The sequence below is a fragment of the Bacillus sp. PPSBB_2 genome (assembly GCF_045291115.1).
GTDB lineage: Bacteria > Bacillota > Bacilli > Bacillales > Bacillaceae_G > Bacillus_A > Bacillus_A cereus.
Map to the genome: position 1 here is coordinate 1,249,470 of NZ_CP147983.1, position 96,247 is coordinate 1,345,716.

The following is a 96,247-nucleotide window of genomic DNA, read 5'->3' on the forward strand; positions in this document are numbered from 1 at the left end:
CTGTATTGCTTCAGGATATAAAAGATCAAAATGTGTTATTTTCCGTTGCAGATGCTGCTTACGATAGTCAACGTATTTATGAAATTGCACGAACATGTAACATCTTTGCCATGAATCCAATCAATCCTAGGAATGGTGAACAAAATAAGAGTACACATCGTCGTGTATTATCTCATTTTATACAAACTATCTTTGGTAAACAATTGATGAAAGAACGTAGGAAAATTGAACAACAGTTTAGTAAACTCAAAGATAAAGGGTTGGAACAGCCACGTTGGTATGGTCAAAATCGCTATCTATTGCATGTTCAGCTAGTTTTTCTGATTCATAACATTGCATGTTTATTTTAGTTTTGCAACACCCTCTAATATTGTAAAAAATACAGCAACTGATGTAAATTTATATGAGACAAACGCGATTGACCGAGCGGCTTTAACGTCTGAATTTGTTGATAAGTTTAGAAAAAGTCCAGAGTTCCAAACAAGAAAAGAAGCAGGGGTTGCTTACTTAAGATTTAATCAAAGTAATCAGTACTTAAGTAATAAAAACTTAAGAAAAGCAATTTCAATGTCCTTTGACCGTGATAACATTGCAAAAGTTATTTTAAATAACGGTGCAATTGGAGCTTACGGATTTGTTGGAAAAGATTTCGCTGAAGGTCCGAATAAAAAAGATTTCCGAGCTGAAAATGGAAAGCTAGTTGAAACAAATCCAAAAGAAGCGAAAAAGCTTTGGGAAACAGCGAAGAAAGAGCTTGGAACTGATAAAATCGAACTAGAATTCTTAAACTTTGATAATGAAGATGCTAAAAAGGTTGGGGAATTCTTAAAAGGTGAGATGGAAAAGAACTTACCAGGTTTATCAATTAAAATTAAACAGCAACCATTCGCACAAAAAAATAAATTAGAAGATTCTCAGCAATATGATATTGCGTTTGGTATTTGGGGACCAGATTTCCCAGATCCAATCTCATATTTAGATATGTTTGTTACGAATGGTTCTCAAAATAAAACAGGGTATTCTAATCAGAAATATGATGAGTTAATCCTAAAAGCTAAAACAGATACAAAAGATTTACAAGCTCGCTGGGACAACCTTCTAGAAGTAGAGAAGATGTTAATTAAAGAGGATGCAGTTATCACTCCAATCTTCCAAAAAGGTTCAGCGTATGTAGTAAAAGGTGCCGTAAAAGATATTATCCCAATTAACTATGGTGGTAAATTAACTTACAAATGGGCATCTGTTGAACAAAAATAATCTTTTTTTCCATCGTTTACAAGGGTATATGCCTATGATGGGCATATGCTCTTATTTTAAAAAAATAAAAGTAAGAATATTTTAAACTATCTTATTGCTTTTGAGAAAAACGGGGAGGTGCTTGATATGGGACGTTATGTATTAAAACGTTTCGTGTACATGGCTTTGACATTATTTTTAATTACTACACTGACTTTCTTTTTGATGAAATTACTTCCGGGTTCTCCGCTTAAAAACCAGGAGAAGCTATCACCGGCACAAAAAGAAATCATTCTTGAAAAATACGGATTGAATGATCCGGTACCAGTTCAATACGCACGTTACTTAGGTAACCTAGCAAAAGGTGATTTAGGGGTATCATTCCAATATGATAACCGCCCAGTAACAGACATGATTGTGGATCGTATTGGACCATCAGCCCAATTAGGTTTACAAGCGATTATATTAGGAACATTTATCGGTTTAATTTTAGGTATTGTTGCCGCACTTCGTAATAATACGTGGGTAGATTATAGTGCAACAGTTATATCGGTACTCGGAATGTCGGTACCATCATTCGTATTCGCCGCATTACTGCAATATTTCGTAGGGGTAAAACTTGGCTGGTTCCCAGTAGCATTCTGGAAAGGACCAGAGTTTACTGTAATGCCTACAATTGCATTATCGATGTCAGTTATCGCAACAATCGCACGTTTCTCTCGTGCAGAATTAATTGAAGTTATGCAAGCCGATTACATTTTAACAGCGAAAGCGAAAGGAATTAGCCAAGGCGTTATCATTGTCAAACATGCACTTCGTAACGCGTTAATTCCAGTTGTAACAATTTTAGGACCAATGGTTGCGGCATTAATTACAGGAACACTTGTTATCGAGCAAATTTATGCTGTACCAGGACTTGGGGAACAATTCGTTAAATCGATTACTTTAAATGACTATACAGTTATTATGGGAACTACGATTTTCTATAGTGCAATCTTCATTTTAGTTATTTTCATTGTCGATATTTTATACGGAATTATTGATCCTCGTATTCGTTTAGCGGGAGGGAAAAAATGATGAAAGATGTACAAAAATTATCTCCAGATTTATTTCAACAAGCCAATCAAAATAATGTTGATAATGAAGTCATTGCCCGTCCAAGCCTAACGTTTTGGCAAGATGTAAGAAGACGTTTATTCCAACATAAAGGTGCGATGCTTGGCCTTGTATTATTAGTTATCATTGCACTATTAGCGATTTTTGGACCGATGGTAAGTAAACACTCGTATAAAGAGCAAGATTTAGGTCGAGCGAAATTACCACCAAAAATTCCAGTTATTGAAAATGTTCATTGGTTACCATTTGACGGTACAGATCAATATGGTGTTGACCAATATGAAAAACGTGATATTAAAGAGTACTTCTGGTTTGGTACAGATGATCTTGGCCGTGACTTATGGACAAGAACATGGGAAGGTACACGCGTATCATTATATATCGCTCTTTTAGCAGCAGCAATTGACTTAGTAATTGGGGTTGCATACGGAGGTATTTCAGCATTCTACGGCGGTAGAGTAGATAACATTATGCAACGTATTATGGAGATTATTAACGGTATTCCATACTTAATCATCGTTATTTTAATGGTAATCATTATGGGATCTGGTATTTGGTCAATTACACTCGCGATGGCGATTACAGGTTGGATAGGGATGTCGCGTATTGTTCGTGGACAAATCTTAAAGTTAAAAAACCAAGAATATGTATTAGCATCTCGTACATTAGGTGCAACAAATACACAATTAATTGTGAAACATTTAATTCCAAACGTAATGGGACCTATTATCGTAATGACAATGTTTACAATTCCATCAGCGGTGTTTGGTGAAGCGTTCTTAAGTTTCATCGGTTTAGGAATTCAGCCGCCATTTGCGTCACTAGGTTCTCTTGTAAATGATGGTTATAAATCTATTCAAACGTATCCGCATATGATGTTCATCCCTGCGGTTGTCATCAGTATATTAATTTTAGCGTTTAACTTAATGGCAGACGGATTACGCGACGCGTTAGATCCAAAAATGCGTAAGTAAAAGAGGGGAGAGGCAAAGATGAAAACATTGTTAGAGGTAAAAGATTTACAAGTCTCCTTTGATACACATGCAGGTGAAGTACAAGCTGTACGCGGCGTTACTTTTGATTTGGAAAAAGGAGAAACATTGGCGATTGTAGGAGAATCTGGTTCAGGGAAATCAGTTACTTCTAAAGCGTTAATGGGATTAATTCCGAATCCTCCTGGACGCATTAAAAATGGTGAAATCGTATTTGAAGGTCGTGACTTAACGAAATTAACAGAAAAAGAAATGCAGCAAGTACGCGGTAAAGATATCGCGATGATTTTCCAAGATCCAATGACATCATTAAACCCAACGATGACAATTGGAAATCAAATTATGGAAGGTCTAATTAAACACCAAGGGATGAGTAAAGCAGATGCACGTAAAGTTGCTTTAGAATTAATTGACCTTGTAGGTATTCCAAATCCAGAAGCTCGTTTAAAACAATATCCTCACCAATTCTCAGGTGGTATGAGACAGCGTGTAGTTATTGCGATGGCGTTAGCTTGTAACCCGAAATTATTAATTGCCGATGAGCCGACAACAGCGCTAGACGTTACGATTCAGGCGCAAATTTTAGAACTTATGAAAGACATTCAGCAAAAAACAGAAGCAGCAATCATTTTCATTACGCATGACTTAGGTGTAGTAGCAAACGTTGCGGACCGAGTGGCAGTTATGTACGCTGGTAAAGTTGTTGAAATTGGAACTGTAGATGAAATTTTCTACAATCCGAAACATCCATATACTTGGGGTTTAATCGCATCTATGCCAAGTTTAGATGGTTCAGAAGAAGAGTTATATGCAATCCCTGGAACGCCTCCAGATTTATTGAAGCCGCCAAAGGGAGATGCTTTTGCACCACGTAACCCGCAGGCACTGAAAATTGATTTTGAAATGGACCCACCTTTATTTAAAGTAAGTGATACGCACTATGCGGCAACTTGGTTACTTCACGAGCAAGCTCCAGAAGTAAAACCGCCAGCAGTCGTTGAAAAACGCATTCTTCAAATGAAAGCAGGTGAACAACATGACTAAACAACGTGAGAAATTAATTGAAGTAAAAAATGTAAAGCAGCACTTCGACGTGAGTGGTGGTGTTGTCAAAGCGGTTAATGATATTTCATTTGATATTTACCGCGGAGAAACATTTGGTCTTGTAGGAGAATCAGGTTGTGGTAAATCGACAACTGGAAGAACGATTATTCGTTTATATGATGCAACTGCTGGTGAAGTATTGTTCGATGGTGAAAACGTACATGGTAAGAAATCACGCGCAGAACTGAAGAAATTCAACCGTAAAATGCAAATGATTTTCCAAGATCCATACGCATCATTAAATCCTCGTATGACAGTAGGGGATATTATTGCAGAAGGTATTGATATTCACGGATTAGCGAAAAGTAAAAAAGAGCGCATGGACCGTGTTCATGAACTATTAAACACAGTTGGTTTAAATAAAGAGCACGCAAACCGTTTCCCACACGAATTCTCAGGTGGACAACGTCAGCGTATCGGTATCGCTCGAGCGCTTGCTGTAGACCCAGAATTTATCATTGCCGATGAGCCGATCTCAGCACTTGACGTATCGATTCAGGCGCAAGTTGTAAACTTACTGAAAAAGTTACAAAAAGAAAAAGGTTTAACATACTTATTCATCGCCCATGATTTATCAATGGTAAAATACATTAGTGATCGTATTGGTGTAATGTACCGTGGCCAAATCGTTGAGTTAACAACAAGTGATGAATTATATGCGAATCCAATTCATCCATATACGAAATCACTATTATCAGCGATTCCACTTCCAGATCCAGATTATGAGCGCAATCGTAAACGTATCGTATATGATCCATCACAGCATAATTATGGTAGTGAAGCACCAACAATGCGTGAAATTCGCCCAGGACATTTCGTACTATGTTCGGAAGCGGAGTACAAGAAATATAAAGAGATTTATCAATAAGAAAAAGAGCCATTCTTCTGTTATGGAAGGATGGCTCTTTTTCTACTATATAAAAGAATTGTATACATTTGTCGGTCAGTCGATATATTTGAAGAATCGCCGATATAAATCTCATGTATCATTAGTGATATCCATATGCAAAATTACTGAACTTGAACAGAAACATTCTCCTCTTGTTCTTCAGGTTTAACAAGTGCATAACGCTCCCATGCTCTACTTTTCCAGCGGAAGAACATAATAATGGCACGTGTCCATTCGTCGATGGCGATTGCTAGCCAAATACCAACGAGCCCCATATCTAAATGAAAGGCGAAAAAGTAACCTAGTGGTAAACTCATTAACACCATAGAGAAGGCACCGATTAAAACAGGATATTTTGCATCACCAGCTGCACGAAGCGAATTAATGATGACGATATTCATCGTACGTCCCGTTTCAAGTAGTACACTTAGTAAAAGAACACTTGCGCCTAACCCGATAATGTACGGATTATCTGTAAACAGTCCCATTAATTGTGTACGGAATGTAATAACGAGAGCGACCATACATAAAGTTACACCAATCGCCCATTTTACACTTTTCCACAAGCGTTCGTATGCTTCATCTTTTTCGCCACCACCAACGAGGCGGCCAATAATAATGGCTGTTCCCATACCAATTGCAATAGCGAATAAATAAGTGAACATAGAAATGTTCGTAGCGTATTGTCTAGCCGCTAACGATTCCGTTCCTAAATATGTTGCATAGTATAAGAAGACAATTTGACAAGCTTGATACATAACTTGCTCAAAAGCAGATGGAATCCCGATTTTTAAAATTTTCCCGATATATTCTTTTGATAAGGTAAAATAATATTGTAATTTTACACGATATTCCATAACGCGGTATAGTAACCAGAAGAAAACAATAAGCGCTATAAGTCGGCTGACAGCAGAAGAAATGGCAGCCCCTTGTACACCGAGCTCAGGGAAACCAAATTTCCCGAAAATGAGTACATAGTTTCCAGCGATATGAATCATATTCATTCCGAGTGAAATAAACATCGCTTGCTTTGTAAAACCGTGTACACGGATAATTGCGGCTAATGAGTTAATAATAGCTTGTAGGAAGATGGCTCCTCCGACGATAGATAAGTAGTTTTGCGCATACGTTAGTACATCGCCTTGTAAGTTCATTGCGAGCATCATATGTTTCGAAAATAAAAGAAAACCAGCGCTTATAACGAGCCCAACTATTAAATTTAATGTGACGGCTAATGCTGATATTTTAGATGCTTCCATAAAGCGTTTGGAACCGAGGTATTGAGATACGACGATAGCTGCGCCGTTCCCGATGACTTCTAGTACCAAAATAGCGATATGGAGGTATTGATTCGCTGCACCAACCCCAGATACAGCATCGTCTGATAATGCACTTAACATGAAAGTATCAGCGATCCCCATTAACATAAAAAGAAAAACTTCTAGAAAAATAGGCCATGTTAATAAGAATAAACTTAATTTCTCAGTAGGCCCGTTTTTTGCCTGAATTGCTGCCATGTCCGTCCCCTCTTTACCGATATCTATTTTTAGCAAAATGTATCGTAACATACTTTCTTAACCTTTGCACTCATTTTAGCCTACATATTTTTATTATGAAGAGAGTGCTATTTTATGATAAAAACAAAAGGATAATTATACATAAAGTATTATGAGATATAAAATTCATTTTTCTCTGATAATTTAGAAAAGTATAAAAATGTTGTTTTTAACACTTTAGTAAGAATAATCAGCAATATGAAACGTTTACAAAGATTTATTTTTTAACAAGAAATTTTAATGAAATAGAAATATAAATATACAAAAAATATATTTGTGTGTATAATATGAATTATTAGAACATATATATATTTCTTTCTGTTTGAAAATGAAAGGGCTAACATTTTTGTGGAGGGTGGAAGTATGAAAAAAAAGATGCCAGTTTTTGTAGTATCAACAGTAGCAATGAGCATGATGTTAGGGGCATGTAGCTACCAAAAAGATGAACCGCAAGCGAACGCAAAAGGGGATAGCGGGAAAAGCGGTGCGAAGCAAGTTATTAACTTAATTGAAACGCAAGAAATTCCAACGATGGATCCAGCGTTATCAGCTGATGCAGTTTCTTCAAGAGTAATGGGTAATACGATGGAAGGCTTATACAGTTTAGGAAAAGATGATAAGCTAGTTCCTGGTGTAGCGAAGGAATTCCAAAAATCAGAAGATGGTAAAAAATATACATTTAAATTACGTGAAGACGCAAAATGGTCAAATGGTGATCCTGTGACGGCAAAAGATTTCGTATACGCATGGCAAAGAGCGATTAACCCAGATACAGCTGCGAAATCAGCGTACATTATGTATGATATAAAAAATGCAGAGAAAATTAATAAAAAAGAGATGAGTCCGGATCAATTAGGGGTAAAGGCGATTGATGATTATACATTAGAAGTGGAATTAGATAATTCAATTCCATACCTTGTAGATTTAATGGTATATCCAATCTTCTATCCTGTGAATGAAAAGTTTGTGAAAGAGCAAGGTACGAAGTTTGGTTTGGAAGCGAATACAACGCTTTATAACGGACCATTTACATTAAGTGATTGGCAACATGAACGTAGCTTTAAAATGACAAAGAGCGCGTCATATTGGGACAATAAAGAAGTGAAGATTGAAGAAGTAAACTTTAATATTGTAAAAGATACATCTACGCCAATTAACTTATATGAAACAAATGCAATTGATCGAGCGTCGTTATTAGCGGAGTTTATTGATAAATATAAAGGAAAACCAGATTTCCAAACAGTAGAAGATACATCTGTATTCTTCCTTCGTTTAAATCAAAAAGATCCAGCTTTAGCAAATAAAAATATTCGTAAAGCAATTTCACTTGCTTTTGACCGTAAGCCATTCGTGGATACATTATTAAATAACGGTTCTAAGCCAGCAACAGGATTAATTCCTGATAACTTCATTAAAGGACCAGATAAAAAAGATTTCCGTGCTGTAAACGGGGATATTGTAAAACCAAACGTGAAAGAAGCGAAGAAATATTGGGAAGCTGGTAAAAAAGAACTTGGTAAAAATGAAATCGAATTAGAATTATTAAATGAAGATGTAGAGTTATCAAAGAAAACTGGTGAATATTTAAAAGGTGAATTAGAAAAGAATTTACCAGGTTTAACAGTAAAAATTAAACAACAACCATTCGCACAAAAACTAAAATTAGAAGATGCGGGCGATTATGTCATGTCATTCTCTGGATGGAGTGCGGACTTCCCAGATCCAATTACATATCTTGATATGTTTGTAACAGATGGGTCACAAAATAAGATGAAGTACTCTAATCCAAAATACGATGAAATCATTATGAAAGCGAAAAAAGATGGAAGCGATGTAAATGCTCGTTGGAAGAACTTATTAGAAGCAGAAAAAATGTTACTTGATGATGCTGCGATTGTTCCAGTATATCAACGTGGTAGAGCATATTTACAAAGAGATTCAATTAAAAATATGTATAACCATAAATATGGCGGCGATTTAAGCTTTAAATGGGCGTCAGTAGAGAAATAAGAAAAAAAGCAGGCGATCGCCTGCTTTTTTTTAATACGTTCGTTTCTTATAAATGCCTTTTCCGCCAACTTGGTTCCAGCCAGATTGTACACCCAAACTTTTGTTAACAAACTTCATTTTTTCTTTTCCACCAAAGAGCTTTTCGCCGATGCTATTTGTAATGACACCAATCAATGCTGTTATTCCGATGATGAGGGCAGCAACCGTAATAAAATCAATAAAAAAAGCAATCATTTGAAAACTCCCCCTTTGCCTGTCTGTATGTTTATTGTATGAGATAAAAAATGAAAAAGAAAGAAATGTCAGAAAAATATTTAATTTACTTTAGAAATCGTGTAGACAGGAGGGAGGATATTTGTTAAAATAAGAACAAATGTTCCTTTTTATTCTCATTTGTATAGTCTTACATTTCTTAATTGATTTATCAAGAAAAAGTAAGAAAACGTTCTCTTTTTCATAGGGAAGATTATAGATAAATAACTATATATTATATGAAAAATCTATGAGAAGTGAGTAGTAAAAGGATTGAAAGTTATTGTTAAAGTACAGCTGAAGTGAGCGTAATCATGTTACATAGCAGTGAAATGCACGGAAGAGTTTTCTCAACTAGCAGGAAATTTACTGTATATTTCTTGCAAAATCTATTGTATAATGATTATAGAAGTTACTTATTAAAAGTAATTGTTGTTTATTATAAGTTGTTGCTTACATGAAATGCGATTTTTGTACTTTTCAATAAGACAAGTTATCGCGAAAAATTGCTGAAGTTAGAAATTAAAACTGTATTTAGTACAGAATTTGTACTCTTTAAGGAGAGTGAGCTTTGTATGGTAACATTATATAGTTCTCCAAGCTGTACGTCTTGTAGAAAGGCGAAATTATGGCTAGAGGAAAATCATATTCCCTATACAGAACGTAATATTTTCTCAGATCCATTAACGATTGAGGAAATTAAAGAGATTTTACGTATGACAGAAAGCGGAACGGATGAGATTATTTCTACTCGTTCGAAAGTTTTCCAAGAATTGAATGTAAACTTAGAGTCTTTACCACTTCAAGATTTATATAAGATGATTCGTGACTATCCAGGGATTTTACGTCGTCCAATTATGATTGACGAGAAACGCCTTCAAGTTGGTTACAACGAAGACGAAATTCGTCGTTTCTTACCACGTACAGTAAGAACGTTCCAATTACGTGAAGCACAACGTCTTGTAAATTAATTATAATAATATGAAAACCTTCTACCTATTATATAGTAGAAGGTTTTTTTAATGTTTCACATTGCGTAATCGAACTTGTTGTACGATAAAGCCGATGCATAAAATAGTGAAAATGAACAAATAAGGAATGCTTGTAGTGAAACTTGGATTGTTATGAAAAAAGGTTGCAAGTCTGTCTTCATGTGTAACCATTTTTCCTGCAGTATAGGCAAGAATCGCTGCCCCGCAATAAATGAGGAATGGAAATCGTTCCATAAGTATTAAAATAAGTTTGCTGCCCCAAATAATAATCGGGATAGAAATGAGTAAGCCGATTATGACGAGTAAAAATCTCCCGTGAGCTGCACCTGCAATGGCAATAACATTATCAAACCCCATAACGAGATCCGCGAAAACAATTGTCCGCACAGCTTGAAATAAAGTTGTTTTTCCTTGAATAGAAGAAAGATCGTTGCTATTATCGGTTAATAAATTGACTGCAATTAATGTAAGTAAAACCCCGCCAATCAATTGTAGAAATGGAATGTCGAGTAAATAGACAGCTAGTATAGTAAGGATGATTCTTAGTACAATCGCTAAAAGAGTACCGATCAAAATAGCCTTATTTCGTTTCGATTCAGGTAAATTTCGGCTAGCTAGTGCGATGACGATTGCATTGTCACCACCTAATACAACATCGATACCGACAATCATTAGTACGGATGTTAAAAACTCTAAGTCCATTCGTCTGCCTCCATTTATGATGTTTTAATAAGCGAACTATATGTATGTGATGAAGAAAGTTGTTGTTAAATAATCTCTTCTAATAGAAGTTTCACTTTATTACAGTGTACGGGGGAATGTGGAAATGTATGTCCAAATTTTTTGTAAGTAAGAAATCGCTATAATAATATATTTATGTAGTTTATCGAGGAAAGATAGGCATATAACTATTTTTGTAAAATAAATCGATTTTATTTCCATTCTGGAGAATCTTATCATAAAATGAGAGTACAAGGATCTATTGATTTGTCATATGAGTGGGGAATCCCTTCATAACAATTCTAAGCAGGAAGGGAGAGTTGTATTTTGGATATTGAAAGAATTAATGATCATACGATGAAATTTTTTATTACGTACATTGATATAGAGGATAGAGGATTTAATCGTGAAGAAATTTGGTATGATCGCGAACGAAGTGAAGAGCTCTTTTGGGAGATGATGGACGAAGCTCGTGATCATGACGATTTCTTTATTGATGGACCGTTATGGATTCAAGTGCAAGCAGTCGATAAAGGGATTGAAGTACTTGTCACGAAAGCAGAGCTTTCAAAGGACGGACAAAAGCTGGAACTACCGATAGGGGTAGACAAAATTATAGATATTCCTCTAGATGAAGGCATCGAATCATTATTCCAACAAGAATTAGTCGAAGAGGTAGAAGAACAAACAGGAACAAACTTTAATGAAGATGGTACGTTTGGCTTTTTAATTAAATTTAATGATTTTGAAGATATCATTTCATTAAGTCATCGTCTTATCTTTGAAGATATAAAAGATGAGCTGTATTCATTTGAGGACCGCTATTATGTATATGTGGAATTCGATGAAGTGCTACATGATGAAGAAGAAATCGATCGTATTTTAAGTATTATTTTAGAATATGGAGAAGAATCAACTTTAACAATTCATCGTGTAAGTGAGTATGGAAAACAAATTGTGAAAGAGCATGCGCTTGAAACGATTCGCAATAATTTTCCTGCTAAAACGTAGGCCGATTTCTGTAGTATGAAATCGGCTTTTTATATGAAGAATAGGAAAGCTTTCTTAGTTAGGAGGTAAGAGATGAAAAATACGTTAAAGCTGATTTTCTTTATACTGCTATTGTTCGCATTATTTGTTTCGTTACGTATGTTTATTGATGTAGCATTTTATTCAGATGTGATTGGGATAAAAGATGTTTCGATTTTAGGTATTATTAGTATTTTATTTACAGTATCTGCGTTTTTAATTGGTTGCGTTATTTTCTTAGAAAATCGACATCCATCTAAAACACTTACATGGTTAATTGTTTTAGGGATTTTTCCGGTATTTGGTTTCTTTGCTTATTTATTATTTGGACAAAATTTTCGAAGAAAAAGAATGTTCCAAAAGAAGGCGTTACTTGATGAACAGGCGTTTTTACAATATAAAGGGCATGAAGATTACGAAGAACGAATTTTACGCAATCATAAGCATCAAGAACTGTTATTTCGTTTAGCGGATCGATTAGGAGCTTTAAATATTTCATTTCAAACTGAAACGAGGACATTAACAAATGGAGATGAAACGTTTCGGGCTATTTTAAATGGGTTAAAACGAGCGAAACATCACATTCATATGGAATATTACATTGTGCGTGATGATAAATTAGGAACAGAAATTAAAGATATTTTAATACAAAAATCGAAAGAAGGCGTTGTTGTTCGCTTTTTATATGATGCGGTTGGAAGTTTTAAGTTATCGAAATCGTATATTGAAGAATTAAACGATGCAGGTGTAGAAATGATTCCATTCTTTCCTGTGCGCTTTCCGATTTTAAACGATAAGATTAATTATCGAAATCATAGGAAAATTGTTGTGATTGATGGGAACGAAGGGTTTGTAGGCGGATTAAATATCGGTGATGAGTATTTAGGGAAAAATAAATATTTTGGCTTTTGGCGAGATACGCATTTGTATTTACGTGGTGAAGCGGTTCAAAGTTTACAACTTATTTTCCTTCAAGACTGGTTTTATATGACTGGAGAGGCTGTGCTAGCCCCTGAATATTTACAAGCAAAAGCAGTTGAGGGTGATCATTGGGGAGGAGTGCAGCTAGTTGCAGGTGGCCCCGATAATAAGTGGGAAACGATTAAGCATTTATATTTCGCAATGATCGCTTCTGCTCGGAAATCAATTTGGATTGCAACGCCGTATTTTATTCCGGATGATGATATTTTATCCGCATTAAAGGTTGCTGCACTTGCTGGTATTGATGTTCGTTTATTAATGCCGAGTAAACCGGATAAGCGTACTGTCTTTTACGCATCGAGATCGTACTTCCCAGAGCTTTTAGATGCAGGAGTAAAGATATATGAATACGAAAAAGGTTTTCTTCATAGTAAAATTGTCATCGTTGATTCTGATTTAGCTTCAATTGGGACAGCTAATATGGATATGAGAAGTTTTCATTTGAATTTTGAAGTAAATGCCTTTTTATATGATACAGATAGCATTCGAAAACTTGTTCAAGACTTTAAAGATGATTTAGAAGAATCAAGTGAAATTCATGGTGATCATTTTCATAAAAGACGTCTTCATAGACGAATTGTTGAATCAACGTACCGATTATTATCACCTTTATTATAAAAAGAGATGTCCGAAATTGGGACATCTCTTTTTTAAAAGGAATTTGTAACAAATTGTAGAATATAAGGAGCTGAAAGGGTGTGATTACGATATTTATCGCTAAAAGAGAAAACGGTGAAAAAATTCATTTACTCTATAATTGTAATGAAGAGCTTTTGCGCCGTATGCGTCAACAAGAACGATTCTTTTGTGTAGCTTGCGGAAAGGAAGTGCAAATGAAATTAGGGAAACAAAAAAGTTGGCATTTTGCTCATAAAAAAGTGGATTCATGTCTTGCCTTTTATGAAGCGGAATCAAAGTATCATATGCATGGTAAAGAATTGTTATATAGATGGTTCAAACGTCAAAACTTTCAGGTGGATATAGAGTACTACCTCCCAGAAATTAAGCAACGACCAGATGTTTTTGTAGAGAGGGCGGGTAGAAAAATTGCAATTGAATACCAATGTGCAAACCTCGCTATAGAGCAGCTGTACAAAAGAACATATTCGTATTGGCAAGCTGGTATACAGGTCATTTGGATCGTTGGTGGAAATCAATTGAAAAAGCAATCTGCATATTGGATGAAATTTTCCTCACTTATGGCTTTCTCCTTACAATCTTATCCTCAGCCACTTCTTATTTTCTTCTGTCCGAAACAAAAATCATTTATGAAATGTGCATTTGTCACTCCCTTTTCTACAAATGTTTTTTTCTCACATACTATATATTTACCAACTGATGCGACTACTTTTGAAATGCTTTTTTCTCCTGTTCCTTTCGGGAAAGAAAGATTGGGTGAAGAGTGGAAGAAGAGAAAGAAAAACTTTCGCCAAAATGCCTTACCGATTTGGAATTATAATTATAAGTCATTATTACGCCTCTTATATCAATTTAAATGTACCCCAGCGAGCTTTCCTTCTGAAATTGGTGTTCCACTCCTTTCTGCATTTGCTTTTCAAACAAACCCATTTATATGGCAAGCTTTTCTATATATGAAGTGTATAGGGGAGCTTGCAGTGGGAGAGTGTATTTCTCTTCAATACGTGTGTAGTTATGTAAAAAGGTATACGAAAAGGCGGATACTTCCGTACTTTTCGCAGCACATATGGAAAATGGCAGTTACTGAATATATGACATTTTTATGCTATATAGGTGTTTTACGTAAAGTGGGAACTTATACGTACCGAAAAATAAGGGATGCCGTGATGTTAAAAACAGAGGAGGAAATTATGAAACATGATGAGATTTGCTTAATACATGCGCTATCTTTATTTGAGGCAAATTTTAACATGAGAGGAGGAAAAGCGGATATAATAAAGAATGATTGTGAAGGAATTACATAAGAAAAAAACGAATTGTACTTAAGTAGAGATATTTAAAGGAGGGCTTAAAGAATGTCTGAACAAAACAAAGCGAAAGCATTACCAGATCGCAACGAGATTGAAGAAGCAAGTACGTGGCGATTAGAAGATATTTTCCAAACGGATGCAGAATGGGAAAAAGAATTCCAAGCTATTAAAGAGCTATTACCGAAGTTAACTGAATTTAAAGGGAAACTTGGTGACTCTGCGGACAATTTACTTGAGGCATTGCAATATGAAGATGAAATATCAATGCGATTAGGTAAGTTATATACATATGCTCATATGCGTTACGATCAAGATACAACAAACTCTGTATATCAAGCATTAAATGATCGTGCAACAAATTTATATTCACAAGTATCTAGTAGCACAGCGTATATTGTGCCTGAAATTTTATCGATTTCAGAAGATACATTGCAAACATTCTTGAAGGAAAATAGAGATTTAAGTGTATATGAACATGCATTAGAAGAAATTACACGTCAACGCCCGCACGTATTATCAGAAGCTGAGGAAGCTTTATTAGCGGAAGCATCTGAAGTAATGAGTTCATCAAGCAATACATTTGGTATGTTGAATAACGCGGATTTAAAATTCCCATCTATTAAAGGGGAAGACGGAGAAGAAATAGAAATTACACATGGCCGTTACATTCAGTTCTTAGAAAGTGATGATCCTCGTGTTCGCAAAGATGCATTTAAAGCTGTATATGAAACGTACGGAAAATTTAAAAACACATTCGCAAGTACGTTAAGCGGAGCAGTAAAACGTAATAATTTCAATGCGCGTGTTCGTAAATATGATTCTGCTCGCCAAGCTGCACTGAGCAATAATAATATTCCGGAAGCAGTATACGATCAACTCGTTGAAACAGTAAATGACAACTTACATTTATTACACCGTTACATCGATATTCGTAAGCGTGCACTAGGACTTGATGAGCTTCATATGTATGATTTATATACACCACTTGTACCAGAAGTGAAAATGAATGTGAAATACGAAGAAGCGCAAGACCTTTTATTAAAATCTTTAAACGTACTTGGTGATGAATATGTTGATATTTTGAAAGAGGCATATGAAAATCGCTGGGTAGATGTGTATGAGAATAAAGGAAAACGAAGCGGGGCATATTCATCTGGTGCATATGGAACAAATCCGTATATTTTAATGAACTGGCATGATAATGTAAATAATTTATTTACACTTGCTCATGAGTTTGGTCATTCGGTGCATAGTTACTATACAAGAAAAACACAACCGCACGTATATGGTGATTATTCCATCTTCGTAGCAGAAGTGGCATCTACTTGTAATGAAGCACTTCTAAATGATTATTTATTAAAAACGACAGAAGATAAGAAAGAGCGTCTATATTTATTAAATCATTATTTAGAAGGGTTCCGTGGTACTGTATTCCGTCAAACGATGTTTGCAGAGTTTGAACATATTATTCATAAGAAAGTACAAGAAGGACATGCTGTTACGCCAGACATGTTAACGGAAATTTACTATGATTTAAATAAGAAATATTTCGGTGACGCTTTAGTAATCGACGAAGAGATTGGTTTAGAATGGTCTCGTATCCCACACTTCTACTACAACTATTACGTATATCAATACGCAACAGGATTTAGTGCTGCGACAGCTCTATCTAAACAGATTTTAGAAGAAGGACAACCAGCAGTAGAACGTTATATTAATGAGTTCTTAAAAGCAGGAAGCTCTGATTATCCAATTGAAGTGCTGAAAAAAGCAGGAGTAGATATGGCATCTCCTGAACCAGTAAAAGAGGCGCTACAAGTATTTGAAGAGAAATTAAATGAATTAGAAGCATTATTATTTGAAGAAAAGTAATGAAAAAAGACGAGGGATTGTATCCTCGTCTTTTTGTTGAATAGATTCAATGTCGATATTTGTCGGAGAGAAAGGTGAATTTCTTTGTTTTTCTAACTGAAAGGATAGTTTTACGACTGATTTTTAAAATTAAAACCCTTTGAATCGTTTTTTATAATTGAAATAAGAGAGAGTGATAACGATGATTCCGAATAAAAGAGGTAAGGCAATAATTTTAGGAAAAGCTTGTAGTAGAGAGAGGATGTACAAGAAAAAAGAAACGATGACAGCTAGAAAGAGAAGAGCAATATAAGATTTTTTCATAAATAAACCCCCTAAATGACCTTTTTTATAGCTTATTCAAAAATGAAAACGTTTAGAATGTGACAAAAGTGTGAAATTCGACAAAAGGGGTTGTCATCTGACGTCGAATCTTGTAATATAATAAGCGTGAACGAATTCACATACAAACATATACCCCTTTGTTTGAACGTGAAAATTTCTCCCATCCCCTTTAATATTTTTATAAGCCGTAAAGAAAAAGACCTGGTGTTTACACCAGGTCTTTTTCTTTTGCTATCCATTTCCAATAACGTTCGCATTTTACTTCTATCATTTGTACTTTTCGTTTCAGTTGTAATTTTTTTAGTTCGCGTTCAATTTCTTGTTGCGGACAATCATAAATAAATGCTACTTCTTTTGAAGATATAAATTGTGTTGCTTCTAGTAACACTTCTAAAGGTGGTAATGGTTCTGGCTCAATTTCACATTTTACAAGTTCTTTCAATAATTGTACGTATACATCGTAGGAATAATTTCCAGCGATTTTAATACCTTCTTCATCTGAGTTCGCATGAAAAAAGACGAGGGAAGGTATTTCTGTAATATGCATTTCATTTGTGAATTTCAAGTCACATTGGAAAGCTTTTTTTGCACTAGCAGAATGTAGATCTTTTTTAAATTCTTCTACATCAATATTGCTATCTTTCGCACATGCAAGTAATAGTTCGCAGTCAGGGTTTGATACATTTTCAAGGAAAATGTATTCTTGGAGTTTTCGCAAAAACTTCGAACCTGCTTTTCGGCCTTGCAACTCCGCTGCCTTAATTGCCATCGAAACTAAATATGGTGTTGACGATGCTTCTTGCATATGTACCTTTCCATCACATGAAAAACCTTGTAAACTGGTTGTCTTTTCCCACACAAATCGAATATTAGCAGGTTTATTCCATTTGTGTGAGGAAGCGTTCGTTCCATCCACTTTTCCTGTTACGATATGACGAATAGAGAAGTATTTCCCGTATTCAAGCCATAGTTTAATAATAAAAGGCTCAATTTCCCAGCAATCTTTACAAAGTGGATCAATAAATAAATATGCTTCTACAGACTTATGCTCGCATGCGGAAGGAGATGGCATATTTATATGCTTTGCTTCCTGCTTATCCATTACACTTCACCTGTTTCGTTTGGAGTATTAACCATATGCTGAGCGGTTAATGCTAAACGTTCAAAAACAAACTCTCTTATATGACCATGAACTCCAGTATCATCCATTGCTTGCTCCATACATGATAGCCAAGCCTCTGCTCGTTTTGGAGTAATCTCAAACGGAAGGTGGCGTGCCCTTAACATAGGATGACCATGTTCTTCAGTGTACAAATTAGGACCACCTAAATATTGTGTTAAAAATTGCTTCTGCTTCCTAGCGGTTTCTGTTAAATCTTCCGGGAAGATGGGAGATAAGTCAGGGTGTTTACTGACATAGGAATAAAATGTATCTACTAATATTGCAATGCATTGTTCACCGCCAATTGCTTCAAATGGTGTCATCGGTTGCTTGCTCATCCTTTATAAACTCCTTTTTCCATGAAATGTATATCTATTGTAGCAATGGAATGTTCGAGAGGGCAAATAAACAGCTTTCTCAAAGATTCTTTGCTTATTCTACGGGTGTAAACTTTTTTAGTGAGATGTATCCACTAGTGAAACATATTCACTAGTGGAATTTTCACTTTAGCGTGCTTTGTTTTGTTTGGCAAGGAAAAAGCGTTTTACTTTGTTATTTGTATGGCGAACAGGTATGTTATGTTGCGTTAATAAATGAATAAATGCAGCTTTTCCTGTTTCTTCATCTTGCACTTCAAATTCAATTTCATAATCATCGTGATTGTAATAGAAACTATGATCAAAGACAAGCGTTCCGCCTTTAAATAATGTTTCTGCTCTTTCTGTTGTTAAACTACCCATATATGTTAAAGCAGAAACAGGAATTTGTAATTTGTGTAATTGATCTACTACTGCTCCTTGAATGATTGTGTTTGTTTCCATCATCATTTTTGCTTCGTCTTCTGTTACGACTTGATGCGTTTCTAATAAACCGATTTCTGCAGGTTGTTTCAACGTTAACGTATAAGTTTCTCCTTTATGACGAATACGAAGTGCAGAGCCAGCTTCTTTTAACGAGAAGTCAGGTGTTTCAAAGTAGTGATTCACTTGTTTTGTAAATGCTTCAATAGAAAACGATTTACATAATGTATCGAATTCTTCTTTTGTAACGATATTTTTGAATTCAATTTCAATTTCTTGTGTCATTGTATAATCTCCTTTTGAAAAATAATTCTTTACACATTATCGCTTTTTCATAAATTTGGTTCAATGTTTTATTTGTTTGCGTCCATGTTATGATACAATAATACTGTTAAGTAAGACAGGAAGTTGAGATGGAGGAGTTAGAGCATGCAAAATAAAATCCAAGTTAAGAGCGTAGAAAAGAGAGAGAATGCTCTTATTTTTTGTGCGGAAAATAGTGAAATAGAGGTAAAGGAGTTAAGTGCGCGTAATCACGTACTTGTAGACTCAGACAATTTATCATTTTTATATATCTTAGAAAATGAATCATCTTTCATTTATGTAAGTATTCCGCACACATGCTGGGAAGCAATGCATGAAGCGATGAATAACGATGTGGTTATGTTCGTTCGCGTGAATGACATTGAAATGGAATTAGAAGGATTAAAAGAAGAAGTAGAATATTTAGTTGAAAATATTGAAGGTAATGCAAATTACGGAGAAGAATTAGTAACTGCTGTAGAAAAAGTATTTCTATAAGCAAATGGCTAGAGCGATTGTAGGCAAGCACTTTTGTAGTTTTAAAATTATTGCTTGCCCACAATTTGCCCACGAGATTTTAAAAATTGATCGTATTGGTCTACGGATGTTTCGTCCATTGATTTTGTAACATGTAGATATACGTTGGCTGTCATGTCTATTGTGGCATGCCCCAAACGTTCAGAAACATATTTGATATTTGCTCCACTTTGAAGTAAGTGTACAGCATGAGAGTGTCTAAATCCATGTAAGGTTATATATTTTAAATTCCCTTCTTTACAGGCCCTTTGCAGGAAACATAACACGGGTGCGGGGAGCATGCAGGCGTTGTCCTCATGTGTGAAAATAAAATGGTAATCTGCATAGTAGTCTCCGTATTTTAAAATGTTTTGGGCTTGCTGATTTCTTATTTGTTCTAGTAAATTTAGGGTGGTCGTATCTAATGACAAAATGCGGTTACTACTTTTGTTTTTTGGAGGCCCAAAAGCAATAGATTGACTCCTTTTCACAGATAGTAATGTTTTGTTAATAGTTAAGGTTCTTTTTTGAAAATTTACATCGGTCCATTGTAAAGCTAAACATTCGCCAATCCGTAAGCCTGTCCTTGATAAAAACATAAATAACGAATAATATTTAAATGATTTTTTTTTGTGTAAAATAAAGTCTAAAAACTCTTGCAATTCGTCTATATCATAACATTTAATTTCATTTTGTACAGAGGTAATTTGAAGTGCTTTCATTTGGATTTTATCAGTAGGATTTTTATTTATGATATTGAGTTCCATCATAGCTATATTGAGCGCGCCATGAATAGTAGCATGTATCACATTCACAGTTTGTTTATGCAGTTTTATAAGCAATTTATTAATAAATTGTTGGTAGCGGACCCGAGTTAAGTCTTTGATTTTGGTACTTCCGAATTCAGGTAATATATATTTTCTAATGTTTTTATGGTATGCATAATATGTTCGTGGAGAGATGTTGCCCTTTTTATATGTGTCTAACCATTCGTACATATAATCGTGAAATGTAATGTTGTTGTCTTGCATGTTTACTCCGTTTGCTATTTTTTCTTCTATTTTTGCAGCTGCTAATTGAGCTTCTTTTTTTGTTTTAAATCCTCCTTTGGAGGTTTCTTTGAATTTCCCCATTTCTTTATATCGAATGCGATATTCCCATTTATCATTACGTTTTCTAAAACTAGCCATTGTGTTCACTCCATTCAATTTTTATAAAAATGCTCCTCTTGTTAGAGATAAAAATGTAGAGCTATCTTTAAATAAATCTATCCATTTGTGTAGGTATTCCATAGTGCTGTAATAATTCTTGCTTTGTTTGTATGTAGTAATCATGATGACTTCCATCGATAAGAAATCTCGTTGCAAAATAGTTTGCTTCAGCTTCTATACGAATTTCAGAACAAAGAGATACCGTGGATAGTTTAGGTGTATTTTCATCTGGATGAAATAAAGCGTGCCCCAATTCGTGAAAACAAGTGAAGATTTGATTCTGATATGAAAGTCGTTCGTTAATATGTATAAAAGGGATACGAGATACTTTGTGGTAGTATCCATAAATATCCCCCAAGGATTCTGTGATAACGACTATGCCTTTTGCTTCAGCAATAAGGAACGGATCTCTGGTGTTATATTGTCTAAGTAGCTTGTCTATTGCTAAGTTAATTTGCTGTTTGGAAACCAATTAGATCCACTCCAGTCATTCTTCGCTTCTATATTTTTTAGGTGTAAATTTCTTTTTAGCCATTTCTTTTCCTAATCTCAGAGAATTTTCTAAAGAAATAATTAAAAGCTGTTTTGTTTCTTCTGACATCGGTTCGGAGTCTTTAGAGAATGCGAGTGCATCTGCGTTGCTCATATCCGCTATTAATGCTTCTAATTGCTTTTGAATATCTTTTTCATCTTTTTCGGTAAGCTCCCAATATTGTTTTTTTGTTCTACCTAGTAAGTAATCTATCGAAACGTCAAAGTAGTCAGCCACTTTTTGTACACGTTCAACGGAAGGAGTTCTTTTTTTCCATTGGTAAATGGTGTTTTGACCAAATCCTAAATCTTCTTCTAACTTAGATACAGATATATCTTTCTTTTGGCAAAGTTGTTTTATGATTTCTGTAATTCCCATTAGATCAACCCTTTCAACTAGTACAGAGTTGTTTATTCAATAAGTTAGATCTGAATGTTGAAAACTAACGAATTGAATAATATACTTTGTACATGAGCTACTTATTTAGCTGTTGAAACACTACAAAGAAAAGCAGATAAATCACGTTCCCCAACGTTTAAGTGCTACAAGTGTAGGTTTATTTAGCTATGACTTTATTTTATTCAATAAGTTAGTTAGAGTCAATAGAAAGCTAAAAATTTAGCTTATAAAATTAAAAAAGGAGTTAGCTTTATGGATAAAACATTCGGAAAAAAAGTTAAAACATGGCTGATAATTAATGATATGAAGCAAAAGGACCTAGCAGAAATGTTAGATATTTCGAATCCTTATTTATCGGACATTCTTTTAGGGAAGAGGGAGGGAAAGAAAGTAAAGGAAAAAATCATGAAAATTTTAGAAATAAAGGAGGCTTCATAATGACGGCGACGGTACAAGTCATTATTGATGATAGTTATGTGCAAAAAGAAGTTTCTCGTCAAGTAAATGAGCGTTTGGTAGACATGGGAATTGGCACTTGGTGGGATATGAAAAGACTTCAATATGAAACGAGTAGAAGTTATGACTGGTTAATGGAGTATGTGGTCTATGACTTACGGGTGCAAGGATTTGCGAAACAAAAGAATAATCGATGGTTATTTAAAGCAAAAGAAATGAAAGCATTTCTTGAAAAGTATTTTGATGAATTATAGGGAGGGGACATGGTAATGAAAAATGGTAAACAGCCAACCAAAAAAGAAAAGATTCATATTGAGTCATATAATTTACACCCTAATAATTGGTTAATCTTCAAAAAGTTAAGTAATGAATTACATTTAGTTCATCGTTATACAAATGTAACAAAAATAATTCCAAGCGCATAAATAGGAGGAAAATAATATGGATAAATTAACAGTAGCAAACGAATTACATATTTTAGGGAAGCGAAATATTGCAGGATGTGAATTCACTGGAATTGAGGGTGGTTTTGGTGAAGGTAAGAAAGCGATGTTAGTGAAAGAAATTGCTGAAATTCATGGGCAACCATTAAAACAAATCAATCGTCGTATTAATGAAAATTGCCCTCGATTTAAAAAAGGCGTTGATATTATCGATTTAAAAAGTGGTGCTTTTAACGAACCACAATTATTAAATCTTGGTTTTTCAAATATGCAAATTGCAAAGGCAAATGGCATCTACCTTCTATCCGAACGAGGATACGCCAAACTATTAAAAATCCTTGAAGATGATACAGCATGGGAATTATACGATCAGTTTGTGGACGGGTATTTCAACATGAGAGAGCAGAAACAAATTCCTACAGACCCAATGAGTATTTTAAAGCTAACATTTGATGTGTTAGAAGGACAAAAACAAGAACTTCAGCACATCAAATCAGATGTCAAAGACTTACGCGAAAACGCACCATTATTTGCAGTAGAATGTGATGAAATATCTAATGCTGTTAAACGCCATGGTGTTACGTTGTTAGGCGGCAAACAATCGAATGCTTATCGAAATCGTGGGTTAAGAGTAAAAGTTTATCGTGATATTTACAACCAACTATATCGTGAGTTTGGAGTAACAAGCCATAAAGCAATTAAACGTTGTCATTTAGAGTTAGCATCAAAAATTGTTAAAGGATATAAATTCCCAATTGTATTAAGTGAAGAAATTACTTTTGTAAATTCACAAATAAATATGGCGGAAGTTCAGTAGGAGGAGCAATCATGTAACAAAAGATTTTAGTAATTACGATTAATTTCGCAGGTTTTCCAGGTATCAATGAATTTCACTCAAAAGATGCTGCAAAAGAAGAAGTAAAAAAGTTAATTCAAAAAGGTGTAAGTCCCAAATCAATTCGTGTAACGCAAGAAATCTCTATGAATATCGATATTCAAGTAGATGTTGAATTGTAAGAAGAAAGGTTTAGGTGAGCAAAGTAATGGAAGTCATGATTGATTTAAATACATTTGCTGATGGAGCACTTGCTGAAAGATTTCATCAAGAGTTTGAGCGCGTAATGGAAAATATGGCGGATTTAAATACTGATCCGAAAAAAGCAAGAAAGATTGTTTTAACACTTTCGTTTACTGGTGATAAAAAACGTGATGTATGGAATTGTCAGGTTCAAGCCACTTCGAAACTAGCACCAACAGAAGCGGTAGAGTCTAAGATTCTATTAGATATGGACCAAAACGGAAATTTAGTTGGTCAAGAGTTAGCTTCCGGGATCCAGGGACAGTTTTATATTGATCTACAGGGTGATGTGAAAACAGATGTTGGACAACCTGTAGAAGGAGTAGAAGAAAAAGAACAAAATGAGGCTGTTGAGAAGCAAACAGTAGTAATTGATTATATGAAAAGCAAATCTAATTAAGAAAAGGGGAAATAAAATTGACTATGACAAGAGAAGCAATTGAAAAAGTATTAGAGATTGGAACAATTGAAACACATAAAATCGGGGAACAAACTTATTCAACGCAACGATTACATCTTGTGCAAGAACCAACACCAGCAGAGATTATTGTCCGTAGTTTATCTGGTTTAGTAGGTTACGTGAAATCAGAATTTGACACAACTGAATCTGTAATGATTCATATTGTAAATCCAACAACGGTAAGTTGCTTTACTGCGGTTAATGGAGATAAGGCTAGAAGTACTTATATCGAAGCACAAGCATCCATTCCACGTTTTAATTTTGGAAGTTTTTATGACAGAGAAGAATTTAATATTGCATTGCAATCAAGTTTTGTACAAAACAAGCATCGTGACATCGTTTTACAAGTAGTAGGTACTGTCGTAGAAAATGATGTAAAGGAAATTGGAGATGATGGTGTATCACAAGCTGTAACTGTGAAAACAGGGGTTGCTAGTAGAGGGAATGCGAAAGTACCTAATCCAGTGCAATTAAGCCCATATCGAACGTTTGTTGAAGTAGAACAACCAGAAAGTAAGTTTGTGTTTAGAATGCGTGAAGGTGCTCGTTGTGGTTTGTTTGAAGCTGACGGTGGGGCTTGGAAATTAGAAGCAATGAATAACATTAAAGAGTACTTAAATAAAGCATTATCGCAAGAAGTGGAATCTAAAAAGGTGTTTATTTTAGCCTAATGGACATTATAACGGTAGAAAGTACAACGAATGTCTGTATCTTTGGATTAGGGATTGCGATACTTGCGTATGGAGTTTATAAAGGCGGTACTTTCATTGAACGAAAGTTTGATGAAAGTGATCGTTTAGAAAGGGAGCGTTTAAGTGATGGGAACCGAAAGCAGAGTGCTTCCAGAACATTTGATGATGGCATCAGAATTAGAAAAAGAGCGTAAGGAATGTATACAGAACCGACAACTTTTATATAAACAAATGGAGCAAGCCAATAGAAACAGCGACAAAATTGCTTATGTTGAACTTCATGATTTATATCAAAAGCAAAATAGCAGAGATTTAGAAATATCAAAGGAGTTATCAGCTATGTACTTCAAGAAAATAAAAAATGATTCTTCTAAAGAAAGAAAACAGGTTTTAGAAGTAGCAGATCGTTTGGAAGAAGTGGGAGGAAGAAAAGAAGTTGTCGATAGTATTCGACGGAATTCATAAAAAAGAACCCGCTGCAACGGGTCCTATTAGAAAAAATATTACTTGATAAGTATAACATTAAATATAGTTCTTGAGAATTTATGAGGTGGCTTTTATGGGGATTATCCGAGTGAAAAAAGACAGCAATTATTCTGTCATAAATAATACCGGTTTAAAAGATGAAAGGTTGTCTTGGAAGGCAAAAGGGATTTTAGCTTATGCACTTACATTACCTGATAATTGGACTTTTCATATAAGTGAGTTATCTCAACACGCTAAGGACGGGGAAGACTCGTTACGTTCAGGGTTTAAAGAGTTAAAAGCGCTAGGATATATCAAGCGTTATCCTGTTCGTGATGAAAAGAGCAAGAAGATAACAAATTGGGAAACTGAAATTTATGAAACACCAGATACGGGGAAGCCACATGAGGAAGAGCCACTTATGGAAATTCCACATGTGGAAAACCCACTTGTGGGAAACCTACATGTGGAAAATCCGACACTACTAAATACTAATATACTAAGTACTAATAAATTAAATACTAATATACAAAATACTAATTATTATCATGATGATAATAAAGAATCGAAATCACATGTATTAGTCGATGAAGAATTTAAAGTTAGTTATAACTTTTTAAAAGGTGAAGGAATTCCGTTAAGTGAAATTGCCATTACGGAATTAGGAGAGTTTTGTGATTCGTTTGGTAGCGAATTAATTAAACATGCTGCTCACAAAGCTATTGATGAAAATAAGCCAAAATGGAATTATATTAAGGCCATTTTGAAAAGCTGGGAAAAGCAAAAAGTAAAAACATTAGATGATGTTGCTGCATTAGATAGACGCTTTGAAATGAGTAAGAACAAGCGATTGAATGGTTCGGGACCTGGTCGTTCAAATAGAAAAGAAATTGTTCCAGAATGGTTACGTGAAGATGTTGAGCCAACTAAAAAAGAAATCGAAAAGCAAAACTCGCAATCTATTGATGAAGAGCGTGAGAGATTGCAAGAAGTGCTAAACAAATATAAATCATAGGAGCGATTTACATGTTAAATCCATTTGAAGATGTAATTGGTGAAGAGTGTTATGAATGCGAAAATCCTTTTCCTGAGTCTGATATGAGTAAAATATATATTTCTGGTTTGGAAAGGATTTTATGCAAGCAGTGTAGAGAGCAGCTTGAACAGAAAGTAAAAGTGTTAGATTTTCGTGTCATTCATGACTTACTAAAGGAATTAATAAAAGGATTCGGCCGTGAGAAAGTCCGTCAATTTGATTTAGTAACTGCAAAAAGATACGTGATTGACAACGGAGTGGATCTAACGATTGAAAAACGTGGTGGCAAGTTCAATCAAGAACCTTTAGGCGAATTTGTTTCCTTATCTACCGAAGAGTTAATTACAATCATCGAATTTTTAATGAGAAAAATGAATCCTAATCTATGGATGAATGCTGTGATAGGGAATGTGTTAGAGCAACAAATAATTATTACACTTTCACGGATAGAAGGTGAGTCAAATGACTGAACAAATCACAATAGATCATGATTTTATTTATGAGCCACTCATAGATACATACATGGTGGACATTGTTACAGAGTCAGGATTCAAATTAGAATTTTGTGAAGCTGAAACGAAAGAAGAAGCGGCGTTAAAAATTCGTGAAAAATATCGTAAGAATGATAGTTTTAAGATTCGTAGTATTGAAGTTTCGAATAGATCGTTAAAAGAAATTCAAGAACTTAACTAACAATTGAATAGTAGAAGATACTTATGCGGAATCCATATGATTATTATATAACTCCAGAAGAATACGAAATAGCAGAAAAAAATGGTGTTTGCGCAAGTACGCTAAGGTCTAGAATTTATGATCTTTGTTGGAGTAAAGAGCGAGCAATTCATACACCACCTATTAAAAATCACCTTTGGCGTGAAGTGAAAGAGATAGCACTGAGTAATGGTATTGCAAAGAATACATTTGAAAAACGAATAAAATTAGGTTGGGATTTAAATCAAGCGATAACGCAAAGGCCTATGAATTCAAAAGAAATAGCGGAAATGCGAGAACAAAAGAAAAAACGTGTTTTTACAAATGAACAAATAAGAAGAGCAAGATTAAATGGAATTAGTTATTCAAGGTTATGGGAAAGGGTAAAAAATGTAAATGGGATGCAGAACGAGCGATTCATACTCCAATTTTGTCAAAATCACAAGTAGGGATAATGGCAAAAGAAGCATCACCGTGGTCTAAGATGGTAATTCCATCAAGAGAAGAAATAATGAAGCGTAGAAAGCGAACTTATATAGCAAATTAGTTTGAATTCATAAATCTTGAATCGAGGAGAGATAGAGAATGAATTTACAAATTGATGAAAAGAATGTAGCTGCTGGTCAATGGGTTGCATGCGAATAAATGTAGATGTGCCACAGTTGAGGAAATCAACGCAGAAAGTGTAAGACGTGTATTTGCTCAAAAGGGACGTAAGCCGAACGAGTATCGTTCAGGTGATGTTGTAACGGATGACGTGTATGCATCTCGTGTTTTATACGTAATAGGTGATAGAGCAACAGTAGAAGTGATGAATTTGCATCAAACGTATGAAGTAGCAACAGAAAATTTAGAAATTCTATTTTTCACTGAAGATATGGCTGGATAAAGCAAGCTACAATCAATGCAGAGAAAGCCATTGAGGAAGCAAGAGGAAAAGCTGAAGCGAATGAGATTATTAAGAAGTCTGTAACTCCAGAAATTGTAGAAATGAAAAAGATAGAAAAATGGGATGGTAAGTTACCGCAAGTGAGTGGAGAAGCGAATCCGTTGGTTCAAGTTAAGTAAATAATTCAATCTGGACTTTTTGAAATATAGGAGTCCAGATATTTATACAAAATAATTATTTTAGTGGAAAGAGAGGGAGTATCATGGGTTACGCCAATAGAGGAATGTCATTTGAACTTTTATTAAACAATACATGCCGTACGTATAAAGCGGCGAATGTAGGAGTATGTAATAAGCGTCCTACACCAATAAAAGTGATAAAGACTGATAAGAAAGGGAATATAACTAAAAGTGCGTGGGAAAGTAAATCTACAGTAGATTATGACGGTGTGTACAAAGGAAGAGCCGTTTATTTTGAAGCGAAATCTACTGAAAAAACCACGAGCTTCCCGTTAGATAATATAAGTAGACATCAAATTGACTATTTAAAGGATACAAAAGAACAGGGAGCAATTTGTTTCTTTTTAATAGAGTTCAGAACGGATCAGGTTATTTATTTTGTTCCTGTTTCTGTAGTAGCAGAATACTATGAAGCTATGCTTTATGACGGAGGAAGAAAGTCTATTCCAAGAGAGGAATTTGAGAAAAGAGCGTATATAGTACCACAAACAAATAGAGCACCTGTTGATTATTTATATCATGTAGATAAGTTAGGCATGGTTACTATATGAGTCCAAAAGAAGCGAGGATGGAAGTAATAGGATTAACAGATAATCATTGCCGTCAGTGTGACAATAAATGTTCTCGTGATTTTGTGTATTGTTGGACAAAGTGTGAAATAGGGAAGAGATTGAATGAAATAGGGGTTGTTTTGGGCGGAAAAGTTTTTGTTAAAACATCCATACCAAGAACAGAAGACGAATGGAATAAAATTTGTGAAGAAACCATGAAACTTAAAGAAAATGGGATGAAATATATTGAAATTGCTAAAAAGTTTAATGTGAGTTACGGGCATTTAAGAAAACAGTTAAATAAACGTGACATGAAGAAATAAGTTTACATGGCGAAAGAGGAAGCAGGTGAGCCAACCCTTGTTTGAATGGATTAAAGATTATAAAAAGTTGGAAGATGAAATCATTTATTTAGAAAATAAATTGTATAGAAGTAAAAGAGAATTGATGCGTTGGAGTGTTGGTGATTTATCAAAGTATAAGTTAACTGCTGATTCAGATGGTGCAAAAATAGAGGAACACATAGGGGCTATAGAATATGAACTAGCAAATAAGATGAACGATCAGTATGACCTCAAAATATTAATTAGTAAGTTTGAAGGGTTAGAAAATAAAATTCTATTTGGTAAGTATGTGCAACGAAAAACATTAGAATCTATAGCTAGAGAATTAGGCTATAGCAGTAGTTATGTATATCAGAAGCATGCTGAAATTTCTAGAAGGATAAAGCTTGCTGAGGAACTTACACTTTTCTTACAGTAAGTTTTACATATGGTATCTATTGAAAAAATGAATTATAGTAATAGCATAGAATTTTACGTAAGAGCGACTGGTGCAAGGTTGCTCTTTTCTATTTTTAATAGTAACTGTGAAATTTTAATGGGTTGGTTACCGAATAATGCTTTATGGATGTCTGTTTGAATGAACTGGCGTTTATAGGGCAAGTACATAATTACAAAGAGAACTTTCGAATCTACTTGTAATTATGCAGGAATACAAAAATAACTAAACGGTCTATAAGGAGAGCTTTTGCTCTTCTTTAAGCTGATACGCCTACCTATAGTGTCAGTTTAAAAAAGGTGCAGAAGAACACCTTTTACATCATGAGATACAACAAGAAAAAGGTGAGAAGAATTTGTTAAATCAAGTATTCAACATGGACTGTTTAGAAGGAATGAAAATGATTGAGGATAAATCAATTGATATGATTTTATGTGATTTGCCTTATGGGACTACATCTTGTAAATGGGACAGCATCATTCCTTTTAATTTGTTATGGGAACAGTATGAACGAATTATAAAGGACAATGGAGCTATCCTTTTAACAGCAAGCCAGCCATTCACAACAAAGGTAATTGCTTCTCATATGAAACTATTCCGTTATGAGTGGATCTGGAAGAAAGGGAATCATACAACTGGTTTTCCGAATGCAAATAGAATGCCATTAAAGAATCATGAAAATGTATTGGTGTTCTATAAGAAATTACCTAAGTATTATCCTCAAGACTTAATCCTTTTGGATAAGCCAGCTTATAAAAAGAGTACAGACAAGAAATTAAAAATATTTGGGAAAAGAAATAATGAATCATTAAATAAAGTACCTGTAACTAAGTATACAAATTATCCAAAGTCCATTATTGATTGTCCTCGTGATAGCAAAACGTTTCACCCAACACAAAAGCCTGTAGCTTTATTTGAATACTTGATAAAGACTTATACAAAAGAAGGCGAAACAGTATTAGATAATTGTATGGGTAGTTTTACAACAGCTATAGCATGTATTAATACGAATCGTAATTACATTGGATTTGAAATGGATGAAGAATATTGGAAGTTAGGTAAAGAACGAGTAGCAAGACATATACAAACAATTGAGCATTCGTAATGAGTGCTCTTTTATTATGTGAAAATTATATAGGTGGTGTTAATGAAATGATCTGTGAAATTAGAAAAACAATATCGGGTACAGAGTATTGGGATAATGAAAAGAAAAAGAGTCTATTTGTTCCAATTGGTGAAGAACCAGGATTTGAAGTAACTGTTAATCCTGAGAGTATGATTGCCGATAAAGGATTTGCAACAGGAGGGTATTTGACTAAAGATAAGTTGGCAATTGGTGAATCAGGAACAGAGCTTATCTTGAGTAACAAGACAATAAAAGAGTTACGTGAGTATGCTGATGAGTTAGGTATTGAGATTCCTTCTGATATTAAAAAGAAAGAAGACATCATTGACTTACTATCATGAAATACTGTGACTTCAATGGCTGCCATAACAAGATAAGCAAAGGGCGTTACTGTGAAGAGCATAAGCGTAACAAACCAAGGAAGAAGAAAGATAAGAAGAACATCTATCATCATGAGAACAAACCATTCTATCGAACCGATGCATGGAAGTTTGTCAGGTCAAAGGTATACGAAAGAGAGAAGGGATGTTGTCAACGATGTGGAGGGTTCGTTTTTGGTAGGCGTGCTCATGTTCATCATGTAATACCAATCAAGGAAGATCCAACTCTTAAATTAGAAGAGAATAACCTAAGGTTACTTTGTCCAGTTTGTCATACAATCGAAGAAAATGAAGATAAACCGAAAAAAGTTTTTCCGAGTTATTTTGGAAGCCCCCCTATCAAAAATTAAAATTTCCTCTCTGGGGAGGATAGGTAGCGTAGGGGGCATATCAATAGTTGCACCATTTTTAAAAAAATGAAGGGGGGTGTGAAAATGGCTCGAATGTCAAAGAAGAAAAAGTTGGAAATGCTAGATGTTGCAAGGGATGAAGAACGAAATAGAATCATAAGATTATTGACTGAAGATGACAATTTCACACCTTCCTTAGAACCATTAATTGATAATTATTTAGATGCTTTTATCATTTATAAAACGATGTTTGAAGAATGGAAAGCCGATGGTTTTGCTCCTACAAAAACGCATAAAAACAAGGCTGGAGCAGTAAATGAAATGAAACATCCGCTCGCTCAACAAGTTGAAACGTGGAATGATAAGAAGAATAAAATGTTAGAAGCTCTAGGAATGACGAATAAGGGGAAAAGTGTACAAAAGACACCAAGAAACAATGAAAATATGCAATCTAATGAACCAAAAGATGAATTAGCAGTTCATCGAGCCAAATGGCGGAAATCTACATGATGATTAAACTAGGCGTGAACTATGCGGATCAGTATGCAAGTCACGTCATGGAGCATAAAAAGAAATACCCGAAATCGATCATTCTTGCGGTAGAGCGATATAAGAAGTGGAAAAAAAGAAAAGATATCTGGTTTGAAGTAGACCGAGCAAATGAAATGTTAGATTTCGTTCAATCTTTCATCCGCCATGTGAAAGGACCACTGGCCGGTCAATTGATGGAATTAGAATTGTGGGAAATGTTTGTCTTTGCTAATATGTATGGTTGGTATCGTAAAAATGAAAAAGGGAAAGTTGTCCGTGTTGTTCGAGAGGCCTATGTGCAAGTGCCAAAAAAGAATGGGAAAACAATTATTGCCGCAGGTGCACTGCTCTATGCGATGTATGGAGAACTGGAACTGGGAGCGGATTGTTATTGTGCAGCATCTGATTATGAACAAGCACAAAATGCAGCGGAACCTATTGCGCAAGCAATAGAAAACTCGGAACCGTTGGCACGACATACACAGGTGTATAAAGGAATCAATGGTACAGTGAGTGGTGCCATGTACCGATATCATAAAAATGGTATTGCTTATCAGAATAAATTTAAGGTATTAACGAAAAACACGAAGGGTCTTGAGGGAAAGAACCCTTATTTTGTATTGAACGATGAATTACATGCACAAGAAAACATGGACATGTACGATAATTTAAAATCTGCCCAGGTATCTCGTGAACAGCCCATGATGCTGAATATTTCAACGGCAGGTAAAGGTTCATCGAGCGTCGGAATGCGTGTATATAAACTTGCAAAAGAAGCGTTGGAAAAAGATAATGATGATCCTTTATTTGTTGCAATTTGGGAGCCAAACAAAGGGTATGACTGGACGGATAGAACAGTATGGAAGATGGTGAATCCGAATATTGGTGTTTCTGTTACGATGGAGCAACTCGAGAATGAATATAAAAAAGCGCAACAATCCGCACATTCAAAAGCGGAATTTCTTTCGAAGCATCTAAATGTCTTTGTAAATAGTGCAGACAATTATTTTGAACATGATCAAGTTCAACATGTGCTTGTGGAAGATTTGGGTGATCTCACAGGAGAAATATGTTATGTAGGATTGGATTTATCTAAAACAACAGACTTAACATGCGTGAGCTTAAACTTCCCTTCACATAATGATGAAGGAAAGTCGATTATAAAAGTTAAACAGATGTATTTTCTTCCGAATGACAATATTGATTTTAAAGAAAAAGAGGATAATGTTCCCTATACTGATATGGTTGAACGTGGTTTTGCAACGTTTTGTGATGGGAAAATGATTGACCAAGATCAAGTTATGGAATATATCGTTGAAAGTATGAATTTGTACGATGTACAACAAATAAATTATGATCCAGCAATGTCCCAAAAGTTAATAGAGAAGCTTGAAAACCTCGGTTTAGAATGTATTGCAGTAAATCAGTATCCAAACGTTATGAATGCAATGCTTGATGATTCAGAAATACTAATTTATGAAAAGCGTTTAATTACAGACAATCCTTTATTTGTTTATTGCGCCCTTAATGTTGTAGTAGTAACGAATATTAACGGAATGAAAGCCCCAAGTAAGCGACAGTCCAAAAAGAAGATTGATGGATTTGTGGCTTTTTTAGTTGCTCACAAAGAAACGATGATGGTTATGGATAGCATAACAGAGGAAGGTATGGATGAATTGATTGGTGATATTTATCGATAGAGAGGCGGTGAAAAATTGGGTTTAAGGGATAGGTTTTCAAATTACTTATTTAAAAAGGCTGAAAAACGTGGTTATCTTGATGATGTTTTAGGCAAGAGTATTCGTTATGGTGGTGTGTATGTTACAGATTCAAACATCTTACAATCTAGCGATGTTTACGAGTTGTTACAAGACATCAGTAATCAAATGGTATTGGCTGATATTGTTGTGGAAGATGAATTTGGGAAGGAAATCAAGGATGATATTGCCTTTCAAATCTTAAGGAATCCAAACAACTATCTTACACAATCTGAATTCATTAAATTAATGACGAATACTTATTTACTCGAGGGAGAAACATTTCCGATATTAAATGGTACTCAAATCCATTTAGCTTCAAATGTTTTTACAGAGTTAGATGATCATTTGGTAGAGCATTTTAATATTGGTGGTCACGAAATTCCTCCGTTTATGATTCGTCATGTGAAAAATATTGGCGCAGATCATCTAAGAGGGAAAGGCATTCTTGATTTAGGAAGAGATACACTTGAGGGTGTTATGTCAGCTGAGAAAACTTTAACTGACAAATATAAAAAAGGTGGACTATTAGCATTCTTACTAAACTTGGATGCTCATATCAATCCACAGAATGGCGCGCAGTCAAAGTTAATCAATGCAATTTTAGATCAACTGGAATCAATTGATGAATCTAGGTCTGTAAAAATGATTCCTCTTGGAAAAGGGTACTCAATTGATACGCTTAAAAGCCCGTTAGACGACGAAAAGACCCTAGCATACCTAAATGTATATAAAAAAGATTTAGGTAAGTATTTAGGCATAAATGTGGATACATACACGGAGCTAATCAAAGAAGATATTGAGAAAGCAATGATGTATATCCACAATAAAGCAGTTAGACCAATAATGAAAAATTTTGAAGACCATTTGAGTCTTCTTTTTTATGGCCAGAATTCAGGGAAACGAATTAAATTCAAGATTAATATTCTTGATTTTGTTACGTATAGCAACAAGACAAATATCGGTTATAACCTTGTGCGTACAGCTATTACTTCACCTGATAATGTCGCTGATATGCTTGGATGCCCTAAACAGAATACACCAGAGTCACAAGCTATATACATTTCAAATGATGTAACTGAAATCGGTAAGAAAGATGCGGTAGATGGTTCATTGAGAGGAGGTGAAGAGAATGAAAATTGAGGTCCGGGGGAATCAAGTTATTCTTGATGGATATGTGAATGTTGTGGACAGAGAAAGTCGAATGTTGCCTTCTCCGAGGGGATATTTCAAAGAGAGAATTGTGCCTAAGACGTTTGAAAAAGCTTTAAAGAAAGCAAAGAATGTGGACTTGCTGTTTAACCACAATAAGAATAGAAATCTTGGCTCTATTGAAAACGGAAATCTGGAATTGTATGAAGACAATATTGGTTTAAGAGCCATTGCTACAGTTACAGATGAACAAGTGATTGAAAAGGCAAAAAACAAAGACTTGCGTGGTTGGTCATTTGGATTTGTTGCCGAAAAGGATTCCTGGGAAGAGGGCGAAGCTGGTGTTCAAAAACGATCTATTGAAGAATTAGAACTCTTAGAAGTTTCTATTTTGGATATGACACCAGCCTACGTTGCGACTTCCATTGAAACCAGGGGTGAAAATACAGCCATGATTGAAATGAGAAGTGAAGAAGCAGCTGTAAAAACGGTTGTGGAAGATGATATAGAAGAAAGAAATAACATTATTAAACAAATAAAAAAGTCCTGGAGGAAAATTAACATGAATTTAAAAGAAATCTTAAAAGCATCTCAAGCACGAAATAAAGCTCGATTAGCAGAATTACAAGGGAAAGTAGAGAAGGGTGAAGTTCGTTCAGAAGAATTAGCAGCAGTTAAGGCTGAAGTAGAAGCATTAACGAAAGAAGCGAAAACCTTTGCTGATGAAATTGCGAAATTAGAAGCGGAAGAAAAAGAAGAAGATTCAGACAAAAAGAAAGATGATGATCTAGAGAAAAAAGAAGATCCGGCAGCAAAAGAAAATCCGAATGAAAAAACGGAACTGTCAGAAGAACAACGTTCCGCTATTTCAGCATCTATTGCAGCAGCTCTTTCTACTAAAGGTCATCGTGCAAACAAAGAAACGGAAATTCGTTCTGTATTCGCTAACTACATTGTAGGTAATATTGATGAAAAGGAAGCTCGTGCATTAGGTTTAGTTACTGGGAATGGTTCTGTTACGATTCCAGATTTCTTAAGTAAGGAAATTATTACGTATGCTCAAGAAGAAAACTTCTTACGTCGCCTAGGAACAGGAGTAAAAACAAAAGAAAATATTAAATATCCTGTTTTAGTTAAAAAGGCAGAAGCGCAAGGACATAAAAATGAGCGAACAAATAATGAAATGCCAGAAACAGATATTGAATTTGATGAAATCGAACTATCACCAACAGAATTTGATGCCCTTGCTACTGTAACGAAAAAGTTATTAGCACGTACAGGTTTACCGATTGAACAAATCGTTATGGGCGAGCTGAAAAAAGCTTATGTTCGTAAAGAAACTCAATATATGGTAAATGGTGATGAAGCGAATAACATAAATGACGGTGCATTAGCAAAGAAAGCTGTTGAGTTTAAAACAGATGAGAAAAATCTTTACGATGCATTAGTAAAAATGAAAAATACACCTGTTAAAGAAGTTCGTAAAAAAGCACGATGGGTGTTAAATACAGCAGCGTTAACAAAAATTGAAACTATGAAAACAGATGACGGTTTCCCATTACTTCGTCCGTTTAATCAAGCGGAAGGTGGAATTGGTTACACGTTATTAGGCTTCCCTGTTGAGGAAGAAGATGCAATTGACATTCCTGATTCACCAGATACACCAGTATTCTACTTCGGTGACTTCTCTAAGTTCTATATTCAAGATGTCATTGGATCGTTAGAAGTACAAAAATTAGTTGAGCTATTCTCACGTACAAACCGTGTAGGTTTCCGTATTTGGAATTTACTAGATGCACAACTCATTCATTCACCATTTGAAGTTCCGGTTTATAAGTATGTTTTAAAAGCTTCTACTGGAGCTTAATATGGATGAATTAATTGAGAAACTAAAATCTCATATTCATTGGGAAGAGGGCATGGATGAGTCTTTGCTCTCTTTTTATATTGAACAAGCAAAGACTTATGTAAAGAATGCGACAGGCAAACAGACCGAGTATTTAATTATAATGGTCGCCGGTATTTTCTATGATTACAGAGTCTCTGAAAAAGAATTAGAACAGGCACTGGATGCTTTAACGCCGTTCTTTGTCCAGGAGGTTTATGCCGATGAAGAGAAAGACGAATAAACTCAAATGGATGGGAGAGCTACTTAAATTAGGAGAAACCATTGATCCGGAAAATGACCGAGTTGTTATGGGCTATCCTTTAGAACGGAAACTTCGTTATAACAATATTGGAGTTACGGCTACTGACAAATTTACAACGAAAGATACGAATGAAATTGTAAAGAAAATTGAAGTTCGTATTGATCGGGAGATTGAAAATAATCAAAAGGATTACCGTGTAAAAGTTGGCGGCCGTATCTATGATGTTGAGCGTATTTATGTACGTGAAGAAGACCGATTGATGGAGGTGTCATTGTCCTATGCAAATTAATTTTGAGCAATTACGAACGCTTATGAAGCAATCAGGCCTTCCAGTATATCGTGATGAAGCTCCTACAACGGCGAAGTATCCTTACGTTGTGTATGAGTTTGTGAATGAGCAACAGAAAAGAGCTTCTAATAAGGTTATAAAGGATATGCCACTTTATCAAATTGCAGTTATTACAAATGGAACTGAAAAAGATTACGCTCCGTTAAAGGCTGTTTTTAACGAAACAGGCGTGTCTTATTCTCAATTTGATGGAATGGGTTATGACGAGAACGACGACACCATAACGCAGTTTATCACGTATGTGAGGTGTATCCAGTAATGGCTTCCAATAACAATGGTTTTGCTGAAGCTTTAGAAGATATTAATACGCTATTACGGGTGAATAAAAAAGTAAGTTTGGATGTGTTAGATGAAGCAGCCAAGTATTTTGCTAGTAAATTAAAACCCAAAATTAAACCATCCAATAAAAACAAGCGGACACACCTAAGGGATAGTTTAAAGGTTGTTGTGAAAGATGATCGTGTATCTGTGGAATTTAAAGATGAAGCTTGGTATTGGTATTTAGTTGAACATGGCCATAAAAAAGCAAATGGTAAGGGTCGTGTGAAAGGGAAACACTTTGTTCAGAATACCTTTGATGCAGAAGGTGACAAAATTGCTGATATTATGGCACAAAAAATAATTGATAGAATGTGAGGATGATATACATGACAATTGAAAATAAAGAAATTCAATATTCCGTAGGGATTGAAGATTTATATCTGTGCTTGATGAAGGGAAATGAAACTTCTAGTGCACTACCAACTTATGAGGATATCGTTTATAGACAAACGAATATTGCTGATTTAACAATTTCAAATACAACTGCAAACTTTACGAAGTGGGCATCTAATAAAAAGATTATTAATGTTGTGAAAAATACAGCGTTTGGATTAGCTTTTAATCTTGCTGGTCTAAATCGTGAAGTAAAAGATAAAATCTTTGCTAAAACACGTAAAAAAGGCGTGTCTTTTNCAAGCCGCAGATGGTATGGAGCAACTAGGAAAGAAATTAGATTTGCACAATATGATGGAAGCTACTCAAATGCTACAACGAGTATCGCAACAGTTAATTGAGCTCGGAAAAGCGACCGTGGGTATAGCGATAGACTTTGATAGATCGCAAAGAAAAATACAATCTTCATTAGGATTGACCCAAAAAGGTGCTGAAAACCTGGGTAAGATTTCAAAGGAAGTGTGGAAAAAGGGATTTGGTGAAAGTCTTGAAGAGGTCGATAATTCACTGATAAAAGTCTATCAAAATATGCGGGATGTTCCACATGAAGAATTAAAAGGTGCATCGGAGAATGTCTTAACCCTAGCTAAAGTGTATGATGTTGATTTAAACGAAGCGACACGTGGTGCAGGACAATTAATGAGTCAATTTGGTTTATCAACACAACATACTTTTGATTTACTTGCTGCCGGTGCTCAAGCAGGTCTAAATTATTCGGATGAGTTGTTTGATAACCTTTCAGAATATGCACCGTTATTTAAGCAGGCAGGTTTTACTGCGGATGAAATGTTTACAATCTTAGCAAACGGGACACGTGACGGCGCTTATAATTTGGATTATATCAATGACACAGTTGCTGAATTTGGAAAGAAAGTACAAGACGGTTCAAAAGGAACTGCAGATGCTTTTGCTGGGCTTTCAAAAGAGACTCAAGGTGTTTGGGAAGCTTTTAACAATGGTAAAGCAACAGCCGCTGATGTGTTCAAAGCTGTAATAGGCGATTTAGGAAGTATGGACGACAAAGTCAAACAAAATCAAATTGGTGTTGGATTGTTCGCCACTCGTTGGGAAGATATGGGCGCGAAAGCGGTATTAGGGCTTACTGATGTAAACGGTGGACTTGGTGATGTAAATGGACGTATGGATGAAATGAAAAAACTTCAAGAAGAATCACTTGGACAAAAGTTTCAAAGTGCATTGCGAGAAACGCAAGCAGCACTGGAACCGTTAGGAAAACAACTTGCCGATTTAGCTGCAGATGTTCTTCCGAAAGCTGCAAAAGGAATCTCTGATCTTGCTGAATGGTTTTCTAAGTTACCTGGGCCAGTTAAAGATTTTGTTGCCATTTCTGCAGGCTTGACAATTGCTATTACAGCTATAGGGGCTGCGATAGGTGTGTTATCTTTTGCGTTTGGTGCACTGAGTTTATCATTATGGCCTGTTTTGGGAATTATCTTGGGTCTTTCAGCTGTAATTGCAGGTGTTATTTGGGCCGTAAAAAACTGGGGAGAAATAACCGATTGGCTTTCAAAAAAGTGGTCGGAATTTAAAGATTGGTTTGGTGAATTGTGGGATAGTATAGTTCAAACTTGTGAAGATGCTTGGTCATCCACAGTTGATTACTTTTCTGGAGCCTGGTCAGATTTTTTAAATATGGTCAATGAGTTCTTTGAACCTGTCGGTCAATTTTTTGCTGATTTATGGACTGGAATTTCTGATACGGCATCGGAAATTTGGACAGGTATTACTGATTATTTTTCAGAATCGTGGTCTTCATTCATTGAATTAGCAGATAGTATATTGTCTCCTTTAGGTGAATTTTTCAGTGGATTGTGGACGGGTATTGTTGAAACGGCAACTTCTATTTGGGATCAATTAAAGACAACTTGGCAAGAAACATGGGATGCAATACTCACAGTTTTAGATCCGATTATTTCAGCAGTTTCCACAGTTTTAGAAGCAGGTTGGCTACTCATTCAAGCCGGGGCACAAATTGCATGGGCGGCAATATCTCAATATATTATACAGCCGATCCAGGAAGCGTATGATTGGATAAGTGCGCAAATTGGTGAATTAGTCACATGGCTTAGTACGCAGTGGGAACTTATAAAGGCTGCTGCTCAAGTTGCTTGGGGCTTATTTAAACAATATATTACTCAACCTGTTCAAGAAGCATGGGATTGGGTTAAAGAACAGATTGGTGCGCTTGTTTCTTGGTTAAATTCACAGTGGGAGACAGTGAAATCATATACTTCCACAGCGTGGAATCTAGTAAAACAATATGTCATTCAGCCTGTTCAGGAATTGTGGAATGCAACGAAAGAAAAATTGAATGATTTAGCGAATTGGATACTAGGTAATTGGGCCAAAATCCAATCTTATACACTTACGGCATGGAATCTAGTTTATAAATATATTATTGATCCAGTGATTTCAGCTTATAATTCTGCAAAAGAGAAGTTCAATGATATGTACAATACGGCACGGGAAAAATTTGATTCTGTAAAGAATGCAGCGCAAGAAAAGTTTGATGCAGCAAAGAGATTTATCGTTGATCCGATAAAAGATGCGGTAGATAAAGTAAAGGGATTCATTGATAAAATCAAAGGGTTTTTCAGTGATTTGAAATTAAAGATTCCAAAACCAGAAATGCCTAAAATGCCACACTTCAGTTTGCAGACTAGTACGAAAAATATTTTGGGTAAAGACATTACTTTCCCATCTGGTATCGATGTGCAATGGCGTGCAAAAGGCGGTATCTTTACTAGACCTACCATTTTCGGCATGAGTAATGGTCAGTTGCAAGGTGCAGGAGAAGCGGGGCGAGAAGCAGTTTTACCATTGAATAAAAAGACATTAGGTGAGATTGGTGAAGGGATTGCAGCAACGATGTCTACTGAACCAACTGTAATTAATATTTATAATCCTTCAGTGAGGGATGATCGTGATATCGACCGCATGGTCGGAAAAATAGATGATGCACTTGCTCAAAAAGGGCGTAATTCAAAAATAGGAATAGGGAGGACTTAAATTGCTAGACATAGGTATCGATAATCAGTTGGCAAGTGACTACGGAATATGTATAGTAGGACGCCCTGTTATTCCTACAGCAGAACAAGAAGTAGAACATATTGAAGTGTCTGGTAGACATGGTTCACTTACAAAAAAAGGGGCGTTTAAAGACGTCCCTTTAAAAATAAAGTTCAATATGCTTGAAGAAGAGAATATTAAGCCGTTAGTGCGACGTATGAAGGCTTGGTTGATGAATGGAAAGACATTATATTTTACCGATGATGATGTGTATCGAAAAATTAAACATGTTGTAGTAGGTGATATTGTAAATGAAATTGAGGAGCATGGTGAATTTGAAGTGGATTTTAAGCTAGATCCCTTTGAATATACAGAGGATGTAAATCTAAAGTTCACCAAACCTGGTGTGATTTATAATCCAGGTACAATTGAATCTGATCCTAAGTTTTGGATTGTGGGAAATGGTACTTTCCGTATAACAATCAATGACGTCTCTTTTCAAATAAAAGACGTGAATGGTTCTGTTGTCATAGACTCAGAAATACTTGAAGCATATACCGATACCATATCAATGAATAATAAAATGGTTGGGCAGTTCCCTATATTCAACGTAGGAGAAAATACAATAGAATGGTCAGGAGCAATTCAATTCATGGAAATTCGACCTAGGTGGAGATATAAATGATTACTTTATATAAACCAAATGAGACTGATTTTACACACAATGGTATAGGAGCTTTAGATAAAAATATTTATAACGCAACTGTTGAGGAAGAACTCAATGGTTTATTTTTATTTTCATTTAGTTATCCATTGTTTGCGCCGCGTGGTCTGGAAATAGAGGGAATGAGTATCATTAAAGTTCCAACTCCTGATGGTGAACAACTATTTCGAGTGGCAGCTCCTAAGGTCAGTATGGGTGAGATTACAGCGCAATGTTATCACATTTTTTATGACTTAACAGAAAATCTAATTGAAGACATTTTCGCTGAAACAACAAATGGTAATGGGGCTATGAATCGTATGTCAGCAGGGTGCCAATACAAGCATCCTTTTCAGTTTTATTCAGATGTACCAAAGATAGCCAGTGCACGTATTGTCCGTAAAAATCCTGTGGAAGCATTATTGGATTCTAGTCAAGATAATTCATTTGTTAATCGTTGGGGAGGCGAATTAAAACGAGATAATTTTGATGTGAAGATGTTACAAAATCGTGGTATGGATCGTGGGGTAGTGATTCGTCATAAAAAAGATTTACTAGGATATGAAGGTAATGTGGATTGGAAAAGTCCCATAACCAGAATCATGCCACAAGGTTTTGATGGGTTATTTCTTCCTGAAAAATATGTAGATAGTCCACTTATAAATAAGTATCCTCATCCTAAAATTAAAGTGATTGAATTTAAACATATTAAAGCTGCTATTGGTGAAAATGTTGACGATGAAGATGCAGTTCCGTTAGAAGAAGCGTATAGATTATTACGACAGGCCGCCAAAGATATGTTTGCTATTCAAAAGGTTGATCAGCCTAAAGCAAATTATAATGTTAAGTTTCAGGAGTTATCACAAACGGAAGAGTATAAGGATTATAAGCATTTACAAAGTGTTTATATGGCAGATACGGTTACGGTTGAGCATCAAGAAGATGGGATTGATATAAAGGCGAAGGTAATTGCTTATAAATATGATCCAATAAAAAAAGAGTATCTGGATATAACCATTGGTAACTTCAAAGAATCCTTTACAGACGTTTCCGGTAGGGTTGATCTGGTACAAGAAGAGTTATCCAATATGCCAGGCTCTATTTTGGATGCAGCAAAAGCAAATGCTACAAGTCTTATTAATTCAGGATTTGGAGGACATGTCCGTGTTTATCCAAATCGTATTTTAATTATGGATACCAAAGATGAAAAGAGTGCGAAAAAGGTTTGGCAATGGAACTTGAATGGATTAGGGTATTCTTCCACAGGTGTGAATGGACCATATGGAACTGCCATTACAAGTGACGGAAGAATTGTTGCTGATTTTATTACTGCAGGTACGTTGAGTGGAAATCTTGTGCAAGGTGGAGAAATAACAGGTTCAACATTACGAACTTCAGATAGCGTGAACTATGTAAATATCTCAAAGCAATTTATACGCTTGTATGAGTCATCTAAAACAAGGGTGTTTGTAGGGTATTACAAAAATAGTAGAAATGGAATACAGCCTACTCTTATTTTAGGTGGAGATTCAGATTCCACAGGGGCAAATGGAGCTATTATGGTATACCAATTCTCAGATACAAGTGTTAAGTCTGGTGGAATTGGAATTACAAAAGGACTCGATGGCAATGGATACTTGAATGCAGCTTCTTTATATTTTTCTCAAACGGGGAATGCAATGCTTGATGCTGATAAAATGATTGTCCTAAATGCCGAAAGTGAAATGAGATTTAAGGTTAAAGATCAGTTCCGCTTTTATCGGAATGACAATTGGATTGCAAGTATTGGAGTTGCATCTGGAGGGGATACGGATATTATGCTCCCAAATGCAATAATACGAAATTCGAGTTGGGATAATGGGTATATCCAAGTGAAAACCGCCCTTGGGACATATTATCAAGGAGTAATTGCTTCAGACTTCAAAGTTTCTTCAAAAGAAACCTATAAAACCAATATCCGTCCTGTTGCATTCAGCGCACTGGAAAAGGTAATGGAATGGGAAATTAAACAATACAATTTGAAAACCGACATTCCAAAACTGTATGAGATGCGTATGAATCGTAAGGAAGGAGAGCCAACAATTACTACAGATGCAATTCCTACACATTATGGTTTAGTTATTCCAAAAGAATCAGAGGAAAATGGTGTAGGCTTATATGGAATGCTTTCACAATTAACAAGTGCATTTCAAGAGTATGTAACTAAAACTAGGGCTAAATTCGAAGAAATAGAGCCGATAAAGCCTAAAGGGAATATAAAACATAGGAACAAAGTAAAACGTCAAAGAAGACCACCTAGACGTGTGAAAAGGAATAGTTAGAGAGAGGTGTAGTCATGCGAAATGAGGAAATTATTATAGATTTAGCAGATCCTGTGTTTACCAAAACAATTCGTTCGAGACAAAATGATAAAAACGGATTGAAGCTTACTGTATATGTAAGAGAAAAGGGGCAAATTGTTGATTTAACAGGGTATGCAGTGAAGTACGAAGCGATTAATCAAGTCGGACTGTTCGTACGGGATGATGCCCAAATAGTTGATGCAAAGAATGGTGTGTTTTCATATACGTTTACAGCTCAAGCTGTTTCCACATCGGATGATTGGACAGCTTATTTTGTTATGGAAAAAAGTACAGAACGAATGAGTACACCAGACATTCGGATTACATTAAGACGGGATGTAAAAGAAGGAAACATTAAAATAGAAAACTATATTTCAGAGTTTGAGATTTTTAAGAAAACATTGGACGAGTTGCAGAAGAAATTAAATGCTATGGATGTTGTTAAGAAAAGCGGAGACACCATGACAGGTGACCTAGGGATGGACCCAGGTAAATCAGTTCAGTTTAAATCAAGTGGAAGTACTAATAATAATTATGTTCTTAGAGGTCAAGCGGGACAGAATAAGCTAGTACTCTCAGATATCACGTCAAATAAGTTTATTTGGGATTACTTCAGTGACACGGATACTTTCACAGTTGTATCTAACACGAACCTCTTAAAGAAAACAGGAGATATTATAACAGGGCTTTTAAAGTTCCATTCTCTGGGTCAAATGTTGATGACTCAACCTGATTCAGCGACAGGTCCTTCTGCTCGTGGGTTACACTACGCGGATAAAGACACAGACGGAAGCGTTAATCGTGGCGGAATTGGACGTTTCAAAGGGGCTAACAACGGTGATGAATATCTGTACATGGGGTTCGGTACGAATCCTTGGGATTCTCAAAGTGGTTTAATAGTTCGTCCTGATGGATCAGCAACCTTGAAAGGTAAAAAAATAGCAACCGCTGATAATGATACAGGATGGATTAACCTTCCTACAACTGGGGTAGAGAATGTTACTGATAGAATTTTGAAGTGTAAAAGAAGTGGAGAACACGTTAATGTAATTGGTTCTATTCGAAATGCGCAAAACGCAACAGTATTTGCTACACTTCCAGTTGGATGTAGACCTGTTCAAGACATTGCGGTTCCAGCTATTATGATAACTGGAGGAGTGAATACAAACTTTTGTGAAGTTACAGTAAAAAAAGATGGTGGGATTTTCGTGAATGGTGTTCAAAGTGGAAGTACTTTTCATATTGCAATGAACTTTTTAATTTAGATATTACAGATTAAGCGTGCATAAGCAGGCTTTTTTATTTTGCTAAAAAGGAGATGAGAACAGTGGAGGAACAGATTTTCAATTCAATGATTCAACAAGGAGCATTCGCAGCGTTATTTGTGTGGATGCTTTTTACTACGCAAAAAAAGAATGAACAGCGTGAAGAACAGTATCAAAAAGTAATAGAAAAAAACCAGGCGGTCATCGAAGAACAAGCAAAAGCATTTGGTTCACTTGCAAAGGATGTATCAGATATTAAACAAAAAATTATGGGGAATGGTGACGACAAATGAAAAAATCTATTAAATTATTAGCCTCAATTTCTACTGCAGCTATCATTGCATTTACTTCAACAGGTAGTGTTTTTGCTGATCGAGAAATGATTATTCCAGGGTTGCCTAAAGTCGAATATCGCAATGGATATGGAGCATATGAAGGTGTGGTAGCGCATTCTACAGCGACTCTTGAAGCACCTGCTATTAATATCCGAAACTATGAAGCAAGAACATGGCGTTCTGCATTTGTACATTATGCAACAGATTGGGATGAAACAATTCAAATTGCTTCTACTAAGTATCAAGCATGGGGAGCAGGCCCAGCAGCCAATAAACGATTTGTTCATGTAGAGCTCTCTGAAACTAGTGATCCTACTAAATTTAAAAAATCCTATGAGAGATATGTGAAGCTACTCGCTAAGATTTTACGTGATAGAAACATTAATCCATCCATTGGATTGTGGACGCATAAAGATATTACGTATAAGCTCGGTGGCACAGATCATGAAGATCCGATTGACTATCTTCGCAGTCATGGTGTATCGGAATCAAAATTCCGTGCTGATGCATTAAAAGCATATAATGGAGATTCTATTTCAGTTAAACCAAAGCCACAGCAACCAAATGAAGTACCTGGTGTTATTAATGAAGTGGGGATAGCGTATATTGATGGATACAATATAAACCTTCGTTCTGGTCCATCCACAACAAATAGTGTTATTCGTAAATTACAAAAAGGTGAATCATATAAAGTATGGGGTAAAGTAGGGAACTGGTTGAATCTTGGAGGGAATCAGTGGATTTATAACGATTCATCATATATTCGCTATAAAGAAGAATCGTCATCTGTGGAAGGTAAACGTGCAGTTTCTACAGTGAATGACTTACGATTCTATTCAAAGCCTTCCTGGTTAGATAAAGATGTTGCAGGAACTGTGGATGAAGGGTTAGGATTTACAATTGAGGCGAAAGTAGGTGTGGATGGTTCCTCGCAATATAAAGTACATAATAGTAAAGGGGAGATATATTATGTAACAGCAAATTTAGCCTGTGTATATGTGAAATAGGAAAAAAGAAAAAGGGCTTCTTTGACATATTTAGTGAAAGGGCCCTTTTTAGAATTTTCTCATGGCTTCTTTTCTATTATTTTAGAAAATCAAAGCATATTATTTTCAGTTATTGCTGCTTAGGGTAGTCAAATGTTATATGATACTTAGACACTATTTCAAAATTAGTTGTGTTTTTTATTTTTACTTTCATTCAATATACCGTCAGCTAGAAATTTAATACTTGCGCCTATACTTAGAGCAAATATTACTCCTCCTATTTTAGTCTGATAGAAATTAAATATAAATAATAAAACAGAAAGTACAATACTTAAGATAGCGATTATATAATATTTATTCATAGACTGGCTCCTTTTATTGTAATTTTGAAAGAGTTTTATCTCGAATCTCATAGATATAATCACCTAGTTGATTTTTAAACTCTTCAATATGAGTAACAAATATTAAACTATTGCCTCTTTCAAGAAATTCAACTAAAATTTTATATATTTCTTGTTGAGAATTTTTATCAAGTGCTGTAAAAGGTTCATCTAATAATAGAAGGTTAATATTACGACTGATCATAGAGATAAGAAAGAGTTTATATTTCATTCCCAAAGAATAAGTATGTACTTGATCATGTAAAGATTCTTGACTAAGTTCAAATAAATCACAGTACATTTTAACCTCTTGTAGGTAATTATCTTTATCTTTTATTCTCCACAACGAGCATATGTATTGAATATTTTCCCATCCTGTAAGTAAATCAAAAATTGGTGGGTTGTTAGGAATAAAAGCTGTATTTCTTTTGAACTCTAACAAATCAATCTCTTTTCGTTTCTTATAAATTTTCGTTTCAGTTCCTGTCATCATATAATTTAGCAACGTAGTTTTACCAGAACCATTTGCTCCAGTGATACAGTATGATTTTCCATCTTCAATGATTAAAGAGGATTCCTGTAATATTATTTTATTTTCAAATTGTAATCTCGGTACTTGAATCTTATATGCCAATACCTATACCCCCAAATAATTGAACCATATTTAAACTGATAACTATAATAAATAAAATGGATAAAATAATTTTTGAAAATTTCGTACTAAACCCTACTAATTTCGTAAATCCAACATACATCGCTATACAAACTAATCCAACACTTAGTAATGAGAATACTACAAAAATAAACTGCGGTAAATCTCCTTCAAAATTTATAATGGTTAGAAAATTTAATGCTTGTGTAATCAAAAAGATTGAAGTTCCTGATAATATTACACTATACATTCTTTTTATGGATAGATCCGGTTTATTCATTAGACCTATCAATGACCAAAACATTGTAAAAATAAAACATAGTATGAGTATAAATGGTGTTATAATTGCTGATATTAACACCATTATAGTTAACCAATCTTTGAATGCATGAAAGGATTTGAAATTGTAAATAATTGTAGATAATAATGTGTTAAAAAATAATAAAGAAACAATATTAAATAAAACAACCTTTTTTTTTGTATTAAAAAATGAACTAGAATTATTTTCGTTTTCTTTCATAGAAATTCTCCTTTTAAAATGAACTATAGTAACCTTCAATTAAAGATGCTAATCCACAACATACCGATGCGATTACAATTACACTTCCTATTTCTAAATAGACTTTTTTCCAAGAAAAAGATACGGTTTTTATTTTTATTAGAATATAAATAGGTAAGCAAGTAATAGAAGACATTAAAAATATGGACAACAATTCGGGTAATGCGTGTGGTAAAAATCCAGTGAATATAGGGGACATCCCTGCACTTTTAAATATCGTATATAAAGTCTCACCAACTATTACACCGTTAAAAACTACAACAAAGAGGGAATAAACACCCCCTGTTAAAGTCCCTATAACTAAAATACTGAAAAGCACTAAAATATTATTATTAAAAACTGTAGATGTATCTAACTCTTTTGGTTGTAAATTAATAATTTGATCATTTGCAGAGAAGCATCCGTAAATAAACCCACTTAAAAATAATAATAATTGTAACAGGATTAAAAACTTCCAAGGAAAAATTATAAGTTTAGCTTTCATTTTTTCACAACCTTAACCATTTAGAGTCAAATTTTTTAATGTTATTGACAGCATATTTTTTTGAAACAAATATAAATGCTCCACTTATTAAAAGATAAAAGATTATATAGGTAGAAAAAATGTAAAACATCACTTGTATTGGAATCTGCATAAATAATAAGAAATATAAAAAATATAATAATGGTAGAACTAATATTTTTCGTGGTATGGCTTGAATTTTATTAATAAGCTCCTCTTCTTCTGTGGATCCTACATCCATATAAGTAATATAGTCTGTTTTAATTAGAAATGTAGTAGCCCACATTTGAACGATAGGTACTAATATGAATGTAATACATATTATGATTATCCCGAAGATATATGTAATATTTATAAACATCATATATATAGTAACTAGCAACAAACATATTGTAGGAATAATCATTAAAGTATACATTAGTGAAATTTTACTTCTATATAATGGGTATATGCCTGTTCCAGAAAAACGAAATAGTACAATTTTTTCTTTCATTGCACCTAATAAAAATAATTGAGGATACTCTGTTCTTAATTCAAAACAATGATTAAACATGATTAACAATAATAACGCCATAAATAGTAAATATTCTAAGGCATTATCATGTGAAGAGTGAAATAAGTTCACAAAAAGTCCCATATAAAATAAAGATTCATATGTAAAGAAAATCATTTGGAAGAATTTTGGTGAAATTAAAAACCTTTCTCTTTCCAATAATTTAATTTCAAATTCCAAAATCTCATCTTTAAATATTCTTCTATTAAATGATGAATATAGTTTTGAGAAATAATACAGTAAATCTTTTTGATTTTTTACTGAAACTATAAACCTATTTAGTAAAGGCTTACTTTTTATAGATAGCACAAGTGCTATACATAGCAATAAAATGAAACTCATATACGGTGAAAAAATGACATAATCACAAATTGACTTTAATACGAATAATGTTTTATTCATACTGTCTTGCAAGGGATTAATAATAGAATTAAAAAATTCTTGTGTAACTGTCTCTGCATAATCTTCATCCGTTAAAATCTTAGACGTAATAATACGTTTGCGTACTACATAAAATGGTTGTTTAAAAATATCTACTAGTTTGTAACCTAAGAAAAAAAAGAGGCATGAAAATACAGCATAAAATAAAAAGCGAATTGCTCCTATTGGCTTTTGAATTTTACTAATGAAATAGGAAGCGGAAATTTTGTTAAATAAAGTGAATATTAATATTAGTAGTAATATACAGTTTGTAAGTGAAAGAATTGTATATACTAATCCTCTTAAATACATGTTCAATATAAACAATAAAGATAGGCCACTAATATTTCCAAACAACGCCCATAGTAAAGAAGAAAACATGTTTAAATTGTAGACTTTCTCCATGGGAAACAGACTGTAGATGTATATGTCAGACTTTAATATTGCTGTTTCTTTATATGAAGTAATTGATTTTATAAAGCAAGAAATTATGAGAAAACCAACATTTGCATATAAAATATTCCACATATATTTCTCATTAAATAAAACGTTTGAAATATAAAACATAAAAATTCCTACGAATATTTTAAATAACATACTACAAAGAATTAAGTTTCTATTGGATACACGTTTGGTAAAAGAAAATCTATTTAATATTGCAGAATATTGAATTGTAAATTTTAATTTAAAATCTATTGATAGAAGTTTTAATATATTCACAACTACCTCCATTGTTTCTTTATATTTAATGTAAGAAAGAGACTGAATAGTATTATCCAGTCTCTTTCTTAATTTAAAATAAATTAGTAAGCAATTGCAGCTTTCTTACCTTTTTCTTTAGCTAGATCCGTAAGGTATTTTCTAATACCTTGTGCTCCAGCTGCAGCAACAAGAGCTGCTCCACCTGTTCCAAGAGAACCGATTAAAGCAACAAGGGAAACACCCCAAGAGATATAGTCAAGCCATGCAAAGACTTGTGCGGCTGCTACAGTAGATAAATTGAATTCTTTTACTAAATTCATTTCAGGTAAAATGCCTAATAAGAATGCATATGAAGCCAATAAAGCGCCACCTACTGCAAGTAAAGCACCAAAGCTAACTGCTCTTCCTTTAACTGAGTATGTCATAATATCGCCTCCTTCCAAAAGTAATCTTAATATATAATTTTAAATATTTCAATTTATTTTTTTATTCAAAATATGCATAAAAAAACTTTTGTGAATTTTTAAAACATATTATATATAAAAATAACTATAGTGATTATAATTATAAATGTAAATTAAATAAAAAATGTATTTATATTCATTTTTTAGAAAAAACAAAATATTTTATCCTGTCATTATTTTAAAGTTATGATATATTTAATTGTTAATAAAATTAAAATTTATTATTAAAAAGGAGACATATGATGCAATCAAATATTATTTCTACCCCAAAAAGAAAAAAGAAATGGATTATTATTGGGGTTATTGCACTAATTGTTATTGTAGCGGCAATTAATATTTTTGTTATGCAAGGTAAGAAGAAGGGTGCATCAACAAATGCTGATGCTGTAAGTTTTGAGAAAGTGACAGAGCGTAAGCTGAATAATACGAAGTTAATTTCTGGTCAGGTGAAGCCTGGTAATATTGAAAGCTTCTATGCAGATCCGGCTAAAGGGAAAGTGAAAGATATTGAGGTAAAAGAAGGGCAAGAGGTAGAGAAAGGTACGAAGTTATTCTCTTATGATAATGAAGAGATTAACCTTCAAATGAAGCAAGCTGAGCTTGATCAGAAGATGGCGGATATGCGTTATGATCAAGGAAAAAAGAAGATTGATTCGCTCAAGAAAGAAATTAAGAAGGCGAAAGATAGCGGAGCTGGGAAAGAAGTAACAGATCCGATGGACGAGCAAGTAAACGAATTAGAGATAGCTCAAAAGACAACTGATCTTGAGAAAGAAAAAGGGAAGTTGCAGAAAGAAGAGTTAAGTAAAAAGCAGAAAGAGCTTACGATTTATAGTAATTTCGCTGGTGTTGTTCAAAAGTTAGATAAAGATGCGGCGCAAAGTTCATCTCAAGCGTTAGGTGGTCAAGGAAAATCGTTTTTACAAGTAGCTTCTAAAGATCCATTCCAAGTTCAAGGTACGTTAACTGAGCTTCAGAAGTCACAAATTCAAAAGGATCAAACATTCACTGTAACAGCGAAAGCAAATAATAAGAAGAAGTGGACTGGTAAGATTACAGAGGTAAGCGAATTCCCAACAAGTGCAGAGATGGCGCAAGCTGGCGGCATGGGTGAAGCAACTCAAAATATGTCCCAATATACATATAAAGCTAGCCTTGATAGTCAAGATGGTTTATCTCCAGGTTATCATGTTTCCCTGCAAGTAAACTTAGAGAATAAGACGATGATTGCTGTTCCAAGTAAAAGCATTGTAGAAAAAGGCGATGATGCATTTGTTTATGTTGAGGATAAAGGGAAGCTTCGTAAACAAAATGTGAAAAAAGGTTCTACTGATGGAGACTGGACAGAGGTTGTAGAAGGCGTAACAGTGGGGCAAAAGGTGGTTAAAAATCCTTCCGACGATGTGTATGACGGAATGGAAGTGAAAGAGAAATGATTACGTTAAATAATATTGCTAAAACGTATTATCAAGGAAAATTGGCGGTGCCGATTTTGCATGGTATTAGTTTAACGATTCAGAGTGGTGAGTTCGTTTCGATTATGGGACCGTCTGGTTCTGGTAAGTCGACGCTTATGAATATTATTGGTTGCTTAGATCGTCCAACAGAAGGCGAATATATGCTGAATGACGTGAATATCTTAACAGCAGACGAGTCAAAGCTTGCTTTAATTCGTAATGAATATATTGGCTTTGTATTCCAGCATTTTAATTTACTGCCTCGTCTTTCCGCAGTGGAAAATGTTGAGCTTCCGCTCGTATACGGTGGCGTGAAGAAAGCGGAGCGTCGCAAGCGTGCTTTGGAGGCGTTAGGTAAAGTTGGATTAGCAGACCGCGTGCATCATTTACCAAATGAGTTATCCGGTGGACAGAAGCAGCGTGTAGCGATTGCAAGAGCGATTGCGAATAACCCAACGTTCATTATGGCCGATGAACCGACTGGTGCACTTGATACGAAGTCTGGTGAGCAAGTTATGGATATTTTCACGAAGCTTAATGCAGAAGGTACAACAATTGTTATGGTTACACATGAAGAGGAAGTAGCAGCGTATTCTTCCCGCCGCATTGTACTACGAGACGGGAAAGTTACAGAAGATAGAAGGTGTGCCGTATGAGTTTACTAGACAGTATGAAAATTGCCTTATCGTCTATTTTAGCTCATAAACTACGCTCGGCTTTGACGATGCTTGGGATTATTATTGGTGTAGGCTCTATTATTACCGTCGTTGCGATTGGGCAAGGCGGAGAAGCTGCCTTAAAATCACAATTTGTTGGATCGGGGAATCAAACAGTTCCCATTCATTATAGTCCTGATATAAATGATCCTTTTGGTATGGATATGCCTGAAGCACCGAAAATAACAGAAGAAGATATTTTTGAACTCAAGAAGATCCCAGAGATTGCACATATCGTAACAACGAATTCCGGTATGGAATCTCTTGATATTGAAGATAAAAAAGACATGGTGAATATTACAGGATTAGACAATGAGTACTTCAAGGTGAATAAAGTGAAAGTACTCAAAGGACGTTCGCTGCAAGAATCAGATGTGGACCAAGGTAATAACGTTGTCATGATTAGTAAACAAATGGAAGAAAAGGTGTTTATAGATACCAATCCAGTCGGTAAAATCATTGAAATAAAAGGTCAACCGATGCAAATTATTGGTGTCTATGAATCAGATAATGAATTCATGGGAATGGGACCATCAGAAGCACTAGTTCCAATTTCATTATGGCCGACACTGTATGGGAAAGATGAAATTCAAAATATCTCTGTTCAAGCAAAAAATGTAGATAATCTAGAAAAAGCAGGTAAAAAAGCTGCAGATGTTTTAAATAGTCGTAAACCGACTGATGCAACTGGTAAATATGAAGTTATGAATTTAAAAGAAATTCAAGAAGGTATTTCGAAGATGACCGGTATTATGACAATGATCATCGGTGGTATCGCTGGTATTTCATTAGTCGTTGGTGGAATTGGTGTTATGAACATCATGCTTGTATCTGTAACGGAGCGTACACGTGAAATTGGTGTACGTAAAGCACTTGGAGCAACGCGTAGTAAAATTTTATTACAGTTTTTAATTGAAGCAGTTATGTTAACACTTCTAGGTGGTTTAATCGGAATTGGCCTTGGGTATGGCGGAGCATATATCGTTTCTACATTCGCAAAATGGCCACCACTCGTTTCATGGGAAGTTGTCGTTGGAGGCGTACTGTTCTCGATGACACTCGGTATTATTTTCGGATTAATTCCAGCAAACAAAGCTGCGAAATTAGATCCAATTGAAGCATTGCGTTATGAGTAATTAATAGTGTAGTAGAACTATACATTACCGTTCTAGTGGGCGGTTCGTAGCCTCTTGCATGAGGAAGTGAACCGCCCGTTAGAACGGGTTATATAAATAGAAGGAGGCGTTATAATGGAAGCAAATATTAATACGCAAGATGTAGGTGCGAAGAAGCCATCATTATTAGGAATGATTACTTCTCCAGGTTTGCAGTTTGAGCGAATGAAGACGACGGAGAAAGTTTGGGGTATGTTCTTCTTAGTGGCATTGTTACAAGGGCTTGTAGGTGGTTTAAATTCGTATGTTACGTATACATCACCTGAAATGATTAAAATGCAGAAAGAATTAGGTGAACTTGCTGGTAAGGGTTCAATAACATCAGAAGTTATTTATGGAATTGGATCTGGTTTTGTTGGAGCGATGATTGGAGCGCTATTTGTATCGGCCATTTATAAAGTATTTATGATGTTCTTTGGAAATGATACGTCTTATAAGAAGTTATTAACGATTGTTGTATATACTAATATTATTCTTATTATTGGCGGACTTATTAATGGTATTATAGCCCTAATCTTAGATGGTGGAGCAACCCAGTATACAAGTTTAGGACCATTATTTGACCAAGGTTCACTTGCATATGGAATAGGTAATACAATTGAATTGTTCTATTTATGGAATTTGGTTTTAATTTGGTTAGGATTACAAGTTACAGCTGGATTAAGTAAAGTGAAAGCAGCTATTCCAATTATTGTTTTATTCATTATTAAAGCGGTATTCTTAGCGGCAATTTGGGTATTAATAGCTAAGTTTTTACCGGGTATGCCAGTGTAAATAAATTGCGTTCATTATAAATAAGTTTAATAAAAGATCAGTAATATTATTAACTGGTTCCTTATTGTATAAGGTGCCGGTTAATTTTTTATGGAGTTTAAACGTGTGATAATCCTGTTGAGCGCAAATACTTAAATAATAAATGTATCATTAAAATAGAACTTGTCCATTAATTTATTTACAATCCCGTTGAAATAAGCGAATTTACCCTTTTTCATTTTCGTTCCAGACTTAATTTTCATAACAAACTCTTTGATAGCTTGTAAGCCAATAATAAGTTCCTGGTCATTAGTAAATGCTTTATTACCTGTAGAGAAGTTTGTAACTTTATTACACTGTCTTACGACCTTCCACAGTTCTTGAATTGTTTTAGATTCAATGTAAAAAGAGCTAACTAAAGAAACAAAACGTTCTGGTACCCAGTGAGCAACGAAATCAGCTTGTTCAATATTCTCTTCTGGAGTATTGCTATTCTCATTACTATTACGTTTGTTTATATCTTTTATATTTTGTTTTAAGGAAACAGGTTTTGTTTTAATGGTAGGACACTTTGCAGGACTTTTTGCAGCTACCTTGTTGGACACTTCTTCCACAATTGGTTGAATGATAATAGCATTAGAAGTTTGTAACATATCTTTTGTACGCTTCATTGCTACTTGTTTAATCAGCTCTAGATCCACAAGTTTCTTCATTAAACGTTGTACAGTTTTATATGAAACTTCCATCATCTGAGCAATTGAATTTTTGCAAAGGAAACTAACACCTACATATTTGCAGCTGTGGCGCTTTAAAATTTCAAGTAATGTAATAAGTTTAAATTGTACATCGGTACGCTTAATGGACATACGGATATTATCTCTGTATGCACGTATAGTTTTGTTTAGTTCTTCTACTTCTTTGAATGTAGAAAGGTTGTGGAAGGTTTCTTTCGTTGCGATAACATTGATTTTCTTTTTCATAGACTAAGAGCTCCTTTGTATAAACAAAAAGCAACGTCACCAATAATTTGGTAAACGTTGCTAAAGAAACCCTACATGATGTACAATAATTCATGAGAGTATGGCAAGTGTTTACCTGGTTGGGTCAGGTGGACGGTATATATAGTGTTGGTCGCACTGTACATACACGCTGTACTTTTTGTTATTAAAATTTAACCTTGTAGGAATACATCATACATAAGTGATTTTCTAATAGTGGGGCTGCCCACAATTTGCCCACATACTAATCATTTTGTAACTTTTTTAATCCGTAACAGTAAAAAGCGTAAAGTAAATCATTGTTGATTTATAAGGGTTTTGATAAGTTTTTCGGTTAGTATCTTAAGGCGAAAAAGAAAAAGTATTTCTATAAGCAAATGGATTGATTTTGGTGGTGGTTGAAATGAATCGAAATTGGGAAGAATTTTTAGCACCTTACCACCAAGCGGTGGCAGAGCTAAAAGTGAAACTAAAAGGAATGCGTACTCAATTTGCAATGTTAACAGAGCATTCTCCAATTGAGTTTGTAACAGGAAGGGTAAAGTCGGTTGCAAGTATTATTGATAAAGCGGAGAAGAGAAATGTACCGCTAGACCGATTGAGAGAAGATATGCAGGATATTGCTGGGCTTAGAATGATGTGTCAATTTGTTGATGAGATTAAGCCTGTTGTAGAATATCTTCGAAAACGAAATGACTTTGAAATCGTGGAAGAACGTGATTATGTCACGCAAAAGAAAGATAGCGGTTATCGTTCTTATCATGTTGTCATTAGTTATCCTGTTCAAACGATTCAAGGTGAACAAAAAGTATTGGTAGAAATCCAAATACGCACGCTAGCAATGAACTTTTGGGCAACAATTGAGCATTCTTTAAATTATAAATATAGTGGACGTTTTCCTGAAGATATTAAAATACGATTGCAACGTGCAGCTGAAGCGGCGTTTTTATTAGATGAAGAAATGTCTTCTATTCGTCTTGAAATTCAAGAAGCGCAAAAGGCTTTTTCAAGAAAGCAAGAAACGAAAGATTCCGAATCATAAACTAAAGGGTGTTGGGCGATGAAATTTACAATTATGTCAAAGGGAGATCAATCATCAGATACACTGGCAAGCACGATGAAAGAGTACTTGCTAGATTTTGGATTTATAATGGATGAAAAGGAACCCGATATTGTAATTTCTGTTGGGGGAGATGGAACGCTTTTATATGCGTTTCATCGTTATTATAATCGATTGGATGAAACAGCATTTGTTGGTGTACATACAGGACATCTAGGTTTCTATGCAGATTGGTTACCGACAGAAGTAGAGAAATTAGTAATTGCGATTGCGAAAACACCATTCCAAGTGGTGGAATATCCGCTTTTAGAAGTTATTATTCGCTATGTGAATGGAAGTAAAGAGTCACAGTATTTAGCGATGAATGAAGCGACTGTAAAAAGTGCAGAAGGTACATTAGTAACAGAAGTAGAAATACGAGGAGAATATTTTGAAACATTCCGCGGAGATGGCCTTTGTATCTCTACTCCTTCAGGAAGTACCGCGTATAATAAAGCGCTTGGCGGAGCAATTATTCACCCATCTATTGAAGCGATTCAAATTGCAGAAATGGCGTCCATTAACAATCGTGTATTTCGTACTGTAGGATCGCCACTCGTATTGCCGAAGCATCATACATGTGTGTTAAAGCCAGCTGCAGGAATGAACTTACAAATTACAGTGGATCATTTAACGATGGTTCATCAAGATGTGAAATCAATCCAGTATCGCGTCGCAAACGAGAAAGTACGATTTGTTCGTTTCCGCCCATTCCCGTTCTGGAAACGAGTTCGTGACTCGTTTGTTGCAGATAAATAGAAAGGGTTATATATTTGAACAGATTTACATTGAAATGGGATATAGGGCCGGCTGAAGAGGGAACTTTAGTTAGGGAATTTTTGAAAACGAAAGGTATTTCTAAAGCCGCTTTAACGGATATAAAGTTTCATGGCGGAGCAATTGAAGTAAATGGTCAACATGCGAGTGTTCGTCATCAGTTGCGTGCTGGTGAAGAATTACGTGTCTTTTTTCCAGTGGAGGAAAGAAGTGAAGGGATGATGGCAGAAGATATTCCTTTATGCATTATATATGAAGATGACGCGGTTCTTATCATTAATAAAGAGGCGAATATGTCAACGATTCCGTCTAGAGAACATCCGGCAGGAAGTGTTGCCAATGCGCTGTTATCTCATTATGATAAGCAGCATCTTGCAAGTACAGTGCACATCGTAACACGTTTAGATCGTGATACTTCGGGGCTTATGCTCATTGCAAAAAATCGTTTCGTGCATCATCTTTTATCGAAGCAGCATCAACAAAAAGCTGTGAAACGAACGTATGAAGCAATTGTTCACGGAAAGATTGTAGAACGAGAAGGAATGATTGATGCACCAATTGGTCGAAAATCTGATAGCATTATTGAGCGAACGGTTTGTGAGGATGGACAAAGGGCAGTTACTCATTTTAAAGTAATTGATAGTACATATCATAAGACACATGTAGCGCTTGAGCTTGAGACAGGAAGAACGCATCAAATTCGTGTGCATATGGCTCATGTAGGACATCCATTACTTGGTGATAGCTTATATGGAGGGAGAAGGGATGAAATGAAACGGCAAGCACTTCATAGTAAATCTTTGACGTTTTATCATCCTATTTTAGAGAAAGAGATGTCTTTCACTATAAAGCTTCCAAGCGATATGCAAGAAGTGTTGCGGCATACTTAAAAAGGGAACAAAATTCTTATATTATAAAGAATTTTGTTCCCTTTTTTCTTAGCGGAATAATATTAAAATTTGGTTTTCACCCGTACGCTTTATAACGAAAAATCCACTTTCGGCTTTTGTAGCAATGCCATTGTCATTTGGAAGACAAAATCCATGTGCTTCGCAAGTGCCGTCATCACGTACTAACATTTGTCCAATTAATCCGACAGGAAGCCACTCGGCGCGATCTTTTCTTGCTACATATTTGCGAGTTGGATCCCATTCTGTATTTAAAAGAGGTTGTATTTCTTCGGTTTCCGTCCATACATATTGGCGTTTTCCAAAGTTATCTGTTTTATAACGTTTTTCCCAACTTAAAGCCCCGCTATTTCCTATAAGGGCAGGGGTTGCACTAGATATTCCTAAAATGAACGAGTCGTGTGAAGTAGCTATCCGAATTTTTTCTTCGCTACTAAATGTAACGAAATAACCGACATCAATAGGTTTATGATCTTCGGTTTCAAACATTTGTGCAAAATCCGTTCCACTTGCATTGTAAGACGCACCCTCAATGTACATTTCTCCATTATGGGCAAGCCATTTAGCCCCGATATTATGGTCGGTGTCGCTTACACCATTTGCAATAAACCAAGAATAAGCTTCTTCTGCAGTGCCGAAGCGCCCCATAATATGGCTACCTGCAAAATGAGCTGTTGATGTATGATGACCTTCCGCATGAGAAGAGGATCCGTTAGCGATAGTTGCGGTTCCTTCTGCGTGTGCTGCTTCGCCTAAAGCAATCGTCTGTTTACCCTCTGCATGAGAATAAGCTCCGCCTGCTGTCGTTTCACTTCCCTCACTATGGGAACTATGTCCGGTTGCTTTTGAGTTTGATCCTTCTGCATGAGAGAAAGAACCTTTTGCGTGTGTTAATAAGCCTTCCGCATGTGCTGCCATGCCCTCCGCATGAGAGTGAAGCCCTTCCGCATATGCATATCGGCCGCCCCTTTTAACTTTTGTATTTTCAGGTGTAGGTGTCTCAATTATGAGTGGTTTTTCAGTTTGTATATCATTCGATGAAGCCAATGCCTCTTTTATTTTTTTTACTTTGTTTATAATAGCAGCTGGAATTTCTGGTTCCACTTTTTTATTTATTGCTACAGAAATATTTTCTTCCGTCTTTTCTTCTGTTTGATTAGAATGTATTACCTGTTCATCTTGATTTGAGAGCTGTTTATTTTTTTGTTGCATCTTTATTTTTCTGCGATCGATTATGCGGCTCATCACAGCATTTTCTAAAGAGACATATGTTGGTTTTACTTTGCTTTTTTTTGATGACTCTTGTTCTTCCAGTTCTTCTATCGCTGCAGCCCGAATACTACACCAGTTGTTAATTCCGTACATGGGCAGATATAAAGGGGGAAATTTTCTTTTTTGTTTAGAAGATTTTTTCTTCATTCTGTCACCTCCTGCGACATTATATGTAGTGTAATTAAAAAAAGATGCACTTTATTGCATCTTTTTTTAATTACTTTACCTAGTTTTATATGAGATCTGCCTAAATAATACGGTAATCTTTCGCTAAGTAAGGTAGTTATGAAATTGGACGGAATTTCTCAGCGACAAAAGGTAAAGAAGAAGGAACAGAGATAGTCTCCATTTCAGGATAACGTAATCCGGTTAATTTGCCACCAAATACAGCACCAGTATCAATATTGACTGTCTGATTGACGAATCGAGGTTCTGCTACTGGTGTATGTCCATATATAATCCAAGCTTGCCCCTTGTACTCTTGCGCCCAATCGCGACGGACAGGTGAGCCATCGGCATGCTTCTCTCCTGTAATATCGCCATATAATACAAAGGTTTGTACTTTTTTATCTCGTCTTCCTATGTAATCTTGCCGAATCCCAGCGTGACATACGATTACTCTTTTTTCATCTAGTATGTGGTAGAGCGGTGATTGTTCATAAAGAGTGATAAACTTTTCTTTTATAACGTTTTGCTTATGAGAAGGAAGTGCCTCATATTCAGCAACAGTTGTTTCAAGTCCGTGAGCGACTGTTACATTACGCCCAAGGAAAAATCGATATAGTTTATTACAGTGATTTCCAGGAGCGTAATAAGCTTCTTTTTTATGTATGACAAGTTCCCATACAATTTCAATCATACGTAATGAATGAGGACCACGGTCTGTAATATCGCCAACGAATGCAAGTTTACGTTGGTCAGGGTGAACCGGTAGACCGCTACTCCAGTTATATCCTAGCTTCTCTGTTAAATTTTGAAACTCTTGGAAGCATCCATGAATATCTCCTATAATGTCATATTTCATATTTAAACCTCCATCGTATTTTTCATTAGTATATCTAAAAAAGGATAGAGATAAAAATATAGCGTTTTTGTGTTGTTCATTTAAACATAAAGATTTTCGTTCTTGAGCGAACATTTAAAATGAATCCAATCGCAATCATGTATGTAAGCAGTGAACTTCCTCCGTAACTCATAAGAGGTAATGTTATCCCTGTAATGGGAAGTAATCCGATTGTCATCCCGATATTTTGGAATACTTGGAAAGTAAACATTCCGATTGTACCAGCGCAAATGTAACTACCGAAAGGGTCATTACTTTCTAAAGCAATATGAATCATTCGAAAAATGAGTAAGAAAAAAAGAGAAATAATGACACTTGCGCCTAGAAATCCAAATTGTTCAGCGACATTAGTGAAAATAAAATCTGTATGTGGTTCTGGAAAATATACTTGTCCATTTTCCCACCCTTTTCCTTGCATTTCTCCGGATCCAGTCGCTAAGAATGCTTGTCTTAATTGATAGCCTTGTGCATCATATTTGTAAGGTGCTAACCATCCGTAGAAGCGATTTAATTGATATTCTTTTAAAATGTGTGCTTTAAAGAAATCTGTGTGAGTAAAAAAAATATATATTAATGTAGATCCAGCAACGAAAGTACCTGAGACTAATCCAAAAATAAAACGCCATCGGATGCCAGAAACTAGTATCATTGCTGCAAGCATCGCTGAAATGACCATTGTGTTTCCTAAATCTGGTTCTTTTGCAATAAGTAGTAGTGGTGGCAAGCTTGTCGCAAATATTTTTCCAAGTAGTAAAAAATCGTCATGTATCGTTTGGGAAAAATATTTCTCATTATGATTTGCTATAATTCTTCCAATGACGATAATTAAAAACAATTTCATAATTTCAGAAGGCTGAAAATTTCCAATGCCTGGGAGCCTGTACCAAGCGGTAGCGCCTTTAATTGTAACGGCACCTGGTACTTGAAGTTCTAGTCCAATAAGTAGTACCATTGCAAAGCTATACAAATACCAAGCAATTTTTTGATAACGATCGAAGTCGATAATCATAATAACACCAATGGCTATAAATCCAATGAAATACCATTGGATTTGCTTTAGTACAAAATTGACGTTTTGTAAAAATGGCGGTAAAGAGGCTTGCGCACTTGCAATAGCACAACAACTAACAATCCCAATGGCAAATAAAATAAATAGTAATACGTAGTCTATTTGATATTGAGAATTTGGATCTTTCAATGTAGGTATTCCTTTCTACTGCTCTTTATAGTAATGGATTTTATCCCGCATTAATGGGCAGTAAGACCCCCACCTCAAAATTCAGCGAAAGCGAAGAAGTTAGGTGGGGGATCAACTGCCCGTAAAAGCCCGATTGGTGAGAGCTGATTAAAGTTTCACTTTATAGTATGAGAAAGAATGTATGAACTATACGAATGATTCACATATAGTCCATACACTTTTAATTTTGCAGAGTAGTTTAATTGTTTAGCTCTTTAATAATTATATCCAAACAATAGGAGAGACGTACATGTGCGTCAGGAAAAATATCTAGTTGATGAAGATAGTATTTTAAGGAACTTTTACACCATTGGTAAGCACTAAGTAGAGCTGCTCTATAGTCCGTAGTATTTTGTAAAAAGCCATATTCTTTTGCTGTTATAACAAGGTGTGTGAAATCTTCACAACCTTGAAGGAGCTTATTGTGTATTTGTTGTCCAGCATGGTAGCGAAATTGACTTAAAGGCTCAGAAATGTATATTGCATTTCCTTTAGAAAGTAAAGAAATCCATGAGGCCATATCAACACTACAAGAATATTGTCGCTCTTTAAGGGTGCCAAAAGGTTCAGTGAGCAATTCCTTTCGGAACAAAGTAGTTGTAGGCTCACCGATAATGTTGTGTCCGCCCTTTAACATCCAATTACCTAAAAATATCCCGTTTAATGGGGTGTCTTCACTATATAACCTTTGTGTTGGATGGGAATCACCTATTAGATTTCCATGATCATCAATGCGTACTCGATAAGAAGTAACAAGAGCAAGATTTTTATTGGGATCTTGCTCAAAATAGGTCATCATTTTTTGTATTTTATGCTTATAAAACACGTCATCGTCCATTAAAAAATTTATATACTCACCATTTGATTTTTCTATGAGCATAAGGTCATTGTGAAATTGTCCTAGAGTAGGGGTATTTCGAATGTATGTTATATTTTTATAATTTGGTAAGTATTGTTCGCGTATTAAAGTTGCTGTTTCATCATTTGTGCTGTCATCTCCAATGATGATTTCAATATTAGAATAAGTTTGTGCCAATGCACTTTCTAGAGCAATTTTGAAATAATGAGGCCGATTATAAGTAGGAATAAGGATGGAAACGAGAGGTAGATTTTTTTCATTCATCATACATAACTTCCTTTCAGAAGCTTTTTTTTGTAAGAACAATATCTTGGTAACTTGTATATTCATGTCTGCCGCACCATAAACCGTAATGCGGCTTATTGATTATTTCTAGGCCGTACTTATTCAATAGATTGCAAATATCTGTCTCAGGATAAGCAACTGCGAAATTCGGAATATCTTTATTTACAACGTAGCAATTTTCGATTCGATGATAAAAACCTAATGTACTTTGTCCTGCATTTAAATAATAGGACGATTCAGGATTTATAAGAAAGAATGTAATGAAACATCTCCCGTCTTTTTTTAATACACGTACAATTTCAGATACGTAATGTTCTAATTCTTTTGGAAGAAGATGCGTAAATACAGAAGTTAAAAAGATAAAATCGAATGTCCCGTCTTCATAGGGAAAACGATATTGAGAGGCATCTTCTTTTCCTTCTGGATTATAGAATTGATTGTATATGTCAACATGTTCAAAGTGAAAATTATTACGCATAGTTGAAATGTTATTTTGACACCAAGCAATTCCATCTTTAAACAAATCAAATCCATAATACGCTCCATCATCATTTAAGTAATTCAATAATGGTACAGCCATTCGGCCGACGCCGCAGCCTACATCTAATACTTTTTCATTTGGTTTTAAAGCGCCAATTTGAATAAAATACTTTAGGAACTCTTTTCCAACTTTTTTGAAGTCGCCACCTACATATTGGACGAGTTCAGGAGGGGGGAGTAAAGTCATTTCTTTGTTAAATTCGCTCATGAGTATACCCCTTTCTTATGTGAGAATATGCAGTAACTCTATTAATAAAATTTTCAATTTGTAGTGAGAGAACACAGGAAAACAATTGTTATATGTAGGGAGATTCCGAAAAAGAATACTTAATTGGATCAGAAGTAAGAGAAGAATGAGTGAAAATGGAATCTCCTATAGGTTAAATCTTTTTTATTCTTTTCTCCAATAAACGCCAAATACATCAATTTTAGTAATAGGGGCTTTTAAATTTCGTTGGTTTCTAAAGTCTGTCACAGCCTCAGCGCATGGCGGTAGCCCGTAGTCATCGATAATTATATAGCCACCTTTAGAAACTTTATCATATAAGTTCACGAGACCATCCATTGTGGATTCGTACATATCACCATCAAGCCGTGCAATTGCAATTTTTTCGATTGGTGCTGTTGGTAAAGTATCTTTAAAACAGCCTTTTAAAAATTTCACTTGATCATTTAGTAAATCATATTTTTTGAAATTCTCTTGTACTTGTTCTAAAGAGACGCGTAAGTAATCGAATGTGTGTAAATAATCACCGTAATCTTTTGGATATTGTTCTAGATTCGGTGCTGGCAAACCTTCAAATGAATCTGCAACCCACACATTACGATTCGTAATGTTGTTTGCTTGTAAAAAACCATTCATAAAAATGCATGAACCTCCGCGCCATACACCTGTTTCAATAAAATCACCTTCTATATTTTCACGAACAACGGTTTCCATCGCCTCTTGTAATTGGTTCATACGTTCTCGACCAATCATACTATGTGCTGCTCTTGGCCAATCCATTCCATCATGGCGTTCACTTTTTGAAACATTTGGTTTTACAATTTTTAAGTTATGGTTTTCAGCATATTGCTTAATGAATAAAGGGAGGGGGACTGTAACTGGCTCGAATTCTAGTTCTTTCGAAATATGTAGAGATGCGGGTAAGTATGCCTCATATTCTAACCATATTTCAAATAAAATGGTCTTCTTTAGCAATTCGAGATAAAGCTGAACAGCAGATTTACTTTCCATATTTGTGCCTCCTGCAAAATGTCATACAACAATATGATTATGTAGATAGCGAATGTTTCATGATTGAATTTAAAATTGAAAAAGCAGTAAAACTGATAACAGTTCTACTGCTAAGTAAAAATTAAGCAACTTTTTCAATAATAATAGATGCATTTGTACCAAGAGCTAATGATAGCCCAAGTCCTGTAACGATTACTTCAACTAATGATGGAGTTGTCGTAATTTGCGTAATTGCTTGAACAACGATAGGTGCTCCAACTGAGATTAAAGTAGCCCCAGTACCTGGTACAGATACCCCATTTACTTGGATTGTAAGCCCCCCTAATACACTTATTGCCGCAGTATATACGATAACAGTGATTTTATAGAATCCAGTTTCAGCAATAACGAAAGTATCAGCATCTAATTGAGAAATTGCTGTACCAAACTGAGATCCAACAGTATTAAATGGTACTGGAGCATTAAGTCCAAGATCTAAAGAAATTCCAGCGGAGTTAAATGCATACAATCCTGCTGGAAGTCCTAGTCCGGATGGTCCAGTCGGTCCAGTAGCCCCAGTCGGCCCCGTAGGTCCAGTAGCTCCAGTGTCACCAGTCGGCCCCGTAGGTCCAGTAGCCCCAGTGTCACCAGTAGGCCCCGTAGGTCCAGTAGCCCCAGTGTCACCAGTCGGCCCAGTCGGTCCAGTAGTCCCAGTGTCACCAGTCGGCCCAGTCGGTCCAGTCGGCCCGGTCGGCCCAGTCGGAAGGGTAAACGGTGGTATCGGTGGTAATGTAGGTCCTACAAGATTAGGGTCAAATGCACTAGCTGATAAAGATTCATCGGGATTTAATCCATTTGAATAATTATTATTTGACATAAATTCACCTCCATAAAGCGTTCATTATATAGTAGATGCAAAACCGAAAGAAAATGACACGGACATTTGAATTATTGAAAAGAAATCTTAAACTACTTGAACAATTTAAAAAAATGGAAAGTTTAGTATATGTATAACATATGATTGATTTGGAAGAGGGTGATTATGTTGAACAAGCAAGGAATTACAATTAGTTTATGTATGATTGTTCGAGATGAGGAGGAGACAATAGCCCGTTGTTTAGACACAGTTGAAAAAATTGTGGATGAAATTATAGTGGTTGATACAGGCTCCGTCGATCGAACGAAAGAAATCGTAGAGAAATACACTTCTAACATATATGATTTCCAGTGGATTGATGATTTTGCAGCAGCAAGAAATTTTTCTTTTTCAAAAGCGACGCAAGAGTATATATTGTGGCTAGATGCAGATGACGTATTATTAGAAGATGCTCAAGAAGCATTGAAACTTTTAAAAAGAGAATTAGATCCTAAAATTGATGCTGTTTCGATGCCTTATCATCTTGCGATGGATTCTAACGGGAAACCTTTATATTGTACAAAAAGAAATCGACTTGTAAAGCGTGAAAAACAATTCCAATGGTTTGGAAAGGTTCATGAGTATTTAGCTATTTCTGGTGAGGTTTTTAGTAGTAATGTTGCTATTACACATAAAAAAGAAAAAAAAGTAACAAATCGTAATTTGAAAATTTTTCAAAATACTGTAGCGGCAGGTGAAGAATTAAGTCCGAGAGATTTATTTTATTACGCAAATGAATCTACGGATAACCAAAAATATGATGATGCAGTTCTTCTATATGAAACATTTCTTAATCAAGACGAAGGATGGTATGAAGAGAAAATTTATGCATGTGGTAAGTTAGGAGATTGCTATGCAAAGCTCGGAATGTGGGAGAAGGCAATCGAATCTTGTGTGAAGTCGTTTCGGTATGGCGTCCCTAGAGGAGAGAATTGTACAAGAATAGGATATATATATATGGAACAAGAAAAATATAATGAAGCGATATTTTGGTTTAAACTTGCAACGGAAGTACCAATGGCAACGGAGAGTCCTTTCCATAGTCCAGCTAGCTACACATGGCTACCCTATTTACAAATGTGTATTTGTTATAGCAGGTTAGGGGAGCAGGATAAAGCGTATTATTACAATGAATTAGCAGCTTCTTATGTTCCGAATAATGCTGCAATTGAATATAACCGTAAATATTTTCGGGGAGTTTTTGATAAACCATATAAAGTGTAATAGGTTTCGTTTTTTAGAAATGATGTATCGTTATTCTAACTCTAATAGATTGGTTATATATTAGAGTATCAGTAACGTAACCAATATAAATAAAAGGTTTTATACTACTATTTGTGGGCTAATAATCAGTGGGGGATGAACAAAATCTGCACTTTATAGAATTCATATGAGATTTATATTTCTAATTCAATTTGCATAAGGAGTGTGTGAAATGAGTCGCGAAAAAAGTTCTTTATATGAAGAAAAATCCGAGCATTATTATAATGCAGCGAATCCGAATTTATTAAAGCATATAAAAAAGGAATGGAAAGAAGTTCTTGATATTGGTTGCTCGAGCGGTGCATTGGGAGCAGCTATTAAAGAAAACGGTACACGTGTATCAGGAATTGAGGCATTTCCAGAGGCGGCAGAAAAAGCGAAGGAAAGACTAGATCATGTTATTTTAGGGGATATAGAAAAAATAGATCTTCCTTATGAGGAGGGGCAATTTGATTGCGTCATATTTGGGGATGTATTAGAGCATTTATTTAATCCATGGGCTGTAATAGAAAAAGTAAAGCCATATATAAAGCAAAATGGTGTGATTTTAGCAAGTATACCAAACGTTGCTCATATTTCAGTATTAGCTCCCTTGCTTGCTGGAAATTGGACGTATACAGAATATGGTTTATTAGATAAAACACATATTCGTTTCTTTACATTCAATGAAATGCTAAGAATGTTTTTAAAAGCAGGATATTCAATTAGTAAAGTAGATCGTGTATATGTTGATTATAAAATGTATGAGCCGCTTATTGAGGAGTTATATGGAATTTGTAAAAAATATCGTCTTGGAAGTGGCTTCATGGCTGAGACAGTTGTATTTCAGTATATTATTGAAGCTGAAAAATCACAATTATGAGTGCTGCAGACAAAACAATATTATTTGTTACATGTATAAATGATCGGAAATTGTATGCAAACTGCGTGCGACATATATTGCAATTGTTAGTACCGCCAGGATATATTGTCCAATTTATGCCGATTCGAAATGCGAAAAGTATGACGAGTGGATACAATCAAGCCATTTCGCATCCAGCAAAGTATAAAGTGTATATACATCAAGATGTTTTTATTATAAATAGAGCCTTTTTATACGGATTACTTCAATTATTTGAGGAACATGAACATCTTGGTATGATTGGGATGGTTGGAGCGCAATATGTTCCTCCAACTGGTGTATGGAACGAAGGGCGTGGAATTGTAGGAAAGGTCATTGGTTATATGAATGATTTGTTTTATATGGCAAGTTTAGAACAACCGTATCATGAATCAAAAACATTTATTCCTGTAGAATGTATTGATGGTTTATTAATGGCGACACAATATGATGTTCCGTGGCGAGAAGACTTATTTGACGGATTTGATTTTTATGATGTATCTCAATCGTTTGAATTTAAAAAAGCAGGATATACAGTTGGTGTACCTGTACAGCGCGATGCTTGGTGTATCCATTATCATTTTGATGTGAATATGACGAACTATGAAAAGTATCGAAAAATATTTGTGGAACACTATATGTCAGATATAAATAAGGAAGAATAAAAGGGGGGACAAAAATGAAAGATCATACAATATTAGTCGTTGTTTGTGTAAATAATGAGGAGCTTTTCAAACAATGTGAGAGCCAAATAAGAAACATTTTTGTTCCCCCTGGTTATGTCGTACAAATTTTTCCGATACGAGATGCACAAAGTATGGCGAGTGCATACAACCGAGCCCTTTCATATCCAGCGAAATACAAAGTGTATATACATCAAGATACATATCTTATTAATCGAGACATGTTTTCTACACTTATATCTCTTTTTAAAGAAAATGAAAAGCTTGGTTTAATAGGAGTCGCTGGAGCTCAGTTTTTACCGAATAACGGGATATGGTGGGAAGGAAAAAATTTAGTAGGGAAAGTGATTGAGTATAGAAGACGGAATTATCAATTATTAAATTTAGATCAGGTTTTTTATGGTAATCAACCATTTTTGTCAGTTCAGGCAATTGATGGTTTATTCATGGCAACGCAGTATGATATTCCGTGGCGAGAAGATTTGTTTCAAGGGTTTCACTTTTATGATGTGTCACAGTCTTTAGAGTTTCAAAGGGCTGGTTATTTAATCGGTATCCCAAATCAAGCAAATTTATGGTGTATTCATTACAACGGGGATGAGTTTGATGCGGATACATATGAGAAGTACCGGAAAGTGTTTGTAGAACATTACAAAGATATATTATCTCCATCATAAAGGAGAGATGCAAAGTGAAAGGAATTATTTTAGCAGGTGGTACTGGATCGAGATTATATCCAATAACGAAAGTAACGAATAAACATTTACTTCCTGTTGGTCGGTATCCAATGATTTATCATGCGGTATATAAGCTAAAACAATGCGATATTACAGATATTATGATTATTACAGGTAAAGAGCATATGGGGGATGTTGTTAGCTTTTTAGGGAGTGGTCATGAATTTGGAGTGTCCTTTACGTATCGTGTGCAAGATAAAGCGGGCGGGATCGCACAGGCGTTAGGGCTTTGTGAAGATTTCGTCGGGAATGATCGTATGGTAGTTATATTAGGTGATAATATTTTTTCAGATGATATTCTTCCGTATGTTGAAGAGTTTGCAAATCAAAAAGAAGGTGCGAAAGTGCTATTGCAATCTGTAGAAGATCCCGAAAGATTTGGCGTAGCACATATTCAAAACCGAAAAATAGTTGAAATTGAAGAAAAGCCGAAAGAGCCGAAAAGTTCTTATGCGGTTACGGGAATTTATTTGTATGATTCGAAAGTCTTTTCTTATATTAAAGAATTAAAACCTTCTGCACGGGGAGAACTTGAAATTACAGATATAAATAATTGGTATTTAAAACGAGGGGTACTTACTTATAATGAAATGAACGGCTGGTGGACTGATGCGGGAACTCATGCTTCGCTTCAAAAGGCGAATACGTTAGCGCGTGATATTAATTTTGGGAAACAGTTTAACGGAGAATAGGTGAGAATATGAAAGTTGTAGAAACAAATTTTACCGATGCAAAATTGTTAGAACCGAGGTTGTTTGGAGACGAGCGTGGCTTTTTTTCAGAGAGTTATAATAAGCAGGTGCTAGAAACATTAGGGATAACGTATTCATTTGTACAGGATAACGTATCTTATTCGGCTAAGGCAGGAACGATTCGGGGACTACACTTTCAAAAAAAACCGAAAGCACAAACGAAACTCATTCAAGTTATGCAAGGGGCAATTTATGATGTTATCGTCGATTTACGAAAAAAATCACCAACATTTAAACAATGGAAAGGATATATTTTAAGTGGAGATAACCATCGGCAATTACTAGTGCCAAAAGGGTTTGCGCATGGATTTTGCACGCTTGTTCCGCATACTATCGTTATGTATAAAGTAGATGAATATTATAGCGCAGAGCATGACTCAGGATTACTTTGGGAAGATAAAGATTTAGCAATTCCTTGGCCAGTAACCGATCCTATATTGTCCGATAAGGATCAGATATTACCATTATTAGAGGAATATGAAGATAGTTTTTAAGTAGGAGCGTTGTTTATGAATATATTAGTAACAGGTGGGGCTGGATTTATTGGAAGTAATTTCGTTCATTACATGCTACAAAGTTATGAAACATATAAAATTATTAATTACGATGCATTAACATATAGCGGGAATTTAAATAACGTAAAATCTCTTCAGGATCACCCGAATTACTTTTTTGTAAAGGGAGAAATTCAAAATGGAGAGCTATTAGAACACGTTATAAAAGAGCGGGACGTACAAGTGATTGTAAATTTTGCAGCTGAATCACATGTGGACCGTAGTATTGAAAATCCGATTCCTTTTTATGATACAAATGTAATTGGGACGGTCACTTTATTAGAACTAGTTAAAAAATATTCGCATATAAAACTTGTGCAAGTATCAACGGATGAAGTGTATGGCTCTTTAGGAAAAACAGGGAAGTTCACAGAGAAAACGCCGTTAGCTCCAAATAGTCCATATTCTTCAAGTAAGGCGAGCGCGGACATGATAGCTCTATCTTACTATAAAACATATCAATTACCGGTTATAGTAACGCGTTGTTCTAACAATTATGGACCGTACCAGTATCCTGAAAAATTAATTCCATTAATGGTTACGAATGCACTAGAAGGAAAAAAACTACCGTTATATGGTGATGGTTTAAATGTAAGAGATTGGTTACATGTAACGGATCATTGCAGTGCGATTGACGTTGTTTTGCATAAGGGACGTGTCGGAGAAGTATATAATATAGGTGGAAATAATGAAAAAACAAATGTAGAAGTTGTGGAACAAATTATTACTCTTTTAGGAAAAACAAAAAAAGACATTGAATATGTTACAGATCGTTTAGGGCACGATCGTCGTTATGCGATTGATGCAGAGAAAATGAAGAATGAATTTGATTGGGAACCGAAATATACGTTTGAACAAGGATTACAAGAGACGGTGAAATGGTATGAAAAGAATAAGGAATGGTGGAAACCACTAAAAGACCAGTAAGGGGCATGTTAAATGAAAGAGAGGGTTATCATAACAGGAGCAAACGGTCAATTAGGAAAGCAACTATTTGAAGAGTTAGACTCTGAAGAATATGATATATATCCATTTGATAAAAAGTTATTAGATGTGACAAATATATCCCGAATACAACAAGTGGTACAAGAAATAAAACCACATATAATTATTCATTGTGCTGCCTATACGAAAGTAGATCATGCGGAGAAAGAACAGGATCTTGCATATAGAATAAATGCAATCGGAGCTCGAAATGTAGCGGTTGCTTCACAATTAGTAGGGGCGAAGCTAGTTTATATTAGTACTGATTATGTATTTCAAGGCGCCAGACCAGATGGATACGACGAATTTCATAGTCCAGCACCGATAAATATATATGGGGCCTCTAAGTATGCGGGGGAGCAGTTCGTCAAAGAGTTACATAATAAATATTTTATCGTTCGCACATCGTGGCTATATGGTAAATATGGGAATAATTTTGTGAAAACGATGATGCGATTAGGAAAAGAAAGAGATGAAATATCTGTTGTAGCGGATCAAGTTGGCTCTCCTACGTATGTGGCGGATTTGAATATGGTTATTAATAAGCTCATTCATACTTCTTTATACGGTACATACCACGTATCAAACAGAGGCTCATGCTCTTGGTTTGAATTTGCACAAAAGATATTTTCGTACGCCAATATGAAAGTGCATGTATTACCTGTTTCAACGGAAGAATTCGGGGCTGCGGCTGCGAGGCCCAAATATTCTATTTTTCAACATAACATGCTAAGATTAAATGGTTTTTCACAAATGCCGTCTTGGGAAGAAGGATTAGAGCGGTTTTTTATAGAAACCAAAAGTCATTAACAAATTTCTGTTAATGACTTTTTTGTTTGCCTTTAAGCGGTTTTATGGTACTATAATTATAGTATCAGGTACTAATAACAAGTATAAGTATTTCTGGGAGGATATATCATGGAACTATTACAAGGGAAAACATTTGTTGTTATGGGCGTTGCGAACCAAAGAAGTATTGCATGGGGAATAGCTCGCTCTTTGCATAATGCAGGTGCAAAATTAATATTCACATATGCAGGAGAACGTTTAGAAAGAAACGTTCGTGAATTAGCGGACACATTAGAAGGACAAGAATCACTTGTATTACCTTGTGATGTAACGAATGATGAGGAACTTACAGCTTGCTTTGAAACAATTAAACAAGAAGTAGGTACTATTCACGGTGTAGCACATTGTATTGCTTTTGCAAATCGCGATGACTTAAAAGGTGAATTTGTAGATACTTCTCGCGATGGATTTTTACTTGCACAAAATATTAGTGCATTCTCTTTAACAGCTGTAGCAAGAGAAGCAAAAAAAGTAATGACAGAAGGCGGAAATATTTTAACGTTAACATACCTTGGCGGCGAGCGCGTTGTGAAAAATTATAACGTTATGGGTGTTGCGAAAGCTTCATTAGAAGCGAGCGTGAAATATTTAGCGAACGATTTAGGTCAACACGGTATTCGTGTTAACGCTATTTCTGCAGGACCAATTCGTACGTTATCTGCAAAAGGTGTAGGCGATTTCAACTCAATCTTAAGAGAAATTGAGGAGCGCGCACCACTTCGTCGCACAACAACGCAAGAAGAAGTTGGCGATACAGCAGTATTCCTATTCAGTGATTTAGCTCGAGGTGTAACAGGAGAAAACATTCACGTTGATTCAGGGTATCATATCCTAGGATAAATATAATATTAAATTTTAAAGGACAATCTCTAAATGATGAGATTGTCCTTTTTATTTGTTCTGAGAAAGAACGATTTTTAACGAAAGTTCTTATCAGGTGATGAATATAACTATAATAGTACACGATTTATTTAGCTACGTATGGAAGTGGGAGGGACGAGTGTGAAGAATAAAAATAAAAGTTCAACAGTTGGAAAACCGTTGTTATATATCACGCAAGTAAGTTTAGAACTTGCTGCACCGAAAATAAAAAGGATTATCCTGACAAACTTTGAAAATGAAGATCAAAAAGAGAAAAGTAATAGACAAGAAAATATTGTAAGTAGTGCTGTGGAAGAGGTAATAGAACAAGAACAACAAGAAGAGCAGCAAGTGGAAGAAAAAATAGAAGAAAAAGAAGAACACGCAGAACAAGAAGAGCAAGAAGAGCAAGAAGAGCAAGAAGAGCAAGAAGAGCAAGAACCAGAACCAGTAAGAACTGTCCCGTATAATAAATCATTTAAGGATATGAATAATGATGAAAAAATTCATTTTTTACTAAACCGCCCTCATTACATTCCGAAAGTAAGGTGCAGAATAAAAACAGCTACAGTCTCATATGTTGGATCAATCATATCGTATCGAAATGGCATTGTATCTATTATGCCGCAAAATAGTATGAGAGATATTAGGCTGTCTATAGATGATATCCAATCGATTAGTATGGCCGGTTTTTAAATATGTAAAGGTGGTAGAAAGCTTCTACCACCCCAATAGTTTTTTAGTTTACTTTACGATAGAAACGTCGCGTAAGCATTGAATCGCACAGAAACAGCTTAAATCAACAGTAATGCAAGTAGTTGTAGATATTAATCTTGCATTTGGTACAGCTAAAAACGTACAAATTGGATCGTCACCAGGTGGTACCGGAGAACTGTCACCTAAAACTACAGTTAATACACGTAGTACAGCACAGCTATCGTCATCTACACTTTCCACACGGAAAATTGGAGAACGGCAGCTAGTAAGGCTTGATGATGGTGCAAATGCTTCAAAAGGTTCTCCAGTTTTTGTGTATAAAATAAAAGGGCGTGTATTAGCTACTGATGCAGTATTGTGTGCACCTAAGAATGGGATTTCACAACCAGATCCACATGTTGTTGTAGAACAATCTTGTAATTCATTGATGAATTTTACAACGTCAACTACACAATGAGAAGAGCCATGGTGTTTATTTTCGTTACAACTCATTAATGTCACTCCTTATCTTCTTGTTTGTATTTACATTAATAAGATATTGGAGTCGAGGAGATTTGGTCACAATCTCAAGACCTTTTTTTTAAAATAGGCGAAAGAGGATAAGGGAAGGTGGAATCATGCTGTTTACAAGCTGGCTTTTATTTTTTATTTTTGCGTTAGCTGCTTTTAGGCTCACTCGTTTAATTGTTTATGATAAAATTACAGCCTTTTTGCGAAGACCATTTATTGATGAATTAGAGATTACGGAGCCGGATGGAAGTGTATCAACGTTTACAAAAGTGAAAGGTAAAGGATTAAGAAAGTGGATTGGCGAATTGTTAAGCTGTTATTGGTGTACAGGTGTATGGGTTAGTGCTTTTTTATTAGTCTTATATAATTGGATTCCTATCGTTGCAGAACCGTTACTTGCATTATTAGCCATTGCAGGAGCAGCAGCAATCATTGAAACGATTACAGGATATTTTATGGGAGAATAATATATTTTCATAATAAGAGAAAAAGCGGAGTTTAAAAGAATGAGGGAACGGAAATAAAGAGTTGTTCATATAGTAAATAGACAGAATTGACAGTAGAGGAGATGTTTGCTGTGAGCAATAATCCAAGGCAAAATTCATATGACCTGCAGCAGTGGTATCATATACAGCAACAACACCAAGCACAACAACAGGCATATCAAGAACAATTACAACAACAAGGATTTGTGAAGAAAAAGGGATGCAATTGTGGGAAAAAGAAGAATACAATAAAACAATATGAAGAATGAAACACTCATGCTACTGTGAGTGTTTTTTATTATATATAAAAAGCGGTATTTCTGTATTAGAAATACCGCTTTTTACTAGCTAATTTGTGCAACTGTTAATGCTGCAGCACGAATGTCTACAGTTCCAATTAACTGAACTGGCACAATTTGAATTAAGTCACCAGGATTTAAGTTAATAAGAATAACACCGCTGGATACGTCTACTTCACCAGTACCAATAACGTTAGAACGAACTGCTGTACCTGATCCAGGAATAATATTAGCTGGTGTATTTAATGATAAGAAGAAACGACCAGCTTCTGGTGCAACAGGTGAGTTATCAAGACTAATTGTTAATGTATAACTGATTTGATAAATACCAGCTCGTAGAATTCGAATGCCATCTCCGACACTTACTGTATCATTTATTACAGGAACAGTAATATTTGGGTTTGGACTTACGCTAGGTAATAATAGTGGTGTAAATAGTGAAGCAAACTGAGGTGCAGACGCGTTGAAAGCAAAACCAAAGGCAGGTAGTGTACTAGCTGGCTTCGCCTCGCAATCGATTTTAGTAAATTCGCAATCAGAAGAGAACATGTTTTTCACTCCTTTATCTGTTTCTACTTTCAGTTAATGAAAAGGACAGGTTCTATGTTCTAGACAAGTTCCCAATTTTAAGAAATTTACATAAGAATACTCTTTAAGCATGGATTGGGTGGCAGAATTATCTGCCACCCAATCCATGCTTAACTCATTATTTAGTTTTAAATAGAAACATCGCGTAAGCATTGAATAGCGCAGAAGCAACTTAAATCAACAGTAATGCAAGTGGAGGTTGATATTAGTCTTGCATTTGGTACAGCTAAAAACGTACAGATTGGGTCGTCACCAGGTGGTACAGCGGTACCATCACCTAAAACTACAGTTAATACACGCAATACAGCACAGTCATCATCATCTATACTTTCTACGCGGAAAATGGGAGAACGGCAGCTAGTAAGGCTTGAAGATGGTGCAAATGCTTCAAAAGGTTCTCCAGTTTTTGTGTATAAAATAAAAGGACGTGTATTCGCTACTGATGCATTGTTATGTGCACCTAAAAATGGAACTTCGCAACCAGATCCACATGTTGTCGTTGCACATTCTTGTAGTTCATGTATAAAACGAACAACATTCGATACACAGTTGAAATCACACTCATGTTGATGATCTTCATTACAATTGCAGCTCATTATGTTCACTCCTTCTCGTGAGTTCTGACATACACTATTACAATATGAGTGGAATATGGCTGATATTACGTTAATTCTCACGATAAAAACAAGGAATTTATATAGGAGGGATGTACATAACGTGATATAAAAAAAGACATCCTTATTTAGTGGATGTCTTTTCAGGTAAATCTTTTCGCACAGTATATAAAAAACGAGATATATCTAATTTCTTTCCTCTGAAAAATTGCGGAGAAGAAATATAAAGTTCTTCTTTCGCACGTGTAATGGCGACATACAGTAATCGGCGTTCTTCTTCTAACGCTTCAGAAGTTTCCGTAACACGATCATTTGCATCTTTTAAAGAAGAAGTATGAGGCAGGATTCCATCACTTGCTCCAAGTAAAAAGACACATGGAAATTCAAGGCCTTTTGCGTTATGGATTGACATAAGTGAAACGGCATCTTTTTGCGGCATTGTTTTTAATGCTTCCATTTCTTTTTGACCTTGAATCGCCTCGTCGATAAATTGTAAATAAGCTGGAATATCGGTGAAACGAGTTGCAGACTCCATTAATTCTTCCAACATTTCTTCTTGTATGTCTTTATGCATCGTAAAGGAAGAACGATCGTTACTTTGTAAGTACTCTAAATATTTTCCTTTACCATGAATGATTTCTTTTAATGCTTTTTTCGGTTCTAATTCTTTAATAAACTTAATAAAATCGATGCGCTCATTTACCTTTTTCACTTGAAAAGGTTTTAAGCTTGGATTTAATAGTAAGAAATGAAGAAGAGAAGGGAAGCGTCCCTCACCATATTTCCATTGTTCACGTTCAATAAATGAAATACAATCATCACGTCCGATATACATCGTCGGCAATATGTTTGAAAGTGATTCTAGTCGAAACGGCTCAATCACGAGTCTTAAATGATCTAATACAGGCTTGATTAAAGAATGTTCATAAAATGATTGGCTCGCCCCGTGTTTAATAAACGGGATTTTATGAATGGTAAGCTGATCAAGTAACGAACGACTTACAGAATGTGTGCGATACAGTAAACAAAAATCTTTAAAGTTACGTTCACCACTCTCTACTTTTTCTTGAATAAGCTGCAAAATTTGATTTGCTTCGTCAAGAGTCGTAGCAGGTCTTGCATAAAAAGGTTGTACACCTTCCTCACGAACAGAGTATAGCTCTTTATCAAAACGTTCTTGATTTAATTTTATAACTTCATTTCCAAGCCCGACGATAAAGGGATTGGATCGATAATTCGTATTTAGTGCAATGATTGTTGTGTTATCAAATTCTTTGGGAAAAGATAAAATAATTTGGTGACTTGCTCCTCGCCAGCCGTATATCGCCTGGTCGTCATCACCTGCGATAAATAAATTGTTTCTTGGCGTGGCTAACAATTTTACGATTTCATATTGTGCATACGATGTATCTTGAAACTCATCTACTTCAATGTAGTGAAACCGTTGTTGTAATTGAGTTAGTAAAGGAGCATTATTTTCTAACATATAATATGTTTCCAATAAGATGTCATCGAAATCAATATAATTGTATCTTTGTTTTACCTCTTCAAAACGTTCGTATACTTCTTTAAATTCTTGTTCGACTGGTGTTTTCGCTTTTACATCTTTCGGACGATTTAATTTGTTTTTCTCAAGTGAAATCATCGCGAGCATCGTTTCCGCATCATAATCGTCTTTTAAACGCAATTCTTTTAAAATTTTCTTTATCATAATTTGTTTATGTTTTTCATTTGCTAAAATTTGCTGATTATACCCTTGGCTACGAAGCAATTTTAAGAAAACAGAGTGGAATGTACCAGCAACTACGTAGCTACTTGCTGCATGATTCATGCCTGGTAACTTCGCAACACGACTTCGTATTTCTTCAGCTGCTTTTTGTGTAAATGTAAGTAATAAAATATTTCGTGGATGAACTTGTTTTACATTTACTAAATAACCAACGCGAGTTGTTAAAACAGATGTTTTCCCGCTTCCGGCACCAGCTAGTGTAAGAACAGGACCTTCTGTTGTGCGCACGGCTTCTAATTGTTTTTCGTTTAAAAAAACATTTTGTTGTTCAAGAGCGCGGAAATAAGCCGCATCTACATCTTCTTCCATAATTAAATGGGTAGATGTTTTCGGAATATGATATGTCGCACGCGGAATATCAGCGTGTGTTAACGATTTTTGTGAAAATTTTTCTTGTGTCATATGTTCACCTTCAAAACTATAGCATCAACATTTAACTTTAGCGGAAGAAAAAGAAAATAGCAATGTAAAAAAACAGGAGGGGTCACCTCCTGCTTTCAAATTACAATTCTTTTATCATTACGACGTGCGGGATATTTGCTTCCATAAATACATCAGAACTTGTTACATATCCAAGTTTTTTATAGAAATCTTCAGCATGTGTTTGAGCGTGAAGTTTCAATTTTGGTAGCGAATTTTCTTTTGCATACGCTTCAAGCGAATCCATAACAATTTTTCCAATCCCTTTTTTGCGATGGGAATTTAGCACGCAAATGCGTTCCATTTTTCCTATACCATCAAGGATGCGAAAACGTCCAGCACCAACTGGAACATCATTGTCATATATAACAACGTGTGTTGAAGTTTCTTCAAACTCATCGTACTCTTCTTCAGCAGAGACACGTTGTTCATTTACAAACACTTGTTTACGTACAGAGAATGCATCTCTTAGTTGTTCGTCCGTTTGTACAATCTGTGCATGCAAATTAGTTGTTCCCCTTTCCAAGACGGAATGTTTCGTGTACAGTCCATGTTCCATTTTCTAATTGATATAGAAGATGGAAACGATCAATTGGTTGTTCATAATAGAAATCTTTCATACGTAGTCGGCCCAATACATCAGCATGCTCTGCGTCTGATAAGCCTTGTCCGATTGTTAAATGAGGTACGAAAGCATATTCGCGTTCTTGCGTGAATAACCCGCCATGCATTTCTTCATTTAAGAAAGTAAGTTCAGGTGTTTTTTCTACTTTAAAGTAAAGGACGTTATTAACAGGTGCGAATGAACCAACTTTCCCAACATGAAGGGTGAAAGGGTTCGTTTTACTTGCGATTGTATGTAACTCGTTTACAATCGACTCTAATTGTTCATCTTGCGCCTCAAAGGGTGTTTTCAATGTAATATGTGGCGGAACTAATGCGTAGTGCGGGTCATAACGTTTACGCAATCCGTTCGCTTTATCTTGAATCATTTTAGATGGAAAAATTACAATGCCTAATTTCATGTTCCAATTCCTCCCTTTGTAAGTCTAGTTAGATTTTGAGATAAATAAATCTCTTTATCTATTATATCAAATTATTCTGAATACTGCTCTCTATTATTTCATTGATAGAATATGAGAGAAGGCTTTCGGTAAATCAGTCTGCCAATATTTCCAAGTATGATTGCCTCCAAATTCCTCGTAATGCGTGATGAAGTTTCTATCTGTAAGAAGCGTATTTAACTCACGGTTCGGCCCTACGAAATCAGATACTTGTCCATCAGTACGCTTTACAGCCGTTTCTTCTGTACCGATGACGTGATACAGTTCTAACGCCTGTGGATCTTTGAATTCTTTTGCTAAGTTCATCACTGTCTCATCTACAAATGGTGATTGCATAACGACTTTACCGAATGTATGCGGATACATAAGTGCAGTCATAAAGGAAACTGTTCCGCCAAGAGAATCACCAATTAAAACACGACCTTTTCCCATTTGATACGTTGGATAATTTTCATCAATATATGGTGCAAGTTCATGAGCAAGGAAACGAATATATGCAGCATTTTTCACTTCATTTGGGAAATATTTTTCTTTACGATCATGTACATTTTTATATGGAATACCGACAATAATTGTACGGTCAATTTCTTCGGTTTCACGAAGGCGCTCAATTACACGGTGCGCTTTACCGAGCTGAAAATAATCTCTACCATCTTGTGCAATTACAACTGTATGTTTGTGCAGTGGTGTGTAATTTACTGGTAAATAAACGAGAAGTGTAACATCTTCTTGAAGTGATGCGCTATAAAATGAAATTTCTTCAATTCTCCCTATTGTTTGACTCATGTAGATCCCCCTAAATAAAAATTTACTGTAACGATTGTAAGAGCGACGCTTGTAGTGAAAAGGAAAGAAATATTCACTAATTGGTGCCTTAATTTCTATTTTACCATAATGGTACGAAGAATCTAAAAAATTAGTATTTAAGTTACGAAAGAAAACGGATATAATGAAGTGGGATTTTTGACAGGTGAGAGGGGAGACAGGATTTGAAACAAGAAAAATCAATCGCACTACCATTGGCTATTTCTATAATTGCCATTTCCTTTGCAGCAGTTTTTGTAAAGATGTCCTCAGCACCATCTTCAATATTAAGTATGTACCGCTTATGGATTATCGTACTTATTATGCTGCCTATCGTATGGAAAAAAAGAGAGGAATTTAATAGGATTCAAATGAAAGATTGGGGCTTTTTAATTGGATCTGGTTTCTTTTTAGCACTTCATTTTCTTTTATGGTTTGAATCTTTAAAGCATACAACAGTTGCTAGTTCAACAATTATTTTGGCGCTTCAACCAATCGTATCTTTAGTTGGAGGTTTTTTTCTATTTAAAGAAAGAACAACATATTCAGCCATTGCAACGATGGGAATCGCTATTTTAGGAGTAATGTGCATTGGTTGGGGAGATTTAGGTTTAAGTAAGCAAGCAATTTATGGTGACATATTATCCTTTCTAAGTGTAATAGCGGTTGTCGGTTATTTATTTATCGGGCAAACGACAGTGAAGAAAGTATCGCACTGGATTTATAGCTTTACAGTCTTTGCGTTCGCAGGTCTTTTTATGGGGATTTATAATGTCATATTACAAGTACCCTTTACAGGTTATACGAAGTGGGATTGGACTGTTTTTCTTTTACTTGCGGTTGTGCCGACAGTGTCACATGTAATTAATAACTGGCTATTAAATTATGTAAATGCAACGACAATTTCAATGAGTATTTTAGGAGAACCTGTTGGAGCATCTATACTTGCGTTCTTCTTACTTGGAGAAAAATTAAATGCAATGCAAATTATCGGTAGCATGCTCGTATTGTTTGGTGTATCTGTTTTCTTACTACAGCAACAAAAGCGAACAGCAAAAAATGTCGTAAACGAGCCGGTGTATACACAGGAATTATAGTGTTAGGGGAGAAAAGAGAAGTTGTGATACTTCTCTTTTTGTTTTATAGAAATACGGGTGTAGAAGGGGGAGGAAAATGGAAGAGATATTAAAGAAGTATATGAATGGATTTACAACACTAAGTGAAGAAGAGCAGCAAATGATCCTCAGTGAATTACAAATTGAAGAATATAAAAAAGGAACAGTGCTCCTAAGACAAGGAAATGTTCCGTTAAAATGTTATTTTGTATTAAAAGGATGCGTTAGGCAACATAGTATAGATGAAGCAGGGAAAGAAGTTACATCAAATTTTTATACAGAAGAACAGGCAATTTCGAATTTCAACCATCATAAACAAGATAAATCTTCATCATATACGTTAACGTGTTTAGAAGATTGTACTGTAGTTGTTGGTGATCTACATAGTGAAAAGGACATGTATAATAAGTATTCACAATTAGAAGAAATGACGCGTAAAATGATCGAGTACAATTTCGGTGAAGTACAAGATGAACTTGCTGTATTTATCTCATCGACACCAGAAGAGCGATATAAAACATTGTTACGAAAACGCCCGTATTTAATTCATCGCGTTCCACAATATCAGCTAGCAAGCTATCTTGGCATGACACCAGAATCATTAAGTAGAATTAAGAAACGGCTTAATTAGAGTGTTTACCACCTTTCAATAATAGCCATATCGCAAGTCCTAATTCACCTGCAATCATAGGTAATTGGAATAGTGATTGTATGATTGAAATCATTGTATCGTATTGTGTAAACATTGTATTCATGACGTGAATTAGCATATAACCGGTAGCAGCAATGAACAGCAGTATACTAATAAACTTTGGTATCTGTTTAGAGAGAAAAGCTACATAGCCTAAAACGAAAAGATGCAATCCAAAAATGATCAGTCCTACAGACCAAATGTATTCGAATGCACTGAGAAACAACATTGTATATGTTTCTGGATTTGCAATTGTATTTTTTGAAAGCAATAATGCCAATATTAGATTGAATATAGCAATCCCAAGTATAGCTGTATACATAAGACGAAGTAAAGCGGCTAGTAATGAGAGGCTAGTATGAATTGGTTTTAGAAAGAAATAAAGAGCCCACGCGGCGACAATATCAGTGATAAAAATGATAATCCACCCAAAAACTTCCGCTTTGAAAAGTGAATTTGAAGTTTGGATATTATGGAATGTTGTACTCGCATCTCCTTGTATAACGAGATTTCCATGAACAAAACCGTAAGAAAAAAATGCAATGAATGCCATAACAAGAAGAGATGTGCTAGCAAATAAGGCGTACTTTCGTTCAGTCATAATACGTCCTCCTTTTCTAATATTGTTTTCATTGTAATAGGGAAGAGGAGGAGATTCATTGACTTAAATCAAGAGAGGGAAAGTTTAGTGGAATTTCCATCAAAAAAAGATGTATGGTTATATCCAAGTTTTTTATTAACCTTGTAAAAAGTAAAAACTCAAATATTGAAATCAAGTAAAAGAGTGGCTATGAAGCCACTCTTTTACTTTGGATTTGTCATATAAGGTTGTACATGAATGACACATAGGTCACGAAATTTGCCTTCAGCAGTTGTGACAATTACGACTGCTTTACCTGCACTTTTTCCAGTAATCGTCACGGTGTCACCTTTTGGATATATGGTGATGATATCAGAATTCATATTTGACCAAATAAGCTCTTTATTCGTTGCTTGTATTGGTAAAATGGAAGCTGATAACACAATGTTTTGTCCTGTTTTTATTTTTAATTTATGTTTTTCCATATGAACACCGATGACTGAAATAACAGAAGGAGCAATTGAAATTTTAGGTGGGTTAGGTTGCATGTTTAAACAAGACGCAGAAGTATTTGTGATAGGTGAAAATTTTCGTGTTTGTTGTTGCTGGAAAGCTGCTAACATGTTGGAGTCCCCTTTCTGTATAAGTGCTGATACTCATACTATAAAGGAGTAGTGTTATGTTAAATTTAACGAAACATAAAGAATTTGTTAAATTTGATAAGAAGATTGTCGAACTGTAAAAAATCTCTGCTGTTATGATAACAGCAGAGATTTTTTTATAAATTATGACGATGTTGTTTTTCGAAATCCTCAAATTGCTCTTTAACTTCTTTTGAAGGTTGTGTTAGTAAACTAACAATTACGATGGCTAGTAAACTAATAGCGAAACCTGGAATCATTTCATATAAGAAATCTTTTAAGAATTTGAATTGAGTCCATATAATAACAGTAGCGGCACCAGAAATCATACCGGCAAGTGCGCCCCACTTCGTCATACGTTTCCAATATAAGCTTAATAAAATAGCAGGTCCGAATGAAGAACCAAATCCAGCCCAAGCGTATCCAACAAGAGCTAAAATCGTATCATTTTGTTTAAACGCTAATGCGCACCCAACTAATGCAATAACAAGTACAGCCATACGACCGACAAATACAAGTTCTTTATCAGATGCAGAACGTTTGAAGAATGTACGATATAAATCTTCCGTTACAGCACTAGAAGTAACGAGTAGCTGTGATGAAATTGTACTCATAATCGCTGCTAGAATGGCTGCTAATAAAAATCCAGTAATAAGTGGATGGAATAAAATTTTCCCAAGTTCAAGGAAAATTGTTTCTGGGTTAGATAATGTTAACTCTTGTTGTGAATAGTAAGCAATACCGATAAGACCAGTAAACATAGCTCCGACAACAGAGAAAATCATCCAGCTCATACCAATTCTTCGTGCGCTTTTCAGTTCTTTTACGGACGAAATCGCCATAAAGCGTACGATAATATGAGGTTGTCCAACATAACCAAGCCCCCATGCGAATAAAGAAATCATTCCTAAAGTAGAGGCCCCTTTAAAAATATCTAAACGTGTTGGATCTACAGAGCGGATTGTATCAAATGCAGGTCCAAGTCCATTCGAATTCATAATTGTTACGATAGGAACAAGAATAAGAGCAACTACCATAATGATTCCTTGCACGAAGTCTGTCCAACTTACTGCTAAGAAACCACCAAATAATGTGTAAGCGACAACAACGCCAGCTACAATGAATAATCCAACATGATAGTTCATGCCAAATGAATTTTCAAATAATACAGCGCCTGAAACTAATCCTGAAGCTACATAGAAAGTAAAGAAAATCATAATAACAAGTCCAGATACTAAACGTAGCATATGAGATTTGTCGTGGAAACGGTGTTCCAAAAATTCTGGGATAGTAATAGAGTTATTTGCAATTTCTGAGTAGGTACGTAAGCGAGGAGCGACATAAAGCCAGTTTGCGTATGCGCCTAGTGTTAGGCCGATCGCAATCCAACTACTACTTAATCCAACGCTAAACATTGCACCGGGTAACCCCATTAAAAGCCAACCACTCATATCGGATGCTCCAGCACTTAATGCTGTTACTGCGGGGCCTAGTGTACGCCCGCCAAGCATATAATCTGTTAAGTTGGACGTTCGTTTATAGGCGAAATAGCCAATGACTAACATCCCGAGCATGTAAATTGAGATAGAAGTTAAAGTTAACATCTGCGTACTCATGTAGTTCCCCTTCCTTTTGTCATGTCTTTTGATGCGTTATGCATATTTATCCCGCATAAACGGGCAGTAAAACTCCCACCTTAAAATTGGCTGGGCAAGGAAATTAGGTGGGAGATCAACTGCCCGTTTATGCCCGATTGGTTCAACTAATAATCAGTGGGGAGAACAAAACCCTCACTGATTAAAGTTTCACTTTATAATCTATCATGATTATTCTGAAAAATCCATATAGAAATACGAATTTTCAGAAATGTAAGCGTTTTTTGATGTCATTTTACTTTTTTAATATATAATATTCATACAAAAAACCTTATTTTTAATAGAGTATTTATTATATTTACATAAAAAGAGGTTGTTTTGTCAATATAATATTGAAAGGAAAGAAAAATAAAATTTTTGGAAAAGTATTGACTTGTGAAAAAAGTTAGGTCTATAATGAGTGCAACTTAAAAAAATGCAAGCGTTGATGAAGAAGAGTACACATGATGAACATGTCAGAGAGCTGATGGTTGGTGCGAATCAGTATGGAATTGATGTGGAATGGGCTTCGGAGCTTCCAAACCGAAACGAAAGAAGTAGGCTTTGGCGACATGATCTCATCGATACAAGAGACACGTATTGTTTTTGATACGGTAAAGTGCGTTACAGTTGTAACGAATTAAGGTGGCACCACGGGAGTACCCGTCCTTTCTATAGGATGAGTACTCCCTTTTTGTGTATAAAAAATTAAATAAGTGAAATCGTTTAAGTAAGAAGAGTACGTATATTGGAGACGTTACAGAGAGCCGGGAATAGGTGGGAGCCCGGTACGGTGCCATATACGGAATGGGCTTACGAGAGGTATGCTGAACAATTATTTTCAGTAGGCAACCCGGGTTCCGCCGTTACAAGGATAAGGTATAAATTTTGTACCTGAACAAAGCGGGATGCTTTTGCATCCAACACGAGGTGGTACCGCGGTATATTTATCGTCCTCTACATATTTTCGATATGTAGAGGACTTTTTTATTTTTCAGGGCGAGGTGAAGGACATGATGACGAAAGAAGAATTTATAAAACAAAAAAGAGAGAGAAAGACATTTTTAGTAATCACTGAAGAAGAAGGAGATAGCATTACGCCAATTTCTTTATATAGACGTATGAAAGGGAAGAAGAAATTCTTATTAGAAAGTTCACAGCTTCATCAAGATAAAGGGCGTTATTCTTACTTAGGATGTAATCCTTATGGAGAAGTGAAAAGCGTTGGTACGGAAGTGGAACGAACGATTTACGGCCGGTCAGAAAAGTTGCAAAGTAACGTACTTCAAGTGTTAGAAGAAGTGATCGCGTCAGCTCAAGTAGAGAGTCCGTTTCCATTTTGCGGGGGAGCAGTTGGTTATATTGGATATGACGTCATTCGGCAGTATGAAAACATTGGAGCGGATTTACACGACCCATTAAATATTCCGGAAGTACACCTTTTACTATATCGTGAGTTTATCGTTTACGATCATTTACGCCAAAATTTGTCGTTTGTATATGTATGCAGGCAAGATGATTCAGCAGATTATGAAGAAGTATACGAAAGGCTACGAGTATACAAAGAGGAAGTGCTACAAGGAGAAGAAGCTGAAGTAAATACAATACAATCCCCATTATCATTCACTTCTTCTATAACGGAAAAAGAGTTTTGTGAGATGGTAGAAATGGCGAAAGAATATATAAGAGCGGGAGACATATTCCAAGTTGTACTGTCACAGCGTTTACAAAGTGAATGTATTGGTGATCCATTCGCGTTATATCGAAAACTTCGAATTGCAAATCCATCACCATATATGTTCTATATCGATTTTCAAGATTATGTTGTACTCGGTTCCTCGCCGGAAAGTTTACTATCAGTAAGGGAGGATAAAGTGATGACGAATCCAATTGCTGGTACAAGGCCGAGGGGGAAAACGAAGAGGGAAGATGAGGAAATCGCAAAAGAACTGTTAGGCAATGAGAAAGAGCGAGCAGAGCATATGATGCTTGTAGATCTTGGGCGAAACGATATTGGTAGAGTGAGTGAAATCGGCTCGGTTACGATAGATAAATATATGAAAGTAGAAAAATATTCTCACGTTATGCACATTGTATCCGAAGTTTACGGAACATTGCAAAAACAAATGGGCGGATTTGATGCGTTAGCGTATTGCTTACCAGCAGGGACGGTTTCTGGAGCTCCGAAAATTAGAGCGATGGAAATTATAAATGAACTAGAAAATGAAAAAAGAAATGTATACGCTGGTGCAGTTGGATACGTTAGTTTTTCAGGAAATCTTGATATGGCGCTCGCCATTCGAACGATGGTCGTAAAGGATGAAAAAGCATATGTTCAGGCAGGAGCAGGAGTCGTTTACGATTCAGATCCAGTAGCTGAATATGAAGAAACATTAAATAAAGCGAGAGCGCTTTTGGAGGTAATGAAATGATTGTACTTATCGATAATTACGATTCGTTCACATATAACTTGTATCAACTGTTAGGCGAACATGAAGAAGAAATTGTAGTTGTAAGAAATGATGAAATAACGATAGAACAGTTAGAAGAGGTGAATCCAAGAGGAATTGTACTTTCACCAGGACCAGGAAAACCAGAGGATGCTGGCATTTGTATCGACGTCATCCGTCATTTTTATAAGAACGTTCCCATATTAGGGATTTGTCTTGGCCACCAAGCGATCATAGCTGCATTTGGAGGAGACATTGTTAGAGCAGAATGTATTAAACATGGAAAAACATCGCGTGTGAAACATAACGGAACGTCAATCTTTTCATACGCTACCCAGCCGCTAACGGCAATGCGCTATCATTCCCTTGTTGCAGAGCAAACGAGCTTGCCAGAGTGTTTTGACATATTAGCGACAGCGATGGACGACGGAGAGATAATGGCAGTCCGTCACAATTATTATCCGCTCTTCGGATTACAGTTTCATCCAGAATCAATCGCAACAGAAGAAGGCGGAAAGTTAATACGTGCCTTTTTAACAGAAATAAAAGAGGAGGAAAGAGTATGAATAACTATCTTCGTAAATTAGTGGAGGGTCAACATTTAACAGAAGAGGAAATGTATAAAGCAGGACTACTTTTATTAAGTGAAAACATATTAGAAAGTGAAATTGCAGCTTTCTTAGTCTTACTGAAAGCGAAAGGTGAAACTGCAGAAGAAATATACGGTCTCGTTCGAGCTCTTCGCGAAAAGGCATTGCCGTTTTCGAACCATATACAAGGAGCAATGGACAATTGCGGGACGGGTGGTGACGGTGCTCAAACGTTTAATATTAGCACAACATCAGCATTCGTACTGGCAGGAGCAGGTGTAAAGGTTGCAAAACATGGTAATCGTGCTGTTTCTAGTAAAACAGGAAGTGCAGACTTATTAGAAGAACTAGGTGTAAATATTAGTAGTACGCCAAACGAAATTGATTATTTACTAGAGCATGTGGGCATTGCATTTTTATTTGCACCAGTGATGCATCCAGCACTAAGGCGCATTATGAAAATAAGAAAAGAGTTAAACGTGCCGACGATCTTTAATTTAATTGGTCCTTTAACAAATCCAGTGAATTTAGAAACACAATTTGTCGGTATTTATAAACGAGATATGTTATTACCAGTTGCAGAAGTATTACAAAAGTTAGGCCGGAAACAAGCGCTTGTCGTAAATGGAAGTGGTTTTTTAGATGAAGCGTCATTACAAGGGGAAAATCACGTAGTCCTTTTAAAAGATAATGAAATAGTAGAAATGAGTATTGATCCAGAAAAGTATGGTTTTTCAAGAGTGAAAAATGAAGAAATTAGAGGGGGGAATTCAAAAGAAAATGCAAAGATTACGCTTGAAGTATTGAGCGGAGAAAAGAGTGTTTATCGTGATACAGTTTTATTAAATGCAGGTCTAGCTCTTTTCGCAAATGGAAAAACGGAAACGATTGAAGAAGGAATTAAACTCGCGGCACATAGCATTGACTCTGGAAAAGCATTAACCAAATTAAACTTATTAATTGCAGCAAGCAATGAAAAATTAGAAAGGGTGAACTAAAGTGGGGACGATTTTAGATGAAATTGTAGAACAGAAGCAAAGGGAAGTTGCGGAGTTGTATGAAATATATACACCAGTAAAAACAAAAAGAAAGACACATTCACTTGTAGAAGCGTTACAGCAGTTTACTGTCATTGCAGAAGTAAAGCGAGCATCACCATCAAAAGGAGATATCAATTTACACGTTGACGTACGAAAACAAGTGGGAACATATGAGAAATGTGGTGCAGGAGCAGTATCTGTTTTAACAGATGGTCAATTTTTTAAAGGGTCGTTTCACGATTTACAAACAGCAAGAGAAGAAAGTAACATTCCGCTTTTATGTAAAGATTTCATAATCGATAAGATTCAAATTGATAGAGCATATGAAGCGGGAGCAGATATTATTTTACTAATTGTAGCAGCGTTAACGAAAGAGAAGTTAAAAGAGTTGTATAGCTACGTGTTAGAAAAAGGATTGGAAGTGATTGTTGAAGTTCATGATGAACAGGAATTAGAAACTGCGATTGTATTAAATCCGCACGTTATTGGCATTAATAATCGTAATTTAAAAACGTTCGAAGTAGATTTAAGCCAAACGGAAAAGCTTGGAAAAAGATTGAATGAGGAGAAACTACTTTGGATTAGTGAAAGTGGCATTCATTCAAAAGAAGATATTATTCGTGTTAAAAGAGCTGGGGCCAAAGGTGTATTAGTTGGAGAGGCGCTTATGACATCATCTTCTATTAGTAGTTTTTTTGAAGATTGTAAGGTGAATATATGAAAGTGAAAATTTGCGGCATCACTGATGTGGAAACAGCGAAAAGTGCGTGCGAATACGGCGCAGATGCACTCGGATTTGTTTTTGCAGAAAGTAAACGGAAAATCACTCCAAAGAGAGCGAAAGAAATCATTCAGGAGCTTCCAGCCAACGTGTTAAAAATCGGTGTTTTCGTAAATGAATCAGTAGAAGTGATCCAGAAAATTGCAGATGAGTGTGGGTTAACACATGTACAACTACATGGGGATGAAGACAATTACCAAATTAGAAGATTGAATATTCTGTGTATAAAGTCGCTAGGAGTAACTTCAGAGAGGGATATGAAAAACGCTCAAAGGTATGAAACGGATTATATATTATTTGATAGCCCGAAAGAAAAGTTTCATGGAGGAAATGGAAAGACATTTTCATGGGAACTACTTGGGCATATGCCAAAAGAATTGCGAAAGAAAACGATATTAGCTGGTGGATTAAACTCTCTTAATATAGAAGAAGCAATTCGAACTGTTCGGCCATACATGGTCGATGTGAGCAGCGGAGTAGAGACAGAAGGAAAGAAAGATGTAGAGAAAATAAAACAATTTATTATAAAAGCGAAGGAGTGTTCCAAATGAACTACGCATATCCAGATGAAAAAGGACATTACGGTATATACGGAGGACGATACGTTCCAGAAACGTTAATGCAATCTGTACTAGAACTAGAAGAAGCATATAAAGAAGCGATGCAAGATGAAGCATTTCAAAAGGAATTAAATCATTATTTAAAAACGTACGTCGGAAGAGAAACACCGCTTTATTTCGCTGAAAATCTGACGAAGTATTGCGGAGGTGCAAAGATTTATTTAAAACGTGAAGATTTGAACCATACAGGAGCTCATAAAATTAACAATACAATCGGTCAGGCACTACTTGCAGTGCGAATGGGCAAGAAAAAAGTTGTCGCTGAAACAGGAGCTGGACAACACGGAGTTGCAACAGCTACTGTATGTGCTCTTCTCGGATTAGAATGCGTCATTTTTATGGGAGAAGAAGATGTAAGACGTCAAAAATTAAATGTGTTCCGAATGGAATTACTCGGAGCGAAAGTAGAAAGTGTAGCGGCAGGTAGTGGTACATTAAAAGATGCGGTAAACGAGGCGCTTCGTTACTGGGTTTCACATGTGCATGATACGCACTACATTATGGGATCTGTTCTCGGACCACATCCATTCCCGCAAATTGTACGTGATTTCCAAAGTGTAATTGGAAATGAAACGAAAAAACAATATGAGGCGTTAGAAGGAAAGTTACCAGAAGCAGTCGTTGCTTGTATTGGCGGTGGCAGTAATGCGATGGGAATGTTTTATCCATTTGTACATGATGAAGAAGTTGCTCTTTACGGCGTAGAAGCAGCTGGAAAAGGCGTTCATACAGAAAAGCATGCAGCAACTTTAACGAAAGGAAGCGTTGGCGTTCTCCACGGATCAATGATGTATCTTCTGCAAAACGAAGAAGGACAAATTCAAGAAGCACACTCTATTTCAGCAGGACTTGATTATCCAGGTGTTGGTCCAGAACATAGCTTGCTAAAAGATATTGGCCGCGTTTCTTATCATTCGATAACAGACGAAGAAGCATTAGAAGCATTTCAATTATTAACGAAAAAAGAAGGCATTATCCCGGCGTTAGAAAGCTCGCATGCTGTCGCATACGCATTAAAATTAGCGCCGCAAATGAAGAAAGATGAAGGGCTTGTCATTTGTTTATCTGGCCGCGGTGATAAAGATGTAGAGAGTATAAAACGTTATATGGAAGAGGTGTAAAAAATGGGAGTAGAAAAAATTAAAGCAGCGTTTGAAAATGGAAAGAAAGCATTTATTCCGTACGTAATGGGCGGAGATGGCGGCTTTGAAAAATTAAAAGAAAGAATTCGTTTTCTTGATGAAGTAGGAGCGAGCATCGTTGAAATCGGCATTCCTTTTTCGGATCCAGTCGCAGACGGTCCAACGATTCAAAGAGCAGGGAAACGAGCGCTAGATAGCGGCGTAACAGTAAAAGGTATTTTTCAAGCATTAATAGAGGTAAGGAAAGAAGTGCAAATTCCGTTTGTACTCATGACATATTTAAATCCGGTACTTGCATTCGGAAAAGAGAGATTCATTGAGAACTGTATAGAAGCAGGTGTAGACGGCATCATCGTTCCAGACTTACCGTATGAAGAACAAAATATTATTGCGTCGTTACTTCGAGAGGTAAACATTGCGCTCATTCCACTCGTTACCGTAACGAGTCCTATTGAAAGAATTGAAAAAATTACGAGTGAATCAGAAGGGTTCGTTTATGCTGTTACAGTAGCGGGCGTAACGGGAGTACGTCAAAACTTTAAAGAGGAGATTCATAGTTACTTAGAAAAAGTAAAATCACACGTCAACTTACCAGTAGTCGCTGGATTCGGCATCTCAACAAAAGAACATGTAGAAGAAATGGTTACAATATGCGACGGAGTTGTCGTTGGAAGTAAGGTCATTGAGCTTTTAGAAAATGAAAAGCGAGAAGAAATATGTGAATTAATATATGCAACAAAACAAAAAGAAGAGGCGTAGTCTCTTCTTTTTGTTTTGCGTAATAAATGTTAAAATATACAGAAAATACATATAATTCAGAGGAGGAGAAGGCATGCTAAGACGTAAATTACTATATCTATTTTTAACTGTACCATTATACGCTTGGCTTATTAGCATGACGAAAATAGAGTTAATGGCTCTATTTTTAGGGTATGTATTCATCTTTTCTAACTTAAATCGCATTCAAGAACAGTCTATTTTAGAAATATGTCTATTTTCGATTAGTATAGAATTATTTAGTATCGTTTCGATTGTATTATTAAACGAATTATTTCTACGGATTCATTCATTTACATTAATGAAATTTTGGAATATTATATTGCAAGCAATATGTACTTACATTGTGTTTGTTGTGTTGAAAGAAATAGTCGGAAAGCAGACAGTTTTTCAGGATAATAGAAAATGGGAGTGAATGAAAAGGAGCCGTTTGGTTCCTTTTTTGAATCTGTTGTAAAAACAATTGAAAATTATAGCATCTGTTATATAATAGTTAAAAATTGTATTTTAAAAGAAATGAGATGATAACATGGCCATATTGTTGGCACTTATCCCAATTATGATGATTTTCATTTGTTTATTTTTATTTAAACAAACGTCATTAAGGTCCTCGTTAATTTCTTATGCTGTGTCTGTTGGAATCGTTTTACTCTCGCCAACGTTTCAATTAGGGATAAGTGAAACTGTGCACGCAACGATTAAAGGATGGTTAATTTGTTTTATTGTCGGGTACGTTTTATTTTTCGGTATTTTTTTATTTCACCTCATGAACAAAATGGGGTACATCGATCAAGTAGCACGTTTTCTAGAAGCAGTTACTCAGGATCGCTTATTACAAATGCTGCTTATGTGCTTTGGTATTTGCCCACTAATTGAATCGGTAAGTGGATTCGGTATTGGCTTCATGGTTGCAGCACCTATTTTTCTTTCATTAGGTTATAAACCATTCCAAGCTGTACTGCTCTCATTTATCGGCTTATTAGCTAGTTCATGGGGGCAATGGCAACGGGTACGATTATCGGTTCCCAGCTTATCAATATGCCGCTTACAATACTTGGTACAAATACAGCGCTATTAAGTATCCCGATGTTTGCTTATTTCGTCATTCTTTCTTTACATGTTGTTGGCGGTTGGCAGGCAGTTATTGAAAAGTGGAAGGAAGGATTCGGTTTCTTTCTATTATTTTCTCTCGGAATCTATCTTTCTAACGCATACGTAAGCGTGGAACTAGCAGGTATATTAAGTTCTATCGTTACGATTACATTTGGCTTTCTTATGATTAAAGTAAAAGGAAAAAGTGAGCAAAATCTAATGACAGAACATGCTGCGGCAACGGAAAGAGAAGTATCTATTCTAAAAATTATTAGCCCTTATATATTTCTAACAGTTTGTATTTTACTTTCTCGCCTCGTTCCTGCATTACATGACTTGTTCAGATCATATGCAGTCCTTGATTTGAAATCATACTCTTACAAATTAGAAATGCTGTATTCACCAGGATTTTGGCTCGGTATGACTTGCTTATTTACTATTATTTTCTTCCGCATCCCGTCTAATATTATTAAACAATCACTCTCACAAACGATTAAACAATGGATTCCTTTTGCGATTACGACGACAATGTTTATCGCCATTTCAGAACTCATGGGTGCATCAGGCATGCATTCATTACTCGCAAAGACAGCTGGTGATACATTTGGAACCTTTTTCGTTTTCGTTGCTCCGTTTATTGGCGCTATTGGTGGATTTTTAACAGGTAGTAACGCAGGATCAAATGCAATGTTTATAAAACTCCAAATGCAAACCGCACAAAACGTAGCACTCCCGTGGCAATATGTCACAACCCTTCAAAACACTGCATCATCAGTAGCGACAATCGCTTGTCCATCACGGATTACATTAGGTGCTTACTTATGTAGAGGGTGTTGCAAAACTAAAATAAATATGCAATGTTATGAATCAGAAAAACTAGCTGAACATGCAATAGATAGCGATTTTGACCATACCAACGTGGCTGTTCCAGCCCTTTATCTTTGAGATGACTAAACTGTTGTTCAATTTTTCCACGCTCTTTCATCAACTGTTTGCCAAAGGTAGTTTGTAGAAAATGAGACACTACACGACGATGTGTACTTTTGATTGGTCCGCTATTACGCGGGTTAATTGGATTGATCGCAAAGATATCACATGCTCCGGCAATTTCATGAATGTGCTGACTATCATAAGCGGCATCTGCAACGGAAAATAACACATTTTGGTTTTGTATATCCCGAAGCAATGCAGGAGCTATTTTACTATCATGTACATTTGCGGTTGTAAATGCATACGACAATATAACACCTTCTGGTGTAGAACAGACATGAGTTTTATATCCCTTATACCAACCATAGCGAGTAGATTTTCCCCATTTCGCTTGAGAATCATATAAACTACTCCGTAAGGCTGTACTATCAATTAAAACGCACGGAATTAACCCTAAATTCTTTTCTTGAAGAATTTGTTTATGAAGCAACGGAATTTCTTCGTTGCGAAACCAAGTGCCTACACGTGAAAAAGTAGATATATGAGGAACAAGCGAAAGGCCACAAGATACACGAAATGAAGGATATTGATGTAAAAAACGAGTTAACTTACGTAATGAATTGATCTGGAATACCGTTTTTATAAAAAAACATTTGAGTAAAGCTTTTCTACAGATGGGTGGGCGGCCTGTCATAGGCGGAACGCCTCCAATGGTTAAACTGTCTACGTAGGCAAATAAAATTTGTAAAATGGATTGATTTTGATCAAAATTGGTTATCATACTAGTAAATCCGTCCTTTCTGGAGATAGTTTTAGGATACTATCATTCTTCCAGGAAAACGGGTTTCTTTATGCATTCATTTTTGGATATTTATGAGTTTTGCAACACCCTC

At 35.5% G+C, this 96,247-nt stretch carries 108 protein-coding genes, 6 pseudogenes and 2 other annotated features; of the genes and pseudogenes, 79 read left to right on the top strand and 35 right to left on the bottom strand.

Annotated features, from left to right (window positions below):
• The 6 genes and pseudogenes from V6946_RS06135 to V6946_RS06160 all read left to right on the top strand — a co-directional run.
• On the top strand, positions 1–350 hold a 350-nt coding region (locus V6946_RS06135; protein WP_406622056.1), incomplete at its 5' end, for a transposase.
• 16 nt (positions 351–366) lie between these two features.
• Positions 367–1,257 (top strand): annotated as a pseudogene (locus tag V6946_RS06140) (peptide ABC transporter substrate-binding protein); the annotation flags it as partial.
• 126 nt (positions 1,258–1,383) lie between these two features.
• Complete coding sequence (opp3b, locus tag V6946_RS06145; protein ID WP_006929049.1) at positions 1,384–2,313, top strand: oligopeptide ABC transporter permease; 930 nt, start codon at positions 1,384–1,386, stop codon at positions 2,311–2,313.
• The gene (opp3C, locus tag V6946_RS06150) at positions 2,310–3,326 is read left to right on the top strand and encodes an oligopeptide ABC transporter permease (RefSeq protein WP_000974106.1); all 1,017 of its coding nucleotides are present in this window, start codon (positions 2,310–2,312) and stop codon (positions 3,324–3,326) included. Before opp3b ends, opp3C begins: the two co-directional genes overlap by 4 nt.
• 18 nt (positions 3,327–3,344) lie before the next feature.
• Positions 3,345–4,388, top strand: coding sequence for an ABC transporter ATP-binding protein (locus V6946_RS06155; protein ID WP_000854337.1), 1,044 nt, complete (start codon positions 3,345–3,347; stop codon positions 4,386–4,388).
• Positions 4,381–5,316 (top strand): ABC transporter ATP-binding protein, encoded by a 936-nt coding sequence (locus V6946_RS06160; RefSeq protein ID WP_000166348.1) that lies wholly within the window; start codon positions 4,381–4,383, stop codon positions 5,314–5,316. Before V6946_RS06155 ends, V6946_RS06160 begins: the two co-directional genes overlap by 8 nt.
• Before the next feature lie 143 nt (positions 5,317–5,459).
• Here V6946_RS06160 and V6946_RS06165 read toward each other — a convergent pair whose 3' ends face one another.
• A complete protein-coding gene (locus tag V6946_RS06165; protein WP_002164600.1) occupies positions 5,460–6,905 on the bottom strand; it encodes an MATE family efflux transporter in 1,446 nt (481 codons plus the stop codon).
• 351 nt (positions 6,906–7,256) lie between these two features.
• Here V6946_RS06165 and V6946_RS06170 point away from each other — a divergent pair, with 351 nt between their 5' ends.
• Positions 7,257–8,903: a peptide ABC transporter substrate-binding protein gene (locus V6946_RS06170; protein WP_000728609.1), complete on the top strand. Its 1,647-nt coding sequence runs from the start codon at positions 7,257–7,259 to the stop codon at positions 8,901–8,903.
• Positions 8,904–8,933: 30 nt separating this feature from the next.
• Here V6946_RS06170 and V6946_RS06175 read toward each other — a convergent pair whose 3' ends face one another.
• Positions 8,934–9,137, bottom strand: coding sequence for a hypothetical protein (locus V6946_RS06175; RefSeq protein ID WP_000559972.1), 204 nt, complete (start codon positions 9,135–9,137; stop codon positions 8,934–8,936).
• 593 nt (positions 9,138–9,730) lie between these two features.
• On the opposite strand from V6946_RS06175, the gene spx reads away from it, so the two are divergent.
• The gene (gene spx / locus V6946_RS06180) at positions 9,731–10,126 is read left to right on the top strand and encodes a transcriptional regulator Spx (protein WP_000258267.1); all 396 of its coding nucleotides are present in this window, start codon (positions 9,731–9,733) and stop codon (positions 10,124–10,126) included.
• Positions 10,127–10,174: 48 nt separating this feature from the next.
• Here the strand turns inward: spx and V6946_RS06185 are convergent, their stop codons facing one another.
• A complete protein-coding gene (locus tag V6946_RS06185) occupies positions 10,175–10,849 on the bottom strand; it encodes a TerC family protein (RefSeq protein WP_000362607.1) in 675 nt (224 codons plus the stop codon).
• A gap of 345 nt (positions 10,850–11,194) precedes the next feature.
• Between V6946_RS06185 and mecA the strand changes: the two genes are divergently transcribed.
• The 4 genes from mecA to pepF all read left to right on the top strand — a co-directional run bounded on the left by mecA (position 11,195) and on the right by pepF (position 16,698).
• The gene (mecA, locus tag V6946_RS06190; RefSeq protein ID WP_006929070.1) at positions 11,195–11,878 is read left to right on the top strand and encodes an adaptor protein MecA; all 684 of its coding nucleotides are present in this window, start codon (positions 11,195–11,197) and stop codon (positions 11,876–11,878) included.
• Positions 11,879–11,950: 72 nt separating this feature from the next.
• Positions 11,951–13,495, top strand: a complete 1,545-nt coding sequence (locus V6946_RS06195) for a cardiolipin synthase (RefSeq protein ID WP_000799194.1) — start codon at positions 11,951–11,953, stop codon at positions 13,493–13,495.
• Positions 13,496–13,575: 80 nt separating this feature from the next.
• Entirely contained in the window at positions 13,576–14,820 is a 1,245-nt protein-coding gene (locus tag V6946_RS06200; protein ID WP_366981960.1) for a competence protein CoiA family protein, read from the top strand.
• A 51-nt stretch (positions 14,821–14,871) separates the two neighbouring features.
• On the top strand, positions 14,872–16,698 hold the full coding sequence (gene pepF / locus V6946_RS06205; protein WP_000003348.1) for an oligoendopeptidase F: 1,827 nt from the start codon (positions 14,872–14,874) through the stop codon (positions 16,696–16,698).
• Between the two features lie 129 nt (positions 16,699–16,827).
• Here the strand turns inward: pepF and V6946_RS06210 are convergent, their stop codons facing one another.
• From V6946_RS06210 to V6946_RS06225, 4 genes are all read right to left on the bottom strand, one after another.
• Positions 16,828–17,001, bottom strand: a complete 174-nt coding sequence (locus V6946_RS06210) for a hypothetical protein (RefSeq protein ID WP_000750355.1) — start codon at positions 16,999–17,001, stop codon at positions 16,828–16,830.
• A 229-nt stretch (positions 17,002–17,230) separates the two neighbouring features.
• Positions 17,231–18,124, bottom strand: a complete 894-nt coding sequence (locus V6946_RS06215) for a ClpXP adapter SpxH family protein (RefSeq protein WP_000360645.1) — start codon at positions 18,122–18,124, stop codon at positions 17,231–17,233.
• Positions 18,124–18,522, bottom strand: coding sequence for a hypothetical protein (locus V6946_RS06220; protein ID WP_000043386.1), 399 nt, complete (start codon positions 18,520–18,522; stop codon positions 18,124–18,126). Before V6946_RS06220 ends, V6946_RS06215 begins: the two co-directional genes overlap by 1 nt.
• A 168-nt stretch (positions 18,523–18,690) precedes the next feature.
• Positions 18,691–19,269 carry a CYTH domain-containing protein gene (locus V6946_RS06225; protein ID WP_000191122.1) on the bottom strand — a complete coding sequence of 193 codons (579 nt, stop codon included), beginning with the start codon at positions 19,267–19,269 and terminating at the stop codon, positions 18,691–18,693.
• A gap of 144 nt (positions 19,270–19,413) precedes the next feature.
• On the opposite strand from V6946_RS06225, the gene V6946_RS06230 reads away from it, so the two are divergent.
• Positions 19,414–19,785, top strand: a complete 372-nt coding sequence (locus tag V6946_RS06230; RefSeq protein ID WP_001180003.1) for a hypothetical protein — start codon at positions 19,414–19,416, stop codon at positions 19,783–19,785.
• 47 nt (positions 19,786–19,832) lie between these two features.
• Here V6946_RS06230 and V6946_RS06235 read toward each other — a convergent pair whose 3' ends face one another.
• From V6946_RS06235 to V6946_RS06245, 3 genes are all read right to left on the bottom strand, one after another.
• Positions 19,833–20,993 carry a site-specific integrase gene (locus tag V6946_RS06235; RefSeq protein ID WP_366981961.1) on the bottom strand — a complete coding sequence of 387 codons (1,161 nt, stop codon included), beginning with the start codon at positions 20,991–20,993 and terminating at the stop codon, positions 19,833–19,835.
• Between the two features lie 67 nt (positions 20,994–21,060).
• Positions 21,061–21,486 carry an ImmA/IrrE family metallo-endopeptidase gene (locus V6946_RS06240; RefSeq protein WP_061656787.1) on the bottom strand — a complete coding sequence of 142 codons (426 nt, stop codon included), beginning with the start codon at positions 21,484–21,486 and terminating at the stop codon, positions 21,061–21,063.
• 15 nt (positions 21,487–21,501) lie between these two features.
• Positions 21,502–21,924: a helix-turn-helix transcriptional regulator gene (locus tag V6946_RS06245; RefSeq protein ID WP_366981962.1), complete on the bottom strand. Its 423-nt coding sequence runs from the start codon at positions 21,922–21,924 to the stop codon at positions 21,502–21,504.
• A 273-nt stretch (positions 21,925–22,197) separates the two neighbouring features.
• Here V6946_RS06245 and V6946_RS06250 point away from each other — a divergent pair, with 273 nt between their 5' ends.
• The 36 genes and pseudogenes from V6946_RS06250 (at position 22,198) to V6946_RS06425 (ending at position 46,936) form a co-directional block, all read left to right on the top strand.
• Positions 22,198–22,383: a helix-turn-helix transcriptional regulator gene (locus tag V6946_RS06250; RefSeq protein WP_061656789.1), complete on the top strand. Its 186-nt coding sequence runs from the start codon at positions 22,198–22,200 to the stop codon at positions 22,381–22,383.
• Positions 22,383–22,655, top strand: a complete 273-nt coding sequence (locus tag V6946_RS06255; protein ID WP_366981963.1) for a DUF771 domain-containing protein — start codon at positions 22,383–22,385, stop codon at positions 22,653–22,655. Before V6946_RS06250 ends, V6946_RS06255 begins: the two co-directional genes overlap by 1 nt.
• Before the next feature lie 15 nt (positions 22,656–22,670).
• Complete coding sequence (locus tag V6946_RS06260; RefSeq protein ID WP_406622267.1) at positions 22,671–22,826, top strand: DUF6906 family protein; 156 nt, start codon at positions 22,671–22,673, stop codon at positions 22,824–22,826.
• A gap of 16 nt (positions 22,827–22,842) precedes the next feature.
• Positions 22,843–23,661, top strand: a complete 819-nt coding sequence (locus tag V6946_RS06265) for an ORF6C domain-containing protein (RefSeq protein ID WP_366981964.1) — start codon at positions 22,843–22,845, stop codon at positions 23,659–23,661.
• A 226-nt stretch (positions 23,662–23,887) separates the two neighbouring features.
• Positions 23,888–24,322, top strand: coding sequence for a replication terminator protein (locus V6946_RS06270; RefSeq protein WP_366981965.1), 435 nt, complete (start codon positions 23,888–23,890; stop codon positions 24,320–24,322).
• Positions 24,323–24,339: 17 nt separating this feature from the next.
• The gene (locus V6946_RS06275) at positions 24,340–25,053 is read left to right on the top strand and encodes a hypothetical protein (protein WP_366981966.1); all 714 of its coding nucleotides are present in this window, start codon (positions 24,340–24,342) and stop codon (positions 25,051–25,053) included.
• Positions 25,053–25,268: a hypothetical protein gene (locus V6946_RS06280; protein ID WP_199697402.1), complete on the top strand. Its 216-nt coding sequence runs from the start codon at positions 25,053–25,055 to the stop codon at positions 25,266–25,268. The genes V6946_RS06275 and V6946_RS06280 overlap by 1 nt, the downstream gene beginning before the upstream one ends.
• Positions 25,201–25,539 carry a hypothetical protein gene (locus tag V6946_RS06285; protein WP_199697438.1) on the top strand — a complete coding sequence of 113 codons (339 nt, stop codon included), beginning with the start codon at positions 25,201–25,203 and terminating at the stop codon, positions 25,537–25,539. The genes V6946_RS06280 and V6946_RS06285 overlap by 68 nt, the downstream gene beginning before the upstream one ends.
• A gap of 94 nt (positions 25,540–25,633) precedes the next feature.
• A complete protein-coding gene (locus V6946_RS06290) occupies positions 25,634–26,554 on the top strand; it encodes a DnaD domain protein (RefSeq protein WP_366981967.1) in 921 nt (306 codons plus the stop codon).
• A gap of 11 nt (positions 26,555–26,565) precedes the next feature.
• A complete protein-coding gene (locus V6946_RS06295) occupies positions 26,566–27,045 on the top strand; it encodes a hypothetical protein (RefSeq protein WP_366981968.1) in 480 nt (159 codons plus the stop codon).
• On the top strand, positions 27,038–27,268 hold the full coding sequence (locus V6946_RS06300; protein WP_208742745.1) for a hypothetical protein: 231 nt from the start codon (positions 27,038–27,040) through the stop codon (positions 27,266–27,268). The genes V6946_RS06295 and V6946_RS06300 overlap by 8 nt, the downstream gene beginning before the upstream one ends.
• Positions 27,269–27,291: 23 nt before the next feature.
• Positions 27,292–27,833: pseudogene (locus V6946_RS06305) on the top strand (hypothetical protein).
• A gap of 84 nt (positions 27,834–27,917) precedes the next feature.
• A complete protein-coding gene (locus V6946_RS06310) occupies positions 27,918–28,175 on the top strand; it encodes a hypothetical protein (RefSeq protein WP_406622268.1) in 258 nt (85 codons plus the stop codon).
• Positions 28,175–28,354 (top strand): annotated as a pseudogene (locus tag V6946_RS06315) (prohibitin family protein); the annotation flags it as partial. The gene V6946_RS06310 and the pseudogene V6946_RS06315, both read left to right, overlap by 1 nt.
• 83 nt (positions 28,355–28,437) lie before the next feature.
• A complete protein-coding gene (gene recU / locus V6946_RS06320; RefSeq protein ID WP_366981970.1) occupies positions 28,438–28,965 on the top strand; it encodes a Holliday junction resolvase RecU in 528 nt (175 codons plus the stop codon).
• Complete coding sequence (locus V6946_RS06325; protein WP_366981971.1) at positions 28,962–29,288, top strand: hypothetical protein; 327 nt, start codon at positions 28,962–28,964, stop codon at positions 29,286–29,288. The genes recU and V6946_RS06325 overlap by 4 nt, the downstream gene beginning before the upstream one ends.
• Before the next feature lie 37 nt (positions 29,289–29,325).
• A complete protein-coding gene (locus V6946_RS06330) occupies positions 29,326–29,727 on the top strand; it encodes a hypothetical protein (protein WP_208743485.1) in 402 nt (133 codons plus the stop codon).
• 373 nt (positions 29,728–30,100) lie between these two features.
• Positions 30,101–30,850 carry a site-specific DNA-methyltransferase gene (locus V6946_RS06335; protein WP_366981973.1) on the top strand — a complete coding sequence of 250 codons (750 nt, stop codon included), beginning with the start codon at positions 30,101–30,103 and terminating at the stop codon, positions 30,848–30,850.
• Positions 30,851–30,897: 47 nt separating this feature from the next.
• On the top strand, positions 30,898–31,212 hold the full coding sequence (locus tag V6946_RS06340; RefSeq protein ID WP_366981974.1) for a Rho termination factor N-terminal domain-containing protein: 315 nt from the start codon (positions 30,898–30,900) through the stop codon (positions 31,210–31,212).
• On the top strand, positions 31,209–31,601 hold the full coding sequence (locus tag V6946_RS06345) for an HNH endonuclease signature motif containing protein (RefSeq protein ID WP_366981975.1): 393 nt from the start codon (positions 31,209–31,211) through the stop codon (positions 31,599–31,601). Before V6946_RS06340 ends, V6946_RS06345 begins: the two co-directional genes overlap by 4 nt.
• Before the next feature lie 84 nt (positions 31,602–31,685).
• Positions 31,686–32,111 (top strand): P27 family phage terminase small subunit, encoded by a 426-nt coding sequence (locus V6946_RS06350; RefSeq protein ID WP_366981976.1) that lies wholly within the window; start codon positions 31,686–31,688, stop codon positions 32,109–32,111.
• Entirely contained in the window at positions 32,108–33,832 is a 1,725-nt protein-coding gene (locus tag V6946_RS06355; RefSeq protein ID WP_366981977.1) for a terminase TerL endonuclease subunit, read from the top strand. Before V6946_RS06350 ends, V6946_RS06355 begins: the two co-directional genes overlap by 4 nt.
• A 15-nt stretch (positions 33,833–33,847) precedes the next feature.
• Positions 33,848–35,032 carry a phage portal protein gene (locus tag V6946_RS06360; RefSeq protein ID WP_366981978.1) on the top strand — a complete coding sequence of 395 codons (1,185 nt, stop codon included), beginning with the start codon at positions 33,848–33,850 and terminating at the stop codon, positions 35,030–35,032.
• Positions 35,022–35,426: pseudogene (locus V6946_RS06365) on the top strand (HK97 family phage prohead protease); the annotation flags it as partial. The gene V6946_RS06360 and the pseudogene V6946_RS06365, both read left to right, overlap by 11 nt.
• A gap of 177 nt (positions 35,427–35,603) precedes the next feature.
• Complete coding sequence (locus V6946_RS06370) at positions 35,604–36,908, top strand: phage major capsid protein (protein WP_366981984.1); 1,305 nt, start codon at positions 35,604–35,606, stop codon at positions 36,906–36,908.
• 1 nt (position 36,909) lies between these two features.
• Entirely contained in the window at positions 36,910–37,170 is a 261-nt protein-coding gene (locus tag V6946_RS06375; RefSeq protein ID WP_366981979.1) for a head-tail connector protein, read from the top strand.
• Positions 37,151–37,480 carry a hypothetical protein gene (locus tag V6946_RS06380; RefSeq protein ID WP_406622269.1) on the top strand — a complete coding sequence of 110 codons (330 nt, stop codon included), beginning with the start codon at positions 37,151–37,153 and terminating at the stop codon, positions 37,478–37,480. Before V6946_RS06375 ends, V6946_RS06380 begins: the two co-directional genes overlap by 20 nt.
• Positions 37,470–37,799, top strand: a complete 330-nt coding sequence (locus V6946_RS06385; protein ID WP_366981981.1) for a hypothetical protein — start codon at positions 37,470–37,472, stop codon at positions 37,797–37,799. Before V6946_RS06380 ends, V6946_RS06385 begins: the two co-directional genes overlap by 11 nt.
• Positions 37,799–38,176, top strand: coding sequence for an HK97-gp10 family putative phage morphogenesis protein (locus V6946_RS06390; RefSeq protein ID WP_366981982.1), 378 nt, complete (start codon positions 37,799–37,801; stop codon positions 38,174–38,176). The genes V6946_RS06385 and V6946_RS06390 overlap by 1 nt, the downstream gene beginning before the upstream one ends.
• Before the next feature lie 11 nt (positions 38,177–38,187).
• A pseudogene (locus V6946_RS06395) lies at positions 38,188–38,505 on the top strand (phage tail protein); the annotation flags it as partial.
• A gap of 58 nt (positions 38,506–38,563) precedes the next feature.
• Positions 38,564–41,284 carry a phage tail tape measure protein gene (locus V6946_RS06400; protein ID WP_406622270.1) on the top strand — a complete coding sequence of 907 codons (2,721 nt, stop codon included), beginning with the start codon at positions 38,564–38,566 and terminating at the stop codon, positions 41,282–41,284.
• 1 nt (position 41,285) lies between these two features.
• Positions 41,286–41,969, top strand: a complete 684-nt coding sequence (locus tag V6946_RS06405; RefSeq protein ID WP_366981391.1) for a phage tail protein — start codon at positions 41,286–41,288, stop codon at positions 41,967–41,969.
• Positions 41,966–44,308: a phage tail spike protein gene (locus V6946_RS06410; protein WP_366981393.1), complete on the top strand. Its 2,343-nt coding sequence runs from the start codon at positions 41,966–41,968 to the stop codon at positions 44,306–44,308. Before V6946_RS06405 ends, V6946_RS06410 begins: the two co-directional genes overlap by 4 nt.
• A 14-nt stretch (positions 44,309–44,322) precedes the next feature.
• Entirely contained in the window at positions 44,323–45,594 is a 1,272-nt protein-coding gene (locus V6946_RS06415; protein WP_366981395.1) for a BppU family phage baseplate upper protein, read from the top strand.
• 62 nt (positions 45,595–45,656) lie between these two features.
• Positions 45,657–45,887 (top strand): BhlA/UviB family holin-like peptide, encoded by a 231-nt coding sequence (locus V6946_RS06420; protein WP_000392439.1) that lies wholly within the window; start codon positions 45,657–45,659, stop codon positions 45,885–45,887.
• Positions 45,884–46,936 (top strand): N-acetylmuramoyl-L-alanine amidase, encoded by a 1,053-nt coding sequence (locus V6946_RS06425; protein ID WP_366981396.1) that lies wholly within the window; start codon positions 45,884–45,886, stop codon positions 46,934–46,936. Before V6946_RS06420 ends, V6946_RS06425 begins: the two co-directional genes overlap by 4 nt.
• Positions 46,937–47,100: 164 nt before the next feature.
• On the opposite strand, the gene V6946_RS06430 is transcribed toward V6946_RS06425, so the two are convergent.
• From V6946_RS06430 to V6946_RS06455, 6 genes are all read right to left on the bottom strand, one after another.
• The gene (locus V6946_RS06430; protein ID WP_366981397.1) at positions 47,101–47,277 is read right to left on the bottom strand and encodes a hypothetical protein; all 177 of its coding nucleotides are present in this window, start codon (positions 47,275–47,277) and stop codon (positions 47,101–47,103) included.
• A gap of 13 nt (positions 47,278–47,290) precedes the next feature.
• Complete coding sequence (locus V6946_RS06435; RefSeq protein WP_197230733.1) at positions 47,291–47,929, bottom strand: ATP-binding cassette domain-containing protein; 639 nt, start codon at positions 47,927–47,929, stop codon at positions 47,291–47,293.
• Positions 47,919–48,467, bottom strand: coding sequence for a hypothetical protein (locus tag V6946_RS06440; protein WP_199691740.1), 549 nt, complete (start codon positions 48,465–48,467; stop codon positions 47,919–47,921). The genes V6946_RS06435 and V6946_RS06440 overlap by 11 nt, the downstream gene beginning before the upstream one ends.
• Before the next feature lie 13 nt (positions 48,468–48,480).
• Complete coding sequence (locus tag V6946_RS06445; protein WP_006922881.1) at positions 48,481–48,990, bottom strand: stage II sporulation protein M; 510 nt, start codon at positions 48,988–48,990, stop codon at positions 48,481–48,483.
• 4 nt (positions 48,991–48,994) lie between these two features.
• The gene (locus V6946_RS06450; RefSeq protein WP_366981398.1) at positions 48,995–50,701 is read right to left on the bottom strand and encodes a hypothetical protein; all 1,707 of its coding nucleotides are present in this window, start codon (positions 50,699–50,701) and stop codon (positions 48,995–48,997) included.
• 83 nt (positions 50,702–50,784) lie between these two features.
• Complete coding sequence (locus V6946_RS06455; protein WP_006922886.1) at positions 50,785–51,108, bottom strand: circular bacteriocin, circularin A/uberolysin family; 324 nt, start codon at positions 51,106–51,108, stop codon at positions 50,785–50,787.
• A gap of 281 nt (positions 51,109–51,389) precedes the next feature.
• On the opposite strand from V6946_RS06455, the gene V6946_RS06460 reads away from it, so the two are divergent.
• The 4 genes from V6946_RS06460 (at position 51,390) to V6946_RS06475 (ending at position 55,269) form a co-directional block, all read left to right on the top strand.
• On the top strand, positions 51,390–52,583 hold the full coding sequence (locus V6946_RS06460; RefSeq protein ID WP_366981422.1) for a biotin/lipoyl-binding protein: 1,194 nt from the start codon (positions 51,390–51,392) through the stop codon (positions 52,581–52,583).
• Positions 52,580–53,260: an ABC transporter ATP-binding protein gene (locus V6946_RS06465; RefSeq protein ID WP_000631624.1), complete on the top strand. Its 681-nt coding sequence runs from the start codon at positions 52,580–52,582 to the stop codon at positions 53,258–53,260. The genes V6946_RS06460 and V6946_RS06465 overlap by 4 nt, the downstream gene beginning before the upstream one ends.
• The gene (locus V6946_RS06470; RefSeq protein WP_366981400.1) at positions 53,257–54,456 is read left to right on the top strand and encodes an ABC transporter permease; all 1,200 of its coding nucleotides are present in this window, start codon (positions 53,257–53,259) and stop codon (positions 54,454–54,456) included. Before V6946_RS06465 ends, V6946_RS06470 begins: the two co-directional genes overlap by 4 nt.
• A 114-nt stretch (positions 54,457–54,570) precedes the next feature.
• Positions 54,571–55,269, top strand: coding sequence for a Yip1 family protein (locus V6946_RS06475; RefSeq protein WP_366981401.1), 699 nt, complete (start codon positions 54,571–54,573; stop codon positions 55,267–55,269).
• A gap of 131 nt (positions 55,270–55,400) precedes the next feature.
• Here the strand turns inward: V6946_RS06475 and V6946_RS06480 are convergent, their stop codons facing one another.
• Positions 55,401–56,228 (bottom strand): helix-turn-helix domain-containing protein, encoded by an 828-nt coding sequence (locus V6946_RS06480; protein ID WP_366981402.1) that lies wholly within the window; start codon positions 56,226–56,228, stop codon positions 55,401–55,403.
• A gap of 421 nt (positions 56,229–56,649) precedes the next feature.
• Here V6946_RS06480 and V6946_RS06485 point away from each other — a divergent pair, with 421 nt between their 5' ends.
• The 3 genes from V6946_RS06485 to V6946_RS06495 are packed head-to-tail and all read left to right on the top strand — an operon-like array spanning position 56,650 to position 59,012.
• The gene (locus tag V6946_RS06485; protein ID WP_001081482.1) at positions 56,650–57,288 is read left to right on the top strand and encodes a GTP pyrophosphokinase family protein; all 639 of its coding nucleotides are present in this window, start codon (positions 56,650–56,652) and stop codon (positions 57,286–57,288) included.
• Between the two features lie 18 nt (positions 57,289–57,306).
• A complete protein-coding gene (locus V6946_RS06490) occupies positions 57,307–58,104 on the top strand; it encodes an NAD kinase (protein WP_000673190.1) in 798 nt (265 codons plus the stop codon).
• A gap of 14 nt (positions 58,105–58,118) precedes the next feature.
• Positions 58,119–59,012: an RluA family pseudouridine synthase gene (locus V6946_RS06495; RefSeq protein ID WP_001079137.1), complete on the top strand. Its 894-nt coding sequence runs from the start codon at positions 58,119–58,121 to the stop codon at positions 59,010–59,012.
• Positions 59,013–59,060: 48 nt separating this feature from the next.
• Here the strand turns inward: V6946_RS06495 and V6946_RS06500 are convergent, their stop codons facing one another.
• The 7 genes from V6946_RS06500 to V6946_RS06530 all read right to left on the bottom strand — a co-directional run bounded on the left by V6946_RS06500 (position 59,061) and on the right by V6946_RS06530 (position 66,379).
• Positions 59,061–60,449, bottom strand: coding sequence for a peptidase G2 autoproteolytic cleavage domain-containing protein (locus V6946_RS06500; protein ID WP_000730518.1), 1,389 nt, complete (start codon positions 60,447–60,449; stop codon positions 59,061–59,063).
• Positions 60,450–60,585: 136 nt separating this feature from the next.
• Positions 60,586–61,326: a bis(5'-nucleosyl)-tetraphosphatase PrpE gene (gene prpE, locus V6946_RS06505; RefSeq protein WP_006929078.1), complete on the bottom strand. Its 741-nt coding sequence runs from the start codon at positions 61,324–61,326 to the stop codon at positions 60,586–60,588.
• Positions 61,327–61,402: 76 nt separating this feature from the next.
• Positions 61,403–62,563 (bottom strand): FtsW/RodA/SpoVE family cell cycle protein, encoded by a 1,161-nt coding sequence (locus tag V6946_RS06510; RefSeq protein ID WP_000654702.1) that lies wholly within the window; start codon positions 62,561–62,563, stop codon positions 61,403–61,405.
• A 238-nt stretch (positions 62,564–62,801) separates the two neighbouring features.
• A complete protein-coding gene (locus V6946_RS06515) occupies positions 62,802–63,728 on the bottom strand; it encodes a glycosyltransferase (RefSeq protein ID WP_006929079.1) in 927 nt (308 codons plus the stop codon).
• A gap of 13 nt (positions 63,729–63,741) precedes the next feature.
• A complete protein-coding gene (locus V6946_RS06520; RefSeq protein WP_006929080.1) occupies positions 63,742–64,494 on the bottom strand; it encodes a class I SAM-dependent methyltransferase in 753 nt (250 codons plus the stop codon).
• Positions 64,495–64,677: 183 nt separating this feature from the next.
• Positions 64,678–65,523, bottom strand: a complete 846-nt coding sequence (locus V6946_RS06525; protein ID WP_006929082.1) for a TylF/MycF family methyltransferase — start codon at positions 65,521–65,523, stop codon at positions 64,678–64,680.
• A gap of 121 nt (positions 65,524–65,644) precedes the next feature.
• A complete protein-coding gene (locus V6946_RS06530) occupies positions 65,645–66,379 on the bottom strand; it encodes a BclA C-terminal domain-containing protein (RefSeq protein ID WP_406622271.1) in 735 nt (244 codons plus the stop codon).
• 165 nt (positions 66,380–66,544) lie between these two features.
• Between V6946_RS06530 and V6946_RS06535 the strand changes: the two genes are divergently transcribed.
• The 10 genes from V6946_RS06535 to V6946_RS06580 all read left to right on the top strand — a co-directional run bounded on the left by V6946_RS06535 (position 66,545) and on the right by V6946_RS06580 (position 74,677).
• Positions 66,545–67,642 carry a glycosyltransferase family 2 protein gene (locus V6946_RS06535; RefSeq protein ID WP_000932908.1) on the top strand — a complete coding sequence of 366 codons (1,098 nt, stop codon included), beginning with the start codon at positions 66,545–66,547 and terminating at the stop codon, positions 67,640–67,642.
• Between the two features lie 211 nt (positions 67,643–67,853).
• Positions 67,854–68,543: a bifunctional 2-polyprenyl-6-hydroxyphenol methylase/3-demethylubiquinol 3-O-methyltransferase UbiG gene (locus tag V6946_RS06540; protein WP_006922321.1), complete on the top strand. Its 690-nt coding sequence runs from the start codon at positions 67,854–67,856 to the stop codon at positions 68,541–68,543.
• Complete coding sequence (locus V6946_RS06545) at positions 68,540–69,226, top strand: glycosyltransferase family protein (protein WP_001271180.1); 687 nt, start codon at positions 68,540–68,542, stop codon at positions 69,224–69,226. The genes V6946_RS06540 and V6946_RS06545 overlap by 4 nt, the downstream gene beginning before the upstream one ends.
• Before the next feature lie 14 nt (positions 69,227–69,240).
• The gene (locus tag V6946_RS06550; protein ID WP_000651527.1) at positions 69,241–69,921 is read left to right on the top strand and encodes a glycosyltransferase family protein; all 681 of its coding nucleotides are present in this window, start codon (positions 69,241–69,243) and stop codon (positions 69,919–69,921) included.
• Positions 69,922–69,935: 14 nt separating this feature from the next.
• Positions 69,936–70,673, top strand: a complete 738-nt coding sequence (locus V6946_RS06555; RefSeq protein ID WP_000676157.1) for a sugar phosphate nucleotidyltransferase — start codon at positions 69,936–69,938, stop codon at positions 70,671–70,673.
• Positions 70,674–70,681: 8 nt separating this feature from the next.
• Complete coding sequence (gene rfbC, locus V6946_RS06560; RefSeq protein WP_000869418.1) at positions 70,682–71,227, top strand: dTDP-4-dehydrorhamnose 3,5-epimerase; 546 nt, start codon at positions 70,682–70,684, stop codon at positions 71,225–71,227.
• Between the two features lie 15 nt (positions 71,228–71,242).
• Entirely contained in the window at positions 71,243–72,214 is a 972-nt protein-coding gene (rfbB, locus tag V6946_RS06565; protein ID WP_001024166.1) for a dTDP-glucose 4,6-dehydratase, read from the top strand.
• Between the two features lie 12 nt (positions 72,215–72,226).
• Positions 72,227–73,081, top strand: a complete 855-nt coding sequence (rfbD, locus tag V6946_RS06570) for a dTDP-4-dehydrorhamnose reductase (protein WP_000664652.1) — start codon at positions 72,227–72,229, stop codon at positions 73,079–73,081.
• Positions 73,082–73,189: 108 nt separating this feature from the next.
• On the top strand, positions 73,190–73,960 hold the full coding sequence (fabI, locus tag V6946_RS06575) for an enoyl-ACP reductase FabI (RefSeq protein ID WP_000421886.1): 771 nt from the start codon (positions 73,190–73,192) through the stop codon (positions 73,958–73,960).
• A 141-nt stretch (positions 73,961–74,101) separates the two neighbouring features.
• On the top strand, positions 74,102–74,677 hold the full coding sequence (locus tag V6946_RS06580; protein WP_406622272.1) for a spore coat CotO family protein: 576 nt from the start codon (positions 74,102–74,104) through the stop codon (positions 74,675–74,677).
• A gap of 48 nt (positions 74,678–74,725) precedes the next feature.
• On the opposite strand, the gene exsY is transcribed toward V6946_RS06580, so the two are convergent.
• Positions 74,726–75,190 (bottom strand): exosporium assembly protein ExsY, encoded by a 465-nt coding sequence (gene exsY / locus V6946_RS06585; RefSeq protein ID WP_001277744.1) that lies wholly within the window; start codon positions 75,188–75,190, stop codon positions 74,726–74,728.
• Positions 75,191–75,315: 125 nt separating this feature from the next.
• On the opposite strand from exsY, the gene V6946_RS06590 reads away from it, so the two are divergent.
• A complete protein-coding gene (locus V6946_RS06590; protein WP_000899662.1) occupies positions 75,316–75,675 on the top strand; it encodes a DUF1360 domain-containing protein in 360 nt (119 codons plus the stop codon).
• A gap of 101 nt (positions 75,676–75,776) precedes the next feature.
• The gene (locus V6946_RS06595) at positions 75,777–75,962 is read left to right on the top strand and encodes a hypothetical protein (RefSeq protein WP_029948404.1); all 186 of its coding nucleotides are present in this window, start codon (positions 75,777–75,779) and stop codon (positions 75,960–75,962) included.
• Positions 75,963–76,037: 75 nt separating this feature from the next.
• Here the strand turns inward: V6946_RS06595 and exsF are convergent, their stop codons facing one another.
• The 6 genes from exsF to V6946_RS06625 form a co-directional block, all read right to left on the bottom strand.
• Entirely contained in the window at positions 76,038–76,541 is a 504-nt protein-coding gene (gene exsF / locus V6946_RS06600; protein ID WP_000492939.1) for an exosporium protein ExsF, read from the bottom strand.
• A 167-nt stretch (positions 76,542–76,708) separates the two neighbouring features.
• A complete protein-coding gene (gene cotY, locus V6946_RS06605; RefSeq protein WP_001277719.1) occupies positions 76,709–77,176 on the bottom strand; it encodes a spore coat protein CotY in 468 nt (155 codons plus the stop codon).
• Positions 77,177–77,318: 142 nt separating this feature from the next.
• Positions 77,319–79,385: an ATP-dependent helicase gene (locus V6946_RS06610; RefSeq protein ID WP_000191204.1), complete on the bottom strand. Its 2,067-nt coding sequence runs from the start codon at positions 79,383–79,385 to the stop codon at positions 77,319–77,321.
• A 100-nt stretch (positions 79,386–79,485) separates the two neighbouring features.
• Complete coding sequence (locus V6946_RS06615; protein ID WP_000543295.1) at positions 79,486–79,908, bottom strand: GNAT family N-acetyltransferase; 423 nt, start codon at positions 79,906–79,908, stop codon at positions 79,486–79,488.
• Between the two features lies 1 nt (position 79,909).
• A complete protein-coding gene (locus V6946_RS06620; RefSeq protein ID WP_000765862.1) occupies positions 79,910–80,428 on the bottom strand; it encodes a YjcG family protein in 519 nt (172 codons plus the stop codon).
• Positions 80,429–80,521: 93 nt separating this feature from the next.
• Positions 80,522–81,253, bottom strand: a complete 732-nt coding sequence (locus V6946_RS06625) for an esterase family protein (RefSeq protein WP_000084014.1) — start codon at positions 81,251–81,253, stop codon at positions 80,522–80,524.
• 203 nt (positions 81,254–81,456) lie between these two features.
• On the opposite strand from V6946_RS06625, the gene V6946_RS06630 reads away from it, so the two are divergent.
• On the top strand, positions 81,457–82,368 hold the full coding sequence (locus V6946_RS06630) for a DMT family transporter (RefSeq protein WP_000806939.1): 912 nt from the start codon (positions 81,457–81,459) through the stop codon (positions 82,366–82,368).
• Between the two features lie 76 nt (positions 82,369–82,444).
• Positions 82,445–83,017: a Crp/Fnr family transcriptional regulator gene (locus V6946_RS06635; RefSeq protein ID WP_000391237.1), complete on the top strand. Its 573-nt coding sequence runs from the start codon at positions 82,445–82,447 to the stop codon at positions 83,015–83,017.
• Here V6946_RS06635 and V6946_RS06640 read toward each other — a convergent pair.
• The 3 genes from V6946_RS06640 to putP all read right to left on the bottom strand — a co-directional run bounded on the left by V6946_RS06640 (position 83,010) and on the right by putP (position 85,914).
• Positions 83,010–83,678 (bottom strand): DUF4386 domain-containing protein, encoded by a 669-nt coding sequence (locus V6946_RS06640; protein ID WP_006916783.1) that lies wholly within the window; start codon positions 83,676–83,678, stop codon positions 83,010–83,012. The genes V6946_RS06635 and V6946_RS06640 overlap by 8 nt on opposite strands.
• Positions 83,679–83,881: 203 nt before the next feature.
• A complete protein-coding gene (locus V6946_RS06645) occupies positions 83,882–84,280 on the bottom strand; it encodes an Ig-like domain-containing protein (RefSeq protein ID WP_000878734.1) in 399 nt (132 codons plus the stop codon).
• A gap of 155 nt (positions 84,281–84,435) precedes the next feature.
• Entirely contained in the window at positions 84,436–85,914 is a 1,479-nt protein-coding gene (gene putP / locus V6946_RS06650) for a sodium/proline symporter PutP (RefSeq protein ID WP_000107211.1), read from the bottom strand.
• A gap of 454 nt (positions 85,915–86,368) precedes the next feature.
• Positions 86,369–86,606: a binding site (T-box leader), on the top strand.
• A gap of 42 nt (positions 86,607–86,648) precedes the next feature.
• Positions 86,649–86,893, top strand: a binding site (T-box leader).
• A 52-nt stretch (positions 86,894–86,945) separates the two neighbouring features.
• Here putP and trpE point away from each other — a divergent pair.
• From trpE to V6946_RS06695, 9 genes and pseudogenes are all read left to right on the top strand, one after another.
• Entirely contained in the window at positions 86,946–88,364 is a 1,419-nt protein-coding gene (gene trpE / locus V6946_RS06655) for an anthranilate synthase component I (RefSeq protein ID WP_006916781.1), read from the top strand.
• Complete coding sequence (locus tag V6946_RS06660; protein WP_000636322.1) at positions 88,361–88,948, top strand: aminodeoxychorismate/anthranilate synthase component II; 588 nt, start codon at positions 88,361–88,363, stop codon at positions 88,946–88,948. Before trpE ends, V6946_RS06660 begins: the two co-directional genes overlap by 4 nt.
• On the top strand, positions 88,945–89,970 hold the full coding sequence (trpD, locus tag V6946_RS06665) for an anthranilate phosphoribosyltransferase (protein ID WP_001067365.1): 1,026 nt from the start codon (positions 88,945–88,947) through the stop codon (positions 89,968–89,970). Before V6946_RS06660 ends, trpD begins: the two co-directional genes overlap by 4 nt.
• Before the next feature lies 1 nt (position 89,971).
• Positions 89,972–90,733: an indole-3-glycerol phosphate synthase TrpC gene (gene trpC, locus V6946_RS06670; protein WP_000536679.1), complete on the top strand. Its 762-nt coding sequence runs from the start codon at positions 89,972–89,974 to the stop codon at positions 90,731–90,733.
• Positions 90,730–91,344 (top strand): phosphoribosylanthranilate isomerase, encoded by a 615-nt coding sequence (locus tag V6946_RS06675; RefSeq protein WP_006916779.1) that lies wholly within the window; start codon positions 90,730–90,732, stop codon positions 91,342–91,344. The genes trpC and V6946_RS06675 overlap by 4 nt, the downstream gene beginning before the upstream one ends.
• Positions 91,341–92,534, top strand: a complete 1,194-nt coding sequence (trpB, locus tag V6946_RS06680) for a tryptophan synthase subunit beta (RefSeq protein WP_001105016.1) — start codon at positions 91,341–91,343, stop codon at positions 92,532–92,534. Before V6946_RS06675 ends, trpB begins: the two co-directional genes overlap by 4 nt.
• 3 nt (positions 92,535–92,537) lie before the next feature.
• A complete protein-coding gene (trpA, locus tag V6946_RS06685) occupies positions 92,538–93,314 on the top strand; it encodes a tryptophan synthase subunit alpha (RefSeq protein ID WP_006916778.1) in 777 nt (258 codons plus the stop codon).
• 73 nt (positions 93,315–93,387) lie between these two features.
• A complete protein-coding gene (locus V6946_RS06690) occupies positions 93,388–93,747 on the top strand; it encodes a DUF4029 domain-containing protein (protein WP_000946131.1) in 360 nt (119 codons plus the stop codon).
• A 114-nt stretch (positions 93,748–93,861) separates the two neighbouring features.
• Positions 93,862–95,249, top strand: a pseudogene (locus tag V6946_RS06695) (L-lactate permease); the annotation flags it as partial.
• 16 nt (positions 95,250–95,265) lie between these two features.
• Here the strand turns inward: V6946_RS06695 and V6946_RS06700 are convergent.
• Positions 95,266–96,135, bottom strand: a complete 870-nt coding sequence (locus V6946_RS06700) for an ISNCY family transposase (RefSeq protein WP_023520903.1) — start codon at positions 96,133–96,135, stop codon at positions 95,266–95,268.
• Positions 96,136–96,247 lie beyond the last annotated feature (112 nt).

Excerpts from the sequence above, each read along its gene's own strand:
- opp3b (WP_006929049.1), top strand. The coding sequence starts at position 1,384 with ATGGGACGTTATGTATTAAAACGTTTCGTGTACATGGCTTTGACATTA.
- opp3C (WP_000974106.1), top strand. The coding sequence starts at position 2,310 with ATGATGAAAGATGTACAAAAATTATCTCCAGATTTATTTCAACAAGCC.
- V6946_RS06155 (WP_000854337.1), top strand. The coding sequence starts at position 3,345 with ATGAAAACATTGTTAGAGGTAAAAGATTTACAAGTCTCCTTTGATACA.
- V6946_RS06160 (WP_000166348.1), top strand. The coding sequence starts at position 4,381 with ATGACTAAACAACGTGAGAAATTAATTGAAGTAAAAAATGTAAAGCAG.
- V6946_RS06165 (WP_002164600.1), bottom strand. The coding sequence starts at position 6,905 with ATGTTACGATACATTTTGCTAAAAATAGATATCGGTAAAGAGGGGACG.
- V6946_RS06170 (WP_000728609.1), top strand. The coding sequence starts at position 7,257 with ATGAAAAAAAAGATGCCAGTTTTTGTAGTATCAACAGTAGCAATGAGC.
- V6946_RS06175 (WP_000559972.1), bottom strand. The coding sequence starts at position 9,137 with ATGATTGCTTTTTTTATTGATTTTATTACGGTTGCTGCCCTCATCATC.
- spx (WP_000258267.1), top strand. The coding sequence starts at position 9,731 with ATGGTAACATTATATAGTTCTCCAAGCTGTACGTCTTGTAGAAAGGCG.
- V6946_RS06185 (WP_000362607.1), bottom strand. The coding sequence starts at position 10,849 with ATGGACTTAGAGTTTTTAACATCCGTACTAATGATTGTCGGTATCGAT.
- V6946_RS06195 (WP_000799194.1), top strand. The coding sequence starts at position 11,951 with ATGAAAAATACGTTAAAGCTGATTTTCTTTATACTGCTATTGTTCGCA.
- pepF (WP_000003348.1), top strand. The coding sequence starts at position 14,872 with ATGTCTGAACAAAACAAAGCGAAAGCATTACCAGATCGCAACGAGATT.
- V6946_RS06210 (WP_000750355.1), bottom strand. The coding sequence starts at position 17,001 with ATGAAAAAATCTTATATTGCTCTTCTCTTTCTAGCTGTCATCGTTTCT.
- V6946_RS06215 (WP_000360645.1), bottom strand. The coding sequence starts at position 18,124 with ATGGATAAGCAGGAAGCAAAGCATATAAATATGCCATCTCCTTCCGCA.
- V6946_RS06220 (WP_000043386.1), bottom strand. The coding sequence starts at position 18,522 with ATGAGCAAGCAACCGATGACACCATTTGAAGCAATTGGCGGTGAACAA.
- V6946_RS06225 (WP_000191122.1), bottom strand. The coding sequence starts at position 19,269 with ATGACACAAGAAATTGAAATTGAATTCAAAAATATCGTTACAAAAGAA.
- V6946_RS06230 (WP_001180003.1), top strand. The coding sequence starts at position 19,414 with ATGCAAAATAAAATCCAAGTTAAGAGCGTAGAAAAGAGAGAGAATGCT.
- V6946_RS06235 (WP_366981961.1), bottom strand. The coding sequence starts at position 20,993 with ATGGCTAGTTTTAGAAAACGTAATGATAAATGGGAATATCGCATTCGA.
- V6946_RS06245 (WP_366981962.1), bottom strand. The coding sequence starts at position 21,924 with ATGGGAATTACAGAAATCATAAAACAACTTTGCCAAAAGAAAGATATA.
- V6946_RS06250 (WP_061656789.1), top strand. The coding sequence starts at position 22,198 with ATGGATAAAACATTCGGAAAAAAAGTTAAAACATGGCTGATAATTAAT.
- V6946_RS06255 (WP_366981963.1), top strand. The coding sequence starts at position 22,383 with ATGACGGCGACGGTACAAGTCATTATTGATGATAGTTATGTGCAAAAA.
- V6946_RS06260 (WP_406622267.1), top strand. The coding sequence starts at position 22,671 with ATGAAAAATGGTAAACAGCCAACCAAAAAAGAAAAGATTCATATTGAG.
- V6946_RS06265 (WP_366981964.1), top strand. The coding sequence starts at position 22,843 with ATGGATAAATTAACAGTAGCAAACGAATTACATATTTTAGGGAAGCGA.
- V6946_RS06270 (WP_366981965.1), top strand. The coding sequence starts at position 23,888 with ATGGAAGTCATGATTGATTTAAATACATTTGCTGATGGAGCACTTGCT.
- V6946_RS06280 (WP_199697402.1), top strand. The coding sequence starts at position 25,053 with ATGGACATTATAACGGTAGAAAGTACAACGAATGTCTGTATCTTTGGA.
- V6946_RS06285 (WP_199697438.1), top strand. The coding sequence starts at position 25,201 with ATGGGAACCGAAAGCAGAGTGCTTCCAGAACATTTGATGATGGCATCA.
- V6946_RS06290 (WP_366981967.1), top strand. The coding sequence starts at position 25,634 with ATGGGGATTATCCGAGTGAAAAAAGACAGCAATTATTCTGTCATAAAT.
- V6946_RS06295 (WP_366981968.1), top strand. The coding sequence starts at position 26,566 with ATGTTAAATCCATTTGAAGATGTAATTGGTGAAGAGTGTTATGAATGC.
- V6946_RS06300 (WP_208742745.1), top strand. The coding sequence starts at position 27,038 with ATGACTGAACAAATCACAATAGATCATGATTTTATTTATGAGCCACTC.
- recU (WP_366981970.1), top strand. The coding sequence starts at position 28,438 with ATGGGTTACGCCAATAGAGGAATGTCATTTGAACTTTTATTAAACAAT.
- V6946_RS06325 (WP_366981971.1), top strand. The coding sequence starts at position 28,962 with ATGAGTCCAAAAGAAGCGAGGATGGAAGTAATAGGATTAACAGATAAT.
- V6946_RS06340 (WP_366981974.1), top strand. The coding sequence starts at position 30,898 with ATGATCTGTGAAATTAGAAAAACAATATCGGGTACAGAGTATTGGGAT.
- V6946_RS06345 (WP_366981975.1), top strand. The coding sequence starts at position 31,209 with ATGAAATACTGTGACTTCAATGGCTGCCATAACAAGATAAGCAAAGGG.
- V6946_RS06350 (WP_366981976.1), top strand. The coding sequence starts at position 31,686 with ATGGCTCGAATGTCAAAGAAGAAAAAGTTGGAAATGCTAGATGTTGCA.
- V6946_RS06355 (WP_366981977.1), top strand. The coding sequence starts at position 32,108 with ATGATGATTAAACTAGGCGTGAACTATGCGGATCAGTATGCAAGTCAC.
- V6946_RS06370 (WP_366981984.1), top strand. The coding sequence starts at position 35,604 with ATGAATTTAAAAGAAATCTTAAAAGCATCTCAAGCACGAAATAAAGCT.
- V6946_RS06375 (WP_366981979.1), top strand. The coding sequence starts at position 36,910 with ATGGATGAATTAATTGAGAAACTAAAATCTCATATTCATTGGGAAGAG.
- V6946_RS06380 (WP_406622269.1), top strand. The coding sequence starts at position 37,151 with ATGAAGAGAAAGACGAATAAACTCAAATGGATGGGAGAGCTACTTAAA.
- V6946_RS06385 (WP_366981981.1), top strand. The coding sequence starts at position 37,470 with ATGCAAATTAATTTTGAGCAATTACGAACGCTTATGAAGCAATCAGGC.
- V6946_RS06390 (WP_366981982.1), top strand. The coding sequence starts at position 37,799 with ATGGCTTCCAATAACAATGGTTTTGCTGAAGCTTTAGAAGATATTAAT.
- V6946_RS06400 (WP_406622270.1), top strand. The coding sequence starts at position 38,564 with ATGCTACAACGAGTATCGCAACAGTTAATTGAGCTCGGAAAAGCGACC.
- V6946_RS06410 (WP_366981393.1), top strand. The coding sequence starts at position 41,966 with ATGATTACTTTATATAAACCAAATGAGACTGATTTTACACACAATGGT.
- V6946_RS06415 (WP_366981395.1), top strand. The coding sequence starts at position 44,323 with ATGCGAAATGAGGAAATTATTATAGATTTAGCAGATCCTGTGTTTACC.
- V6946_RS06425 (WP_366981396.1), top strand. The coding sequence starts at position 45,884 with ATGAAAAAATCTATTAAATTATTAGCCTCAATTTCTACTGCAGCTATC.
- V6946_RS06430 (WP_366981397.1), bottom strand. The coding sequence starts at position 47,277 with ATGAATAAATATTATATAATCGCTATCTTAAGTATTGTACTTTCTGTT.
- V6946_RS06440 (WP_199691740.1), bottom strand. The coding sequence starts at position 48,467 with ATGAAAGAAAACGAAAATAATTCTAGTTCATTTTTTAATACAAAAAAA.
- V6946_RS06445 (WP_006922881.1), bottom strand. The coding sequence starts at position 48,990 with ATGAAAGCTAAACTTATAATTTTTCCTTGGAAGTTTTTAATCCTGTTA.
- V6946_RS06455 (WP_006922886.1), bottom strand. The coding sequence starts at position 51,108 with ATGACATACTCAGTTAAAGGAAGAGCAGTTAGCTTTGGTGCTTTACTT.
- V6946_RS06460 (WP_366981422.1), top strand. The coding sequence starts at position 51,390 with ATGCAATCAAATATTATTTCTACCCCAAAAAGAAAAAAGAAATGGATT.
- V6946_RS06465 (WP_000631624.1), top strand. The coding sequence starts at position 52,580 with ATGATTACGTTAAATAATATTGCTAAAACGTATTATCAAGGAAAATTG.
- V6946_RS06470 (WP_366981400.1), top strand. The coding sequence starts at position 53,257 with ATGAGTTTACTAGACAGTATGAAAATTGCCTTATCGTCTATTTTAGCT.
- V6946_RS06475 (WP_366981401.1), top strand. The coding sequence starts at position 54,571 with ATGGAAGCAAATATTAATACGCAAGATGTAGGTGCGAAGAAGCCATCA.
- V6946_RS06480 (WP_366981402.1), bottom strand. The coding sequence starts at position 56,228 with ATGAAAAAGAAAATCAATGTTATCGCAACGAAAGAAACCTTCCACAAC.
- V6946_RS06485 (WP_001081482.1), top strand. The coding sequence starts at position 56,650 with ATGAATCGAAATTGGGAAGAATTTTTAGCACCTTACCACCAAGCGGTG.
- V6946_RS06490 (WP_000673190.1), top strand. The coding sequence starts at position 57,307 with ATGAAATTTACAATTATGTCAAAGGGAGATCAATCATCAGATACACTG.
- V6946_RS06500 (WP_000730518.1), bottom strand. The coding sequence starts at position 60,449 with ATGAAGAAAAAATCTTCTAAACAAAAAAGAAAATTTCCCCCTTTATAT.
- prpE (WP_006929078.1), bottom strand. The coding sequence starts at position 61,326 with ATGAAATATGACATTATAGGAGATATTCATGGATGCTTCCAAGAGTTT.
- V6946_RS06515 (WP_006929079.1), bottom strand. The coding sequence starts at position 63,728 with ATGATGAATGAAAAAAATCTACCTCTCGTTTCCATCCTTATTCCTACT.
- V6946_RS06520 (WP_006929080.1), bottom strand. The coding sequence starts at position 64,494 with ATGAGCGAATTTAACAAAGAAATGACTTTACTCCCCCCTCCTGAACTC.
- V6946_RS06525 (WP_006929082.1), bottom strand. The coding sequence starts at position 65,523 with ATGGAAAGTAAATCTGCTGTTCAGCTTTATCTCGAATTGCTAAAGAAG.
- V6946_RS06530 (WP_406622271.1), bottom strand. The coding sequence starts at position 66,379 with ATGTCAAATAATAATTATTCAAATGGATTAAATCCCGATGAATCTTTA.
- V6946_RS06535 (WP_000932908.1), top strand. The coding sequence starts at position 66,545 with ATGTTGAACAAGCAAGGAATTACAATTAGTTTATGTATGATTGTTCGA.
- V6946_RS06540 (WP_006922321.1), top strand. The coding sequence starts at position 67,854 with ATGAGTCGCGAAAAAAGTTCTTTATATGAAGAAAAATCCGAGCATTAT.
- V6946_RS06545 (WP_001271180.1), top strand. The coding sequence starts at position 68,540 with ATGAGTGCTGCAGACAAAACAATATTATTTGTTACATGTATAAATGAT.
- V6946_RS06550 (WP_000651527.1), top strand. The coding sequence starts at position 69,241 with ATGAAAGATCATACAATATTAGTCGTTGTTTGTGTAAATAATGAGGAG.
- rfbC (WP_000869418.1), top strand. The coding sequence starts at position 70,682 with ATGAAAGTTGTAGAAACAAATTTTACCGATGCAAAATTGTTAGAACCG.
- rfbB (WP_001024166.1), top strand. The coding sequence starts at position 71,243 with ATGAATATATTAGTAACAGGTGGGGCTGGATTTATTGGAAGTAATTTC.
- rfbD (WP_000664652.1), top strand. The coding sequence starts at position 72,227 with ATGAAAGAGAGGGTTATCATAACAGGAGCAAACGGTCAATTAGGAAAG.
- fabI (WP_000421886.1), top strand. The coding sequence starts at position 73,190 with ATGGAACTATTACAAGGGAAAACATTTGTTGTTATGGGCGTTGCGAAC.
- V6946_RS06580 (WP_406622272.1), top strand. The coding sequence starts at position 74,102 with ATGGAAGTGGGAGGGACGAGTGTGAAGAATAAAAATAAAAGTTCAACA.
- exsY (WP_001277744.1), bottom strand. The coding sequence starts at position 75,190 with ATGAGTTGTAACGAAAATAAACACCATGGCTCTTCTCATTGTGTAGTT.
- V6946_RS06590 (WP_000899662.1), top strand. The coding sequence starts at position 75,316 with ATGCTGTTTACAAGCTGGCTTTTATTTTTTATTTTTGCGTTAGCTGCT.
- V6946_RS06595 (WP_029948404.1), top strand. The coding sequence starts at position 75,777 with ATGTTTGCTGTGAGCAATAATCCAAGGCAAAATTCATATGACCTGCAG.
- exsF (WP_000492939.1), bottom strand. The coding sequence starts at position 76,541 with ATGTTCTCTTCTGATTGCGAATTTACTAAAATCGATTGCGAGGCGAAG.
- cotY (WP_001277719.1), bottom strand. The coding sequence starts at position 77,176 with ATGAGCTGCAATTGTAATGAAGATCATCAACATGAGTGTGATTTCAAC.
- V6946_RS06610 (WP_000191204.1), bottom strand. The coding sequence starts at position 79,385 with ATGACACAAGAAAAATTTTCACAAAAATCGTTAACACACGCTGATATT.
- V6946_RS06620 (WP_000765862.1), bottom strand. The coding sequence starts at position 80,428 with ATGAAATTAGGCATTGTAATTTTTCCATCTAAAATGATTCAAGATAAA.
- V6946_RS06625 (WP_000084014.1), bottom strand. The coding sequence starts at position 81,253 with ATGAGTCAAACAATAGGGAGAATTGAAGAAATTTCATTTTATAGCGCA.
- V6946_RS06635 (WP_000391237.1), top strand. The coding sequence starts at position 82,445 with ATGGAAGAGATATTAAAGAAGTATATGAATGGATTTACAACACTAAGT.
- V6946_RS06640 (WP_006916783.1), bottom strand. The coding sequence starts at position 83,678 with ATGACTGAACGAAAGTACGCCTTATTTGCTAGCACATCTCTTCTTGTT.
- V6946_RS06645 (WP_000878734.1), bottom strand. The coding sequence starts at position 84,280 with ATGTTAGCAGCTTTCCAGCAACAACAAACACGAAAATTTTCACCTATC.
- putP (WP_000107211.1), bottom strand. The coding sequence starts at position 85,914 with ATGAGTACGCAGATGTTAACTTTAACTTCTATCTCAATTTACATGCTC.
- trpE (WP_006916781.1), top strand. The coding sequence starts at position 86,946 with ATGATGACGAAAGAAGAATTTATAAAACAAAAAAGAGAGAGAAAGACA.
- V6946_RS06660 (WP_000636322.1), top strand. The coding sequence starts at position 88,361 with ATGATTGTACTTATCGATAATTACGATTCGTTCACATATAACTTGTAT.
- trpD (WP_001067365.1), top strand. The coding sequence starts at position 88,945 with ATGAATAACTATCTTCGTAAATTAGTGGAGGGTCAACATTTAACAGAA.
- V6946_RS06675 (WP_006916779.1), top strand. The coding sequence starts at position 90,730 with ATGAAAGTGAAAATTTGCGGCATCACTGATGTGGAAACAGCGAAAAGT.
- trpB (WP_001105016.1), top strand. The coding sequence starts at position 91,341 with ATGAACTACGCATATCCAGATGAAAAAGGACATTACGGTATATACGGA.
- trpA (WP_006916778.1), top strand. The coding sequence starts at position 92,538 with ATGGGAGTAGAAAAAATTAAAGCAGCGTTTGAAAATGGAAAGAAAGCA.
- V6946_RS06690 (WP_000946131.1), top strand. The coding sequence starts at position 93,388 with ATGCTAAGACGTAAATTACTATATCTATTTTTAACTGTACCATTATAC.
- V6946_RS06700 (WP_023520903.1), bottom strand. The coding sequence starts at position 96,135 with ATGATAACCAATTTTGATCAAAATCAATCCATTTTACAAATTTTATTT.